At 69.2% G+C, this 115,343-nt stretch carries 99 protein-coding genes (1 of these 99 running past the window's edge); 70 read left to right on the top strand and 29 right to left on the bottom strand.

All coding sequences use genetic code 11. The annotated features are described in order from the left end of the window. The 3 genes from NK718_RS06975 to NK718_RS06965 all read right to left on the bottom strand — a co-directional run. Window positions 1-61: the 5' end (the start) of an acyl CoA:acetate/3-ketoacid CoA transferase gene (locus NK718_RS06975; protein ID WP_254739992.1), read on the bottom strand. The gene continues 1,532 nt to the left of window position 1, outside the view; 61 of the gene's 1,593 nt are visible here — the first part of the coding sequence; the start codon lies at window positions 59-61; its stop codon lies beyond the left edge, outside the window. A 12-nt stretch (window positions 62-73) separates the two neighbouring features. After that, window positions 74-1,075, bottom strand: coding sequence for a Gfo/Idh/MocA family protein (locus tag NK718_RS06970; protein WP_254739991.1), 1,002 nt, complete (start codon window positions 1,073-1,075; stop codon window positions 74-76). A gap of 186 nt (window positions 1,076-1,261) precedes the next feature. Beyond that, entirely contained in the window at window positions 1,262-2,170 is a 909-nt protein-coding gene (locus NK718_RS06965; protein ID WP_254739989.1) for a LysR family transcriptional regulator, read from the bottom strand. Window positions 2,171-2,326: 156 nt separating this feature from the next. Here NK718_RS06965 and NK718_RS06960 point away from each other — a divergent pair, with 156 nt between their 5' ends. The 13 genes from NK718_RS06960 to NK718_RS06900 all read left to right on the top strand — a co-directional run bounded on the left by NK718_RS06960 (window position 2,327) and on the right by NK718_RS06900 (window position 15,744). Further along, a complete protein-coding gene (locus tag NK718_RS06960) occupies window positions 2,327-3,007 on the top strand; it encodes an RraA family protein (protein WP_254740277.1) in 681 nt (226 codons plus the stop codon). A 40-nt stretch (window positions 3,008-3,047) separates the two neighbouring features. Further along, complete coding sequence (locus tag NK718_RS06955; protein WP_254739987.1) at window positions 3,048-4,562, top strand: ABC transporter substrate-binding protein; 1,515 nt, start codon at window positions 3,048-3,050, stop codon at window positions 4,560-4,562. Between the two features lie 43 nt (window positions 4,563-4,605). Further along, window positions 4,606-6,009, top strand: a complete 1,404-nt coding sequence (locus tag NK718_RS06950; protein WP_254739985.1) for a M20/M25/M40 family metallo-hydrolase — start codon at window positions 4,606-4,608, stop codon at window positions 6,007-6,009. Then, window positions 6,009-6,926: an ABC transporter permease gene (locus tag NK718_RS06945; RefSeq protein WP_254739983.1), complete on the top strand. Its 918-nt coding sequence runs from the start codon at window positions 6,009-6,011 to the stop codon at window positions 6,924-6,926. The genes NK718_RS06950 and NK718_RS06945 overlap by 1 nt, the downstream gene beginning before the upstream one ends. Window positions 6,927-6,928: 2 nt before the next feature. Further along, entirely contained in the window at window positions 6,929-7,798 is an 870-nt protein-coding gene (locus NK718_RS06940; protein ID WP_254739981.1) for an ABC transporter permease, read from the top strand. After that, the gene (locus tag NK718_RS06935) at window positions 7,798-8,796 is read left to right on the top strand and encodes an ABC transporter ATP-binding protein (RefSeq protein ID WP_254739979.1); all 999 of its coding nucleotides are present in this window, start codon (window positions 7,798-7,800) and stop codon (window positions 8,794-8,796) included. Before NK718_RS06940 ends, NK718_RS06935 begins: the two co-directional genes overlap by 1 nt. Next, window positions 8,793-9,815, top strand: a complete 1,023-nt coding sequence (locus tag NK718_RS06930; RefSeq protein ID WP_254739977.1) for an ABC transporter ATP-binding protein — start codon at window positions 8,793-8,795, stop codon at window positions 9,813-9,815. Before NK718_RS06935 ends, NK718_RS06930 begins: the two co-directional genes overlap by 4 nt. A gap of 281 nt (window positions 9,816-10,096) precedes the next feature. After that, a complete protein-coding gene (locus NK718_RS06925; RefSeq protein ID WP_254739975.1) occupies window positions 10,097-11,254 on the top strand; it encodes a M20 aminoacylase family protein in 1,158 nt (385 codons plus the stop codon). A 22-nt stretch (window positions 11,255-11,276) separates the two neighbouring features. Beyond that, on the top strand, window positions 11,277-12,254 hold the full coding sequence (locus tag NK718_RS06920) for a substrate-binding domain-containing protein (RefSeq protein WP_254739973.1): 978 nt from the start codon (window positions 11,277-11,279) through the stop codon (window positions 12,252-12,254). A gap of 44 nt (window positions 12,255-12,298) precedes the next feature. Further along, window positions 12,299-13,162: an ABC transporter substrate-binding protein gene (locus NK718_RS06915; RefSeq protein ID WP_254739971.1), complete on the top strand. Its 864-nt coding sequence runs from the start codon at window positions 12,299-12,301 to the stop codon at window positions 13,160-13,162. A gap of 25 nt (window positions 13,163-13,187) precedes the next feature. Further along, window positions 13,188-13,922: an amino acid ABC transporter permease gene (locus tag NK718_RS06910; RefSeq protein ID WP_254739969.1), complete on the top strand. Its 735-nt coding sequence runs from the start codon at window positions 13,188-13,190 to the stop codon at window positions 13,920-13,922. A gap of 2 nt (window positions 13,923-13,924) precedes the next feature. Continuing rightward, on the top strand, window positions 13,925-14,719 hold the full coding sequence (locus NK718_RS06905) for an amino acid ABC transporter ATP-binding protein (protein WP_371877236.1): 795 nt from the start codon (window positions 13,925-13,927) through the stop codon (window positions 14,717-14,719). Next, complete coding sequence (locus NK718_RS06900; RefSeq protein ID WP_254739967.1) at window positions 14,716-15,744, top strand: asparaginase; 1,029 nt, start codon at window positions 14,716-14,718, stop codon at window positions 15,742-15,744. The genes NK718_RS06905 and NK718_RS06900 overlap by 4 nt, the downstream gene beginning before the upstream one ends. 70 nt (window positions 15,745-15,814) lie before the next feature. Here NK718_RS06900 and NK718_RS06895 read toward each other — a convergent pair whose 3' ends face one another. Further along, window positions 15,815-16,879, bottom strand: coding sequence for an AraC family transcriptional regulator (locus tag NK718_RS06895; protein ID WP_254739965.1), 1,065 nt, complete (start codon window positions 16,877-16,879; stop codon window positions 15,815-15,817). 345 nt (window positions 16,880-17,224) lie between these two features. On the opposite strand from NK718_RS06895, the gene NK718_RS06890 reads away from it, so the two are divergent. The 32 genes from NK718_RS06890 to NK718_RS06735 all read left to right on the top strand — a co-directional run bounded on the left by NK718_RS06890 (window position 17,225) and on the right by NK718_RS06735 (window position 56,726). Beyond that, the gene (locus tag NK718_RS06890; protein ID WP_254739963.1) at window positions 17,225-19,027 is read left to right on the top strand and encodes an SLC13 family permease; all 1,803 of its coding nucleotides are present in this window, start codon (window positions 17,225-17,227) and stop codon (window positions 19,025-19,027) included. A gap of 38 nt (window positions 19,028-19,065) precedes the next feature. Beyond that, window positions 19,066-20,229, top strand: a complete 1,164-nt coding sequence (locus NK718_RS06885; RefSeq protein ID WP_254739961.1) for an alpha/beta hydrolase — start codon at window positions 19,066-19,068, stop codon at window positions 20,227-20,229. Between the two features lie 217 nt (window positions 20,230-20,446). Next, complete coding sequence (locus NK718_RS06880) at window positions 20,447-21,829, top strand: M20/M25/M40 family metallo-hydrolase (RefSeq protein WP_254739959.1); 1,383 nt, start codon at window positions 20,447-20,449, stop codon at window positions 21,827-21,829. Between the two features lie 10 nt (window positions 21,830-21,839). Continuing rightward, window positions 21,840-22,421 carry an HdeD family acid-resistance protein gene (locus tag NK718_RS06875; RefSeq protein ID WP_254739957.1) on the top strand — a complete coding sequence of 194 codons (582 nt, stop codon included), beginning with the start codon at window positions 21,840-21,842 and terminating at the stop codon, window positions 22,419-22,421. Then, window positions 22,418-23,497: an efflux RND transporter periplasmic adaptor subunit gene (locus NK718_RS06870; RefSeq protein ID WP_254739955.1), complete on the top strand. Its 1,080-nt coding sequence runs from the start codon at window positions 22,418-22,420 to the stop codon at window positions 23,495-23,497. Before NK718_RS06875 ends, NK718_RS06870 begins: the two co-directional genes overlap by 4 nt. Beyond that, window positions 23,494-26,592 carry an efflux RND transporter permease subunit gene (locus NK718_RS06865; protein ID WP_254739953.1) on the top strand — a complete coding sequence of 1,033 codons (3,099 nt, stop codon included), beginning with the start codon at window positions 23,494-23,496 and terminating at the stop codon, window positions 26,590-26,592. The genes NK718_RS06870 and NK718_RS06865 overlap by 4 nt, the downstream gene beginning before the upstream one ends. Beyond that, window positions 26,589-27,752 (top strand): efflux RND transporter periplasmic adaptor subunit, encoded by a 1,164-nt coding sequence (locus tag NK718_RS06860; RefSeq protein WP_254739951.1) that lies wholly within the window; start codon window positions 26,589-26,591, stop codon window positions 27,750-27,752. Before NK718_RS06865 ends, NK718_RS06860 begins: the two co-directional genes overlap by 4 nt. Then, window positions 27,749-29,299, top strand: a complete 1,551-nt coding sequence (locus tag NK718_RS06855) for an AbgT family transporter (RefSeq protein ID WP_254739949.1) — start codon at window positions 27,749-27,751, stop codon at window positions 29,297-29,299. Before NK718_RS06860 ends, NK718_RS06855 begins: the two co-directional genes overlap by 4 nt. A 56-nt stretch (window positions 29,300-29,355) precedes the next feature. Further along, complete coding sequence (locus NK718_RS06850) at window positions 29,356-29,859, top strand: DUF1269 domain-containing protein (RefSeq protein WP_254739947.1); 504 nt, start codon at window positions 29,356-29,358, stop codon at window positions 29,857-29,859. Window positions 29,860-29,874: 15 nt separating this feature from the next. Beyond that, window positions 29,875-31,563, top strand: coding sequence for a hypothetical protein (locus NK718_RS06845; RefSeq protein WP_254739945.1), 1,689 nt, complete (start codon window positions 29,875-29,877; stop codon window positions 31,561-31,563). Window positions 31,564-31,574: 11 nt separating this feature from the next. Beyond that, complete coding sequence (locus NK718_RS06840; protein ID WP_256515472.1) at window positions 31,575-32,633, top strand: AI-2E family transporter; 1,059 nt, start codon at window positions 31,575-31,577, stop codon at window positions 32,631-32,633. 46 nt (window positions 32,634-32,679) lie between these two features. Next, on the top strand, window positions 32,680-34,128 hold the full coding sequence (locus NK718_RS06835) for an alpha/beta hydrolase (protein WP_254739943.1): 1,449 nt from the start codon (window positions 32,680-32,682) through the stop codon (window positions 34,126-34,128). Window positions 34,129-34,273: 145 nt separating this feature from the next. Then, a complete protein-coding gene (locus NK718_RS06830; protein WP_254739941.1) occupies window positions 34,274-34,537 on the top strand; it encodes a YMGG-like glycine zipper-containing protein in 264 nt (87 codons plus the stop codon). Between the two features lie 113 nt (window positions 34,538-34,650). Continuing rightward, window positions 34,651-36,753 carry an alkyl/aryl-sulfatase gene (locus NK718_RS06825; protein WP_254739939.1) on the top strand — a complete coding sequence of 701 codons (2,103 nt, stop codon included), beginning with the start codon at window positions 34,651-34,653 and terminating at the stop codon, window positions 36,751-36,753. A gap of 295 nt (window positions 36,754-37,048) precedes the next feature. Continuing rightward, entirely contained in the window at window positions 37,049-38,461 is a 1,413-nt protein-coding gene (locus NK718_RS06820; RefSeq protein ID WP_254739937.1) for a mannose-1-phosphate guanylyltransferase/mannose-6-phosphate isomerase, read from the top strand. Beyond that, window positions 38,451-39,962: a phosphomannomutase/phosphoglucomutase gene (locus tag NK718_RS06815; RefSeq protein WP_254739935.1), complete on the top strand. Its 1,512-nt coding sequence runs from the start codon at window positions 38,451-38,453 to the stop codon at window positions 39,960-39,962. The genes NK718_RS06820 and NK718_RS06815 overlap by 11 nt, the downstream gene beginning before the upstream one ends. Before the next feature lie 51 nt (window positions 39,963-40,013). After that, window positions 40,014-40,970: a dihydrodipicolinate synthase family protein gene (locus NK718_RS06810; RefSeq protein ID WP_254740271.1), complete on the top strand. Its 957-nt coding sequence runs from the start codon at window positions 40,014-40,016 to the stop codon at window positions 40,968-40,970. Window positions 40,971-41,119: 149 nt separating this feature from the next. Continuing rightward, the gene (locus NK718_RS06805) at window positions 41,120-42,136 is read left to right on the top strand and encodes a 30S ribosomal protein S2 (protein WP_254739933.1); all 1,017 of its coding nucleotides are present in this window, start codon (window positions 41,120-41,122) and stop codon (window positions 42,134-42,136) included. Window positions 42,137-42,264: 128 nt separating this feature from the next. Then, on the top strand, window positions 42,265-43,188 hold the full coding sequence (tsf, locus tag NK718_RS06800) for a translation elongation factor Ts (RefSeq protein WP_254739931.1): 924 nt from the start codon (window positions 42,265-42,267) through the stop codon (window positions 43,186-43,188). Between the two features lie 66 nt (window positions 43,189-43,254). Beyond that, complete coding sequence (gene pyrH / locus NK718_RS06795; protein ID WP_254739929.1) at window positions 43,255-43,971, top strand: UMP kinase; 717 nt, start codon at window positions 43,255-43,257, stop codon at window positions 43,969-43,971. A gap of 82 nt (window positions 43,972-44,053) precedes the next feature. Next, a complete protein-coding gene (frr, locus tag NK718_RS06790) occupies window positions 44,054-44,617 on the top strand; it encodes a ribosome recycling factor (protein ID WP_254739927.1) in 564 nt (187 codons plus the stop codon). A gap of 68 nt (window positions 44,618-44,685) precedes the next feature. Next, complete coding sequence (locus tag NK718_RS06785; RefSeq protein ID WP_254739925.1) at window positions 44,686-45,411, top strand: isoprenyl transferase; 726 nt, start codon at window positions 44,686-44,688, stop codon at window positions 45,409-45,411. Further along, window positions 45,408-46,265 carry a phosphatidate cytidylyltransferase gene (locus NK718_RS06780; RefSeq protein WP_254739923.1) on the top strand — a complete coding sequence of 286 codons (858 nt, stop codon included), beginning with the start codon at window positions 45,408-45,410 and terminating at the stop codon, window positions 46,263-46,265. The genes NK718_RS06785 and NK718_RS06780 overlap by 4 nt, the downstream gene beginning before the upstream one ends. A 4-nt stretch (window positions 46,266-46,269) precedes the next feature. After that, window positions 46,270-47,448 carry a 1-deoxy-D-xylulose-5-phosphate reductoisomerase gene (dxr, locus tag NK718_RS06775; protein ID WP_254739921.1) on the top strand — a complete coding sequence of 393 codons (1,179 nt, stop codon included), beginning with the start codon at window positions 46,270-46,272 and terminating at the stop codon, window positions 47,446-47,448. A gap of 100 nt (window positions 47,449-47,548) precedes the next feature. After that, the gene (rseP, locus tag NK718_RS06770; RefSeq protein ID WP_254739919.1) at window positions 47,549-48,691 is read left to right on the top strand and encodes an RIP metalloprotease RseP; all 1,143 of its coding nucleotides are present in this window, start codon (window positions 47,549-47,551) and stop codon (window positions 48,689-48,691) included. 195 nt (window positions 48,692-48,886) lie between these two features. Continuing rightward, window positions 48,887-51,283, top strand: a complete 2,397-nt coding sequence (gene bamA / locus NK718_RS06765; protein WP_254739917.1) for an outer membrane protein assembly factor BamA — start codon at window positions 48,887-48,889, stop codon at window positions 51,281-51,283. 47 nt (window positions 51,284-51,330) lie between these two features. Next, complete coding sequence (gene lpxD, locus NK718_RS06760; RefSeq protein ID WP_254739915.1) at window positions 51,331-52,392, top strand: UDP-3-O-(3-hydroxymyristoyl)glucosamine N-acyltransferase; 1,062 nt, start codon at window positions 51,331-51,333, stop codon at window positions 52,390-52,392. Window positions 52,393-52,426: 34 nt separating this feature from the next. Further along, entirely contained in the window at window positions 52,427-52,891 is a 465-nt protein-coding gene (gene fabZ / locus NK718_RS06755; protein ID WP_254739913.1) for a 3-hydroxyacyl-ACP dehydratase FabZ, read from the top strand. 5 nt (window positions 52,892-52,896) lie between these two features. Continuing rightward, entirely contained in the window at window positions 52,897-53,697 is an 801-nt protein-coding gene (gene lpxA / locus NK718_RS06750; RefSeq protein WP_254739911.1) for an acyl-ACP--UDP-N-acetylglucosamine O-acyltransferase, read from the top strand. Continuing rightward, window positions 53,697-54,545 (top strand): LpxI family protein, encoded by an 849-nt coding sequence (locus tag NK718_RS06745; RefSeq protein ID WP_254739909.1) that lies wholly within the window; start codon window positions 53,697-53,699, stop codon window positions 54,543-54,545. The genes lpxA and NK718_RS06745 overlap by 1 nt, the downstream gene beginning before the upstream one ends. Next, complete coding sequence (gene lpxB, locus NK718_RS06740; protein WP_254739907.1) at window positions 54,542-55,711, top strand: lipid-A-disaccharide synthase; 1,170 nt, start codon at window positions 54,542-54,544, stop codon at window positions 55,709-55,711. The genes NK718_RS06745 and lpxB overlap by 4 nt, the downstream gene beginning before the upstream one ends. A 73-nt stretch (window positions 55,712-55,784) precedes the next feature. Next, complete coding sequence (locus NK718_RS06735; protein ID WP_254739905.1) at window positions 55,785-56,726, top strand: DMT family transporter; 942 nt, start codon at window positions 55,785-55,787, stop codon at window positions 56,724-56,726. 58 nt (window positions 56,727-56,784) lie between these two features. Here the strand turns inward: NK718_RS06735 and gltA are convergent, their stop codons facing one another. After that, window positions 56,785-58,071, bottom strand: a complete 1,287-nt coding sequence (gene gltA, locus NK718_RS06730; RefSeq protein WP_254739903.1) for a citrate synthase — start codon at window positions 58,069-58,071, stop codon at window positions 56,785-56,787. 200 nt (window positions 58,072-58,271) lie between these two features. Beyond that, window positions 58,272-59,705: a glutamate--tRNA ligase gene (gene gltX, locus NK718_RS06725; protein WP_254739901.1), complete on the bottom strand. Its 1,434-nt coding sequence runs from the start codon at window positions 59,703-59,705 to the stop codon at window positions 58,272-58,274. A 112-nt stretch (window positions 59,706-59,817) separates the two neighbouring features. Here gltX and NK718_RS06720 point away from each other — a divergent pair, with 112 nt between their 5' ends. Next, window positions 59,818-62,154, top strand: a complete 2,337-nt coding sequence (locus NK718_RS06720) for a ComEC/Rec2 family competence protein (protein ID WP_254739899.1) — start codon at window positions 59,818-59,820, stop codon at window positions 62,152-62,154. Between the two features lie 84 nt (window positions 62,155-62,238). Here the strand turns inward: NK718_RS06720 and lexA are convergent, their stop codons facing one another. From lexA to NK718_RS06680, 8 genes are all read right to left on the bottom strand, one after another. Further along, window positions 62,239-62,943: a transcriptional repressor LexA gene (gene lexA / locus NK718_RS06715; protein WP_254739897.1), complete on the bottom strand. Its 705-nt coding sequence runs from the start codon at window positions 62,941-62,943 to the stop codon at window positions 62,239-62,241. A gap of 155 nt (window positions 62,944-63,098) precedes the next feature. Then, the gene (locus NK718_RS06710) at window positions 63,099-64,319 is read right to left on the bottom strand and encodes a molybdopterin molybdotransferase MoeA (RefSeq protein ID WP_254739894.1); all 1,221 of its coding nucleotides are present in this window, start codon (window positions 64,317-64,319) and stop codon (window positions 63,099-63,101) included. Then, the gene (moaC, locus tag NK718_RS06705) at window positions 64,312-64,791 is read right to left on the bottom strand and encodes a cyclic pyranopterin monophosphate synthase MoaC (protein ID WP_254739892.1); all 480 of its coding nucleotides are present in this window, start codon (window positions 64,789-64,791) and stop codon (window positions 64,312-64,314) included. Before moaC ends, NK718_RS06710 begins: the two co-directional genes overlap by 8 nt. Further along, window positions 64,788-65,597 (bottom strand): indole-3-glycerol phosphate synthase TrpC, encoded by an 810-nt coding sequence (gene trpC / locus NK718_RS06700; RefSeq protein ID WP_254739890.1) that lies wholly within the window; start codon window positions 65,595-65,597, stop codon window positions 64,788-64,790. Before trpC ends, moaC begins: the two co-directional genes overlap by 4 nt. A 3-nt stretch (window positions 65,598-65,600) precedes the next feature. Further along, on the bottom strand, window positions 65,601-66,614 hold the full coding sequence (trpD, locus tag NK718_RS06695) for an anthranilate phosphoribosyltransferase (protein WP_254739888.1): 1,014 nt from the start codon (window positions 66,612-66,614) through the stop codon (window positions 65,601-65,603). A gap of 28 nt (window positions 66,615-66,642) precedes the next feature. Continuing rightward, window positions 66,643-67,248 (bottom strand): anthranilate synthase component II, encoded by a 606-nt coding sequence (locus NK718_RS06690; protein WP_254739886.1) that lies wholly within the window; start codon window positions 67,246-67,248, stop codon window positions 66,643-66,645. Window positions 67,249-67,329: 81 nt separating this feature from the next. Further along, a complete protein-coding gene (trpE, locus tag NK718_RS06685) occupies window positions 67,330-68,868 on the bottom strand; it encodes an anthranilate synthase component I (RefSeq protein ID WP_254739884.1) in 1,539 nt (512 codons plus the stop codon). A gap of 4 nt (window positions 68,869-68,872) precedes the next feature. After that, window positions 68,873-70,774: a SurA N-terminal domain-containing protein gene (locus NK718_RS06680; protein WP_254739882.1), complete on the bottom strand. Its 1,902-nt coding sequence runs from the start codon at window positions 70,772-70,774 to the stop codon at window positions 68,873-68,875. A gap of 224 nt (window positions 70,775-70,998) precedes the next feature. On the opposite strand from NK718_RS06680, the gene tpiA reads away from it, so the two are divergent. The 5 genes from tpiA to kdsA all read left to right on the top strand — a co-directional run bounded on the left by tpiA (window position 70,999) and on the right by kdsA (window position 75,881). Then, window positions 70,999-71,769: a triose-phosphate isomerase gene (tpiA, locus tag NK718_RS06675; RefSeq protein ID WP_254739880.1), complete on the top strand. Its 771-nt coding sequence runs from the start codon at window positions 70,999-71,001 to the stop codon at window positions 71,767-71,769. Window positions 71,770-71,913: 144 nt separating this feature from the next. Then, the gene (gene secG / locus NK718_RS06670; RefSeq protein WP_254739878.1) at window positions 71,914-72,294 is read left to right on the top strand and encodes a preprotein translocase subunit SecG; all 381 of its coding nucleotides are present in this window, start codon (window positions 71,914-71,916) and stop codon (window positions 72,292-72,294) included. A 158-nt stretch (window positions 72,295-72,452) separates the two neighbouring features. Next, window positions 72,453-74,081 (top strand): CTP synthase, encoded by a 1,629-nt coding sequence (gene pyrG / locus NK718_RS06665; RefSeq protein ID WP_254739876.1) that lies wholly within the window; start codon window positions 72,453-72,455, stop codon window positions 74,079-74,081. A 24-nt stretch (window positions 74,082-74,105) separates the two neighbouring features. Then, the gene (locus NK718_RS06660) at window positions 74,106-74,969 is read left to right on the top strand and encodes a VOC family protein (RefSeq protein ID WP_254739874.1); all 864 of its coding nucleotides are present in this window, start codon (window positions 74,106-74,108) and stop codon (window positions 74,967-74,969) included. Between the two features lie 51 nt (window positions 74,970-75,020). Further along, window positions 75,021-75,881, top strand: coding sequence for a 3-deoxy-8-phosphooctulonate synthase (gene kdsA / locus NK718_RS06655; protein WP_254739872.1), 861 nt, complete (start codon window positions 75,021-75,023; stop codon window positions 75,879-75,881). A 29-nt stretch (window positions 75,882-75,910) separates the two neighbouring features. Here kdsA and queF read toward each other — a convergent pair whose 3' ends face one another. Then, entirely contained in the window at window positions 75,911-76,360 is a 450-nt protein-coding gene (gene queF, locus NK718_RS06650) for a preQ(1) synthase (protein WP_371877235.1), read from the bottom strand. 158 nt (window positions 76,361-76,518) lie between these two features. On the opposite strand from queF, the gene eno reads away from it, so the two are divergent. From eno to NK718_RS06610, 8 genes are all read left to right on the top strand, one after another. Further along, on the top strand, window positions 76,519-77,805 hold the full coding sequence (eno, locus tag NK718_RS06645; protein WP_254739868.1) for a phosphopyruvate hydratase: 1,287 nt from the start codon (window positions 76,519-76,521) through the stop codon (window positions 77,803-77,805). 719 nt (window positions 77,806-78,524) lie between these two features. Further along, window positions 78,525-78,860, top strand: coding sequence for an FtsB family cell division protein (locus tag NK718_RS06640; RefSeq protein WP_254739866.1), 336 nt, complete (start codon window positions 78,525-78,527; stop codon window positions 78,858-78,860). A gap of 265 nt (window positions 78,861-79,125) precedes the next feature. Further along, window positions 79,126-80,115, top strand: a complete 990-nt coding sequence (gene pdhA / locus NK718_RS06635) for a pyruvate dehydrogenase (acetyl-transferring) E1 component subunit alpha (RefSeq protein WP_254740269.1) — start codon at window positions 79,126-79,128, stop codon at window positions 80,113-80,115. Between the two features lie 70 nt (window positions 80,116-80,185). Next, the gene (locus tag NK718_RS06630; RefSeq protein ID WP_254739864.1) at window positions 80,186-81,589 is read left to right on the top strand and encodes a pyruvate dehydrogenase complex E1 component subunit beta; all 1,404 of its coding nucleotides are present in this window, start codon (window positions 80,186-80,188) and stop codon (window positions 81,587-81,589) included. A 16-nt stretch (window positions 81,590-81,605) separates the two neighbouring features. After that, window positions 81,606-83,018, top strand: a complete 1,413-nt coding sequence (locus NK718_RS06625; RefSeq protein ID WP_254739862.1) for a pyruvate dehydrogenase complex dihydrolipoamide acetyltransferase — start codon at window positions 81,606-81,608, stop codon at window positions 83,016-83,018. A gap of 104 nt (window positions 83,019-83,122) precedes the next feature. After that, window positions 83,123-84,565: a dihydrolipoyl dehydrogenase gene (lpdA, locus tag NK718_RS06620; RefSeq protein WP_254739860.1), complete on the top strand. Its 1,443-nt coding sequence runs from the start codon at window positions 83,123-83,125 to the stop codon at window positions 84,563-84,565. Window positions 84,566-84,697: 132 nt separating this feature from the next. Then, a complete protein-coding gene (gene lipA / locus NK718_RS06615; protein WP_254739858.1) occupies window positions 84,698-85,690 on the top strand; it encodes a lipoyl synthase in 993 nt (330 codons plus the stop codon). 7 nt (window positions 85,691-85,697) lie between these two features. After that, window positions 85,698-86,177 (top strand): type II toxin-antitoxin system RatA family toxin, encoded by a 480-nt coding sequence (locus NK718_RS06610; protein ID WP_254739856.1) that lies wholly within the window; start codon window positions 85,698-85,700, stop codon window positions 86,175-86,177. Here the strand turns inward: NK718_RS06610 and NK718_RS06605 are convergent, their stop codons facing one another. Continuing rightward, complete coding sequence (locus NK718_RS06605) at window positions 86,178-86,669, bottom strand: CinA family protein (protein WP_254739854.1); 492 nt, start codon at window positions 86,667-86,669, stop codon at window positions 86,178-86,180. Window position 86,670: 1 nt separating this feature from the next. Beyond that, window positions 86,671-87,891: a bifunctional 2-C-methyl-D-erythritol 4-phosphate cytidylyltransferase/2-C-methyl-D-erythritol 2,4-cyclodiphosphate synthase gene (locus NK718_RS06600; RefSeq protein WP_254739852.1), complete on the bottom strand. Its 1,221-nt coding sequence runs from the start codon at window positions 87,889-87,891 to the stop codon at window positions 86,671-86,673. A gap of 136 nt (window positions 87,892-88,027) precedes the next feature. On the opposite strand from NK718_RS06600, the gene dusB reads away from it, so the two are divergent. The 8 genes from dusB (at window position 88,028) to hflX (ending at window position 98,298) form a co-directional block, all read left to right on the top strand. Beyond that, on the top strand, window positions 88,028-89,041 hold the full coding sequence (gene dusB / locus NK718_RS06595; RefSeq protein ID WP_371877233.1) for a tRNA dihydrouridine synthase DusB: 1,014 nt from the start codon (window positions 88,028-88,030) through the stop codon (window positions 89,039-89,041). Beyond that, a complete protein-coding gene (locus NK718_RS06590) occupies window positions 89,038-90,171 on the top strand; it encodes a two-component system sensor histidine kinase NtrB (RefSeq protein WP_254739850.1) in 1,134 nt (377 codons plus the stop codon). Before dusB ends, NK718_RS06590 begins: the two co-directional genes overlap by 4 nt. An 11-nt stretch (window positions 90,172-90,182) precedes the next feature. Further along, window positions 90,183-91,631, top strand: a complete 1,449-nt coding sequence (gene ntrC / locus NK718_RS06585; protein ID WP_254739848.1) for a nitrogen regulation protein NR(I) — start codon at window positions 90,183-90,185, stop codon at window positions 91,629-91,631. Window positions 91,632-91,883: 252 nt separating this feature from the next. Next, the gene (locus NK718_RS06580; RefSeq protein WP_254739846.1) at window positions 91,884-94,142 is read left to right on the top strand and encodes a sensor histidine kinase NtrY-like; all 2,259 of its coding nucleotides are present in this window, start codon (window positions 91,884-91,886) and stop codon (window positions 94,140-94,142) included. 59 nt (window positions 94,143-94,201) lie between these two features. After that, the gene (gene ntrX, locus NK718_RS06575) at window positions 94,202-95,569 is read left to right on the top strand and encodes a nitrogen assimilation response regulator NtrX (protein ID WP_254739844.1); all 1,368 of its coding nucleotides are present in this window, start codon (window positions 94,202-94,204) and stop codon (window positions 95,567-95,569) included. 18 nt (window positions 95,570-95,587) lie between these two features. After that, complete coding sequence (locus NK718_RS06570; RefSeq protein ID WP_254739842.1) at window positions 95,588-96,466, top strand: D-amino-acid transaminase; 879 nt, start codon at window positions 95,588-95,590, stop codon at window positions 96,464-96,466. A 169-nt stretch (window positions 96,467-96,635) separates the two neighbouring features. Further along, window positions 96,636-96,899: an RNA chaperone Hfq gene (gene hfq, locus NK718_RS06565; protein ID WP_254739840.1), complete on the top strand. Its 264-nt coding sequence runs from the start codon at window positions 96,636-96,638 to the stop codon at window positions 96,897-96,899. A 1-nt stretch (window position 96,900) separates the two neighbouring features. Next, window positions 96,901-98,298 (top strand): GTPase HflX, encoded by a 1,398-nt coding sequence (gene hflX, locus NK718_RS06560; protein WP_254739838.1) that lies wholly within the window; start codon window positions 96,901-96,903, stop codon window positions 98,296-98,298. A gap of 6 nt (window positions 98,299-98,304) precedes the next feature. Here the strand turns inward: hflX and mazG are convergent, their stop codons facing one another. From mazG to NK718_RS06520, 8 genes are all read right to left on the bottom strand, one after another. Continuing rightward, the gene (gene mazG / locus NK718_RS06555; protein WP_371877232.1) at window positions 98,305-99,183 is read right to left on the bottom strand and encodes a nucleoside triphosphate pyrophosphohydrolase; all 879 of its coding nucleotides are present in this window, start codon (window positions 99,181-99,183) and stop codon (window positions 98,305-98,307) included. An 85-nt stretch (window positions 99,184-99,268) separates the two neighbouring features. Next, window positions 99,269-99,676 (bottom strand): DUF3775 domain-containing protein, encoded by a 408-nt coding sequence (locus NK718_RS06550; protein ID WP_254739836.1) that lies wholly within the window; start codon window positions 99,674-99,676, stop codon window positions 99,269-99,271. A gap of 98 nt (window positions 99,677-99,774) precedes the next feature. Beyond that, on the bottom strand, window positions 99,775-101,037 hold the full coding sequence (locus NK718_RS06545; RefSeq protein ID WP_254739834.1) for an ABC transporter substrate-binding protein: 1,263 nt from the start codon (window positions 101,035-101,037) through the stop codon (window positions 99,775-99,777). Window positions 101,038-101,145: 108 nt separating this feature from the next. Next, the gene (locus NK718_RS06540; protein ID WP_254739832.1) at window positions 101,146-102,114 is read right to left on the bottom strand and encodes a branched-chain amino acid ABC transporter permease; all 969 of its coding nucleotides are present in this window, start codon (window positions 102,112-102,114) and stop codon (window positions 101,146-101,148) included. A gap of 64 nt (window positions 102,115-102,178) precedes the next feature. Then, on the bottom strand, window positions 102,179-103,102 hold the full coding sequence (locus NK718_RS06535; protein ID WP_254739830.1) for a branched-chain amino acid ABC transporter permease: 924 nt from the start codon (window positions 103,100-103,102) through the stop codon (window positions 102,179-102,181). Between the two features lie 3 nt (window positions 103,103-103,105). Then, window positions 103,106-103,846 (bottom strand): ABC transporter ATP-binding protein, encoded by a 741-nt coding sequence (locus tag NK718_RS06530; protein WP_254739827.1) that lies wholly within the window; start codon window positions 103,844-103,846, stop codon window positions 103,106-103,108. Further along, window positions 103,843-104,601, bottom strand: coding sequence for an ABC transporter ATP-binding protein (locus NK718_RS06525; RefSeq protein WP_254739825.1), 759 nt, complete (start codon window positions 104,599-104,601; stop codon window positions 103,843-103,845). Before NK718_RS06525 ends, NK718_RS06530 begins: the two co-directional genes overlap by 4 nt. Before the next feature lie 139 nt (window positions 104,602-104,740). Then, the gene (locus tag NK718_RS06520; protein ID WP_254739823.1) at window positions 104,741-105,130 is read right to left on the bottom strand and encodes a RidA family protein; all 390 of its coding nucleotides are present in this window, start codon (window positions 105,128-105,130) and stop codon (window positions 104,741-104,743) included. A gap of 127 nt (window positions 105,131-105,257) precedes the next feature. On the opposite strand from NK718_RS06520, the gene NK718_RS06515 reads away from it, so the two are divergent. Both NK718_RS06515 and NK718_RS06510 read left to right on the top strand, forming a co-directional pair. Further along, entirely contained in the window at window positions 105,258-105,614 is a 357-nt protein-coding gene (locus tag NK718_RS06515; RefSeq protein WP_254739821.1) for a TIGR04076 family protein, read from the top strand. Between the two features lie 153 nt (window positions 105,615-105,767). Continuing rightward, window positions 105,768-107,270: an aldo/keto reductase gene (locus NK718_RS06510; RefSeq protein ID WP_254739819.1), complete on the top strand. Its 1,503-nt coding sequence runs from the start codon at window positions 105,768-105,770 to the stop codon at window positions 107,268-107,270. Window positions 107,271-107,293: 23 nt separating this feature from the next. Here NK718_RS06510 and NK718_RS06505 read toward each other — a convergent pair whose 3' ends face one another. From NK718_RS06505 to NK718_RS06490, 4 genes are all read right to left on the bottom strand, one after another. Then, window positions 107,294-108,199 carry a COG3904 family protein gene (locus NK718_RS06505; protein ID WP_254739817.1) on the bottom strand — a complete coding sequence of 302 codons (906 nt, stop codon included), beginning with the start codon at window positions 108,197-108,199 and terminating at the stop codon, window positions 107,294-107,296. 185 nt (window positions 108,200-108,384) lie between these two features. Next, window positions 108,385-109,974 carry an MBL fold metallo-hydrolase gene (locus NK718_RS06500; RefSeq protein WP_254739815.1) on the bottom strand — a complete coding sequence of 530 codons (1,590 nt, stop codon included), beginning with the start codon at window positions 109,972-109,974 and terminating at the stop codon, window positions 108,385-108,387. A gap of 67 nt (window positions 109,975-110,041) precedes the next feature. After that, window positions 110,042-112,039 carry a heavy metal translocating P-type ATPase gene (locus NK718_RS06495; RefSeq protein ID WP_254739813.1) on the bottom strand — a complete coding sequence of 666 codons (1,998 nt, stop codon included), beginning with the start codon at window positions 112,037-112,039 and terminating at the stop codon, window positions 110,042-110,044. Window positions 112,040-112,306: 267 nt separating this feature from the next. Further along, window positions 112,307-113,956 carry an MFS transporter gene (locus NK718_RS06490; protein WP_254739811.1) on the bottom strand — a complete coding sequence of 550 codons (1,650 nt, stop codon included), beginning with the start codon at window positions 113,954-113,956 and terminating at the stop codon, window positions 112,307-112,309. A 227-nt stretch (window positions 113,957-114,183) separates the two neighbouring features. Here NK718_RS06490 and NK718_RS06485 point away from each other — a divergent pair. Beyond that, on the top strand, window positions 114,184-115,343 hold a 1,160-nt coding region (locus NK718_RS06485; RefSeq protein WP_254739809.1), incomplete at its 3' end, for a DUF3300 domain-containing protein.

Below are 115,343 nucleotides of genomic sequence, written 5' to 3'. Positions count from 1 at the left end.
CCGCGCCGTCCGGCACCAGGGCGGCGGCTTCGTCGGCGGTCAGGATGCGGGGAAAGGCCATGGCGTCCTCGTCTCAGATTTGCGGGTCGACGCCGACGGCGCGTCCGGTGGCGGCGGACTCGAGCACGGCGGCGGCCATGGCGAGAGAGCGCACCCCGTCCTCGCCCGTCGCGGCGGGTCGACCCTCGCCCCGGATAGCCGCGTGGAAGGCGGCGACGGAGCGTTCGTAGAGATTGACGCGGTCGATCGGCAGGTGCTCCTCGCCCGCCGCGGTGCGCAGCAGGACTTCGCCGACCGGCTTCTGGGTCATGCAGTCCCGGCCGATCAGCGAACCCTCCGTGCCGTGCACCTCGAAGCCGGTGCCTGCGTATTGCGTCGTGAACGCGTCGTGGAACTGGGCGAGCACGCCGGAGGCGAAGCGCACCGTGCCCATCACGCCGTCCTCCACGCCCTGCGCGCCCATGCCGCCGTGCTGGGTGAAGGCGGCGACCTCGACCGGCTCGTCGCCGAGCACGAAGCGGAGCGTGTCGGCGTCGTGGACGGTGATGTCCATCACCACGCCCGCCCCCGCGCCGGGAGAGGCGATGCGCCAGCCCTGCAGGTGTGGCGGCAGGTAGACGGCGTGGAACACCCGGGCGAAGAGGGGCTTGCCGATGCGGCCGGCCACGATGGCTTCGCGCATCGCGCGATGCGTGCCGGCGTTGCGCAGGTGGTGGTTCGTGCCCATCGTCACGCCGGCCTCGCGGCAGGCCGCCACCATGTCGCGCGCGCCTGCGACGGTGAGGTCCAGCGGCTTCTCGCAGAGCACGTGCTTGCCGGCGCGGGCGGCGGCGAGCGTCTGGGCGTGGTGCAAATCGTTGGTGGTGGAGATATAGACGGCATCCACGCCGGAGCCGAGCAGGGCGTCCAGGCTGTCGACGCCGGCCGGGATGTCATGGTCCCGCGCGATGGAGCGTGCGCGCTCGGCGTCGCTCGACATCACCGCGGCGATCTCGCCGCCGTTGGCCCGAATGGCGTCGATCATCCACTCCCGCGCGATCGTGCTCGCGCCGATCAGGCCCCAGCGGACGCTCATCCTCGTTCCTCCTTGCCCGCCAGAGCCCCGCCTGTTCACGACACAGCGGTGGTTTGCGGGCTTGTCCTCTCGCCCGCCGAAAGCGGAAAGCGGGGGAGACGGACTCGTTTTAGATCGGTCCAAAAAAACTATTGGATCGATCCAAAGGTGTCAACGGAGGTTTTCGAAGCACTCACAAGGGAGGAGCTACGCCGCCGTCTCCTTCCGGCGCGAAGTCTTGGCCAGCACATCGCGGGCGATGTCCACGAACTCCGTGGCGAGCCGCGAGACCGATCTCGACTTGGCGTGCAGAACCTCCGCGACGATCGGGATTTCAGGTTCGAACGGCCGCATGACGATTTCTGGATAGACGTTCTCCAGGAGCGAGAAGTCGTCGACGAGGGCGACGCCGACCCCCTCGTGGACGAGGGCCCACGCATTGGCGACCCACCCCACCTCGATGACGGACTTGACGCGCACGCCAGCCCGCGTGAGCGCCGCGTCCAGGATCGGCCGCAGACCCTGCTCCTCCGAATACGAAATCAGGTTCTGCCCGACGAGGTCGGCCGGCCTGATGACGGAGCGGGAGGCCAACTCGCTGCTCGCCGGCACGATGCAGGCGACCCGGCCGGTGCACAGGGGGGAAGATGCCACATGCGCGTGCTCGTCGGCCAGGAAGGCGAAACCGAGATCGGCGCGCTGGGTGGCGATGCGCTGGACGATGTCGCGTCGCGGCCGCACCTCGAGCTTCAGCCGGACGTCGGGGCGGGTTCGCAGGAACGCCGAGACGACGCGGGGCAGGGCCGCCCAGCCGAGGGTCGGGATGGTGACGATGGTAAGCGCGCCGCTGCGTGTCTCCCGCAAGGACTCGACCACTTGCCTGACGCCGCGCAGATCCTCGAAGACCCGGTCGACCTCCGGTAGGAGCGCCTGCGCCTCCGCGGTCGGCACGAGCCGTCCCTTGACGCGTTGGAACAGCGAGAACCGCAGCTGGTCCTCCGTCCGCCGCAGGATCTTGGTCACCGCCGGCTGGCTGAGATTGAGGGTCCGGGCCGCGGCCGTTACGGAGCCCGTCTGCATCACGGCCCAGAAAATCTCGAGTTGCCGGTAGTCCATCCGCGATCCTGCTGTTCTTCCGGTCGAGCCTATTCCTTGAGGTTATGCCCTGTCGAGTGATCGGCATTGGACACGGCCGACGGTCGGCTCCTAGCGTCGGTGCCAAGCCGCAATTCAGCGTTGCACGCGAACACAAGGGAGCGACCGGTGGCCGGTATGGAAAAGCATGCCCTTCATGGGCAGATCGTCAGGGACTTCGAGCGCGCCCCCGCGGAGCTGGTGAAGCGGTTCGATAAGCACGACACCGCCAAGCTCGTCGACTCGATGGGCGGCTACGGCGCCATGCACTACGAAATCAAGCCTCTCGAGAACTCGATGCGAGTCCTCGGAACCGCGTTGACCGTGCTGACCCGTCCCGGCGACGCCCTGTACGTCCAGAAGGCGATCGACCTGACGAAACCCGGCGACGTGATCATCATCAGCGCCGGCGGCTACAAGGACGTCTGCGTCATCGGCGAACGGCTGGGCTATTTCTTCAAGCGCAACGGCGCCGTCGGCATCATCGTCGACGGGGCGATCCGCGACGCCATCGGCATGGTCGCCGATGCGCCGCCCACCTTCGCCCGCTCGACCTGCCTGCGGATCTTCGGCTCGACGGGTCCGGGCGCCATCAACGTCCCGGTGAGCTGCGGCGGCGTGACGGTCAACCCCGGAGACATTATCATGGGAGACCGTGACGGGGTGGTCGTGGTGCCTCGGGAGGATGCCGCCCGCGTCGCCGATCTCGCCGATGCCCATCTCGACGGCGAACTCGCGCGGATGAAGGACGTGGAGTCCGGCAAGAGCGTCACCGACGTTTTCGGGCTCCAGCCGAAGTTGGACCGCTGGAACGGCTGAGACACGAACGATCGTTCCGCTCGGTGGGAGGAAAGACATCATGCACGCTCCGACGTCGCGCCTTTTCGCCGTCGCGTTGAGAAGCTGCGCGGCTGCATTCGTCTGTCTCGCCGCGCTGCCCGGCGCCGCCCTGGCGGTCGACCTGACGATCGCGCAGAGCACGGACGCCGTCTCGCTCGACCCCGCCTTCCGGGCCGATACGGCGACGGGCAACGTCCAGCGGCACATCTTCGACACGATCCTGCAGCGCGGACCCGACATGACCATCGGGCCCCAGCTGGCGGAAACCGTTCGGCAGGACGGACCGACGCAGTGGACGGTCGTGCTGCGCCCGGGGCTGAAGTTCTCGAACGGCGAGCCGCTCGACGCCGAGGCGGTGAAGTTCTCGATCGAAAGGATGCAGAATCCCGGCCTGAAGTCTCCGATCCGCGGGTGGTGGACGGGGTTCAAGACCGTCGAGGTCGCGGATGAGCGGACCCTCAAGATCACTACGACCGCGGCGGACCCGCTGTTTCGCGCCCGCATGACCCTGCTCGCGCCCGTCCCGCCGAAATACGTCCGGGACGCCGGCGACGCGGCGTTCGCCCGCAAGCCGGTCGGCAGCGGGCCCTATCGGCTCGTCGACTGGCGGCGCGACGACGCCGTCGTCCTGCAGGCCAATCCGGACTACGCCGGCCAGAAGCCGAAAATCGACCGCGTCGTCTTCCGCGTGGTGCCCGAGGAGCTGTCGCGAGTCGCGGCCTTGCAAACCGGCGAGGCCGACGTTATCGCCGGCATGTCGCCCACCCAGGCCGCCGGTTTGGAGACGAGCCCGGACGCGCGTGTGGAGCGCGCCGCCAGCACCCGCGTGATGGCGGTCCAGTTCGACATCGACGAACCGCCGGGCAACGAACAGAAATTCCGCGACGCCGTCGCCTACGCCATCGACCGCGACGCCATCATCAAGGGGCTGCTGCGCGGCTACGCCGTGCCGGCCAAATCCATCCTCAGTCCCGGCATCCCGGAATGGCCCTCCGACAAGGACTTCACCCGCAAGTACGACCTGGACAAGGCCAAGGCCCTGGTGAAGGAACTCGGGCTGGAAGGACGCGAGATCGTCATGCGCACCTCGTCGGGGCGCTACCCCAACGACCGCGAAACGGCCCTGGCGATCGGGGCCCAGCTCCAGAAGGCGGGCCTGAACGTCAAGGTCCGGCCGGAGGAATGGGGGACGTTCTTCGAGGACCTGAAGAACCACAAGATGTCGGCTCTGTACCTCTCCGGGCAGGGCAATGTCTGGCTCGATCCCTATCCCCAGATCGAGGCCTTCCACACCACCAACGGTCTCCTCTCCGCCTGGAGCGATCCGACGATCGACGCTCTCCTCGCCAAGTCGAACGAGGTCCCCGTGGAGCAGCGTCCTGCCCTGTTCGAGCAGATGCTCGAACGGCTCAGGGACACGACCGCGGCGGTTCCGCTCTATGCCCAGCAGATCATCTATGGTGTCCGCAAGGGCGTGGACTGGAAGCCTCGGTCCGACGAGCAGATCCTCGCCTTCGAGATGAGCAAGAAATAGCCCGGCCCGGGCTCAGACCCCTCCAAGGACGACAGGATTGGGAATGACGAGCGTCGCCGAGAGCCGTGTCCTGGCCAGAATCGAGCAGGACTTCGAGCGGGCCATCGGCGACATCCAGGACGCGATCCGCATTCCCGGCGTCAGCAAGAGCGGAGAAAACCTGGAGGAGATGGCCGCCTGGGTGGCCGACTATCTGCGCCGCCTCGGCGCCGACGTGACGGTATACCCCGGCCAGGTCGCCCCGATCATCGAGGGCGAACTGCGCTCTCCCGGCGCGTCGTACACGCTGCTCTTCTACACGCTTTACGACGTGCAGCCCGCGAACCCCGAGGAATGGAGCTCGCCTCCCTTCGCGGCCGAGATCGTCTCGGACGAGCAGGGACAGCGGCGTCTCGTCGGGAGAGGGACGTTCAACTCGAAGGGCCCCCTCATCGGCTTCCTTGCTGCCGTCCGCGCCTTCCAGGACGCTGGCGTGCCGCTGCCCGTCAACCTGCACTTCCTCATCGAGGGCGAGGAGGAGATCGGCAGCCCCTCTCTCGAGCCTCACTTGCGGGCGCACCTCGACCGGTTCCGTCGCTGCGACGGGGCCTTCCTGCCGTATCTGGGAACGAACACCCAGGGCGTGACGCCGATCCGCCTTGGCTTCAAGGGGCTTGCGTTTCTGGAATTCTCGGTTTCGGGCGGGGCCTGGGGCGGTCCGGCGAAGCACGACATCCACGCCATGCACAGCGGCTGGCTTGCGAGTCCCGGCTGGGAGCTGATGACGGCTCTCTCGACCCTCCAGGATCGCGACGGACGCCTGACCATCGACGGCCTGCCCACGCCGGCGGGCCCCGACGAGGATGACCGCCAGTTGCTGGCGCAGGCCGCGCGGGATCTGAAGCCCGAGACGTTCCTCCGTGAGCTTGGCGCCCAGCGCTTCAAGCACGGCGAGAGCTTCGAAGGCGAGCTGACCCATTTCCTCTTCGACCCGACCCTCAATGTCGATGGAATCTGGGTGGGCTCGACGCCTCCGGGCACGGTCCCGGCGACGCATCTGGCGCAGCGGGCCAGCGCGATCCTCGATTTGCGGTTCGTGCCGGGCATGGAGGTGGACCAGACCCTCGGTCTGATCCGCAAGCACCTCGACCGGCGCGGGTTCGGCCATGTCGAGATGCAGGTGCGGACCGCCTATCCCGCCTCGAAATGTTCGCTCCGCGAGCCCGTCGTGCAGGCGCTCGTCCAATCCTGCCGGCAGCACTCCGACCGCGTGACCGTCTTTCCGCTTCATGCGGGAGCTGCCCCGCTCTACCTCTTCTCGGAGGTGATCGGCATTCCCTTCGCGTTCGGAGGGCTGGGGCATGGCGGCCGCCCGCACGCGCCCGACGAGTACCTGAACGTCGACAGCATGCGCGACTATTTCCGTTGCGTGACGTCCTTCCTGTTCGCCCTGGGCGGGGCGACCTGATGTTCGCCTTCCTGGCGCGACGGACGCTCGAGTTCCTGGTCGTCATCTTCGGGGTCCTGACGATCGTCTTCGTGCTGCAGCGCTTCTCGGGCGACCCGACGAACCTGCTGCTGCCCGTCGATGCGCCGCAGGAGGTTCGCACCGAGCTGCGACATCAACTCGGGCTCGATCGGCCGCTGCCGGAGCAATATCTTCGCTTCATCGGGCGGGTGGCGGTCGGCGACCTCGGCGACTCCTACCGGTTCCGGCAGCCGGCGCTCGGACTCGTGCTGGAGCGGCTGCCGGCCACACTCCTGCTGGCCTCCGCCTCCCTGCTGATCAGCCTGGTCCTCGCGTTGCCGCTGGGGACTCTCGCCGCGGTGTACCGCAACACGTGGATCGACAGCCTCGCGACGGGCATCAGCCTCCTCGGGCAGGCGATGCCGGTCTATTGGCTCGGCCTGCTCGGCATCCTGCTGTTTTCGGTTCAATGGCGGCTGCTTCCTTCGATGGGAGGGGGCTCCTTCGCGGCCCTCGTCCTGCCCGCGACCACCCTGGCGGTCTACTCGGCGGCGCGGATCATGCGGCTCACCCGCGCGGCGGTGCTCGACGTTCTCCATCAGGATTTCATCCGTCTCGCGAGGGCCAAGGGGCTCGGCGAAGGCAAGGTCCTCGTCAAGCACGCGCTCCGCAACGCCTCGATTCCGATCGTGACAATCATCGGCCTGCAGTTCGGCGGCCTGCTCGGCGGAGCGGTCATCACCGAGACCGTTTTTGCGTGGCCGGGGGTGGGGCGGCTCGCGGTGAACGCCGTGCAGCAGCGGGACTTCCCCGTCGTTCAGGCCGTCACCGTCGTCATCGCGCTCGCATTCTCGCTGATCAACCTGGCCGTGGACGTCCTCTATGCGCGGCTGAACCCTCGAATCCGGCTCGGCTAGGCATGAGCTGGATTCTTCGGCGTCTCGACGCAAAGGGCATTCTCGGGTTCGCGATCCTCGCCGTCGTCGTGCTCTGCGCGGTGGCGGCTCCGTGGTTGTCGCCGTTGGACCCGAACGCCCAGGATCTCGCGAGCGCCATCGCGCCGCCCGCCTTCGGCGGAGGCACGGCGGAACACTGGCTCGGAACGGATCGGCTCGGGCAGGATGTCCTGAGCCGGATCATCTACGGCTCGCGCGTGTCGCTCGTCACCGCGCTGGCGGCGGTGGCCGGGTCCGCGCTCGTGGGCACCGTGCTGGGCATGATCGCCGGCTACTTCGGCGGCTTCGCCGCCACCGTCGTGATGCGGCTCGTCGATATCGTCCTCGCCGTGCCGTTCATCCTGCTGGCGCTCGTCTTCATGACCGTGTTCGGCCCCAGCCTCCTGAACGTCATCATCGCGTTCATCGCCGCGCGCTGGACGCAATACACGCGCATCGCCTACGGGCTCGTGCTGGAGTTGCGCGAGCGCGAGTTCATCCAGGCCTGCGTCGCGGCGGGATTGACGACCACGGACATCCTGCTGCGCCACGTGCTCGTCAACCTGGCGGGACCGTTGCTGGTCGTCGCCACGCTCGAACTCGGCTTCGTCATCCTGATCGAATCCGGCCTGTCGTTCCTGGGTCTCGGCACGCCGCCGGAAGTGCCGTCCTGGGGCGGCATGCTGCAGGAGGGCAGGGCGCTGATCAACGTGGCGTGGTGGCTGACGACCTTCCCGGGGCTCGCCATCATGCTCACCGTTGTCGGCTTCAACTTCATCGGGGACTGGATGCGCGACCAGTTCGATCCGCGGACCGGATCGGTTCGCCCCACCGAGATTGGAAGCCGCGATTGATGGCGGCGGAACGGGCACTCCTCGACGTCCAGGACCTTCGCGTCTCCTTCGGCGAGGGGCCGCGGGCTCGTCCAGCGCTCGACGGGGTGAGCTTTTCGGTTCGCCCGGGCAAGACGCTGGCCATTGTCGGCGAGAGCGGATGCGGGAAGTCGCTGACCGCCTTGTCGATCATGCGCCTGCTGCCGACGCCCCCGGCGCGGATCACGGGCGGGCGCATCCTGTTCGATCGCGGCGATGGGCCGGCGCTCGATCTGGCGAGCGCGGATCGCCGCACGATGCGACGCTTGCGCGGCAAGGACATCGCGATGATCTTTCAGGAGCCGATGACCGCGCTCGATCCGGTCTATCCGATCGGCGATCAGATCGGAGAGGTGCTGGTCGAGCACGAGGGCCTGTCCCGGAAGGACGCGCTGGCCCGGGCCGTCGAGTTGCTCCGACTTGTCGGCGTTCCCTCTCCGGAGGAGCGGGCGCGGCAGTATCCGCATGAGTTCTCGGGCGGAATGCGCCAGCGCGCGGTCATCGCCATCGCGCTGGCGTGCGAACCGGCGCTGCTCATCGCCGACGAGCCGACGACGGCGCTCGATGTCACCGTGCAGGCGCAGGTGCTGCGCCTGATGAGGGACATCCAGCAACGTTTCGCCAGCAGCATCCTGTTCATCACGCACGACATGGGAGTCGTCGGCCAGATGGCCGACGAGGTGGTGGTGATGTATCTCGGCCAGGTCGTCGAGGAGGGGCCCGTCTCGGCCGTCCTGTCGCGCCCGGCCCACCCCTATTCGCAGGGACTGATCGCCTCCATCCCGACGCTCGACATGCCCCGCGACCGGGTGCTCCAGCCCATCTCCGGCATGGTCCCGCCCATCGGGTCGATCACGACGGGCTGCCGGTTCCGCACGCGCTGCCCGCATGCCATGGAGATTTGCCGGCGGGATCCCCCGAAGGTGACCACGCCGGCCGGCAACTCCGCTTCGTGCTGGCTTGTGGAGGAGAGCACGTGAGGGACGACGGGTCGCGCGCGCTCCTTCTTTCCGTTCGTGGGCTCGCCAAGCGCTTCCCCGTCCACAGGGGGCTGTTTCGCCGCCGCGCCGGCGAGGTGCATGCTTTGAACGGCGTCGATCTCGACATCGCCCCCGGCGAGACGCTGGGCCTGGTGGGGGAAAGCGGCAGCGGAAAGACCACTGCGGGGAGGGCGATCCTTCGGCTGCTGGAGCCCTCCGAAGGCCTTGCCTTTTTCCGCAGCCGAACCGTCGCGCAAGCCGGCGGGCCGGAGACCGTCGACCTGTTTCAGGCGCCTCCGTCCCAACTTCGGCTGCTGCGCCGCGACATGCAGATCGTGTTTCAGGACCCGTACTCGTCGCTCAACCCGCGGCTGCGCATCGGCACCAACGTCGCCGAACCCCTCCGGGCCGCCGGCATGAGCAGGCCGTCCCGGCGGGAGATGGTCGCGCAGCTTCTCGACGACGTGGGTCTGGCGTCGAGCCTGATGGAGCGGTTCCCTCACGAATTGTCGGGAGGACAACGGCAACGCGTCGCGATCGCCCGCGCACTGGCCCTGCAGCCGCAATTCATCGTCGCGGACGAGGCCGTGTCGGCGCTCGACGTCTCGATTCAGGCGCAGGTCCTCAACCTGTTCCTCGAACTTCAACGCGCGCGAGGGCTCGCCTATCTGTTCGTCGCCCACAACCTGGCGGTGGTGCGATATGTGAGCCACCGCATCGCGGTCATGTATCTCGGGCGGATCGTGGAACTGGCCGACACCGATGCGCTGTTCGCCCAGCCCCGTCATCCCTACACCGAAGCCCTGATCGATTCCGTCCCGGGGGCTGAGGGCGCGCGGGCCGTGGTGCAGGGGGAGCCGCCCAATCCCATTCGCCCGCCTTCAGGCTGCCCGTTCCACCCGCGCTGCCGCTACGCGCAGCCCGTGTGCGCCACGGAACGTCCGCCGCTGCGCCAGATCACGCCCGCGAGCGCGGCCGCCTGCCATTTCGCCGAAACGCTGGATCTGCAAGGCGTCTGACGCCCGCTGGCCAGAAACCCAAGCGTCGCCCTCGCGGCGCAAGCCGCGATGCCGCGCTTACCCATTCCTTCAGGTTATGGACCCTCATGTAGCGGTCATTTGACAATCAACGTCGCGAGTTCCCATCGTCAGGTTCAACCGCTCCGGGAACCTGGCCTTCGCGGCGGCTCACGGGGTGGAGTCCTGATCGCGCTCCCGCGAGCGCGGCAAGGCGATGGCTTCGGTTCAGGGTGCGGCCAATTGGCCAGCCGCCCGGCAAGACAAAAAAGGGAGTCGCGGCCATGACCATCGTCGAGAGGATCCGAAGCTACCAGGAGGAGCTGGTCGCGATCCGCCGCGACCTGCACGCCCATCCCGAACTGGGCTTCGAAGAACAGCGCACCTCCGACATCGTGGCCGAACGGCTCGCGTCGTGGGGCATCGAGGTGCATCGCGGCCTCGGAAAGACTGGCGTCGTCGGCGTGCTTCGCTCCGGCAGCGGAAACGCGAGGCGGATTGGCCTTCGCGCCGACATGGACGCGCTGCCGATCCAGGAAACGACGGGACTGGACTATGCCTCCAGGAACCCCGGCCGCATGCACGCCTGCGGCCATGACGGCCACACGACGATGCTTCTGGGGGCCGCGCGCTATCTCGCCGAAACAAGGAATTTCGAAGGCATCGCGATCTTCATCTTCCAGCCCGCCGAGGAGGGACTGGGCGGCGCTCGCGCGATGATCGCCGACGGCCTCTTCAGCCAGTTTCCCTGCGACGAAATCTACGGACTCCACAACTCGCCCGACGGGTCTCGCGGACAGATCACGATCAAGCCGGGCCCGGCCATGGCCGCGGCCGACTTCTTCGATATCCGGATCAAGGGCCGGGGCGCGCACGGGGCCTACCCGCACAACGCCGCCGACCCGATCGTGACCGCGATGGCGCTGGGCAACGCGCTGCAAAGCGTCGTGAGCCGGAACATCAACCCCACCGACCCGGCGGTCGTCTCGATCACGCAGATCCATGCGGGCTCGGCCTACAACGTCATCCCCGATACCGCCCATCTCGCCGGCACGGTCCGCACCTTCGACGAGGCGGCGAGAGATCTCGCACGCGCCAGGATCCGGGACATTTCGGCGGGGATCGCGGCGGCGTTCAACTCGACCATCGATGTCGAGATCCGGGAGGTGTTCAGCGTGCTCCGCAACGACCCCGAGAAGGTCGAGGCGGTGGCGGGCGCGGCCGCCGAGCTGTTCGGCGAGGCGGTGCTCAATCGCGAGACGACGCCCCGGATGGGGAGCGAGGATTTCGCCGACATGCTGCACCGCGTTCCGGGCGCCTATTGCTGGCTCGGAATGGAGGCCGGGCCTTCTCTCCACAACCCGAATTATCGTTTCGACGACGAGGTGATCCCGCTGGGAGCGTCGCTCCTCGCGCGGATCGTCGAGCGGCAGGCCGTCTGAACGCCGGAGTCAGGAACCACAGATGACCTCCGTTCCCGTCAACCTGCTGACCCAGGACCACGATCACTACCTGCCGCTCGCCCTGGGCGACGTGTCGATCCCCGGTGTCGACCTGCGGCTCAGGCGGGTGAGGGTCGGGACGACCCAGGGCCTCCTGGAGCGCGTCTACACCGATCCGGAGGTGGATGTCGGGGAAGCCTCCTTCGCCCGCTACGTGAGCCGGATCGCTGAGGGCGACCGGTCGGTCGTGGCGCTGCCGGCCTTCGCCGTGCGCTCCTTCCGTCATCGCTGCTTCTATGTGCGGCGCGGGGACATAAACGACGTCTCGCAATTTCGCGGAAAGACCATCGGCATTTCCGAGTGGCGCGCCACCGGAAACACGTGGACGCGGGCGGTGATGTCGGACGCCGGCGTGCGGACGCAGGACTGCAATTGGATCCTCGCGCGGACGGACAGCGCCAAGAAGCCGCCCCCGCGCGATGCGCTTCCCGCCAATGTGCGGTTCGGGGAAGACAGCGATACGCTGATCGACCTTCTGGTCGCCGGGCGCATCGACGCCTTCATTGCACCGCTGGAGCCGGTCGCCCTGTACGAGAAGGACTGCCCATTCGTCCGGCTCTTCGACGACTACCCGGCGGCCGAGCGCGACTATTTCAAGCGAACCGGAATCTTCCCGGGCCATCACGTCGTGTGTGTGAAGCGCAGTTTTCACGACGCCCACCCGGACCTGACCTGGGCGATCTATCAGGGGCTCGAGGACTCCAAGCGCAGTTGCGACGACAACGCCAAGCTGTTCGGCCAGTCGTCCCCGTGGCTGCTGCGAGACCTGGAAACCGCGCAGGCCCTCATGGGGGAGGATTGGCGGCCCTACGGGGTTCGGAACAACCGCCGGATGATCGACGCGCTGTGCCGCGAGCTGTTCGAGCAGGGTCTCGTCGGCCGGCGGGTCGAAGCTTCGGAGCTGTTCCCCGAGTTCGAGGACGCCTTCCCGATGCGCTAGCACATCGCGATTCTCTTCACGTTGACCGAGGAAAGGGCACCAGCATGCGACGTCCTGCCATCACTGCCATGTCGATCTGGGGAGGCGGCATCCGCCGCCGGACCCGTTCGGCGCTTTCGACGATCATCATCGGCGCCGCCGCCGCTTTCGCGCTGGCGACCGGAGCGCACAGCCAGGACCTCAAGCTGATCAACCCGGGCGAACTGACGGTCGTCTCGCTCGCCGACCAGCCCGGAACGTCCTTCGTGGACGCCAAGGGCGAAGTCCAGGGCATGGCGGTCGACCTGATGAATGCGATCGCGGGCAAGCTCGGGGTGAAGGTCACCTACAGGACGGCGCCCATCGCGACGGTGATCTCGGCGGTTTCGGTCAACCAGTACGACACCGCCGCCGCGGGCCTCGCCGTCACAGAGGAGCGGAAGAAGAGCGTCGACTTCTCCATCCCCTGGAACTACGGCCAGTTGACGGTCATCGTCCGCAACAAGCTGTCCAGCAACGACGTCGAGGGCCTGAAGGGCAAGACGCTCGGCGTGATCACCGGATCGGTGCAGGAGCAGTACGCCCGCGCCAATTTCGGCGGCGTCGACATCAAGAACTTCCAGCAGCAGCCCGCCATGGTGAATGCCCTGCTGGCCAACCAGATCGACGCCCTGATGGTCGGCTCCTATGACGGGAGCACCTATCTGGCGCGGTATCCGGAACTGTCGGTGCCCTTCGTGTCCTCGTCGGACGTCTACAACGCGTTCCCGGTCGCGAAGACCCGCCCCGAGTTCCTGGCGGCGATGAACCGCGCCATGGAGGAACTCTTCGACGACGGCACGTGGATGAAAATCTACAAGAAGTGGTACGCGACCATCGCCGTTCCGAAGCAATTGCTGGAACAGCACCCCAAGCTCAAGCAGCAGTAAGGCTGGCCGGGAAGGGCGGGACAGGATGACCGGGCTCAACAATCTGATCAGGACGTTTTTCGATCTCGAAGAGATGGTGAACGTGTTTCCGACGCTGATCACGGTCGGGCTGCGGAACACGCTGGTCCTGGCCGTCTTCGCGATGCTGTTCGCGGTGGTGTTCGGCTTGCTCCTGTCGCTTCTGCTCGTATCGCGGAACATCGCGGTACGGGCGCCGGCCTTCCTGTACGTGGACGTGTTCAGGGGCCTCCCCGCGATCCTCACCATCTACCTGGTCGGGCAGGGCCTGCCGATCGCGGGCATCGCCCCGTTCGGCCGGTCTCCCTATCCTTACGCCGTCGTCGCCATCGGCATCATCCAGGCGGCCTATCTCGGCGAGATCTTCCGGTCGGGCATCCAGAGCCTCGACCGCAGCCAGATGCTGGCGGCGCGGTCGGTCGGGATGACGCATCACCAGGCCATGTGGCTGATCATCGTTCCGCAGGCGGTGCGCAACGTCCTCCCGGCGACGATGAACCAGTTCATCATCATCGTGAAGGAGACGAGCCTGGTCTATCTGCTCGGCTTGTTTCCCCTCCAGCGCGAACTGTTCAGCATCGCGCAGGACCACGCCGCCAATACGGGCAACCTGTCCTCGCTCGTCGCGGCCGGCATCATCTATTGCATCATCACGGTTCCGCTGACGCATCTCGTCAATTACGTGGACAAGCGCCTGCGTGAGGGGCCCAAGCTGGTTGCGGCCGAGACCGCGGAGGCCTGATCGTGGCAGTGAGCGACCCCATCCTCTCCCGCGACGCCGTGGCCGGCCGAGACGGCGTCGCCGGCGCGGGCTACGCCATCGAGGTCCGCCACCTGTTCAAGAATTTCGGCCAGCAGGTCGTGCTGCGGGATGTCTCGCTGGCGCAGCGCCGTGGCGAGGTCGTGTGCCTCATCGGCGCGTCCGGCTGCGGAAAATCGACCCTGCTCCGGTGCATCAACGGCCTCGAACAACCGACGAGCGGAACGGTCCTGATCAATGGGCTCGACCTGGCCTCGCCGAAGACGAACATCGACGCGGTGCGCTCGCGCGTCGGAATGGTGTTCCAGTCCTTCAACCTCTTCCAGCACCTGAGCGTGCTCGACAATGTCTCCATCGCCCTGCGGCACGTCCGGAAGCTGCCGAGGGCGCAGGCCGAGGAGATCGCGCGCAAGAAGCTCGCGCAGGTGGGCCTGACCGGAAAGGAACGCTCGAGGCCCGCCCAGCTCTCCGGCGGGCAGCAGCAAAGGGTGGCCATCGCGCGGTCGCTGGCGATGGACCCGGAGATCATGCTGTTCGACGAGGCGACGTCGGCGCTCGACCCGGAGCTGGTGAAGGGCATCCTCGCCATCATGCGCGAACTCGCGGAGTCCGGCATGACGATGGTCGTCGTGACGCACGAGATGCGGTTCGCCAGGGAAGTGTCCGACCGCGTGTGCTTCCTCGACAAGGGGGTGATCGTCGAGGAGGGGTCTCCCGCGCGGATCTTCGATGACCCGCAGTCCACGCGCTTGCGGAACTTCCTGGCTCAGGTGCTGTGAGCCACGCCGGTCCCCTGTCCGAGGACGAGCTGGGCCGAACGATCGGCCTCATCGTCGTTCCCGGCACCATCGACGCCGTCCGGGTCCCGGGATCGCGACGACGGCCCGGGATGGATGTCGCCGCCCGCGTCAGCGCGGAGGAGATGGCCGGCACGGTGCGTCGGCTCGCGACGCTCCCCAACCTGACCGTGTTGCCCGGGCCCGAACGGCTGAGTCACGAACTCAGCCCGGACGATTGGTTCGTTCTCGCTCGCCGCATCCAGGACGTGCTGGAGCGCGACCAGGTGGACGGCGTGGTGCTCACCCATGGCACCAACAATCTGGAGGAGATCGCGTTTTTCCTGTCGCTGACGGTGTCGTCGCCGAAGCCCGTCGTGGTCACCGGCGCAATGCTCCCCTGGAACGCGGCCGCAACCGACGGTCCGGCCAACCTGATCGACGCCGTTCTGGTGGCCGCCTCGAACGCGTCCCGGTCGATGGGGGTCGTCATCGCGTTCGGCCGGGACATCTTCGCCCCTCGAAACGCGACCAAGGTCTCGACACATGCGCCCTCGGCGTTCGCCGCGCCCGGCGCCGGGGCACTCGGCAGCGTCGTCGATGATTTCGGCGTCCGCTACACGGGGATGGCGCGCGCGCCGGGAGCGAGCCCGCTCCGTTTCGACCTCGCGACCGTCAAGGTTCTGCCGAGGGTCGATGTGGTTTCGTCCTATGTCGGCGCGGATGGAGCGATGATCGACGCCTGCGTCGCCGCCGGCGCGTCCGGCCTCGTGACGGCGGCCGGAGGCGGTGGCGTCACCACCGCGCTCGAAACCGAAGCGCTCGGGAGAGCGGTTGCGGCTGGAGTGATCGTCTGCCAGGCCTCACGGGTCAGGGGCGGTCTCGTCCGGCCGACGGAGGAACGGCAGGATCGCGGCCTGGTCGCGGCGGGTAATCTGAGCCCGTGGAAAGCGCGCATCCTTCTCATGCTGGCGCTGACGCAGACGAGGGACGTCGACCTCATCAGGCGATATTTCGCCAACAGTTGAGCAGCCGAATGGCGCCTCACCGGTACGAGCTGCTGGCGAACACGGGCTGGCCGGCGAGCGCGGTGAAGCCCTATCTGTCCAGGCGGCGGTAAATGACCGCGGCGAAATCGCCGCCCACGAGTGGGGGGTGCGGATGCTCGGTGCGCGGCACGGAAACCTGACCCGTCTTGCGAACCTCGGAGGGAGTGATCCGGAATTGGGCCCGAAAGGCGCGAGAGAACTCCGGCGGGTCCGGGAAGCCGTGCTCCTCCGCGATCATGGCAATGGTCTTGTGGCTCGACGCGGGATCCTGAAGCGCAGCGTGGGCCAGCGATAGCCGGATGTTCCTGACATAGCGCGCGACGCCGCCTTCCGGTTCGAAAAGCCGGTAGAGCGCCGACCTCGAGAGACCCGCCGCAAAGGCGAGCCGCGCCGGGGTGAGGCGGCTCGAGGCGATGTCGCGGAGAATGGCGCGGCGGACGCGCTCCTTCGCGAAAGCCGTGGCGGAAGCCGCGCTGATCTGAACATGAGTATCGCGCCCCGCGAGCAGGCACGACGAAATCGCGCTCTGCACGATCGCTGCCAGGCAGGGAAGCTCTTCCGGCGGAGCCGCCGCCGCGCGGGCGGGCAGCAACAACATCAGGTCGGCCAGAAGCGCCGCGCCGGTGCCTTGCTGGAGACCGCGCGGCAAGGAATCCAGGCCGCTGGTGAGCCGCAAATCGAAGTCCCGCGGAAAGCACAGCGACACCCATTCAACGTCACGCCAGTCGGCGGACCACGTGTCGGATGCTGAAAAGAGCACGAGGTCGCCGGGCCCGGTCGTTACCTCGAATCCGGGATGTCTCAGTCGACCCTTGCCACGCCGGATGACGCGGAGGACCCAATGATCGATGTGGTCGCGCCTGCGCCGATGAACATCGCGCTGGAAGTTGGCCCACCCCACTCGCGTCTCGCTGAGAACCATCCCTGCGCCGAGCATCCAGTTCTCGCAGCGGACGCGCGGCTCCACGCCTGGGTGCTCGGGCAGGGTGATCTCGTTCAGTGTCCCGAAGGCTGCGTTCCAGGCATCCAGCCGATCTGCCCTCGCGAAGTCGTCAGTGCTGAACAGTATGGACCGGACGATCAGCTCCGACGGAGACGCTGTCGCGGATCGCATAGGCCGCCCTCCGTGCTAGATCCCGTGTAGGATGAGCATGCCAGAGTTTCATCGCAATGCAACATTTACTAAATGGACAACTCAAAAAGTTGAACATTGAAATGTGGGAGTTTCACGTCTCCGGATAACAATGGCCTGCCACTTGGCGATTGGATGACAAGTCGCCATGCTCCCGCCTTACGCTTCATGGGGCTTCAAGTTTGGGACGACGTGCAAAGCCGGGGGACGCTGCGCACTTCACGTTCTTTCCGGCGCGCCTTTAGCTCCTGCTTCCCGGATCGGGCCGCACCTTCCGCCGAGGCAGCGTTCGCCCACCGTGTCATCGGGGGAAGAAAGAGCGTCTCCGTGAGCCCCATCGCTTTGACCGGCCTGATTGTCGCCGCCGCCGTGGTCCTGTTCGTCTGGAACGGGCTTCCCGTCGTCATCGTCGCGATGGGCGTCGCCGTGGCGCTGTGGGCGACGGGAGTGCTGCCGCTCAGCGACGCAATGGCGGGCCTCGGCGATCCGGCGGTCGTGTTCATCGCCTCCCTGTTCATCGTCTCCGCGGGGCTCGAGCGAACCGGGGTCACCACCTGGGCAGGGCAGCAATTGATCCGCCAGGCAGGGGAAGACAGCCGAACGCGGCTGATCGTCCTCACCGGTCTTCTCGTCGCGCTGCTGACGGCGCTGATCAGCGTCAACGGCGCGGTCGCCGCTTTGCTTCCCGTGGTCGTCGTCATGGCGGTCCGGCTGCGCCGCCCCACCTCGCAGCTGCTGATGCCGCTCGTCTTCTCGGCGCATGCCGGTTCTCTCCTGGCGCTTACGGGCACGCCGGTGAACGTGCTCGTGAGCAACGCATCGGTGGAGGCGGGCTATGCCCGCTTCGGCTTCTTCGAGTTCGCGATCGTGGGCGTCCCTCTTCTCCTGGGCACGCTGGCGATCATCGTCCTGTTCGGCGCAAAGCTTCTGCCGAAGCGTAACGGCCCGTCCATGCCGGCCGACTTCAGCCAGCATGCGCGCACGCTGGTGGAGCAGTATGGGCTGACATCCGACATCTTCAGGCTGCGCGTTCGGGCCTCGTCTCCCATCGTCGGGGCAGACCCGGCCAGCAACCCGCTTGGCGGGCGGCCGGGTGTTCAGGTGATCGGGGTGCTGGACGCCGAGGCGGCCCCGCTCAAGCGAGCCGCCATCGGAGAGGGCGACATTCTCCTCGTCCGCGGCGAGCCCGACGCGGCCGCCGCGTGCGCGGCCGAGCTTCATCTCGCGTTTCGCGAGGACGACGACCAGCCCGCCGACATGCTCTTCAACCGGCAGTCGGGGCTGGCAGAGGTCATGGTACCGCCGCGCTCCGCTCTCATCGGACAGACCGTGTTCGAAGGCATGATCACGGAGAGCGGCGACCTGATGATCATCGCCGTTCAGAGACAGGCCCAGGTGCTGCGCGAGGCGACGACCCTGCAGGCGGGCGACACGCTCCTGCTTCAGGGCACGTGGAAGGCTCTCGACGTTCGCCTGAGCGATCCCGACGTGCTCGTCGTCAACTCGCCGGACGTCGTGCGGCGCCAGGCCGTGCCGCTCGGCGCAGGGGCGAAGCAGGCGATCGCCATCCTGCTCGGAATGGTCCTCCTGCTGGCGACGGGCCTCGTTCCCCCCGCCGTCGCCGGCCTCCTGGCCGCCGCCGCGCTGATCCTGTCCGGCGTCATCAATGTCGAGCAATCGTACCGGGCCATCGACTGGACGACCGTCATCCTCGTGGGCGCCATGATGCCGCTGTCGACCGCGATGGAGCAGACCGGCGCCGCGCGCATGCTGGCCGACGCGCTGGTTGCGACGATCGGCCAGGCCGGGCCGCTGGCTCTGCTCGCGGGCCTGTTCCTGCTTACGGCCGTCATGGGACAGTTGATCAGCAACACCGCCACCGCGCTGATCGTCATCCCGATCGGCATCGCCGCGGCGGAGAGCCTTGGCGTCTCGCCGCGCCCGGTGCTGATGAGCATCGCCGTCGCGGCGGCCGGCGCGTTCCTCACGCCCATCGCGACGCCCACCAACCTGATGGTGATGGGGCCTGGGGGATACGCCTTCAACGACTACTGGAAGCTGGGGCTGCCGCTCCTCATCTGGTTCTTCATCGTCTCGGTGTTCCTCGTCCCGCTGGTGTGGCGGTTCTGACGCGTCGGGACGTGCCCCCGAAAAGCGGAGGCGACGTGATGTCACCGGCGCGCTGGGGCGAAGCTCGGCAGACGCGACTGGCGCGGCTGGCCGGGCTCGCGCTCGCGGTTTCGTGCCAGGTGGGGTGCGCATCCCCGCCGCCGGGCATGCTCGTCCCCAACGATCAGGCCGGCGTCGCGGCGCGGGTCGACATCCTGGCGGCGACGACGCGGGCCCCCGCCGAAGAACCCGGCATGCTGTTCTCCGGGGAGCGCGGCCAGGGGCTCTCCTACACCAACGTCGTGGTGGCCGTTCCGCCCGAGCGCGAGCCGGGGTCGCTGCCCGTTCCGACTTCGCCTCCCGGAAATCCAGAGCGGGAATTCACCGTGGCGACGGTTGCTCCCCTCGACGAGAAGGGCGTGGGCCGCTGGTTCGAAAGCCACGCGGGGCGGCCTCGGCGCGTCTTCGTCTTCGTGCATGGCTACAATACGCGCTTCGACCGCGCCGTTTTTCGCTTCGCGCAACTCGCCCACGACGCGGACGCCGACGCGGCGCCGGTGCTCTTTTCATGGCCATCGCGCGGCCGCCTGCTGGACTATCGGAGGGATGCGGACAACGCGTCCTATTCGCGCTCGGATCTCGCCAAGCTCCTCGCGATCGCCGCCGCGTCGCCGAAGGTCGGCGAGATCACGATCCTCGCGCACTCGCTGGGCAGCTGGGTCGCCGTGGAGGCCGTCCGTCAGCTCGCCTTGTCGGGCCGGAAGGACATCGCCAAAATCAACAACCTCATCCTGGCCTCGCCGGACCTCGACGTGGGCGTCTTCCGCCGCCAGGTGGAGGACATGGGGCCGCGTCGGCCGCACGTGACCCTCTTCGTCGCGCAGAACGACCGCGCTCTCTGGCTGTCCGGCGTCCTGTCGCGAGGCAAGACCCGGTTGGGCGCCATCGATCCCTCGCAGGACGAGTACCGCGAGCAGCTGGCGGGTCTTGGCGGCATCACGGTTCTCGACTTGACCGCGCTGCGCTCCAACGACCGCATCAACCACGATCTGTTCGCGCAAAGCCCGGCCATGGTCCGCCTCGTCGGCGACCGGCTCATCAAGGGGCAGGTGGTCACCGACGAGGACGTGGACGGAGCCTGGGCGGCCGAGGCGCTCGGCTCCGCGACGGGGATGGTCGTGTCCGCGCCGCTTCTCGTCCTGCGGGCCGTCGCGCCCGACTGACACCGCGCCGGGGCGTCCCGCTCGGACATTCCCCAGATTGGGATTCATGGCCCAGTGCTGGGACGCTCCGCTAATCACCCGGTTGCGAGCCGCTGATACCACTTTCGGTAAGCTTTGGGACGAGCCGCCACGCCTGAGCACAGGCGGGCGTGCGGGGGGCGTCGCGCGAAGACCTGCCTCGGACCCCGGCGGCCGAAATCCATCTCGCGGAGGCGTCATGTCGGACATCAATCCCGTCCTCGCGTACGTGGACACGCACATCGACGAGGCGCTCGGTCGGCTTCTCGACCTCCTGCGGATCAAGTCGATCTCGACCGATCCGGCTTTCGCCAAGGATTGCGCGGCGTGCGCGGAGTGGCACGCGCGGGACCTGCAGTCCATCGGCTTCGAGGCCTCCGCCCGCAAGACGCCAGGCCACCCGATCGTTGTGGGGCACGACCGCAGCGCACCGGGCTACTCGGTTCTGTTTTACGGGCACTACGACGTTCAACCCGTCGACCCGCTCGAACTGTGGACCCACGATCCCTTCGAGCCTGTGGTGGAGACCCGTTCCGACGGCACGAAAATCATCCGCGGACGCGGCGCATCCGACGACAAGGGCCAGCTGATGACCTTCGTCGAAGCGTGCCGCGCCTTCAAGGCGGTGCACGGCAAGCTGCCGATCCCGGTGTCCGTGCTGCTCGAGGGCGAGGAGGAGTCGGGCGGTGCGAGCCTGCCGATGTTTCTCGCCGCCAACGCCGCGGAGCTCAAGGCCGATATCGGGCTCATCTGCGACACGAGCATGTGGGACCCGCGCACGCCGGCGATCACCACGATGCTCAGGGGTCTGTGCGGCGAGGAGGTCTTCATCACCGGGCCGGACCGCGACCTGCACTCCGGCTTCTACGGCTCCGCCGCGGCGAACCCCAACCATGTGCTCGCGCGCATCCTGGCGGATCTGCGCGATGCCGACGGCCGTATTGCGATCCCCGGCTTCTACGACGGTGTGCCCGAGCTGCCGCCGGTTCTGCGCCGCCAGTGGGAGGCGCTCAATTTCGATGCCTCCGCCTTCCTCGGCGCCGTCGGGTTGTCGATCCCCGCCGGCGAGAAGGGGCGCAGCGCTCTCGAGATGGTGTGGTCGCGCCCGACCTGCGAGATCAACGGCATGGGAGGCGGTTACCAGGGCGAGGGCTTCAAGACGGTCATTCCGTCCAAGGCCTCGGCGAAGATCTCGTTCCGGCTCGTGTTCGACCAGGATCCCCACGTCGTCCGCAAGGCGTTCCGCGCCTTCGTGAAGGAGCGGGTCCCGGCCGACTGCACGGTCGAGTTCAAGGAGCACGGCTCGGGCAAGGCCATCCGGTTCGACATCGGCGCGCCGGCCTTCGAGAAGACGCGCCGGGCGCTCACGGAGGAATGGGGAGCCGAGGCGGCCTATGTCGGCGGCGGCGGGTCCATCCCGGTCAACCATGAGCTGAAGTCGGCGCTGGGGATGGACGTGATCCTCGCCGGCTTCGCGCTCGAGGACGACAGGATCCACAGCCCGAACGAGAAATACGACCTGCGCAGCTTCCACAAAGGCATCCGCTCCTGGGTGCGGGTCCTCGACGCGCTCTCCCGGTGAGACGCGGCGCATGACCGCGGCCAGGCCTCAGTTCCTCGACGACGAGAGCCCGACGGCGACCCGCGGCCGGGGCATCCGGTTCCTCGTGGCCGGGGCCGTGCTGATCGCGCTTGGGGCCGCCGCGTTCGCGCTGGCGGACGCCGCGACCGTCGCGACCGGCTGGGTTCTCGGATCGGTCGTGGCGGCCGGAGGCGTCGCCGTCGTGGTGCAGGCGCTCAGGGACAAGGGCCAGCGGGGCTTTTCCTGGCAGTTGCTGTTCGGCTCGGTCGAAATCGTGGGCGGCCTGCTGATCATCATGAACCCGATTAAGGGCGCGGCCGCGATCACGCTGCTTGTGGTGATCGTCCTGATTGCGCAGGCGGTCACTCAGGCGGGGTTGGCCGTCAGCATCCGTCCGGCGCGGGGATGGTGGTGGCCGATCGTCGCGAGCCTTCTCACGCTGCTCTGCGCCGCCGGCCTGCTGCTGAGATTTCCTTACGCCTTGGCCGACACGCCCGGCGAAGTGGCGGGGATCGCCATGGTCGTTGCGGGGCTCGGCTTTCTGCTCATGGGCGGCGGTTGGCTCGGATTGGAAACGGAGAGCGCGCAGTGACCGCTCTCGGCTGGCTCCGGGCTGTTGCCGTCCTTCCGCTGATGGCGGCGTGCGAGCAGCGGCAGGAGGCGAAGGCTCCTCCGTCGCCGCGTCCCGTCCGGACCGTGACGGTCGGCCCGCCGTCTGCGGCGCAGGCCGACATCTTTCCGGGAACGATCGAGGCGAAAGACGCAGTCGACCTCGGCTTCCGCATCGGCGGCCGGCTCGCCGAGCGCCTCGTCGACGTGGGCTCACGGGTGAAGACCGGGCAGGTGCTCGCCCGCCTCGACGCGGAGATCGAGCAGAACGAGTTGCGCGCGGCCGGCGCGCGGCTCGCGGCAGCCGAGAGCGCCGAGCGGCAGGCGACCGAACAGTTCGGCCGAACGTCCCAGCTGACGGCGCGGGGCATCGTCTCGCAAGCCGAATTCGAAGCCGCGGAGCAGGCCATGAAGGGCGCGCGCTCCCAGCGTGAGGTGGCCGCGGCCCGTCTTCGGATCGCCGAGAACGTCGTCGGCTTCACCGTGCTCAAGGCCGACGCCGACGGCGTGGTCACGTCGGTCGGCGCCGAGCCGGGAGAGGTCGTCGCGGCCGGACGCCCCGTGCTGCGGCTGGCCCGGCGGGACGGCCGCGATGCCGTCATCGATGTTCCAGGCCCGGCGCTCGACGCCGTGACGCCGGACAGCCTCGTCACGGTGCGGCTCCCCGCCGGCGCGTCCGCGCCCGTGCGAGGGCGGGTGCGGGAGATCTCGCCGGAGGCGGACCCCGTCACCCGCCTGTTTCGTGTCCGGATCGGGCTCGCCGATCCTCCCGAGGACATGCGCATGGGAACGCCGGTCCAGGTGTCGATCACACCTGCGGAGGCCATCGGCGTCAGCCTGCCGCCAAGCGCGCTTGTCCGCGAGGGGTCGGCCGTCGCGGTCCTGGTGCTCGACGTGCCGACGCAGACCGTGAGGCGCAGGCCGGTGGAGCTCGGCGCTTCGGGGCCCGGCTCCATTGTCGTCGCGCGTGGGCTGTCGGCGGGTGACGTGGTGGTGACGGCCGGCGCCTCGACGCTCGGCGACGGCCAGGCCGTGCGCTTCGCGGGAGGCCCGCGATGAGCCGATTCAATCTCTCCGACCTGGCGATCCGCAACCGGTCCTTCGTGATCTACCTGATGCTGGTCGCCGTCGCGGCCGGTGTGCTCGCTTTCTGGCGTCTGGGGCGCAGCGAAGACCCGAGCTTCGTCATCAAGTCCATGGTCGTGTCCGCCGCCTGGCCGGGATCGACGACGCAGGACATGCTGTCTCAGGTGACCGAGCGGCTGGAGCGCGCGCTTCAGGAGACGCCGGAGATCGACTTCGTCCGCAGCTACACCACGCGCGGCACGACGACCATTTTCGTCAACCTGAAGCAATCCGTGCCGGGCCGCGACGTGCAGGGCATCTGGCAGCAGGCTCGCAACCTGGTCAACGACATGCGCCACAGGCTGCCGGCGGGGGTCGTGGGGCCGTTCTTCAACGACCGCTTCGGCGACACGTTCGGCATCATCTACGGTTTCACCAGCGATGGCTTTAGCCGCCGGGAGTTGCGCGACACGGTCGAGGCGATCCGCTCCCGGCTGCTCTCCGTGCCCGATGTTTCGAAGGTCGAGATCATCGGCGCGCAGGACGAGCGCATCTTCATCGAGTTCTCCGTGCGCGAACTCGCCCGCCTCGGCATCGACAGGCAGGCTGTCGTCGCCGCGCTGCAGAACCAGAACGCGGTGATCCCGGCCGGTGCGATCCAGACCGCGGACGAACGGATCGCCATCCGCGTCTCGGGCGCATTCGGCGCCGAGGACGACGTGCGGAACATGAACCTGGCGGTCGGAGACCGGATGGTCCGGCTTGCCGACATCGCCATCGTCCAGCGGGGCTTCGTCGATCCGCCCCAGCCGATGTTCCGCGTCAATGGGCGCGAGGCGATCGGGCTCGCCGTCGCCATGCGCGACGGCGGAGACATTCTTGCGCTGGGCGAGGCGATCAAGACGACGATGGCGGCAATCACGGCCGATCTGCCGCACGGCATCGAGCCCGTGCTCGTGGCCGACCAGGCCGTCACCGTGCGCCACGCCATCGCGGATTTCATGACCTCGCTTTGGCAATCGGTGGCGATCATCCTGGCCGTCAGCTTCATCGCGCTCGGTGTACGCGCCGGACTCGTCGTCGCGCTCGCCATTCCGCTCACGCTGGCCATCGTCTTCGCCCTGATGGACGTGGCGCATATCGACATGCAGCGCGTGTCGCTCGGCGCGCTGATCATCGCGCTGGCGCTTCTCGTCGACGACGCGATGACCACGACGGACGCGACCCTGTCGCGTCTGCAACTCGGCGAGCCGAAGGAGAAGGCCGCGACCTACGCCTTCAGCCAGTATGCGATGCCGATGCTCGCGGGGACGCTCGTCACCATCGCCGGCTTCATTCCCATCGGCTTCGCGGCCAGTTCCGCCGGCGAATATACCTTCTCCCTGTTCGCGGTCGTGTGCATGGCGCTGCTGGTGTCGTGGTTCGTCGCCGTCGTGTTCGCGCCCGTGCTCGGGGTCGCGCTCCTCAAGGCGCCCCGTTCGGGAGCGGAAGCGGGCGAGGGGGCGGTCATTCGGTCGTTCCGAAGGCTGCTCAAGCGCGCCATCAGGGCCCGGTGGGTCACGATAGCCGCGACGCTCGGCGCCTTTGTCCTCGCCATTTTGGCGCTGCCTCTGGTGCCCCGGCAGTTCTTCCCCGCCTCGGACCGGACGGAGTTGCTGGTCGATCTGCGGCTGCCCCAGGGCGCGTCGCTGCGCGCCAGCAGCGAGACGTCGGCGCGCTTCGACGCGCTGCTGGCGAGCGATCCCGACATCGCCCGCTGGAGCACCTATGTCGGGCGCGGCGCGATCCGCTTCTACCTGCCGCTCAATGCGCAGTTGCCCAACGAGTTCTTCAGCCAGGTCGTGATCGTCGCGAAGGACGTGGAGGCGCGCGATCGCCTGCACAAGCGGCTCGAGGCACGGCTTGCCGCCGACTACCCCGGCCTCGTCACCCGTGTCTATCCGTTGGAACTCGGACCGCCGGTCGGATGGCCGCTGCAATATCGCGTCTCAGGCAGCGATACCGCCGAAGTGCGCGATATCGCGCGACGGGTCGCGCAGGCCATTGCGGCGAGCCCTAAGGTGAAGCAGGTCGGCTTCGACTGGATCGAACCGTCCCGCGAGGTTCGCCTGGTGGTGAACCAGGACGAAGTCCGCAGGCTCGGACTGAGCAGCCGCGCGCTTGCGGACGCGATTGCGGCGGTGCTGTCGGGCATGCCTGTCACGCAGGTCCGCGACGACATCTACCTCGTCGACGTCGTCCTGCGCGCCCAGGACGCGGACAGGCTGACGCTCGACACGCTCCGCTCGCTCCAGGTGATGACGCCGGCGGGACGGTCGGTCCCTCTCTCCCAGATCGTGGGGATCGAATACGCGCAGGACACCCCGCTCGTCTGGCGGCGGGATCGGGTGATGACGCTGACGGTCGAGGCGGATGTCCTGGCCGGGGTGCTGCCCGAGTCCGCGGTCGCCGAGATCGCGCCCGGGATCGACGAGATCCGCGCGCGACTGCCGGAGGGCTATCGGATCGACGCCGGCGGAACCGTCGAGGAGAGCGCCCGGTCGCAGGCCTCCGTCGTCGCGGTGGTGCCTGTGATGCTCCTGATCATGTTCACGGTGCTGATGGCGGAGCTGCGGAGTTTCCAGCGCTTCTTCGTGGTCCTCAGCATCGCGCCGCTGGGCCTGATCGGCGTGGTGGGCGCGCTGCTGGCGTCCGGCAAGCCGCTCGGGTTCGTCGCCCTGCTCGGGGTCCTCGCCCTGATCGGGATCATCACGAAAAACGCGGTGATCCTGATCGGCCAGATCGAAGCCGAACGGTCGGCCGGCAAGACTGTTCTCGAAGCCGCCCTCGACGCCAGCACGGTGCGCTTCCGCCCGATTATGCTGACGGCCGTCTCGACCATCCTGGGCATGATCCCGATCGCACCCACGGTGTTCTGGGGACCGATGGCCTTCGCCATCATGGGCGGCCTGCTCGTCGCGACGCTGCTGACGCTCGTGTTCCTGCCGACGCTCTACGTCACCGTCTTCTCGACCGGCACGCGGTCCGAGACGAGCCCACCGGACCTTGGCGAACACCTACCGTCCAGAAGCCGGGAGGCTGTCTCGTGAGCGCGACCCGTTCCCCGCGCGCTGGCGGCGGCCTCGTTGCGGCGCTGGCCTGCCTGGTGCTGTTGTCAGCCTGCTCGCGGGACGAGACGGCGGCGCCGGCCGCGGCGCGGCCGGTGCAGGTGGTCACCATCACCCCATCGACATTCCGCGAGGCTCTTGTCCTGAGCGGCGACATCCAGGCTCGCACCGATGTCGATCTCGCCTTCCGCATTGACGGCCGCGTCGTCGAGCGGCCGGTCGCCGTCGGCGACCGCGTGAGCCCGGGTCAACTCGTCGCCCGTCTCGATTCCGCCAACGAGGAGAAAGCGATGAAGGCCGCCAAGGCGGCCGTCGTGGCCGCGCGGGCGGACGTGACGACGACCAGAAGCGCGTTCGAGCGTCAACAGGCCCTCATGAGCGAGGGCTTCACCACGCGGCCGCTCTACGAGCGGGCGCTGCGGGCGAAGGAGGCGGCGCAGGCCCATCTCGACGAGGCCGAAGCGCAACTCGACGCCGCCGCAGACCGGCTGCGCTTCACCGAGTTGAGGGCGGACTCGGGCGGAGTGGTCACCGCGCGAGGGGTCGAGATCGGCGAGGTCGTGCGGCCCGGCCGAATGGTCGTGCGGATCGCGCGCGACGATGGGCGCGACGCCGTCTTCGACGCACCGCCGCAGGCGCTCCGAAGCGGAGGAGGGGACTCCGTGATCCGCCTCTCGCTCGCCGCCGATCCGGGCGTCTCGGCGAAGGGGAGGGTGAGGGAGATCGCCCCGGAAGCCGACCCGGTGACGCGAACCTTCCGCGTTCGCGTCGGCATTGAGGACCCGCCCGAGCCGATGCGCCTGGGGGCGACCGTCAAGGGGGCGTTCGACGTGATGTCGTCGGTCGTGGTCGCCATCCCGCCCGCGGCCCTCACCGCGTCCAGGGCCGGGCCGGCCGTGTGGGTGGTCGATCCGGCCACGTCGACCGTGTCCCTACGTCCCGTCGATGTGCAGCACTTCGACACCCACGGAGTGATCGTGTCACAGGGGCTCGATCCCGGCGACGTGGTCGTCGCCGCCGGCGCGCAGGCCCTCCACCCGGGCCAGCAGGTCAGGGCGATCGGAATGACGAAGGCAGCGTCTGCCGAGCCTGCCCCCAGACAAACATTGGCCCGCGAGGCCGGAAGGGAGCCGAACGGATGAGCACCGTGACCGGAGCGGAACCGGCCCGCAAGACGGGGATGCAGAGGCTGCTCGACACCGTCGAGCGCGTCGGGAACATGGTTCCCCATCCCGTCGTGATCTTCCTGATCCTGATCGCCGTCGTCATCGTGCTGTCGGCCGTGCTTTCGGCCTTCGGCACGCAGGTGACGCTGGAGACGCTCAACCCCGACACCCACAAGGTGGACCGCACGACGACGGAGATCCGCAGTCTCCTGAACGCGGACGGAATCCGCTTCCTCTACACGTCCCTCATTCCGAACTTCATGAGCTTCACGGCCGTGGGCCTGATGATCGGCGCGATGGTCGGCGCGGGGGTGGCCGAGGAATCGGGGATGGTGAAGGCCCTCATCCGCAAGCTCGTCATCGTATCCCCGGCGGGGGCCCTGACCTACATCCTGTCCTTCGTGGGCATCGTGTCCAGCATCGCTGCCGATGCCGGCTACCTTGTTCTGATCCCGCTCGCGGGCGTCGCCTACATCACGGTAGGCCGCCACCCGCTGGCCGGCCTCGCCCTGGGCTTCGCCGCGGTGGCCGGGGCGTTCACCGTGAACATGCTGATCAAGCCGCTCGACGCCGTGCTCGTCGAGTTCACGAACGACGCCGGCCGGCTCGTCAATCCCGCCACGAATATCGGCCTGGCGTCCAACCTGTGGTTCTCCTGCGCCTCCGTGCTCTTTCTCACCGTAGTGATCGCCGTGATCACCGACCGGGTGATCTCGCCACGGCTGGGGACGTATGTGCCGCCGGACGGCGCGGCGCCCGCTTCGGGCGCGGAGCTCTCGGCGGAGGAAGCGCGCGGCTTGCGCTACGCGCTCTACGGCCTCATCGGCGTCGCCGTCGTTTTCGGGCTGCTGACCATTCCGTCCGGCGCGCCCTTGCGCAATCCCGTCACCGGCGAGTTGATCGGCAATTCGCCGTTCATGAACGGGCTGATCGGCGTGATCATGATCACGTTCCTCGCCACCGGCTGGGCCTACGGGATCGGCGCGGGGACCCTGAAGTCGCTCTCCGATGTGATCCGGGCGATGGAGAAGGCGGTGACCGGGCTCGGCAACACCATCTTCCTGCTCTTCGTGCTGAGCCAGTTCGTCGCCTATTTCACCTATACGAACATCGGCACGATCATGGCGCTGAAGCTCTCCGACGTGCTCCAGTCCGCGAATATCGGCGCGCTCCCGCTGCTGCTCGGCTTCATCGTCGTGGTCGCCCTCATCGATCTGCTGCTGACGGGCGCGCTGGCGAAATGGGCCATTTTCGCCCCCGTGTTCGTGCCGCTGCTCATGAAGCTCGGCGTCGAGCCCGAGGCGGTGCTGGCCGCCTACCGCGTGGGCGACTCGCCGATGAACGCCATCACGCCGCTCAACGCCTACTTCGCCGTCGTCGTGGGCTTCGCCCAGAAATACGACAAGTCCGCCGGCGTGGGCACGCTCGTCGCGCTGATGCTTCCCTACGTGATCTCGATGTTCGTGCTCTGGACCGTGCTCTTCGCGGTCTGGAAGATTCTCGGCCTTCCGTGGGGCCTGTGATCGCGAGTTGCGCGGACCGCTTTCCTCTTCCTCGAAGCACCAACAGGAGTGTCCCTATGTCCGATCTCGTCTTCATCGCGTTTCCGACTGAAGCCAAGGCGGAGGAGGTGCGTCAGCGTGTCCTGGCGCTTCAGAAGGAGTACCTGATCACGCTCGGAGACGCCGTCGTCGTGGTCAAGAACGCCGAGGGGCACATCAAACTCAACCAGTTGATCAACACGACAGCGACCGGCGCGATGTCCGGCGCGCTGTGGGGCACGCTGGTCGGCCTCATCTTCCTCAATCCGCTCGTGGGAACGGCGGTCGGCATGGCCTCGGGCGCGCTAAGCGGCAAGCTGACCGACGTGGGCATCAACGACGCCTTCATGAAGGAGACGGCCGCCGCCCTGCAGCCGGGTTCGGCCGGCCTGTTCCTTCTCATCAAGAAGATGACGGCGGACAAGGTCCTCAAGGACCTGGAAGGCGTGGGTGGCGTGGTCATGAAGACGTCCTTCGACGAAACCAAGGAGGCCCAGCTTCGCGAGGCGTTGGCCGCGCATGCCCCGCCATCGGCGGCCTGACGCCGGCGCCAAGCCGTGGCCAGCCTCAGCATCGCCGACTTCGAGCCGTTGCTTCCCGCCGAACGCAGGATTGTCGCCGAGTTGCGGTCGGGCGATTTCGACCGCCTCGGCGACGGCGTCCTTCCAGAGGCGGCCGATCCCGAGCGGATCGTCCGCGCCGCGCTTCTGCGGTTCCTACTGCTGGGCGGAGACGGCGAGATCCGGCCGCACGAAAAAGGCGTGCGTGTGAGCGGCGGCTGGATCGCCGGAGTCCTGGACCTCGAGGGGTGCCGCGTTCCGCGGGACATCGCTCTGAAGGACTGCCGTTTCGAGGGCGCGCCCGTGCTGCGTTCAGCGGTCATCGACAGCCTGTTCCTGGACGGGTCGGTGCTGCCGGGCCTGTTCGCGGACAAGCTGGACGCGCGGGGCGACGTTACGCTGAGGGGCTCCACGGTGCAGGGGCGAGTGGTGCTGTCCGGAGCCAGGATCGGCGGCCGGTTCGAGGCGGACGGCGCGACGATCGAGGCGCAGGGCGGGATCGTGCTGGCCGCCGACGGGATGGCCGCGCAAGCCGTTCACCTGCGCGGCGCGACGGTGCGGGGTGGCATCGACCTGGAGGGGGCGCGGCTCGTGGCGGGGCTCGAGGCGCACGGCCTCGTGCTGTCCCATTCCGACGGCGTGGCGCTCAACGCCCTGTCGCTCGAGACCGGCAGCAACGTCATCCTGCGCCGGGCGACCGTCGCCGGAGAGGCCGATTTCACCAGCGCCCATATCGGCGGCGATTTCGACGGCGTCGGAGCGGCGTTCGCGAACCCGGGCCATGCCGCTCTCGGGCTCGGCCGCGCGGAGATCGGAGGCGGCTTCCTGCTGCGCGACGGAGCGACGGTCGACGGCGTGCTCGACCTGACAGGCACGCGGCTCGGGACGCTGCACGACGATCCCTCGGCGTGGCCCCGGCCCGGCGACCTTCTTCTGAACCGCTGCATCTATTCCGGGTTCATCGATGGCCCGGCGGACGCGGGCAAGCGGCTCGACTGGCTCTCGCGGCAGCACCCCGGCCGCTGGGGCGAGGACTTCTGGCCGCAGCCCTACGAGCAGCTCGCTTCCGTGTTCCGCGACATGGGCCACGGCGAGGACGCGCGCCGTGTGCTCGTCGAAAAGGAACGCCTGCAGCGCCGGGCCCGGCGGCTGCGTACCGGCAGCAGTGTGGCGCGGGGCCTGCTGGCCGCCAAGGACTGGACGCTCGGAGTCACGCTGGGCTACGGACGCCATCCGCTGCTGGCCTTCATCTGGCTCGGAGTCGTTTGGCTGGCCGGCGTCGCGGTGTTCGCGCGGGCCGACGACCTCGGCGCGATGAAGCCGAATACCGCCGTCATCCTGCGCTCGCCCGAATGGACGTCGTGCCGGCTTGCGAAGGGCAGGGAGGTCGAACTCGCCGGCGGCGGGCTGCGTGTGCAGGGACGCGCGGAGCCGGGACAGTCCCAGCTTGCGTGCTTCCGGTCGCAGTTCGAGGCGCTGAGCTATCCGGAGCTGAACGCGGCCATGTACTCGCTCGACACGCTGTTTCCCGTCGTCGACATCGGCCAGCGCGAGTTCTGGCGTCCTGATCCCGCCCAGCCCTGGGGCGGCGTTACGATCGCGTTCTTCTATCTGGAATCCATCCTGGGCTGGGCTCTCAGCCTGCTCGCGATCGCCGGTTTCTCCGGCCTCGTGAAATCGAATTGAGCGGGGACGCGATGTCACGTCCGCCGGCAGCGGTTGCGGAGAAGACGGGGAAGGGCGTCCAGACCGCCGCTCTCGTCATCATTGCGTCCGCCGCCGTGATCGCGGCGATGTCGGCCGCCAGCGCCGTCTTCGCGCCGGTCGCCTTCGCCCTGTTCGGGATCGCGCTTCTCTGGCCGGTGCAGGAGCGTCTGCAGCGGGTCCTGCCGCGCGCGCTCGCGCTGGTCGCATGCGTCGTGCTGCTGGCGGCGATCTTCGTCGTATTCGGCTCTCTGATCGCCTGGGCTTTCGGACGCGTGGGCCGGTGGGCCATGACCGAGACGTCGCGGTTTCAGGCGCTGTACGACGGTGCGGTGCTCTGGCTCGAAGGCCATGGCGTCGCCGTGACGGGTGTCTGGACCGAGCATTTCAACGCGCGCTGGGTCTTCACGGCGGTCCAGACGCTGGCGAGCCGCGCCAACAGCACGCTGACCTTCTGGGTCGTCGTCTTCGTCTACGTCATCCTCGGCCTGCTCGAGGTCGACAATTTCCGCCGTCGCGCAGCCGCCCTTTCCAACCCCGCCCTGCGCCACCTGTTGCTCGGCGGGACGAGGGAGACCGCGCTGAAGCTGCGCCGCTACATGGTGGTGCGCACCCAGATGAGCCTTCTCACTGGTGTTCTCGTCGGCGGACTCGCCTGGCTGGTCGGTCTCGACCTGGCGGTCGAATGGGGCGTCATCGCCTTCACGCTCAACTACGTTCCCTTCATCGGCCCGCTCGTGACGACGGTGTTCCCGACCGCGCTCGCCCTCGTCCAGTTCTCGTCCTGGCAGTCGGCCGCGCTGTTGTTCGTGGCGCTTAACGCGATCCAGTCCGTCGTGGGGACCTATATCGAGCCTCGGGTGTCGGGCAGCGCTCTGTCCATCTCGCCACCCCTCGTGCTCTTCGCGGTGTTCTTCTGGGCCTTTCTCTGGGGCCTGCTCGGAGCCGTGATCGGCGTCCCGATCGCCATCGCGCTCGTCACGTTCTGCTCGCAGCACCCCACCTCGCGCTGGTTGGCCGACCTGTTTTCGACTTCCGGCAGGGACGTCTGAACAATGTCCCCGCGCGGTCGTAGCCACTGATCGGAGGTCGTCGCCAATGGGGCGAAAGCTGACGCGGTGGGCCCGCAACATCGCCGCCGGGGCGTTGATCGTGGTGCTCACGATTTTCGCCGTCCGTGTATGGGAATCCCAGCGCGGCGCGCCGCTCAAGCCCTGGCACCTCGTCGTGCCGCGCGAGCTGTCGCGTCAGGAGATCGATCGCGCCGACTGGGCGGGCTGGCTGGCGGCGGAAAACAACGTTTTCCGGACTGTCGCGGAGGAGGTCATCCGCGAACTGCCGGACGGCGACCTCGTGCCGGAGAACCGGTATTACGACGCCAGCCCTGTCAACCCGGCGCGGTTCCAGACGGACTGGAACAGGACGTTCGTCATGGAGCCTTCCGGGCCGCCGACCGGCGCCGTCGTCCTTCTGCATGGGCTGACGGACTCGCCCTTCAGCATGCGGCACCTGGCCCGGCTCTACAGTGATCGCGGTTTCGTGGCCCTCGCGATCCGGCTCCCCGGTCACGGCACGGTTCCCGCCGGCCTGACCGACGCGACCTGGGAAGACTGGATGGCCGCGACTCGGCTCGCGGTGCGGGAGGCGCGGCGCAAGGCACCCTCGGGAGCGCTGCACATCGTCGGCTATTCGAACGGCGGGGCGCTCGCCCTCAAATACGCGCTCGACGCGCTGGGCGACCCGGCCCTTCCCAAGCCAGACCGCATCGTGCTGGTGTCCCCGATGATCGGGGTCACGAGTTTCGCGCGGTTCGCGGGGCTGGCGGCCCTGCCCGCCCACTTCCCGGCCTTCGCCAAGGCGGCCTGGCTCAGCGTCGTCCCCGAGTTCAACCCATTCAAGTACAACTCTTTCCCGGTCGCGGCGGCGACGCAGTCCCATCGCCTGACGCAGGCGGTCCAGGCCGCTGTGAGGGCGCGGGCGCGCGACGGAGTCATCGAGGGTCTTGCACCGGTCCTGACGTTTCAATCAGTCATGGACTTCACGGTCAGTTCCTCGGCGATCCTCTCTGCGCTCTACGCCCATCTTCCCGCGAACGGCTCCGAGATCGTGCTCTTCGACATCAATCGCTCCGCCAGGTTCGGGCCGCTGCTGCGCCGAGGCAGCGAGTACGCGCTCTCCCGACTTCTCCCCGTCGGGCCGCAGCGCTTCCGCATTACGGTCGTCACCAACGTCTCGCCCGCGGACGCCGACGTCATGGCCCGGGTCATCGAACCGGGCGAAACCGCCGAAAGGAGCGAGGCCCTGGGCCTCTCCTATCCAAGGGACGTGTACTCCCTGTCGCACGTCGCGCTGCCTTTCCCGGTCCAGGATGGCCTGTACGGCGTCGAGCCGGACCGTTCGGACGATTTTGGCGTCAGGCTGGGGACGCTGGCCGCCCGCGGTGAGGTGGGCGTGCTCCTGGTCAACCTCGAAAGCCTGATGCGCATGTCGTCGAACCCGTTCTTTCCGTTCCTCGCCCGGCGCATCGGCGAAACGCTCCGGCGCTGACAGGGCTCTCGCCGGTGCGCTTCAACGCTCTCGCGGATCACCGCTTTTTGGGACGCACAGCCAAGTGCTGGGACGACCTCTCATGGATATCGCTCCGCGATCACCCAATCTCAGGCGGGGTGATCGAGAGAGATCGAGGAAAGACATGAGATGGATCGTGGTCGCCGTGGCGCTCACCGCCCTGGCGGGGTGCAATACGGAATCGCAATCGCAGCGCACCGTGGGTGGCGCGGCCATCGGCGCGGGAACCGGCGCGCTGATCGGCGCCGCGGCCGGCGGAGGGCGCGGAGCGGCGGTCGGCGCGATCGCGGGCGGCGCAGCTGGGGCCCTGATCGGCCGGGCGACGACGCCGAACAACTGCGTTTTCCAGGACCGGAATGGCCGCCGGTTCACCGGCCCCTGCCCATAACCCGACGCTACCGCGTGCGACGCCGGGTTCCGCCCGCAGCGGAACGCGGCGTCGCTCGCGTGTCTGCGCGAACGCTTGAAGCCAATGTTCTTCACATATGACGGAGTTTCATCATGAGCACCCGACGCGACCTGATCAAAGCCCTGCCGGCCATGGGGGCGGCGTTCGCAGTGGTCGGGCAGGCCGTCACTGAAGACCATTCGGCGCGCGCCCAGTCGGCGGCGCCCCTTCCGGGGCATTTTCATCCCAAGGGCAAGGCCCCGTCGCCCCACACGCTGGAGGTGCTGAAGCAGGCGCGCCAGGGCTTGCCGTTCCAAGACACGCGGGACTTCGACGAGCAGAAGCGCGGGCTGATCGCGCGCATGCCCGACATGAAGATCATGGCGGATCGCGGCCACGTCGCCTGGGACATGGAGCAGTTCCAGTTTCTCGACCGGCAGGACGACTTCGACAGCATCCACCCGTCGCTGGTGCGCATCTCGAAACTGAACAACAACTATGGGCTCTACGAGGTCATGCCGGGCATCTACCAGGTGCGCGGCTTCGACCTGTCCGACCTGACCTTCGTCAGGGGCAAGACGGGGTGGATCGTCTTCGACCCGCTCGTGAGCACCGAGACGGCCCGCGCCGCCTGGAAGCTCTTCCAGCAGCATGTCGGCCAGGGATTGCCCGTGTCGGCGCTGATCTATTCGCACACGCACGGCGACCACTGGGGCGGCGTGCGCGGCATTTTGAACGAGGACGACGTTCGCTCGGGGAAGATTCCGGTCATCGCCCCGGTCGACTTCATGTCTCATACGATTTCCGAGAACGTGTATGCCGGCAATGCGATGAACCGCCGGCTCTTCTATCAATACGGCCTGCTGCTGCCCGTCGCGCCGCACGGCTATGTCGGCCAGGGGCTGGGGCCGCGCGTGTCGGCCGGCGCGTCAGGCCTCATCGCCCCCACGCGCTTCGTCGAGAAGCCGATCGAGGAGTTCGAGGTCGACGGCGTCCGGATGATTTTCCAGAACACGCCCAACACCGAAGCGCCGCGGGAGATGAACACCTACATCCCCGACATGAAGGCGCTGTGGATGGCGGAGAACGTCGTCGCCACGCTCCACAACATCTACACGCTGCGCGGCGCCCCCGTGCGCGACCCGCTCAACTGGTCGAAATACATCGCCGAGGCGCTGTACCGGTTCGGCATCGAGGCGCAGGTGATGTTCGCGTCGCACCACTGGCCGCGCTGGGGCAATGAGCGCATCCAGGACATCCTGCGCGGGCAGCGCGACCTCTACGCCAACATGAACAACCAGGTTCTGCACTTCGCCAACCAGGGCGTCACGATCAACGAGATCCACAACGTCTACGCGCTGCCCAAGAGCCTGCAGCAGAAGTGGGACTGCCGTGGCTATCACGGCTCGCCCGAGCACAACAGCCGCGGCGTGATCCAGCGTTATCTCGGGTTCTGGGACTGCAACCCCGCCACGCTCGTCCCGCTGTCTCCCGCCGAATCCGCCCCGCTCTACGTCGAGATGATGGGCGGCGCGGCCGCCGTGCTGAAGCGCGGCCGGCAGCTCCACGACGAGGGCAAGTACAAGCACGCGTCGGAAATCCTCAACAAGCTCGTGCTCGCCGAGCCGACCAACACGGAGGCGAAGGACCTGCTGGCCGACGTCTACGAGCAGCTCGGCTACCAGCAGGAGAACCCGGGGCTGCGCAACAGCTTTCTCTCGGGCGCGTACGAGCTTCGCACCGGCATCCCGCAGGGCGAGGCGGCGAGCAGCAGCAGCCCGGATGTCGTGCGCGCCATGACGACGGAGCTGTTCCTGAACTTCCTCGGCATCCGGATGGACTCCCGCAAGGCCGAAGGGCTTCGCTTCACCATCAACCTTGTCACCCCCGACAACGGCGAGAAGTTCATCGTGGAGCTCGACAACGCCACGCTCACCAACATCGCGGGCTTCCAGTCGCCGAAGCCGGACCTGACGCTGACCATCAACCGGGCCGATCTCGAGAAGACGATGATGGGCCAGCAGAAGCTCGAGGAGCAGATCGCCGCCGGCGTGGCGAAGGTCCAGGGCGATGTGAGCGTTCTCCAGAAGCTCGCGGGACTGATGGTCGACTTCGACCCCCGCTTCGAGGTTCTGCCCGGGACCAAGCTGCGCACCGCCTCCGTCGCGCATGCCGACGCGTATGAGGCTGTCCCGGGGGCGCCGATCGCCGAATAGCGGGGCAGTCACTCCTTCGGCATCGCCGGAAGACGGCTGGCGACGACACGAAATGCAACTCCCCGGACGCCCTCGGCTCCGGGGAGTTTTGTCTTGCGCCCTGGCTCCGCGGGCCGCCGGCGTGGCGACGGACGTCCGCCAGGGCATGGCCGGGCCGACGGTGCGACCCGGTCCGCCCGACGAGGTAATGCGATGCAAAGGAAGCCGTGATAAGCAAAATACGTGAACTTCGATGGCGAATTCGCGTGTGAGAACCGTTGAATTGGGCGCTTCCAACGATCCGAAGGTTGTTCCAATGGAATCCACGGCGATCACGCCGGTGATTCTGTGCGGCGGCGCCGGCACGCGCTTGTGGCCGGCGTCGCGCGAGAGCATGCCGAAGCAGTTCATGCCGCTCCTGGGCGAGCTCTCCACGTTCCAGGAGACGATGCTGCGGGTGGCCGACGGGTCCGTCTTCGGCAGGGCGATCGTGGTGACGGCGGCGGATTTCCGTTTCGTCGCGGCCGAGCAGCTGCAGGCGATCGGGGTGGAGGCGGATATCGTCCTGGAGCCGGCGCGCCGCGACTCCGCGGCGGCGGTGGCGGTGGCGGCGGAGATGGCGGCGCGCCGCGATCCCGATTCCGTCGTGCTGGCGCTGGCCGCCGACCACCTGGTGCGGGACGCCGAGGCGTTCGTCGCCGCCTGCCGGCGCGCCGCCGCGCTGGCCCGCCAGGGCTTCGTGATGACGCTGGGCATCGCGCCGGACCGTCCGGCCACCGGCTACGGCTATATCAGCCCCGGCGCGCCGCTCGGGGAGGGCGGGGCGCGGGTCGAGCGCTTCGTCGAGAAGCCGGACGCGGCGACGGCGTCCCGCTACGTGGCGGAAGGTTATCTGTGGAACAGCGGCAACTTCCTGTTCCGGGCGCGCGACATGCGCGAGGAGCTGGCCGCATGTGCGCCGGCGACGCTGGCGGCGGCCTCGGCCGCGCTCGACGCGGCGGTCCGCGACCTCGATTTCATCCGCCTCGACGCCCGCGCCTTCGCCGCCGCGCCGAAGATCTCCATCGACTACGCGGTGATGGAGAAGACGCAGCGCGCCGGGGTGGTGCCGGTCGATTGCGGCTGGTCGGACGTCGGCAGCTGGACGGCGGTGTGGGAGGTCAGCGCGCGCGACGCCGAGGGCAACGCGGTGCGCGGGCGCGCCAGCCTGGTGGCGACGCGCGACAGCCTGGTGCATTCGGACGGCCCGATCGTCGGGCTGGTGGGCGTCGACAACGCCGTCGTGGTGGCGAGCCGCGACGCCGTGCTGGTGACCACCCGCGAGCGGGCGGGGGAGGTCAAGGACCTCGTGGCGGCGCTGCGGGCGGCGGGCGAGCCGGAGGCGGACGCGCATTTGCGCATCCATCGGCCGTGGGGCTGGTACCAGCGCATCGAGCTGGGGGCGCGCTTCCAGGTCAAGCGCATCCAGGTGAAGCCGGGGGCGCGGCTGTCGCTGCAGAAGCACATGCACCGGGCCGAGCACTGGGTCGTGGTGAGCGGCACGGCCGAGGTGACGGTGGACGACCGCGTCTGGCTGATGGGGGAGAACGAGGCGGCCTACCTGCCGCTCGGCTGCGTTCACCGTCTCGCCAACCCGGGCAAGATCCCGCTGGAGATCATCGAGGTGCAGGTCGGCTCCTACACCGGCGAGGACGACATCGTGCGCATCGAGGACGTGTATGGACGCTGACGGGTTTCCGCTTCCGGTGGCGGCGGCCGCCCCCAACAGCTACGCCTACGAGACCCAGCCGCTGGTGAAGCCGACCGGATTTCGCGAGTACGATGCGCGCTGGCTGTTCGGGGAAGAGCTCAACCTGATGGGCGTGCAGGCGCTGGGCCTCGGCCTCGGCGCGCTGATCGAGGAGCTGGGCGTCGACCGCGAGGTCGTGGTCGGCCAAGACTTCCGGGCCTATTCGGCCTCGATCAAGATGGCGCTGACGGCCGGGCTGATGGCGGCCGGCTGCCGGGTCCACGACATCGGGCTGGCGCTGTCGCCGATGGCCTATTTCGCGCAGTTCGCGCTCGACGTGCCCTGCGTGGCGATGGTCACGGCCTCGCACAACGACAATGGCTGGACCGGCGTCAAGATGGGAGCGCAGAAGGCGCTCACCTTCGGGCCCGAGGAGATGGGGCGGCTCAAGGAGATCGTGCTGTCGGGGGCGGCGCGGACGCGGCCGGGAGGCGGCTACCGCTTCGTGCCCGACGTGGCGGCGCGCTACGCCGACGACCTGACGAACCGGCCGCAGTTCGGCCGCCGATTGCGGGCTGTTGTGGCGTGCGGCAACGGCACGGCGGGCGCGTTCGCGCCCGAGATCCTGCGCCGGCTGGGGGTGGACGTGGTGCCGCTCGACACCGAGCTCGACCACCGCTTCCCACGCTACAACCCCAATCCCGAGGACCTGCGCATGCTGGGCGCGATGGCCGAGGCGGTGCGGGCGAGCGGTGCGGACCTGGCGCTCGGCTTCGACGGCGACGGCGACCGCTGCGGGGTGGTCGACGAGGAGGGCGACGAGATCTTCGCCGACAAGATCGGCATGATGCTGGCGCGCGACCTGTCCGGGCTGCACCCCGGCGCGACCTTCGTGGTGGACGTGAAATCGACGGGCCTGTTCGCCACCGACAAGGTGCTGGCGCAGCGCGGGGCGCGGACCGACTACTGGAAGACCGGGCATTCCCACATCAAACGGCGGGTGCGCGAGCTCGGGGCGCTGGCGGGGTTCGAGAAGTCGGGGCACTTCTTCTTCAACGCGCCGATCGGCCGGGGCTACGACGATGGGCTGGTGACGGCCATCGCCGTGCTCGACATGCTGGACCGCAACCCCGGGCGGAGCCTGTCGGACCTCTACCGGGCGCTGCCGACCACCTACGGCTCGCCGACCATGTCGCCCCACTGCGCCGACGAGGAGAAATACGGCGTCGTGGCGCGTGTTCTGGCCCGCCTCGAGGCGATGCGCGCGCGCGGCGAGCCGCTGGCCGGCCAGGCAATCCGCGACATCGTCACCGTCAACGGCGCGCGCGTGACGGTGGAGGACGGCACGTGGGGGCTGGTGCGCGCCTCGTCCAACAAGCCGGAGCTGGTCGTCGTCGTCGAGAGCCCGGTGTCGGAAGAGCGGCTGCGGGCGATGTTCGCGGCCGTCGACGCCCTATTGCGCGAGAACGCCGAAGTCGGCGCCTATAATCAAACCCTCTGACCATCCCCCGCCGAGGCGCGCCGGCGCCCCAGGAGACTTGTCGTGACCACCATGAAAATCCTGCCCGCCGACATCGCGGGCGTCGTCGGCATCATCCCGACTCCCTCGACTCCCGACGCCGACCACTGGTCCTGCGTCAACTCGGTCGACCTCGACGAGACGGCGAAGATGGTGTCGCGCATCGTCGACGGCGGCGTGCGGATCCTGATGACGAACGGCAGCTTCGGCGAGGGCGCGACGCTGACCGCGCGCGAACACGCGGACTTCACCGATTGCATCGTGCGGACCCTGGCGGGCCGGGGCCTGCTCTTCGCCGGTGTCACGACGCTCAACACGCGCGACACCATCGCCCGCGCCCGCGCGCTCGTCGAACTCGGAGCCGACGGGCTCTTCCTGGGCCGGCCGATGTGGATGGCGCTCGATCACCGCGGGATCGTGCGCTACTACCGGGACATCGCCGAGGCGCTGCCGGGCGTGCCGATCGTGGTGTACGACAACGAGTTCGCGTTCAAGGGCAAGATCGCCACTGAAACCTATGCGGCGCTGAGCGAAATCCGCGAGATCGTCGCCACCAAGCATATTGGCGGGCCGTCCATGGCCGACGATCTGCGCGCGGTCGGCGGGCGCATGCGCGTGCTGCCCATCGACGCGCACTGGCCCGCCTTCGCGCGCCGCTTTCCCGAGGAGGCCCTGGCCTGCTGGACGGGCAACGCCGCCGACGGCGTCGAGCCGCTCGTTGCGCTCGCCCGCGCCGTCGCGTCACGCGACTGGGATCTGGCCGAGCGGATCGGCGCGCGCATGGCGTGGTCGCAGGCGCCGATGTTCCCCGGCGGCAAGCTGGAGAACTTCGTCGACTACAACATTCCGATCGCCCACGCCCGGCTGGAGGGTTCGGGACTGGTGCGCTCCGGGCCGCCTCGGCCGCCTTATCTCTTCGCCCCCGACGATTACCTGGACGGCGGGCGCGAGACCGGCCGCAGGTGGGCGAGCCTGCGCGACGAGTTCTGATCGCCGGCGCGCGCCCCGTTCCGCTTGCTTTCGGGGGCTCCAGCGGCTATAGGGCGCGCATTCCACACGCGAGGTTGGCTGCAAGCCGTCCGGTGATCGGGCTCCCCCGATCCACGCCTCGCGGAGGTTCGAACCGGAGAAACCCGACCATGGCACTTCCTGATTTCTCGATGCGTCAGCTCCTGGAAGCCGGCGCTCATTTCGGCCACCAGTCGCACCGCTGGAACCCGAAGATGGCTCCGTTCATCTTCGGCACCCGCAACAACATCCACATCCTGGACCTCGCCCAGACGGTGCCGATGCTGCACCGCGCGCTGCAGGCGATCTCCGACACGGTGGCGGCCGGCGGCCGCGTGCTGTTCGTCGGCACCAAGCGCCAGGCGGCGGATTCGGTCGCCGACGCGGCGAAGCGCTCGGCCCAGTACTACGTCAACGCCCGCTGGCTCGGCGGCATGCTGACGAACTGGAAGACGATCTCGGCCTCGATCCAGCGCCTGCGCAAGGTCGACGAGACGCTGGCGGGCGGGGCCACGGGCCTCACCAAGAAAGAGCGCCTGATGCTCTCGCGCGAGAAGGACAAGCTCGAGCGCGCGCTGGGCGGCATCAAGGACATGGGCGGCACGCCGGACCTCATCTTCGTGATCGACACGAACAAGGAGGCGCTGGCCATCAAGGAAGCGCAGCGCCTGGGCATCCCGGTCGCCGCGATCATCGACTCCAACTGCGATCCCGACGGCATCACCTATCCGGTGCCGGGCAATGACGACGCCGGCCGCGCCATCGCGCTGTACTGCGACCTCGTCGCCCGCGCCGCGGTCGACGGCATCTCGCGCAGCCAGGGCTCCATGGGCATCGACGTCGGCGCTCTGGAAACCCCGGCCTACGAGGAGCTTCCTGAGGCGGACGCCGCCGCGGCGGCTCCCACCGGCGAGATGTTCGAGGTGCTCACCGCGCCCCGTGGCGCGCCGGACGACTTCTCGAAGCTGTCCAGCATGAACCCGCAGATCGAGAAGAAGTTGAACGACGCGGGCATCTTCCACTTCTGGCAGCTCGCGGCCATGAGCCCGGCCGACGTCGCGACCATCGACGCCGCCGCCAAGCTGGGCGGGCGCATCGAGCGCGAAGGCTGGAACGCCCAGGCCCGCGCCCTGCTCGAGAACGCCTGACGGATTGCGCCGCGCCGGCCCCGACCGGCGCGAGCATCGTCACCGAACCGATCATGACGGCGGCTTACGGCCGCCGTCTCGGCATTCAGCGGCCGGCACGCCGCGACACGACATTCAGGAGAGTTTCCATGGCCACGATCACCGCCGCTCTGGTGAAGGACCTGCGCGAGAAGACCGGCGCGGGCATGATGGACTGCAAGGCCGCCCTCGAAGCCAATGACGGCGACGTCGAGGCGGCCATCGACTGGCTGCGCAAGAAGGGTCTGGCCAAGGCTGCCAAGAAGTCCGGCCGCGTGGCGGCCGAGGGCCTCGTCGCCGTCGCGGTGCGCGGCGGCCGCGGCGTCGTGGTCGAGGTGAACTCGGAGACCGACTTCGTCGCCCGCAACGAGGAATTCCAGGCGCTGGTCACCACCATCGCCGACGTCGCCGTCGAGAAGAAGGCCGAAGTCGCGGCGCTGCTGGGCACGCACTATCCGGGCGGCGGCACCGTTCAGGACGCCATCGCGAACGCCATCGCCACGATCGGCGAGAACATGACCCTGCGTCGCGCGGCGGAGCTGCAGGTGGGCCAGGGCGTCATCGGCCAGTATCTGCACAACCAGATCGCGCCCGGCCTCGGCAAGATCGGCGTCATCGTCGCCCTCGAGTCGGCCGGCAAGGCCGACGAGCTGGCCGCGCTCGGCCGCCAGATCGCCATGCATGTCGCCGCCGCCAACCCGCAGGCGCTCGACGCCTCCGGCCTGGACCCGGCGGTGCTGGAGCGCGAGAAGGCCGTGCTGGCCGACAAGAACGCGGGCAAGCCGGCCCACGTGCTCGAGAAGATCGTCGAGAGCGGCCTGAAGACCTACTACAAGGAGGTCTGCCTGCTCGACCAGGCGTTCGTGCACGATGCCTCCAAGTCGGTCGCCCAGGCCGTGAAGGAGAGCGAGGGCCGCGTCGGCGCTCCGGTGGCGATCAAGGGCTTCGTCCGGTTCGCGCTGGGCGAGGGCGTCGAGAAGCAGGAAAGCGACTTCGCGGCCGAGGTCGCGGCGGCGGCCGGCGGCCAGGTCTGACGGCCTCGGGAGCGGCGGCCTTGGCGCCGCCGCTTTCGTCTGTGCACACCTGAACCGGAGACGCTGATGGCCCATGCGATGAAACGCATCCTCGTGAAACTCTCCGGCGAGGCGCTGATCGCGCCCGACGGCTACTGGCTGAACCCCCAGACGCTGACCCAGCTGGCCAGCGATCTCGGTCAGGCAGTGGCCCAGGGCTTCGAGATCGCCGTCGTCATCGGCGGCGGCAACGTCATCCGCGGCGCCAAGGTCGGCGCCGCCGGGTGGATCGACCGGGCGACGGCCGATTCGATGGGCATGCTCGCCACCATCATGAATTCCATCGCGCTGGAGAGTGCGCTGGAGGACCGGGGCATTTCCGCGCGCACGCTGTCGGCGGTCGCCATGCCGTCCGTCTGCGAGACCTACGCCCGCCAGCCGGCGCTGCACCACCTGCGCAAGGGCCGCGTCGTCGTGCTCGGCGGGGGCACCGGCAATCCGTTCTTCACGACCGACACGGCCGCCGTTCTGCGCGCTATCGAACTGAAGTGCGACGCGGTGCTCAAGGCGACGCAGGTCGACGGCGTGTACTCGGCCGATCCCAAGCGCGATCCCAGCGCGACCCGCTTCGACGTGCTGAGCCACGACGAGGCGATCCAGCGCGACCTCAAGGTGATGGACACGGCCGCGTTCGCGCTGGCGCGCGAGAACCGCTTGCCGATCATCGTCGGGTCGGCGCACGGCGAGGGCGCCATCACGGCCATCCTCACGGGCCGCGCGAAGGCCACTCGCGTAACCCCTTGAACCTGAAGTCGGGGGGGCGTAAGCCGTTGCATCGCCATCCGGTCCGCCATCCGGTCCCCCTGCAACCCTGAGAGATGTGACGATGACGATCGCCAATTTCGACCTCGCCGACATCAAGCGCCGCATGCAGGGCGCGGTCAGTTCCTTCCGCAGCGACCTCGCCAGCCTGCGCACCGGCCGCGCGTCCTCCAACCTGCTCGACCCGATCCAGGTGGACGCCTACGGCTCGCTGATGCCGCTCAACCAGGTCGCGACGGTGAACGTGCCGGAGCCCCGGATGATCACCGTGCAGGTGTGGGACCGCTCGATGGTCAACGCGGTCGAGAAGGCGATCCGGGAGTCGAATCTCGGCTTCAACCCGGCGACCGAGGGCCAGGTGCTGCGCATCCGCATCCCCGAGCTCAACGAGCAGCGCCGCAAGGAACTCGTGAAGGTGGCGCACAAATACGCCGAGGAGGCGCGCGTCGCCGCCCGCCACGTGCGCCGCGACGGGCTCGATCATCTCAAGAAGCTCGAGAAGGACGGCCATGTCGGCAAGGACGACCTCGACCGCGAGTCGGAGCAGGTCCAGAAGCTGACCGACCAGACGATCGCCGAGATCGACGCGGCGCTGGCCGCCAAGGAAAAGGAGATCATGCACGTCTGAGGCTGTCCGCGACGCAGCGAGACAAGCATGGCCGTGCAGGCGCCGGGGGAGAGGCTTTGGGAGACGGGATGACCGCGCCGCGCCACGTCGCCATCATCATGGACGGCAATGGCCGCTGGGCCGCCGCGCGCGGCCTGCCGCGGCTGGAGGGGCACCGGCGCGGAGTCGAGGCGCTGCGGCGCACCGTCCGCAACGCCACCGACCTCGGCATCGAATTTCTCACCGTCTACAGCTTCTCGTCCGAGAACTGGCGCAGGCCCGTGGAAGAGGTCACCGACCTCATGGGCCTGCTCAAGCTGTTCATCCGCCACGACCTCGCGGACCTGCACCGCAGCCATGTGCGCGTCCGGGTCATCGGCTCGCGCGAGCGGCTTTCGGCGGACATTCGCGGCTTGATCGAGGAAGCCGAGACCCTGACCCGCGACAATGCCGGGCTGACGCTGGTGGTGGCGTTCAACTACGGCTCGCGCGCCGAAATCGTCGAGGCCGCCCGCCGGCTGGCCGCGGACATCGCCTCCGCGACGATCGCGCCGCAGGACGTCGACGACGCGGTGTTTTCCAACTGCCTCGACACGGCCGGCATTCCCGACCCGGACCTGGTGATCCGGACATCCGGGGAACAGCGCCTGTCGAACTTCCTGCTGTGGCAGGCGGCCTACGCCGAGCTCGTCTTCACGCCGGTGCTCTGGCCCGATTTCGACAAAGCCGCGCTGGAGGCGGCGATCGCCGAATATCACTCCCGCGAGCGACGTTTCGGCGGACTCTCGTCCCCGGCGGGAGCGCTGTCGTCTTGAGCGATCCGTCCGCGCTCGGCGCGACAACCTCGCAGCCGCAAGGCCCTTCGGAAATCCGCGCGCGGGTCGTGTCCGGGATCGTGCTGGCCGCGGTGGCGCTCACCGCCGCGTGGGCGGGCGGGCTGTTGTTCGGCGTTTTCTGGACCGTCGCCGCCATCGTCGTGCTGCGTGAATTCCTGATGCTCGTGGGCGTCGGGGCAGGGCGGCTGCGGCTGGTCTGGGGCGTCGGCGCGGTCGCCATCGCGGCCGCCGCCGCCTTCGCCGAGGGCGCTCCGCAGACATCCGCGCTCGCCTGGCTGATCGCGGTCGCCGGCGCGGTGTTGGCCCTGCTCCTCGCGCCGGGCGGGCTGCGCCTGTGGTCGGCCCTGGGCGTGCTGTACGCGTCCGTCATCGCGATCGTGCCGATCGCGCTGCGCGGCGACCCCGCCCATGGGCTGGTGGCGATCCTCTGGCTGTTCGGGGTCGTGTGGCTCACCGACATCGGCGCCTATTTCGCCGGCCGCGCCATTGGCGGGCCGAAGCTCTGGCCGGCGGTGAGCCCCAAGAAGACCTGGTCCGGCTTCATTGGCGGCGTCCTGGCCGGAACGCTGACGGCGGTCGCCGCCGTGACGCTCGCGGGGCAGGCGCTCGGCACGACCTGGTTCTCGGGACCTGGCCTCGTCGCGCTGACGCTGGCGGCGGCCTGCGTGTCCCAGGGCGGCGACCTCCTCGAATCCGCTCTCAAGCGAAAGTTCCATGTGAAGGATTCCAGCCATCTGATTCCAGGACATGGCGGTTTCATGGATCGCCTTGATGCGTTCTGGGCGGTGTGCGTGCTGATCGGCGCGATCGCCCTGGTCGGCGGGGCTCGGTGAGGCGATGACGGTCGTCTCGGTTCTCGGCGCGACGGGCTCGATCGGCCGCTCGACGGCGGACATCATCGAATCGCAGGGGGAGACGTTCACCGTCGAGGCGGTGGCGGGTGGCCGCGACGCGGCGGCGCTTGCCGCCATGGCGCTGCGGCTTCGCGCGCGCTTCGCCGCGCTGGCCGACCCGGCGGGACTGCCCGAACTCCGGGACGCGCTCGCCGGCAGCGGCATCGCCAGCGGGGCGGGCGAGGAGGCGGTCATCGAGGCGGCAAGCCGGCCGGCCGACATCGTGGTCGCCGGCATCGCGGGTTCGGCCGGCGTGGCGCCGACGCACGCGGCGGTCCGGCTGGGCCGAACGGTCGCGCTCGCCAACAAGGAATGCCTCGTGTGCGCGGGCGAGGCGTTCATGCGCGACGCGGCGCGGGCCGGGGCCACGCTGCTGCCGATGGATTCCGAGCACAACGCCATCGCCCAGGCGCTCGGGCGTCACACGGCCGACGACGTCGAATCGATGGTGCTCACGGCATCCGGCGGGCCGTTCCGGACGTGGCCGGCCGAGCGCATCGCGAACGCGACGCGGGAGGAGGCGCTGGCGCACCCCAACTGGTCGATGGGCGCGAAGATCAGCGTCGACTCCGCCTCGCTGATGAACAAGGGGCTGGAGCTGATCGAAGCGCACCATCTGTTCGGCGTGCCGGCGGAGCGCCTGTCGGTGCTGGTCCATCCGCAGTCCATCGTGCATGGGCTCGTCGGGTTCCGGGACGGATCGGTCGTCGCCGGACTGGCCTGCCCGGACATGCGCGTTCCGATCGCCCACTGCCTGGGCAATCCGCACCGGCTGGCGACCGCCGCGCCGAGGCTGGATCTCGCCGCCGTCGCGCGGCTGGAGTTCGAAGCGCCGGATCTGGCGCGCTTCCCGGCCCTGCGGCTGGCGATCGAGGCGATGAACGCGGGAGGCGCGGCTCCCACGGTCCTGAACGCCGCCAACGAGGTCGCGGTCGCGGCCTTCCTCGCCGGCGCGCTGGCGTTCGGCGCGATCCCGAGGCTCGTCGAGGAGACGCTGGAGCGGATGGCGGGCCGGTACGGGTCCGACGCGCCGCGCGACGTCGCGGCGGCGCTGGAGCTGGACGTCGAAGCCCGGCGAATCGCTTGCGAAATTGGCGGGATTGCCGCGAAATTGACCGATTAACGATCCATTGAGGATTTTGAGCTGTCCGGCTCGCCGTCACCTATAGTTGTAACGAATTCCGGACACAGTCGGGTTGGGCGTGTTGGCCCCGGGAGCGACGATGAGCCTTCTTGAATCGATCGGCGGCATGATTCACTCGGCGGGCGGCTACATCCTGCCTTTCCTGTTCGTCCTGGTGATCGTGGTGTTCGTCCACGAGCTCGGGCATTTCCTCGTCGGCCGCTGGTGCGGCATCAAGGTCACGGCGTTCTCGATCGGCTTCGGCCCCGAGCTGTTCGGCTTCAACGACCGGCACGGCACGCGCTGGCGCTTCGCCGCGATCCCGCTCGGCGGCTACGTCAAGTTCTTCGGCGACAGCTCGGTCGCCAGCACGCCTGACGGCGACGCCTTCGCCAGCATGAGCGCGGCGGACCGATCCAAGAGCTTCCACCACAAGAAGGTCTGGCAGCGCGCCGCCGTGGTCGCGGCCGGCCCGATCGCCAATTTCCTGCTCGCCATCGCCGTCTTCGCCGCGATCAACATGGCCTATGGCCGGCAGATCCTCGTGCCGCGCATCGACGCGCTGGTCGAGGGGGGAGCCGCCGCCAAGGCGGGCCTGCGGGCCAACGATCTCGTCGTCTCGATCGACGGGCGCGCCATCGACAGCTTCCAGGAGTTGCAGCGCATCGTGTCCACGTCGCCGGGCACCCCGCTGAAGCTCGTCGTGGAACGGGCCGGGAAGGACGTCGACCTGACGGTGACGCCCGAGCTGAAGGTTCTGCAGACGCCGTTCGGCAAGCAGCGCCTCGGCATGCTCGGCATCCAGGGCTCCCGCAACCCCGCCGACGTGCGCAACATCCCGATGGGTCCGGTGGCGGCCGTCACCGGCGCCGTCAGCGAAATCTGGTTCATCGTCGAGCGCACCGGCGCCTATGTCGGCGGGTTGTTCGCCGGCACAGAGAGCACGGACCAGCTCTCCGGACCGATTCGAATCGCCCAGGTGTCAGGGCAGGTGGCGACGGCGGGCATCGTCGCCCTCCTGAACCTCGCCGCGATTCTGTCGGTGTCGATCGGACTCATCAACCTTGTTCCGGTCCCGATGCTGGACGGCGGCCACCTGCTCTTCTACGTTTTCGAAGCGGTGCGCGGGCGGCCCCTGAGCATGCGCACGCAGGAGTTCGGTTTCCGCATCGGGCTCGCGCTGGTGTTGATGTTGATGCTGTTCACGACAGTGAACGACGTTCTGCACTTGGTCGCGCTTTAACCATCCGCTAAGTGTCATCACAGCCACGGAGAGTCGGATTCGTCCCATCACGGTGATTGGACGTTTGCAGTGACGTGGAAAATTTGTAGAACGACTCCGTACATACGGGGAGTCCGGCCTGCGTTCATAGGCCGAGGCGACAATTATGGGGCGAGTTACTCGATGACTTTCGAGAGTTCGAGTCGGGGGCGGTCAATGCGGGCGCTCAGGAACACCGCGGTCGGTGTCGGCCTGCTGGTCGCCATGGGGGCTCCAGCCTTCGCCCAGAGTATCGTCGTTCAGGGCAACCAGCGCGTCGACGCGGCGACCATTCGGTCCTACGCGCAGGGCTCGTCGCCCGAGCAGATCCGGCAGGACCTGCTGGCCACCGGGCTGTTCTCCAGCGTCAGCGTCAGCCAGCGCGGCGGGCAGGTCGTCGTCTCCGTCAAGGAGAACGAGGTCATCAACCGGGTCGTCTTCCAGGGCAACAAGAAGCTGAAGAGCGACCAGCTCGAGGCCGAGGTTCAGTCCAAGGCGCGCGGCCCGTTCAGCCGCGCCCAGGTCGACGCGGACGTGCAGCGCCTGCGTGACGTCTACCAGCGCAGCGGCCGCGGGCTCGCCAGCGTGTCCTCTCGCATCGTTCCGCTCGAGAACGGGCGCGTCGACGTCGTGTTCGACGTCGTCGAGGGCGAGAAGACCGGCGTCAAGCAGATCAACTTCAGCGGCAACGAGGCCTTTTCCTCCGGCCGCCTGCGCGACCAGATGACGACGACGGAGAGCAATCTTCTCTCCTTCCTCAAGAACTCCGACGTCTACGATCCGGACCGCATCGCGTCCGACCTTGAGCTCCTGCGCCGCTTCTACCTCAAGCACGGCTACGCCGATTTCCGCGTCGTCTCCAACGATGTGAAGTTCGACGAGGCGGCCGGCGGCTACATCGTCAACATCGTGGTCGACGAGGGCCGCAAGTACGACGTGGGCGAGGTCAACGTCGAGTCGCGCATTCCCGACATCGACGCGCAGACGCTTCGCAGCCGCGTCAAGACCTCCGCGGGCGACACCTACAACGCCGAGGACGTCGAGAAGTCGCTGCAGGCGATCACGACCGAGGTGGCGAGCAAGGGCTACGCCTTTGCGCAGGTCCGCCCCCAGGGCGCCAAGGACCCGGCGACGGGCAAGATCGGCATCGTCTACGTGGTCGAGGAAGGGCCGCGCGTCTACATCGAGCGGATCAACATCCGCGGCAACACGCGCACGCGCGACAACGTCATCCGCCGCGAGTTCGATGTCGGCGAGGGCGACGCCTACAACAAGGTGCTGATGGACAAGGCGGAGCGCCGCCTGAACAACCTCGGCTTCTTCAAGCGGGTGCGCATCACCAACGAGCCCGGCTCGACGCCCGACCGCGTGATCGTCAACGTGGACGTCGAGGATCAGCCCACCGGTCAGTTCTCGGTCGCGGGCGGCTACTCGACCGCCGACGGTTTCATCGCCGAGGTGTCGCTGGCCGAGACGAACTTCCTGGGCCGCGGCCAGTTCGTGCGCGCGGCGGCGTCGCTCGGCCAGTACTCGAGCGGCGTGGAGTTCTCCTTCACCGAGCCGTACTTCATGGACCGGCGGATCGCGGCCGGCTTCGACCTGTTCTCGAAGCAGACCGACAACACGCGCTACTCGTACTACGAGAACCGGACGACCGGCGGCACGCTGCGCATGGGCCTGCCGATCACGGAAGAGACGACGGCGCTGCTGCGCTACTCGCTCTACCAGACCGACCTGACGATCCCGAACACGACCAAGCGGCCGTACAACGACTGCTGGTATCCCATTCCGGGCTTCACACCCACTCAGGTGATCGGCGGCTATACGGCCGGACAGTATCCGGACTGCGTGAACAACGGCGAGGCGTCGATCGCCCTGAAGCAGGCGGCGGGCACCCGCATGACCTCGCTCGCGGGCTTCACGCTCAACTACAACACGCTGGACAACAACCGGAATCCGCGCAACGGCCTGTTCGCCGAATGGAAGCAGGACTTCGCGGGCCTTGGCGGCGATTCGCAGTTCATTCGCGCCACCGGCGAAGTGCGCTACTACCGCGAGCTGTCGGATGACTTCGTCGGCATGCTGAAGGTTCAGGGCGGTCAGATGTGGGGCAACGACCTCCTCATCACCGACCAGTTCTTCCTCGGCCCGAGCCTCGTTCGCGGCTTCGCGCCGGGCGGCCTCGGCCCGCGCGACGCGAGCGATCCGCGCAACAACGCGCTCGGCGGCACGACCTATTTCGGCGGCTCGGCGGAAGTGCAGTTCCCGATTTTCGGCCTGCCGCGCGAACTCGGCATGCGCGGCGCGGTGTTCGCGGACGCCGGCACGCTGTTCGGCTACAAGGGTGGCTTCAACTTCAACGCTCCGTACGACAACTGCCCGGTGACCAACCCCAACGTGCAGACGACGTGCTTGAGCGTCTACGACAGCCACCAGATCCGGTCGTCCGTCGGCGCGAGCCTGCTGTGGCAGTCGCCGCTCGGGCCGATCCGCTTCGACTACGCCATCCCGCTCTCGAAGGCGAAGTACGACCAGACGCAGTATTTCCGCTTCTCCGGCGGCACGTCGTTCTGATGGCGTGAGGCCCGGCCGACCTGGCCGGGCCTCCGCCGCGGTCCATGATGACAGACCCCGTTTTCTTTCGCCTTTCGGCTCCGCTCTCGCTCGCCGACATCGCCAATCTCACCAAGGCGACGCTGCCAGACGGTGTCGATGCGTCGCTTCGCGTCCAGGGCGTTGCGCCGCTTGATCGCGCGGGCCCGACCGATCTCGTCTTCCTCGACAATCCCGCCTATGCGGCCGATCTCGACGCGACCCAGGCCGGCGCGTGCCTGGTCTCGCCGAAATTCGCCGCGCGCGTTCCGTCCGGCACCGTCGCGCTGGTGACGCCGCAACCCTACCGGGCCTTCGCCGCCGTCACCGCCGCCCTGTTCCCGGATGCGGCGCGGCCCGGCTCGGTGTTCGGCTCGACCGGCATCGCGCCGGGGGCCTATGTGCATCCCAGCGCCCGGCTCGAGCCGGGCGTGACGGTCGACCCCGGCGCGGTGATCGGCCCCGGCGCGGAGATCGGCGCGGGCACCATCATCGCCGCCAACGCCGTGGTCGGCCCGCAGGTGCGTATCGGGCGGCACTGTTCCATCGGCCCGAATGTCTCCCTGCTGCATGCGCTGCTCGGCGATCGCGTGATCGTCCATCCCGGCGTGCGGGTGGGACAGGACGGGTTCGGCTTCGCGCTCGGGCCGCAGGGTCACCTCAAGGTGCCGCAGGTGGGGCGCGTCATCATCCAGAACGACGTGGAGATCGGCGCGAACACCACGATCGATCGCGGCGCGAACCGCGACACGGTGATCGGCGAGGGGACGAAGATCGACAACCTCGTCCAGATCGCCCACAACGTCGTGGTCGGCCGCCACTGCATCATCGTCTCCCAGGTGGGCGTTTCCGGAAGCGTCACCATCGAGGACTTCGTGGCGCTGGGCGGGCAGGTCGGCATCGTCGGGCACGTCCGCATCGGCATGGGCGCGCAGATCGCCGGGTCCAGCAATGTCGCCGGCGATGTGCCCGCGGGCGCAAGGTGGGGCGGCACGCCCGCCAAGCCGGTCAAGGAATGGTTCCGGGAGTTGACGCTCCTCTCCAATCTTGCCAAGCGGAAGACGCCGCCGCCCTCTGGCGACCAAACTTGAGCGCACAGGCCATCAGTCCGAAAAGGTTCGTGAGATGACCGAGACCGCAACGCAGAGCCTGGACACCGCGGACATCCTGCGGATTCTCGAACTGCTGCCGCACCGTTATCCGTTTCTCCTCGTGGACAAGATCGTCGAGATGCGCGGCGACGAGAGCTGCATCGGCATCAAGAACGTCACGTTCAACGAGCCGCAGTTCAACGGCCACTTTCCGGGCCGTCCCGTGATGCCGGGCGTGATGCTGATCGAGGGCATGGCGCAGACGGCGGGCGCTCTGTGCGTGAACGCCAAGCTCGGAACGGCGCGTCCGAAGGTCGTCTACTTCATGACCATCGACAACGCCAAGTTCCGCAAGCCGGTCGGTCCGGGAGACGTCGTCGAGTATCACATGACCAAGACGCGCCAGCGCGCCAACATGTGGTGGTTCCGGGGCGAGGCGAAGGTGCAGGGCAAGATTGTCTGCGAAGCCGAAGTCAGCGCCATGCTCGTGACCGAGTGACGGAGATGGCGCAGGTCCACCCTTCTTCCGTGGTCGAGCCGGGCGCGACGCTCGGGGAGGGCGTGCGAATCGGTCCGTTCTGCACGGTCGGGGCCGATGTCGTGCTGGGCGATGGCTGCGAGCTGATCAGCCACGTCGCCGTCGCGGGCCGGACGACCATCGGTCCGCGCGCCAAGATCTTCCCGTTCGCGTCGGTCGGTCACCAGCCGCAGGACTTGAAGTACCACGGCGAGCCGTCGGTGCTGACGATCGGGGCGGACTGCACGATCCGCGAAGGCGTCACCATGAACCCCGGCACGGAGGGCGGCGGGCTCGCCACCACCGTCGGCGACCGCTGCACTTTCCTGGCGGGATCGCACGTCGCGCATGACTGCAAGGTCGGCAACCAGGTCATCTTCTCCAACAATGTGATGCTGGCCGGCCACTGCTCGGTCGGCGACTTCGCCATCCTCGGCGGCGGGGCCGCCGTGCACCAGTTCTGCCGCATCGGCGCGCACGCCTTCATCGGCGGCCTCTCCGGCGTCGAGAACGACGTCATCCCCTATGGCATCGCCATCGGCAACCGCGCCCATCTCGCGGGCCTGAACATCGTCGGCCTGAAGCGCCGGGGGTTCTCGCGCGAGGTCATCCACGACATCCGGCGCGCCTACCGGTTGCTGTTCGCCGACGAGGGCACGTTGCAGGAGCGGGTCGAGGACGTGGCCGGCGAGTTCGCCACGCATCCGGTCGTCCATGAAATCCTCGACTTCATCCGCGAGGGCGGCAACCGGTCGATCTGTACCCCGCGCGACGCGCACGAGGGCTGATGTTGGCGGCCGATCTGCCGCGCCGCATCGCCATCATCGCCGGGGGCGGGGCGTTTCCGCTGGCGGTGGCCAATGCGGCCGCCGCGCAGGGCTGCGAGGTTCGCGTCATCGGCCTGCGGGGTTTCGCGGAGCGCGCCCTTCGGCGCTTTCCGACCGTGTGGGCCGACATGCTGGACCCCGGCCGCGTCCTCGCCGAACTCCGCGCCATCGCCCCCGACGCCGTCGTTCTGGCCGGCAACGTCACCCGGCCAGGGCCGCTGGCCATCCGTTCCGTGTTCTCAGCCTTCCGCAATCGCGACGAACTGGGGCGGATTCTGTCGGCCGGTGACGACCGACTTCTCCGCGGCGTAGTGTCGCTGATCGAGGACGCCGGCTTTCGTGTGGTCGGGGCGCAGGCGGTCGCGCCGGAGCTGCTGGCCCCGGCGGGCGTCCTCACACGCTCCGCGCCCGACGCCGCCGCCGAAGCGGATATCGCCAAGGCCGTGGAGCTGCTCCGCTCGCTTGGGCCTTTCGATGTCGGGCAGGGGGCCGTTCTGAGCGGAGGCCGCGTGCTGGCCGTCGAGGGTCCAGAAGGCACCGACGCCATGCTCGCGCGAGTGCGCCAGTTGCAGCGCCGTCGCCGGCTTCGGCTCGACGGGTCCGGCGGCGTGCTCGTCAAACTTCCCAAGCCCGGCCAGGAGACGCGCATCGACCTTCCGGCCGTCGGTCCGCGCACAGTCGACCGGGCGCGCGCCGCCGGGCTGAGCGGCATCGCCGTCGCGGCGGGCGGCGTGCTGCTCCTGGATCGGCCCGTGCTGGTGCGCGCGGCCGACGCGGCCGGCCTTTTCCTCGTTGGGATCCCCGCATGAGCGAAACACCGCGCCCCCTGCACGTCGCGATCGTCGTCGGTGAGCATTCCGGCGACCAGCTCGGCTTCAAGCTGATGCGCGCCCTGCGCGACGCCGCTCCGGGGAGCGCCATCCGCTTTACCGGGGTCGGCGGCGAGGCGATGGAGGCGGAGGGGCTGCACAGCCTGTTCCCGCTCTCCGACATCGCCGTCATGGGCATCCTGCCGGTCATCGCCCGGCTGCCGGTGCTGCTGCGCCGCATCCGCCAGACCGTGGATTTCGTCGTCGAGAACCGGCCCGACGTTCTCGTCATCATCGACAGTCCCGACTTCACGCACCGCGTCGCGCGCGGCGTGCGCCGGCGTCTGCCCCAACTGCCGGTCGTCGACTATGTCAGCCCGAGCGTCTGGGCGTGGCGGCCGGGGCGGGCCAAGGCCATGCGGGCCTATGTGGACCACGTGCTCGCCCTGCTGCCGTTCGAGCCGGCGGCACACCGGGAGCTCGGCGGACCGGCCTGCACCTATGTCGGCCATCCGCTGATCGAACGACTCGAGGAGTTGCGGCCTTCTCCCGCCGAACAGGCGCGGCGCGACGGCGAGCCGCCGATTCTGCTGGTGCTGCCGGGAAGCCGCAGGTCGGAAATCGGGCGGCTGATGCAGCCTTTCGGCGACGCCCTGCACCGCATGGTGGGGCTTGGCCACGTGTTCGAGGCCGTGTTGCCCGCCGTGCCGCACCTCGCCGCGGAAATTCGCCAGCTGGCCCGCGCGTGGCCGGTGCGCGTCCGCGTCGTGGAAGGCGAGGGGGCGAAGCTCGCCGCGTTCCGCAGCGCACGGGCGGCGCTGGCGGCGTCGGGCACCGTGACGCTCGAACTGGCGCTGTCCGGCGTGCCGATGGTGGTGGGCTACCGGGTCAGCCGCCTGGAAGAGCAGCTCAAATATCTGGTCCGGGTGCCGTCCATCGTGCTGCCCAACCTCGTGCTCGGCGAGAACGCCGTGCCCGAGTTGCTGCAGGAGCAATGCGCGGGGCCCACGATCGCCGCCGCCCTCGCGCCGCTGCTGGGCGACACGGCGGAGCGGCGCGCCCAGCTGGCGGCGTTCCGTCGCCTGGACGGGCTGATGACGCTGCCCGAGGGCGACACGCCGAGCGCCAGGGCGGCGCGGATCATCCTGGAGACGGCGGGCCGCTAAGCCCGCAGGAATCGGGCTGCCACGACCAGCTTCACATGTGAGAAGCGGCCCGTCTCGTCCTCGTGGAGCCCGCATGTCCAGTTCGCCCGCTCGCCCTTCCCACACCTCTGGTTCCGATTGGCTGCAGTTGCTGCTCCTGTCCGTGTTGTGGGGCGGTTCTTTCTTGTTTATCGGCGTCGCGGTGAAGTCGCTGCCGCCTCTCGTGATCGTCACTGCGCGCGTCGGTCTGGCCGCTGCCGTGCTCTGGCTGACGTTGCGCGTCACGAACGTTCCGGCCCCGCGCGGGCTCACGGTGTGGCGATCCTTGCTTGGCATGGCCATGCTCAACAACGTCGTGCCTTTCCTGCTCTTCGCGTGGGCGCAATCGCATATCGCGGCGGGCGTCGCCTCGATCCTCAACGCCACGACGCCGCTGTTCACCGTCGTCGTCGCCCACTTGGTGACCGAGGACGAGAAGCTGAGCGGCAGTCGTGCGATGGGCGTTCTCGCGGGGCTGGTTGGCGTGGCGGTCATGACGGGGGCCGCGCCCTCCGGCACGACACTGTGGGAATGGCTCGCCGAGCTGGCTTGCCTGGCCGCCGCGTGTTCCTACGCGTTCTCGAACCTGTACGGACGACGCTTCAAGGCGATGGGCGTGCCGCCGCTCGCCATCGCGACCGGTCAGCTGACGATGTCCTTTGTCGTGCTCGCTCCGGTGACGCTGCTCGCAACCGAGCCGTGGACGCTCCTGTCGGCCCCGCCGCTGGCCTGGGCAGCGGTGATCGGCCTGGCGATCCCTTCGACGGCTCTCGCTTACGTGATCTTCTTCCGTGTTCTCAGGACGGCCGGTCCCACCAATCTGAGCCTGGTCACCTTCCTCATTCCCGTCACGGCCGTGCTGCTGGGCGTCACACTGCTCGGCGAGGACCTCGCGCCACGGCAAATCGCAGGGATGGCCATGATCGCGCTCGGACTGGCGGCGATCGACGGGCGACCGTGGACGATGCTCGTCAGGCGGATGGCCCCGGTCCGCTGACCGTCGCGCAAGAAAAAGGGGCGCCGAAGCGCCCCTTTGGTCGGATGAGACAGCGAACTCAGCGCTGGTTGACGGACACGTATTCGCGCCGGGGCGAACCGGTGTAGAGCTGGCGCGGACGGCCGATGCGCTGGGACGGATCCTCGATCATCTCCTTCCACTGCGCGATCCAGCCGACCGTGCGGGCCAGCGCGAACAGCACCGTGAACATGGAGGTGGGGAAGCCCATCGCCTTCAGCGTGATGCCCGAATAGAAGTCGATGTTCGGATAGAGCTTCTTTTCGATGAAGTACTCGTCGTGCAGCGCGATGCGCTCCAGCTCGATGGCCACATCGAGCAGCGGATCGTCCTTGATGCCGAGCTCGTTGAGGACCTCGTGCGTGGTCTTCTGCATGATCTTCGCGCGCGGATCGTAGTTCTTGTACACGCGATGGCCGAAGCCCATCAGGCGGAACGGGTCGTTCTTGTCCTTGGCGCGGGCGATGAAGTGCGGGATGCGGTCCACCGTGCCGATTTCCTGCAGCATCTTCAGCGCGGCCTCGTTGGCCCCGCCGTGGGCGGGTCCCCACAGGCACGCGACGCCGGCGGCGATGCAGGCGAACGGGTTGGCGCCCGACGAGCCGGCGAGGCGAACCGTCGAGGTCGACGCGTTCTGCTCGTGATCGGCGTGCAGGATGAAGATGCGGTCGAGCGCGCGCGAAAGGACCGGGTTGACCTTGTAGTCCTCGCACGGAACCGCGAAGCACATGCGCAGGAAGTTCGCGGTGTAGTCGAGGTCGTTCTGCGGGTAGATGAACGGCTGGCCGATGGAATATTTGTAGGCCATCGCCGCCAGCGTCGGGATCTTCGCGATCATCCGCATCGACGCGACCATGCGCTGCTGCGGGTCGGAGATGTCGATCGAGTCGTGATAGAAGGCGGAGAGCGCGCCGACCGAGGCGACCATCACCGCCATCGGATGGGCGTCGCGGCGGAAGCCCTGGAAGAACCGCATCATCTGCTCATGCACCATGGTGTGGCGCGTGATGCGGTAGTCGAAGTCGGCCTTCTGCGCCGCAGTCGGCAACTCGCCGAACAGAAGCAGGTAGCAGGTCTCGAGGAAGTCGCCGTGCTCGGCGAGCTGCTCGATCGGGAACCCGCGATAGAGCAGCACCCCTTCGTCGCCGTCGATGTAGGTGATGGCCGACTCGCAGCTCGCCGTCGAGGTGAAGCCCGGGTCGTAGGTGAACATCCCCGTCTGACCGTACAGCTTGGCGATGTCGATGACGCTCGGTCCGATCGAACCGGCCTTCACGGGCAACTCGACGCTCTTATTGGCGATGATCAGGGAGGCGGGCTCGCTCATGGCTTTTCCTTCGGCCAGAAATAGCAAACTGCCGCGCCGGGGAGAGGCCCGGAAAACACGCGGGGGAAAGCAAACGCGCGAGGGGGTGAATTTGCTGAATTTTCTAGCAATTTCGACCGCTACGCGGGGGTTCGCTGAACCCCGCGTTAGTTAGTCCAATTCCCCCCGGGGTTCAACCACGCCAAAGGTGGGGGTGCGCGTCAGGCCCCGACCCGCGCCGCCTGATCGCGCAGGCGTGCAATGCACTCGTCGCGGCCGAGCACGGCCATGACGTCGAACAGGCCGGGCGACGTCGCGCGGCCCGTCAGGGCCGCCCGCAGCGGCTGGGCCACCTGGCCCAGCTTGAGCGTCCGGTCCTCCGCGAACCGCCGGACAGCGGCCTCCACCGCCTCGGTCGACCACTCGGCCAGGGCCTCCAGCGCGGGGAGGAGGTCGGCGACGCGGACGCGCCCGCCCTCCGCCAGTAGCGCCTCCGCCTTGGGCTCCAGCGTGAGCGGACGGGACGCGTAGAGGTAGTAGGCGCTGTCGAGCAACTCGATCAGCGTCTTGGCGCGCTCCTTCAGTCCGGGCATGGCGGCCATGAACTTGGCGCGCATCCCGGCGTCGAGCGTCGCCGGCCCGCCGCGCGGCGGGCCGACCTCGGGAAGGATCGTCTCGATCGCGTCGACCAGGTCGCTGTCGGAGGACGACCGCATATAGTGGCCGTTCAGGTGCTCTAGCTTGGCGAAGTCGAAGCGCGCCGGCGACCGGCCGATGCTGTCGAGGTCGAACGCCGCGATCATCTCCTCGGTCGTGAAGAACTCCTGGTCGCCGTGGCTCCAGCCCAGGCGCACGAGGTAGTTGCGCAGCGCCACGGGCAGGTAGCCGAGCGCCCGGTAGGCGTCGACGCCGAGCGCGCCGTGCCGCTTGGACAGCTTGGCGCCGTCGGGCCCGTGGATCAGCGGAATGTGCGCCATCTCCGGCACCTCCCACCCGCACGCCTGGTAGATCTGCGTCTGGCGGGCGGCGTTGGTGAGGTGGTCGTCCCCACGGATGACGTGCGTTACGTCCATGTCGTGGTCGTCGACGACCACGGCGAGCATGTAGGTCGGGTTGCCGTCCGAACGCAGGAGCACGAGGTCGTCGAGATCCTTGTTCTGCCAGACGACGCGGCCCTGCACGTGGTCGTTGACCACGGTCTCGCCATCGAGCGGGGCCTTGAGGCGGATCACGGGCTTCACGCCGGCCGGCGCCTCGCTGGGGTCGCGGTCGCGCCAACGCCCGTCATAGCGCATGGGTCGGCCCTCGGCCCGGGCCTTCTCGCGCATCTCCTCCAGCTCCTGGGGAGTCGCGTAGCAATGATAGGCCTTGCCCTCGGCGAGCAGCTTCTCGGCCACCTCGCGATGGCGCGCGGCGCGCGCGAACTGATAGACGACCTCGCCGTCCCACGTGATGCCGAGCCAGCTCAGTCCGTCGAGGATCGCCTTGATCGCGGGCTCGGTCGACCGCTCGCGATCCGTGTCCTCGATGCGCAGCAGCATCTTGCCCCCGAAGCGGCGCGCGTAGAGCCAGTTGAACAGCGCCGTGCGCCCTCCGCCGATGTGCAGAAATCCGGTGGGAGAAGGGGCGAAACGCGTAACGACAGGTCGGGTCATCGGAGGTTCACGGCTCACAGGATGCAGGGTTGGAGGCTTGCAACCGCCCGGCGCTGGCCCGCGGCGCGCGTGCTGTAGCACCATTGGGGCCCGAGGTTAAGGGCGAGCCTTGATGGCGGAGGAACCGCACCGGCATCGCGGAACGCGTTCGCGCGCCGGCGGGTTCGCGGCCGGCTTCGGGCGGGCCGGCGCGCTGGCGGCGCCCTGGCGGCTGCACGGCGTCGCGCCCGCTTTCCTCCACTGGCTCCGCGCGCAGGTCGAGCGTGAGCGGGATTCCCGCCGCCCCTTCCTCTGGCTGCCCGTGGGCCTGGCCGCCGGCATTCTGCTGTATTTCGCGGCCGACCGGGAGCCGTGGATCGGCGCGCCGCTCGTCGCGGCGGCGTTGTGCGCGGCGCTGGCCTTCGCGGCGAGGGAGCGGCGGAGCGCGGCGTTCGCGTGCTGCGTCGGCGCGTGCGCCGTCTTCTGCGGCTTCGCCGCGGCGAACCTTCGCACCCTTCTCGTCGCGGCCCCGGTGCTGGACCGGATCCGCGTCGCGCGCGTCACCGGATACGTGGAGAGCGTGGACCCTCGCATCGGCGGCGCACGGCTGGTGTTGCGGCCGTCCAGCATCGAAGGCGTAGTCAGGGAGGCGCTGCCCGAGCGGGTCCGGGTCAGCACGTCGACGCGGCTGACGATTGCGGCGGGGGACTTCGTCACGGCCACGGCGCGCCTTGCGCCTCCCGCCGAGCCCTCGCGGCCGGGAGGCTACGACTTCGCGCGCGAGGCTTTTTTCCAGCGGCTCGGCGCGGTCGGATCCGTCTCTGGGGCCGTGGCGCTCGCGCCCGCTCCCGGGCCGGCTCCCCTCGGCCTGCGGCTCGCGGCGGCGGTCGACCGGGCGCGAAACGACGTCACGTCGCGGATCGCGGGCGTTATCGGCGGCCCCTCGGGCGCCGTCGCCGCGGCGCTCGTGACGGGCAAGCGGGGCTACATCGACGAAGCCACCAACGACGCGCTTCGCGGAGCCGGCATCTATCACGTCGTCTCGATCTCCGGCCTCCACATGATCCTTGCGGCCGGCATGGTGTTCTGGCTCGTTCGAGCCCTCCTCGCTTGCGTGCCGAACCTCTCCCAGAACTGGCCCATCAAGAAGTGGGCCGCCCTCGCGGCCATGGTCGCGGGCGTCGGCTACAACGTGTTCGCGGGCTCGGAAATCGCCACGCAACGCTCGCTGGCCATGACGCTGGCCCTGCTCGGGGCGATCCTCGCCGACAGGCCGGCGCTGTCGATGCGAAACCTCGCGCTGGCGGCCGTCTTCGTTCTCCTGGCCGAGCCCGAAACCCTGCTCGGCCCGAGCTTCCAGATGTCGTTCGCCGCCGTCGCGGCGCTCATCGCGATCTACGAGAAGCCGGGTGGCGCGGGCGTGGACCCGGAAGCGGGCGCTTTCGCGCCGTTCGGCGGATCCGCCGCGCAGGCCGTCGCCGGTCCACCGCCAGGGCCGGCGGAACGCCTCGTCCGACACGCCTGGACATGGGTTTCGGGGGCCGTCCTGACCACGCTCGTGGCCGAGGCGGCGACCGCGCCGTTCTCGATCTATCATTTCCAGCGCTTCAACCCCTACGGCGTGATCGGGAACGCGCTGACGCTGCCGCTCGTGTCGGTGATCGTGATGCCCGCCGCGCTGGTCGGCGCGATCGCCATTCCCTTCGGCCTGGATGGCCCCGTCTGGCGCGTCATGGGAATCGGCGTGGGATGGATGATCGACCTGTCCCGCATGGTCGCCGACTGGCGGGGATCGACTCAATACGTCCACGCCATCGACATCGCCAGTCTCCTCGTGCTCAGCGTCGCGACGCTCTGGGCCACGCTGTGGCGAAGCGCCTTGCGGGCGCTCGCAGTCCCGCTGGCGGCGCTCGGGCTCGTGGTGGGGCTGCGGGCGGAGCGCGCCGACCTCGTGGTCGCGCCCGACGGAAGGTCCCTTGCCGCGCGCGCCGCGGACGGGAGGCTGGCGGTGGTGGGCCGAACTTCGGGTTCGTTCGGGGTCGAGCAGTGGCTGCGGGCGGACGGCGACGCGCGCGCCGCCTCCGATCCGTCGCTGTTTCGCGTGGCGCGCTGCGATCCGACGGGCTGCGTCCTGCGCCTGTCCGACGGCCGCGCGCTGTCGCACGTGCTGCAGCCGGCGGCCTTCGAGGAGGACTGCCGCCGCGCCGACGTCCTCGTGACGCCGTTGCTCGCGCCGGCCTGGTGCAAGCCACCCTTGCTGGTCGATCGCCGCACCCTCGCGACGGCGGGGGCCGTGACCTATTCCTTCGCGGCGGAGCAGCGGCTGCTGCAAGCCGCGCGTGGCCAGGACGTCACGCGACCCTGGACCACGCGCCGCGCCCTCCCGCCACCGCCGCCGGCAAGCGCTCCGGCACCGGCACCGACACGGGCCGACGCCGTCGAGCCGGATGCCGGGGCTCCCGATGATTGACCGCGCACGGGCGGCGATTCGGTCGCCGCCGGTTCGCGCGGAAGGCGGCGCCCCGGCGCTCCGCCGGCCCGCGAGGCGATCTCGTCAGTAGCGACGCAGGAGGCTGACGAGCTTGCCCTGGATGCGCACGCGGTCCGGGCCGAGCACGCGGGTCTCGTAGGCCGGGTTGGCGGCTTCGAGCGCGATGGAGGACCCCCGGCGGCGCAAACGCTTGAGGGTGGCTTCCTCGTCGTCGATCAGGGCGACGATGATATCGCCGTTGTCGGCCGCCTCCTGACGCCGGATGATGACCGTGTCGCCGTCCAGGATCCCGGCCTCCACCATCGAGTCGCCGCGCACTTCGAGTGCGAAATGCTCGCCGCTGGTGAGCATGTCCGGCGGCATCGAAATCGTGTGGCTTCGCGACTGGATGGCCGAGATCGGCGTGCCGGCGGCGATGCGGCCCATGACGGGGATCGCGACGGGGGGCGGGCTCCCGTCGCCGCGTCCGGGCTCCGCCGGCCGCAGCTTGCCGAGATTTCCCTCGATGACGTTGGGGCTGAACTTGCCGCGCGGGCTCCCGCCGGGGACCGACTGGTCCGGCATCTTGACCACCTCGATGGCGCGGGCGCGATTGGGCAGGCGGCGGATGAAGCCGCGTTCCTCCAGCGCCATGATGAGGCGGTGGATGCCGGATTTGGAGCGAAGGTCCAAGGCGTCCTTCATCTCGTCGAACGAGGGGGGCACGCCGTCCTCACGAAGGCGCTCGTGAATGAAGCGGAGCAGTTCGTGCTGTTTCCTGGTCAACATTGCCGACGTGAACCTCGCTTGTCGACCGCGAGCCCGACTCGGCGGGCGGTCCAAAACAAATCACGAACAAACCATACATGTTCTTAATGTGTTCGACAATCCTTCCCGGCGGATTTTGTCAAACCCGTGGCGAGCGCGGGCATGCGCCGCGGAGGTCAGAGATGGATGACGCGGCAGATGTCGCCGGGGGAGGCCGGCGGGGCGTGCGGCGGGCGGATCAGCAAGGCGTCCGCCTGGGCCATCACCCGCAGCATCGAGGAGTCCTGAATGTCGAAGGGCTCGACTGTGGGGAGTCCCTCGCGAGAGGGCGTCAGGCGCGCGCGCAGGTAATCTTGCCGGCCGTCATTGCCGGGCAGCGCCACCCCGAGAACGGCCGGTTCGGAGCGGTCCGCCCCGGCGTCCGGGTCGCCGGCGAGCGCGCGCAGCAGCGGCGCGAGAAACAAGGCTCCGCATACCATCGACGAGACGGGATTGCCGGGCAGGCCGAGGATGATCATGTCGCCGAGCCGCCCGAAGATCAGCGGCTTGCCGGGCCGCATCGCGATGCGCCAGAAGCCGAGCTGCATGCCCCTCTGCGTCAGCGCCGACTGCACGAGGTCATGGTCTCCCACCGACGCGCCGCCGAGGGTGACGAGCACGTCGGCGCCCGCCTGTTCGGCCGCGGCGATGGCCGATTCGAGCGAGCCGAAATCGTCCGAGGCGATGCCGAGGTCGAGCACGGACGCGCCCGCCGCCTCCGACAAGCCCGCGATGGCGAAGCTGTTGGACGCCACGATCTGGTCGGGGCCCGCTGGCTCGCCGGGACGCACCAGTTCGTCGCCAGTCGCGAGCACCGCGACGAGCGGTCGCCGGCTCACTGGGACTTCGGCGTGGTTGGTGGCGGCCGCCAGCGCGACCGATCGGGGATCGAGGCGCAGCCCCGCCGGCAGCAGGACATCTCCCTCCGCGAAGTCGAGCCCGGCGAGACGAACGTGGCGGCCCGCGCGTTCAGGAACGCGGACGACGACGTCGTCCCCGTCGCGCTCCGCGCTCTCCTGGATCAGCACGGTGTCCGCGCCGGCGGGAACCGGAGCGCCGGTGAAGATCCGCACCGCCTCTCCCGCGCCGACCGCGCCGGAATAGGCGTGCCCGGCGGATGAGGTTCCGATGACGCGCAGCCGCGCGCCGGCGCTGGCGACGTCAGCGCCGCGGACCGCGTATCCGTCCATCGCCGAGGCGTTGAAGGGGGGCTGCGTGCGCAACGACGCGAGCGGGGCGGCGAGCGTGCGCCGGTTCGCCTGCGCGATCGGCACGGTTTCGGAGGGAAGGGGGCGCGCCGCCGCGAGGACGCGGCGCAGCGCCTCGTCAACGGGCAGCAGGGCGGACGGGTCAGCCATCGGCGGTCCACGCCCCCGACTTGCCGCCCTCCTTGGCGAGCAGGCGGACGCCTTCGATGCGCATGCCCCGGTCGGCCGCCTTGACCATGTCGTAGATGGTGAGGCAGGCGACCGAGACGGCGGTGAGCGCCTCCATTTCGACTCCGGTCTGGCCGGCCACGCGGGCCGTGGCGGTGATACGGACGCCCGGCAGCGCATCGTCGATGGCGAGGTCCACCGCGACCTTGGTCAGCAGCAGAGGATGGCAGAGCGGGATCAGCTCGTGCGTCCGCTTCGCCGCCATGATGCCGGCCACGCGCGCCACGCCGAGGACATCGCCCTTCTTCGCGTTGCCGGAGCGGATCAGCTCGACCGTTTCGGGCCGCATCACCACCGCGCCCTCGGCAACCGCCGTGCGGTGGGTGACATCCTTGGTCGAGACATCCACCATCGAGGCGGCGCCGGACTCGTCGATATGGGTGAGCTTGCTCATGCGCCCGCTTCGCTGCCGCCCAACAGGAGAGCCCTCGTCGCCGCCTCGACGTCCGCCTGGCGCATCAGGCTCTCGCCCACCAGGAACGTCCGGATGTTGACCTTGGCAAGGCGCTCGATGTCGGCGTGGGTGGAGATGCCGCTTTCGGCCACCACGATGCGGCCGGCCGGCGCGAGCGGCGCGAGTTCCTCGGACACGGCGAGGCTCACCTCGAAGCTGCGCAGGTTGCGGTTGTTGATGCCGATGAGCTTCGTGGCGAGCGGAATGGCGCGCTCCATCTCGGCGCGGTCATGCACCTCCACCAGCACGTCCATGCCGAGGGCGTGGGCGGTTTCGGCAAGCTCCCGCGCCGCCGCATCCGTCAGGCTCGCCATGATCAGCAGCACGCAATCCGCTCCCCACGCGCGGGCCTCGAACACCTGGTAGGGCTCGAACAGGAAATCCTTGCGCAAGGCCGGGAGGCGGCAGGCCTCGCGCGCGGCGGTGAGGAAGTCCGGGCGACCCTGGAAGGACGGCGCATCGGTGAGCACCGAGAGGCAGCTCGCGCCGCCCGCCTCGTAGGCGCGGGCGAGGGCGGGCGGGTCGAAATCGGCGCGGATGAGGCCCTTGGAGGGGCTGGCCTTCTTGATCTCGGCGATCAGGGCCGGCCGGCCGGCGGCGAGATGCGCCTCGATGGCCGCGCAGAACCCGCGGGGCTTCGGCGCTCGCGCCGCGATGCGTTCGATGTCGGCTGGCGAGACGCGGGCCTTCGCCTCGTCGATCTCGCGTCTCTTATAGGCCTCGATCCGGGCGAGCACGTCCGCCATGGCTCATCCGTTCGAAATCTGGACGAGCCGGGCGAGGACGGCGCGCGCCGCGCCGCTGTCGATCGCCTGGGCGGCGAGTTCGGCCCCGTGGCGCAGCGAATCCGCCCGGCCGGCGATCATGAGCGCGGCGGCGGCGTTCAGCACGGCGATGTCGCGATACGGGCCGGGGAGGCCGTCCAGCACGGCGCGCAGCGCGTTCGCGTTGAATTCGGCCTCGCCGCCCTTCAGGTCCTCCGGCCGCGCGCGCGGCAGGCCGGCGTCCTCGGGCGTGATCACGAAGCGGCGGATGTCGCCGTCCTCGAGCGCCGCGACGGCGGTTTCGGCCGTCGTCGAGATTTCGTCCAGCCCGTCGCGCCCGTACACGACCCACACGCGCTCGGACCCGAGCGCCTGGAGCGTGCGCGCCAGCGGCTCGATCCAGTTCTCCGAGAACACGCCGAGAAGCTGCCGCCGGACGCCGGCTGGGTTCGCCAGCGGGCCGAGCAGGTTGAAGATGGTCCGCGTGCCCAGCTCGACGCGGGCCGGGGCGACGTGGCGCATCGAGGCGTGGTGCGTCGGCGCGAACATGAACCCCACGCCGGCCTGCTCGATGCAGCGCGTGACGGCGGCGGGCTCCAGTCCCACCTTGACGCCGAGCGCCATCAGCACGTCGGCCGCGCCGGACTTGGACGACGCGGCGCGGTTGCCGTGCTTGGCGACCTTGACGCCGCAGCCGGCCACGACGATCGAAGCCAGCGTCGAGACGTTGTAGCTGCCCGAGCTGTCGCCGCCCGTGCCGACGATGTCGATGGCGTCGGCCGGGGCCTCAACGCGCAGCATCTTGTCGCGCATCGCGCTCACCGCGCCGGCGATCTCGTCGACGGTCTCCCCGCGCACGCGCAGCGCCATCAGGAACGCGCCCATCTGAGCCAGCGTCGCGCCGCCGGCGAGAATGGTCTCGAACGCGTGCTCCGCCTCCTCCCGCGACAGCGGGCTGCCCGTGGCCACCTTGGCGATGATCGGCTTGAACGCGTCCATTGTGGGGGCTCCGCTGGCGCTCCGTCCGTCAGGCGGCGGCGCGCCTCGTCTTATTCCATTCAGAGGCGAGGTCGAGGAAATTCTTGAAGATGGTCAGGCCGTGCTCCGAGAGGATGCTCTCGGGGTGGAACTGCACGCCATGCACCGGCAGGTCGCGATGCGACAGGCCCATCACCAGGCCGTCCTCGCTTTCCGCCGTCATCGCCAGCGTGCCCGGCAGCGTGTCGCGCCGAACCACGAGGGAATGATAGCGGGTGGCGCGGAACGGTCCGTCGATGCCGCGAAACACGCCCTGTCCGCGGTGGCGGATGGTCGACACCTTGCCGTGCATCGGCGCGGGCGCGCGCACCACCTCGCCGCCATAGGCCTGGCCCATGGCCTGCAGGCCGAGGCAAACCCCGAACAGCGGAATATGCGAGCCCGCGCGCGCGATGACGTCGAGGCAGATGCCCGCCTCGTTCGGTGTGCAGGGCCCCGGCGACAGCACGATGGCGTCCGGCTGGGAGGCGATCAGCGCCTCGGCGGTCGTCTGGTCGTTGCGCACGACGGTCACGTCCGCTCCCAGCCGGCCGAGGTCGTGCACCAGGTTCCAGGTGAAGCTGTCGTAGTTGTCGACGAGCGTGACGGTGGTCATGCGAAGGGCCCGGGGCCGCGCGCGGACGCGGCAAGCTTCATCTTGTGGGTCATGCTCGCGCGCTGCGTCAAGCCGAGCCTCCTATTGACCGCGCTTCGCGGCGCTGGCGAAGCGAACGGCTTCCTCGGCCGCGCGGAACAGCGCCTTGGCCTTGTTGACGCATTCCTGCTGTTCCGACTGGGGATCGCTGTCGTAGACGATGCCGGCCCCGGCCTGCACGTACATTCTGCCGCCGCGCACCACCGCGGTGCGCAGCACGATGCAGGTGTCCATCTCGCCATTGCCGCCGAAATAGCCGATGCACCCGGCATAGAGCCCGCGCTTGTCCTTCTCCAGCTCGTCGATGATCTGCATGGCGCGAACCTTCGGCGCGCCGGACACCGTGCCGGCCGGAAAGCCGGCGACGAGCGCGTCCAGCGCGTCGTGCGTGGCGGCGAGCGTGCCCTCGACATTGGACACGATGTGCATCACCTGGCTGTAGCGCTCGAGGAAGAAGGAATCGGTTACGTTGACGGTGCCGATCTCGGCGACGCGCCCGACGTCGTTGCGCCCGAGGTCGAGGAGCATCAGGTGCTCGGACCGCTCCTTCTCGTCGGCCAGCAACTCCTCGCCGAGCGCCACGTCCTGGGCCGCCGTCGCGCCGCGCGGCCGCGTGCCGGCGATCGGCCGGATCGTCACCTTGCCGTCGCGCACCCTGACCAGGATTTCGGGCGACGAACAGACGACCTGAAAGTCCCGGAAATCGAGATAGCAGAGGAACGGAGCGGGGTTCACGCGGCGCAGCGCGCGGTAAAGCGAGAAGGCCGGCAACTCGAACGGCGCCTCGAAGCGCTGCGACAGCACGACTTGGAAGATGTCCCCCGCGCGGATGTAGTCCTTCGCCCGGGCCACCATCGCCCGGTAGTCCTCCGGCGTGGTGTTGGAGGCGGGCGGGGTCGCCGTCAATCCGGAAGGGGCCGGCGGGGCCGACGGGGGCAGGGGGCCTTCGAGCGCCGCAACGGCGCGTTCGATGCGCTCGATTGCTCGCTCGTAGGCCGCCCTGGCCAAGAGGCCGGCCTGGGGCCGCACGGGGCTCAAAACCGCGATCTCGTCGCGCACCGCGTCGAACACCACCATCACGGTCGGGCGCACGAGCACGGCGTCGGGCAGGCCGAGCACGTCCGGATTGGCCGGGCCGAGCTTTTCCATGTGCCGGACCATGTCGTAGCCGAGATAGCCGAACACGCCGGCCGCCATCGGTGGCAGGTCGTCGTCGAAGTCGATCGCGCTTTCGGCCAGCACCAGACGCAGCGCGTCTAGCGGCGCCTCGGTGCACAAATCGTAGGCGTCGGGACTTTCCAGCGCGACGCGATTGACCTCGGCCATCGAGCCCCGGCAGCGGAACACGAGGTCGGGCGCCAGCCCGATCATCGAATAGCGCCCGCGCACCGCGCCGCCTTCCACCGATTCCAGCAGGAAGGCAGGGCCGGCCGCGCCCGCGCTCAGCTTGAGGAAGGCCGAGACCGGAGTTTCGAGGTCGCCCACCATCGTGGTGCGGACGATCTGGGGCCGACCCGACTCGTAGGCTCGCGCGAAGCTCTCGAACGAGGGCGCGGCGGCCCCTGTGGGCGCCGGCGTCATCGGCTCAGATCCCGCCGCCGATCACGGAGCGAAGCACCGTCTCGTTGCGCGTGACGCCGATCTCCTTCTGGAGGTCGTTGATGTAGGCGTTGAGCAGGTCGTCGCCCAGCGCCACGCGGACCTGGCTGTCGATCTGCTCGGCCTCCTGCTGGGTCGACAGCAGTTGCGGCACGTCCGCGGAGGTAACGCGCAGCACGATGCGTTCCTGGCCCGTCCCGCCGATGGCGGCGGCGGTTTTGCCCACTTGCGTGCTGAACACCTGCGCCACGGCCGCCGCCGGCAGGCCGCCCGTCTCGCCGGAGCGGCGCACGCCCTGCGCGGTGCGGGCCTCGACGCCCGCTTCCGCCGCGAGCGCGGCGATGGTCGCGCCCTCGTTCGCCTTCTTCACGAACTCGGAAGCCTTCGAGGCGAGCCGGCCGGCGATCTGGTCCTCGCGCCACTGCGTCTCGACGTCCGCCTTCACTTCGGCCAGCGTGCGTTCGCGGGAGGGCTCGATTCCGGCGACCTCGAACCAGACATACCCGCCGTCACGGGCCGAGATGGCTTCGTTGTCGACGCCGATGTCGGACGCGAACACAGCCTGCAGCAGCGCCTCGCGCTCCGGCAGGTCGACCGGCTTCTGCGCCTTGTCGCGTCCGGCGCGATCGACGGCGTCGATGGTCCTCAGGTTCAGCTTCAGATCCTTGGCGATCTCGGCGAGCGGACGCGCCGACGCGCGCTGGTCCTCGACCTTGTCGTGGATGTCCTGAACCGTGTCGCGCGCGTGGTTGCGGGCGATCTCGGCCTTGATGACCGGCGCGGCCTCCTCGAACGAGAGGGTCGAGGCAGGCTGCACCTCGCCCACGCGCACCAGCACCACGCCGAAGCGGCCCTCGACCGGGTCGCTGACGGTGCCGGCCGGAAGCGAGAACGCCGTCTTCGCCACTTCCGGATCGATGATCGCCTCGCGCGTCACAAGCCCGAGGTCGTAGTCCTGCGGGGTCGCCTTGCGCTCCTCGGCGATGGATTCGAAGGTCGCGCCAGCCTTGATCTTCTCGGCCGCCTGCCGCGCTTCGTCGAGCGACGGGAACACGAGCTGCTGAACGGCGCGGCGCTCCGGCGTGCCGAAACGCGCCTTGTTCGCCTCGTAGGACGCCTTGGCGTCGGCATCGCTGACGCTGTCGGGGTTCGCGACGTCGGCCGGCGACAGGGCGATGATGTTGATCTTGCGGTAGTCCGGCGCGCGGAACGTCGCCTTCCGCTCGTCGAAGAACTTCTGCAGAGTCGCCTCGTCCGGGGTCGGGATGTCGCCGGCCTTGGACGCGTCGAGCACGAAATATTCGGCCGCGCGGGTTTCGTTGCGGTAGCGGTGGATGGCGTCGCGCAGGACGGTGGGCGCCGGCATGGCGCCGGCCACGCTGTCGGCGAGCTGCTGGCGCAGATAGACGGCGCGCTGCGTGCGCACGAAGGTCTGCTCGTTGTAGCCGCTCTGGCGGATCACCTCGTCGAAGCGATTGCGGTCGAACCGCCCGTCCGCGCCCTGGAAGTTGCGGTCGGCGGTGATCGCCTTGGCGATGGTTTCGTCGGAGAGGGCGAGGCCGTACGCGTGGACGCGCTGGTCCATGGCCGCTTCGGCGATCATGCGCGACAGGACCTGCTGGTCGAGGCCCAGCGTGCGCGCCTCCTCGCCCGTGATGGCCCGGCGGGCGCGACGGGACAGGTTCTGCAGTTCCGTCTGGTAGGTCTCGCGGAAGGCCTGGGCGCTGATTTCGGCCGACCCGACCTGGGCGACGTTGACCCGGCCGACATTGCGGATCATGTCGGCGATGCCCCAAATCGCGAAGCTCAGGATCAGGAAGCCGAAGAGCACCGTGATGACGATCCGGCCGATCAAGGTCTGCCCGGCCCTGCGCATTCCGTCCATCATGCTCGATACTCTCCTTGCGTCCCCGCCGGGCTTCCGCGGCCCCGGCGCGAGGCGGCGCATCATATGGAGGGGGATTCCCCGCCGCAACGTCGCTTTATCCCAGGCGTTGGACGAGCGAAACCCCGGCGAAGCCCCGGCTGTCGCCCCCCAACCCGCTTTCGGCGCGCTTCTCGTGCCGCTCCGGCTCTGATAATCGCTGGAGCGACGTTCGGAAAGGATTTGCGATGACAGACGCCAAGCCCGTGCGCCCGCTCGTGGCCGGAAACTGGAAGATGAACGGCCTCAAGGCCTCGCTCGGCGAAATCGCCGCGATGGCGCAAGGCTGCGACGCCAGCCTGCGCGACGCCGTCGACCTGCTCGTCTGTCCGCCCGCCACGCTCGTCGCGCAGGCCGCGTTGTCCGCCGCCGGCACCCCCATCGCCGTGGGCGGGCAGGACTGCCACGCCAAGGCGAATGGCGCGCACACCGGCGACGTCTCGGCGGAGATGCTCGCCGACGCGGGCGCGACCCATGTCATCGTCGGCCACTCCGAGCGCCGCGCCGACCACGGCGAGACGAACGAGGCCGTCCGCGCCAAGGCCCAGGCCGCCCACCGCGCCGGCCTCGTCGCCATCGTGTGCGTGGGCGAGACGCGCGCCGAGCGGGAAGCCGGCCGTACGCTCGATGTGGTGCGGGGCCAACTCGCCGGCTCTCTGCCGCCCGGCGCGACCGCCCGCAACCTCGTGGTCGCCTACGAGCCGGTGTGGGCGATCGGAACCGGTCTGACTCCGACGACGGACGACGTCGCCGAGGTGCATGCGATGATCCGGCGTGAGCTGGAGTCCGGCCTCGGCGGGGAGGGCGCGGCCGTGCGCATCCTCTACGGCGGGTCGGTCAAGCCCTCCAACGCCGCCGAATTGCTGGCCGTGCCGCACGTCAACGGCGCGCTTGTCGGCGGCGCGAGCCTGAAGGCGGACGATTTCCTGGGCATCGCCGCGGCCTATCGCAAGGCCTGAGCGTCCGCGCGCCGTCGCGGCGTTTCCGGCTTCCCAGCGGACCGGGGACCGTGCTAAACGGCGCGCAACAGATTTCGGCCGGGGTTGCCGCCTTCCTTCACGAAGGCTGCGGGCCCCCGGCTTTTCCGCTTGGAAAGCGAGCCTATGCAGCAGGTTATCATCGTCATCCACCTGATTGTCGTTCTCGGGCTCGTCGGCGTGATCTTGCTCCAGCGTTCCGAGGGCGGCGCGCTGGGCGGCCTGTCGGGCGGCGGCGGCGTCTCCGGCTTCCTGACGGGGCGCGGCCAGGCCAATGCCCTGACGCGCGCGACGGCCGTGCTCGCGGCGATCTTCTTCACCACCAGCCTGGTGCTCGCCATCCTCGCCGGCGTCAACCGCGCGCCCAAGTCGATCCTGGACACGGCCGCGCCGTCCGCCGGCGCGCCGGCGGCGCCCGCCGCTCCGGCGAGCGGCGGCGTGCTCGACCAGCTCCGGCAGCTCGAAAATCAGGGACAGGGCGGAACGCCCGCTCCCAAGCAACCGTGACGACAGGGCCGGGACACCGGCCCTTTCTCTTTCGGGAACAACCCGGCCGCGAGGCCGGGGGTCCGGCGCGTGGCCCGGGCCTTTTCATGTGGACGGACCCCGTCGCGGGTTCTTCCGGACTCAACGAATCGGCCCGGTGGCCTTAAACGGAAATTCCCATGGCACGGTACGTCTTCATCACCGGTGGCGTGGTCTCTTCGCTCGGCAAGGGCCTGGCTTCGGCCGCCCTCGGCGCTCTCCTCCAGGCTCGCGGCTATTCCGTTCGGCTCCGCAAGCTCGATCCCTACCTCAACGTCGATCCGGGCACGATGAGCCCGTATCAGCACGGCGAAGTGTTCGTGACCGACGACGGGGCCGAAACGGACCTCGATCTCGGCCATTACGAGCGGTTCACCGGCCGGCCTGCCTCGAAGGCGGACAACATCACCACGGGCCGGATCTATCAGGAGATCATCGCCAAGGAGCGGCGGGGCGACTATCTCGGCGGCACGGTGCAGGTGATCCCGCACGTCACCAACGCCATCAAGGAATTCGTGCTGACGGGCAACGAGGGCGTCGACTTCGTGCTCGTGGAGATTGGCGGCACCGTCGGCGACATCGAGGGCCTGCCGTTCTTCGAGGCCATCCGCCAGCTCGGCAACGAGTTGCCGCGCGGCCATGCCGTCTATGTCCACCTCACGCTGCTGCCCTACATCCCCACTGCCGGGGAGTTGAAGACCAAGCCGACGCAGCATTCCGTGAAGGAACTGCGCTCGATCGGCATCCAGCCCGACATCCTGCTCTGCCGGACGGACCGCGAGATCCCGCGCGAGGAGCGCCGCAAGCTCGGCCTGTTCTGCAATGTGCGCGAAAGCGCCGTCGTGGAGGCGCGCGACGTCTCGTCGATCTACGCCGTGCCCGCCGCGTATCACGAGGCGGGGCTCGACCGCGAGGTGCTGGCGGCGTTCGGGATCGAGCCGGCGCCCAAGCCCGACCTGTCGCGCTGGCGAGCCGTGACGGAGCGCGTCGACAACCCCGAAGGCGAGGTGACCATCGCCGTCGTCGGCAAGTACACGGGCATGAAGGATGCCTACAAGTCGCTGATCGAAGCGCTGAATCACGGCGGAATCGCCAACAAGGTCCGCGTCAAGCTCGACTGGATCGAGTCCGAGGTCTTCGAGAGCGAGGACCCGGCGCCCTTCCTCGAGCACGTCCACGGCATTCTCGTGCCGGGCGGGTTCGGTCATCGCGGCGCCGAGGGCAAGATCCGGGCGGCCGGCTTCGCCCGCGAGCGCAAGGTGCCGTATTTCGGCATCTGCTTCGGCATGCAGATGGCGGTGATCGAGGCGGCGCGGACGCTGGCGGGGATCGAGACCGCGAATTCGACGGAGTTCGGCCCCTGCGACCAGCCGGTCGTGGGCCTGATGACGGAGTGGATGCGCGGCAACGAGCTCGAGCTGCGCGCGGCGGGCGGCGACCTCGGCGGCACGATGCGGCTGGGCGCGTACCGGGCCGAACTGGCCGCCGGCAGCCGCATCGCCGATATCTACGGCGCGACGGAGATCACCGAGCGGCACCGCCACCGCTACGAGGTCAACATGGGCTATCGCGAGCGGCTGGAGTCGAACGGACTCCGCTTTGCCGGCGTCTCGCCCGACGGCCTGCTGCCGGAGACGATCGAGCTGCCGGATCACCCCTGGTTCATCGGGGTGCAGTATCATCCCGAGCTGAAGTCGCGACCGTTCGAGCCGCATCCGCTTTTCGCCAGTTTCATTGCGGCGGCGATGGAGCAGAGCCGGCTGGTCTGAGCCCACCCGTCAGGGGAGGACACGATGGCGCGCGGGATCGATCACCTTGTGCTGGCCGTGCGCGATCTCGACGCGGCCGGGCGCTTCTACGAGGCGCTGGGCTTTCGCGTGGGAGCGCGCAACCGGCATCCGTGGGGCACCGAGAACCGCATCGTCCAGTTCCCCGGCGTGTTCCTGGAACTCATCACGGTGGGCGAGGGCGCTGAGATCGCGCCGCATGGGCCGAAACGCTTCTCTTTCGGGGCGTTTGTCACCGACAGCCTGGCCCGGGGCGAGGGTTTGGCCATGCTCGTGCTGGAATCGCGCGACGCCGCCGCCGACCGCGACGCTTTCGCGGCAGCCGGAATCGGCGACTTCGAGCCGTTTTTCTTCGAGCGACGGGCCGTCCGGCCGGACGGGACGCAGGCTCGGGTGGCGTTCAGCCTGGCTTTCGCCAGGAGCGCATTGGCGCCGGATTGCGGGTTTTTCGTCTGCCAGCAGCACGAGCCGGGCAACTTCTGGAACCCGGCATTCCAGGCCCATCCCAACGGCGCGACGGGCGTTCCCGGCGTTCTGATAATCGCCGAAAATCCATCGGAACATGCCGAGTTCCTTGCGGAATTCACAGGCGAACACGACCTCGATTCGAACTCCAGTGGAATCGTTGTTCCGACGCCGCGCGGCGCGATCGAGGTGATGACCGGACCGGCGCTGGCCTTCCATCTCGGCCTCGGCGTTCCCGAGACTCCGACACGTTTCATCGGCTTTCGCGTCGGGGTTGCGGACCTCGCGGCGCAGGAGGCCCGGCTGGCCGCCGCCGGCATCCCGTTCGACCGGCGTCCGGAGGGGCTGGTCGTGGGTCCCGGCGCGGCGTTCGGCGCGGCCATCGTGTTCCAGCCCGCGGCCTGACGCGCCCCCGCGTTGCTGGCGCAAGCCGCGCCCATCGGCTAGAAGGCCCGCATGAGCAACACGCCCGCTTCCGCTGCGAACGCCATCGTCACCGTCGGCCAGGGGGCCGGCGCGGTGCGCTTCGGCAACGCCCTGCCGCTCGCGCTCATCGCCGGGCCCTGCGCCATGGAGAGCCGCCAGCACGCGCTGGAGACGGCCGCCGCGCTCAAGGAGATCGCCGGCGCGGCCGGCCTGCCGCTGGTCTACAAGTCGTCGTTCGACAAGGCCAACCGCACCTCGCTGACCGCCGCGCGCGGCGTGGGGCTCGACGCCGCGCTGGCGGTGTTCGCGGAGATCAAGGAGAGCCTGGGCCTGCCGGTCATCACCGACGTCCACGACGCCGGCCAGTGCGCGCCCGTGGCCGAGGTGGTCGACATCCTGCAGATCCCCGCCTTCCTGTGCCGGCAGACGGACCTTCTGGTCGCCGCCGCCGCGACGGGCCGCGCCGTCAACGTGAAGAAGGGCCAGTTCCTGGCGCCGTGGGACATGAAGAACGTCGTCGCCAAGCTCACCGGCGCGGGAAACCCCGACGTGCTGGTGACCGAGCGCGGCGTCTCCTTCGGCTACAACACGCTCGTCACCGATATGCGGGCCCTGCCGATCATGGCCGCGACCGGCGCGCCGGTGGTGTTCGACGCGACGCACTCGGTGCAGCAGCCGGGCGGCCAGGGAACGTCGTCGGGCGGCCAGCGCGAGTTCGTGCCGGTGCTCGCCCGCGCGGCGGTCGCCGTCGGGGTGGCCGCCGTGTTCATCGAGACGCACGAGGCCCCCGAGCGCGCCCCGTCGGACGGCCCCAACATGGTGCCGCTCAAGGAGATGCCGGCCCTGCTGCGCACGCTGATGGCGTTCGACCGGCTCGCCAAGGGACTCTGAAAGAGGCTCTCAAGGGGCTCTGAGGCCGCTCAGCGGCCGCGATAAGGCGCGACGCCCTGGTCGGGCAGCCACAGGCCCTTCGGCGGCTCGCCGGTCTGCCAGAACACGTCGATGGGGATGCCGCCGCGCGGGTACCAGTAGCCGCCGATGCGCAGCCAGTCCGGCCGCAGCAGGTCGACCAGCCGCTTTCCGATTCCCACCGTGCAGTCCTCGTGGAACGCGCCGTGGTTGCGGAACGAACCGAGGAACAGCTTCAGCGACTTGGACTCGACCAGCCACTCGCCCGGCGCGTAGTCGATGACGAGGATGCCGAAATCGGGCTGGCCGGTGACCGGGCAGATCGAGGTGAATTCCGGGCAGGTGAAGCGGGCGAGGTAGAGCGTGCCGGCGTGCGGGTTCGGCACGCGGTCGAGCACCGCCTCCTCCGGCGACGAGGGCAGGGGCGCGGCCTTGCCGAGTTGCAGCGTTTCGAGCGTCATGTCCAATGTCCCGTCTCGTTCGGCGCGGGGTCGTTCGCGCGCGCACCATAGTGCAAGGCGCGGGTTCCGCCAGCGGCCGGCTTGCGTCGCGACGCTATTGGCTTAAAAACCGCGGCGATATTCAGGCGCGCCGCGGGCGCGGACTCAAGGAGAGGTCCATGACAGCAATCGTCGACATCGTCGCCCGCGAGATCCTCGACAGCCGCGGCAACCCCACCGTCGAGGTCGACGTGACGCTCGAGGACGGCTCGTTCGGCCGCGCCGCCGTGCCCTCCGGCGCGTCGACCGGCGCGCACGAGGCCGTCGAGATGCGCGACGGCGACAAAGGGCGCTTCCTCGGCAAGGGCGTTCTCAAGGCGTGCGAGAGCGTCAACCGCGACATCTTCGACGCCATCGGCGGCATGGACGCCGAGGAGCAGGTCAAGATCGACCGCACGATGATCGACCTCGACGGCACGCCCAACAAGGCGCGGCTCGGCGCCAACGCCATCCTCGGCGTGTCGCTCGCCGTCGCCAAGGCGGCCGCCGACGCCAGCGCGCTGCCGCTCTACCGCTATGTCGGCGGCACCTCGGCCCGCACGCTGCCGGTGCCGATGATGAACATCGTCAATGGCGGCGCGCACGCCGACAACCCCATCGACTTCCAGGAATTCATGATCATGCCGGTCGGCGCGCCCACGCTCGCCGAGGCCGTGCGCGTCGGCGCGGAGATCTTCCACACGCTGAAGGGCGCGCTGAAGAAGGCCGGCCACAACACCAATGTCGGCGACGAGGGCGGCTTCGCGCCCAACCTGCCGTCGGCCGAGGCGGCGCTGGACTTCTGCATGAAGGCCATCGAGTCGGCCGGGTTCAAGCCTGGGCAGGACGTGATGCTGGCGCTGGACTGCGCCTCCACCGAGTTCTTCAAGGACGGCGCCTACCGCTACGAGGGCGAGGGCCGCACCCGCTCCATCGAGGAGCAGGCGAAGTACCTCGCCAAGCTGGTCGGCGACTACCCGATCGCCTCGATCGAGGACGGCATGTCGGAGGACGACTGGGAGGGCTGGAAGATCCTCACCGACCTGGTCGGCGGGAAATGCCAGCTCGTCGGCGACGACCTGTTCGTCACCAACGTGACGCGCCTGTCGCAGGGCATCGCCAAGGGCGTCGGCAACTCGATCCTCGTCAAGGTCAACCAGATCGGCTCCCTGACGGAGACGCTCGCCGCCGTCGATATGGCCCAGCGCGCCGGCTACACGGCCGTGATGTCCCACCGCTCGGGCGAGACCGAGGACGCCACCATCGCCGACCTCGCCGTGGCGACCAATTGCGGGCAGATCAAGACCGGCTCGCTGGCCCGCTCCGACCGGCTGGCCAAGTACAACCAGCTCATCCGCATCGAGCAGGAGCTCGGCGACTCCGCCGTCTACGCCGGCCGCGCGGCCCTCAAGGCCCTGCGCGCGTAAGCGGGAAGGGCAAGGGCGGGAGGCCCGCAGCCATAGGGCGGACGCCAGTCCGCCCGTCTGACCCAAAAAGGGCGGACGTCAGTCCGCCCGTCCCCGGAATGCCGGAGCCTTGGCGGAGGCATATCCGGGGGCCAGCGCACGGATGCTGCCGCGTAGCGGCGCTCAATGGAAAAGGCCGTTCGGACGCGCTGCGCGCGACATAGCGCCCTGGGCCCCGGCTCCGGTTCCGCTTCGCTGCACCGGTCCGGGGACGGGGCGGACTGGCGTCCGCCCGATGCGCTTCCCCACACCCCTCCGTGAACGGGCGGGGTCGAGGCCGGCAGCCATAAGGCGGACGTCAGTCCGCCCGTCCCCGGAATGCCGGAGCCTTGGCGGAGGCATATCCGGGGGCCAGCGCACGGATGCTGCCGCGTAGCGGCGCTCAATGGAAAAGGCCGTTCGGACGCGCTGCGCGCGCCATATTGCGCTAGGCCCCGGACACCCCTCTGCTGACGCTCCGGGGTTCCGGGGACGGGGGCGGACTGGCGTCCGCCCGAAGCGCATCCCCACCCCTCCGGGGACGGGTGGGCCGGAGGCCCGCAACCCTCAAAGCACATCCGAAACACACAGGGGGGCGGACTGGCGTGCGCCTGCGCTCCAGGCCGCGCGCCAACCCCCAACCGCCGTGTTCGAACGCCTCCGTTAACGGACGGTCAACCACGTCGCGCCATGGTTGGGGCATGGTCGTTCGCGCTCGCTACCGTCGATTCCTCCTCCCGCTGCTCCTCTACGTCGTGGCGGGGGCTGTGGTCGGCTATTTCGTCTACCACGCCCAGCACGGCGATCGCGGCATCGAGACGAAGGCCGCGTTGAAGCGTCGCATCGTCGAGCTCAACGGCGATCTGGCGGAACTGAAGGAGCAGCGCGCGGATTGGGAACGGCGCGTCGCCATGCTGCGCGCCGACAATGTCGACCGCGACCTTCTGGAGGAACGCGCGCGCATTTCGCTGAACCGGCTGCACCGCAACGAGGTGGTCATCATCACCGGGACAAGCGATGCGCCTTCCCGCAAATAGTGCGGTGCAGCATCGGCAAGTGCTGCAAGATTCGCGATGAACCGAAATCTGGTTCATCCCTCTTTCGTGAATGAGGACAGTCACTTACAGGAGAAATTGGTAGCGCCGGCAACTATTCCGGCGCTCGCAATCGTCCACGTCTTGCGCTAGGCTCCCGCCAACGATCTGAAGGCCCGAAGGCCAGGAGGAGCCGATGGCGGTGACTGCCCGAAAGACAGCCGGCGCGACCAAGGCGGGCGCGACCAGGACAGCGGCGACGGCCAAGATGCCGTCCAAACGCGGCCCCGCCGCGGCCTCGCCCACGCTCGAACAGGAGCGCCAGGCCTATCGCGACATGCTGCTCATCCGCCGCTTCGAGGAGAAGGCCGGCCAGATGTACGGCATGGGCCTGATCGGCGGCTTCTGCCACCTCTATATCGGCCAGGAGGCCGTGGTCGTCGGCATGCAGATGGCCGCCAAGCAGGGCGACCAGGTGATCACCGGCTACCGCGACCACGGGCACATGCTGGCCTGCGGCATGGACCCCAAGGGCGTGATGGCCGAGCTGACGGGCCGGCGCGGCGGCCTGTCGAAGGGCAAGGGCGGCTCGATGCACATGTTCAGCGTCGAGAAGCACTTCTACGGCGGCCACGGCATCGTCGGCGCGCAGGTGTCGCTCGGCACCGGGCTCGCCTTCGCCAACCGCTATCGCGGCAACGACAACGTTTCGATGACCTATTTCGGCGACGGCGCCGCCAACCAGGGCCAGGTCTACGAGAGCTTCAACATGGCGGAGCTGTGGAAGCTGCCCGTCGTGTACGTGATCGAGAACAACCGCTACGCCATGGGCACGTCGGTGTCGCGCGCCTCGGCGCAGACCGATTTCTCCAAGCGCGGCATCTCGTTCAACATCCCGGGCGAGCAGGTCGACGGCATGGACTTCCGCGCCGTCTACGCCGCCGCGCAGCGCGCCATTCAGTGGTGCCGCGACGGCAAGGGGCCGTACATCCTGGAGATGCAGACCTACCGCTATCGCGGCCACTCCATGTCCGATCCGGCCAAGTACCGCTCCAAGGACGAAGTGCAGAAGATGCGCGAGGAGCGCGACCCGATCGAGCAGGTGCGCCGCAGGCTGCTCGACGAGTGGAAAGTGTCGGAGGACGAGCTGAAGGCGCTCGACGCCCGTTGCCGCGAGATCGTCAACGAGGCGGCCGAGTTCGCCACGCACGACCCCGAGCCGGACGTCTCCGAGCTCTGGACCGACATCCTGAAATAAGCCTCCCGGGCCCCGGCCGGTCCGGCCGCGAGGGCCCGCTTCCAGCACCTGCGACGGAGTTCAAGCTCCCATGGCGATCGACATTCTCATGCCGGCCCTGTCTCCCACGATGGAGAAGGGCAACCTGGCCAAGTGGCTCAAGAACGAGGGCGACCGCGTCAAGTCGGGCGACATCATCGCGGAGATCGAGACGGACAAGGCGACGATGGAGGTCGAGGCCGTCGACGAGGGCATCCTCGCCAAGATCCTCGTGCCCGCCGGCTCCGCCGACGTGCCGGTGAACCAGAAGATCGCGGTGCTCGCCGGCGAGGGCGAGGACGTCGCGGCGGTCGCCGCCGGCGGCGGCGCGGCCGCGCAGCCCGCGCCCGCTCCGGCGGCCGAGGCGGCTCCCCCCGCCGCCGCCGAAGCGCCGGCTCCGGCCCCCGCGCCGCAGTCCGTCCCCGCCGCCCCGGCCTCCTACGATGCTTCGGCCGAGGCTCCGCCCGGCACCGAGATGGTCACCACGACCATGCGCGAGGCGCTGCGCGACGCCATGGCCGAGGAGATGCGCCGCGATCCCGACGTGTTCGTGATGGGCGAGGAAGTGGCCGAGTACCAGGGCGCCTACAAGGTGACCCAGGGCCTGCTGCAGGAGTTCGGGCCCCGGCGCGTCGTCGACACGCCGATCACCGAGCACGGCTTCGCCGGCGTCGCGGTGGGCGCGGCCTTCACGGGCCTGCGGCCGGTGGTCGAGTTCATGACGTTCAACTTCGCCATGCAGGCGATCGACCACATCATCAACTCCGCCGCCAAGACGCTCTACATGTCGGGCGGGCAGATGGGCTGCCCCATCGTCTTCCGCGGGCCGAACGGCGCGGCGGCGCGCGTGGCCGCCCAGCACAGCCAGGACTACGCCGCCTGGTACTCCAACGTGCCGGGCCTGAAGGTGGTGTCGCCGTCGAACGCGGCCGACGCGAAGGGGCTGCTCAAGGCGGCGATCCGGGATCCCAACCCGGTCATCTTCCTCGAGAACGAGATCCTCTACGGGCAGTCCTCGCCGGTTCCCAGGCTCGACGACTTCGTCGTGCCGATCGGTAAGGCGCGCATCGCGCGGCCCGGCAAGGACGTGACCATCGTGTCGTGGTCGATCGGCATGAGCTACGCGCTCAAGGCGGCGGAGGAGCTGGCCAAGAAGCACATCTACGCCGAGGTGATCGACCTGCGCACGATCCGGCCGATGGACATCGAGACGGTGGTGGCCTCGGTGATGAAGACCGGGCGCTGCGTCACCGTCGAGGAAGGCTGGCCGCAGTCGGGCGTGGGGTCGCAGATCGCCGCCGAGATCATGGAGCGGGCCTTCGACTATCTCGACGCGCCGGTGCGGCGCGTGACCGGCAAGGACGTGCCGATGCCGTACGCCGCCAACCTCGAGAAACTGGCGCTTCCGAACGTCGGCGAGGTGATCGAAGCGGCGCGCGCGGTCTGCTACCGCTGAGCAAGGGGGGAATGCAATGCCCGTCAATGTGCTGATGCCGGCGCTTTCTCCCACGATGGAGAAGGGCAACCTGGCCAAGTGGCTGAAGAACGAGGGTGACACGATTAAGTCCGGCGACGTGATCGCCGAGATCGAGACCGACAAGGCGACCATGGAGGTCGAGGCCGTGGACGAGGGCGTGCTGGCGCGCATCCTCGTGCCGGCGGGCACCGCCGACGTGCCGGTCAACGACGTCATCGCGGTGATCGCCTCCGAGGGCGAGGACGCCAAGTCCGTGGCGGCGGCGCCGGCCGCGCCCGGGGCGAAGTCGCCGCAGGGGGCCGCCGACATGGTGACCGCCGCCGCGCCGCCGGCCGCCGCCGCACCTGCCGCCGCGCCGCAGTCGATGGCCACGGCCGGCGCGGTGTCCGCCGCCGCGCCCGTTGCGCCGCCCGCGCCGGCCGCACCCGCGCCGCAGGGGGCGCCCGATCGCGGCGAGCGCGTGTTCGCCTCGCCGCTGGCGCGGCGCATCGCCAGGGAGGCCGGGATCGATCTGGGCTCCATCGCCGGCTCCGGCCCGCACGGGCGCATCGTCGAGCGCGACGTGCGCGCCGCGCTGGAGGGCGGGGCCAGGCCGGCCGCCGCGCCGGCCGCGAAGGCGCCCGCGCCCGCTCCTGCGGCGGCCCCCGCCGCCGCGCCCGCGCCGTCGATGTCCGACGAGGCGGTGCGCAAGCTGTTCGAGCCGGGCTCCTACGAGGAAGTGCCGCACGACAACATGCGCAAGGTGATCGCCCGCCGCCTGCTCGAGGCGAAGCAGACGATCCCGCACTTCTACCTCTCGGTCGACTGCGAGCTGGACGCGCTGCTCAAGCTGCGCGAGCAGGTCAACGCCTCCGCGCCGAAGGACAAGGACGGCAAGCCGGCGTTCAAGGTGTCGGTCAACGACTTCGTCATCAAGGCGCTGGCGCTGGCGCTGACGCGCGTTCCGGACGCCAACGTGACGTGGACCGAGGGCGCGATGCTGCGCCACAAGCACGCCGACATCGGCGTGGCGGTGTCGATCCCCGGCGGCCTCATCACTCCCGTGGTGCGGCGCGCCGAGACCAAGGGCCTGTCCACCATCTCCAACGAGATGAAGGACTACGCTGCGCGCGCGCGGGCCCGCAAGCTGAAGCCCGAGGAATACCAGGGCGGCAGCTCGGCGGTGTCGAACCTCGGCATGTTCGGCATCTCGAACTTCGCCGCCGTCATCAACCCGCCGCACTCGTCGATCCTGGCGGTTGGCGCGGGCGAGCAGCGCGTGGTGGTGAAGGGCGGCGCGCCCGCCGTCGCGACGGTGATGACGGTGACGCTCTCCACCGACCACCGCGCGGTGGACGGCGCGCTCGGCGCGGAGCTGATCGGCGCGTTCAAGCAGCTCATCGAGAACCCGATGTCCATGCTGGTGTGACCGGCATTTCCTTCACTCGCGGGCGGCCGGAGCCTCCGGCCGCCTCCGCTCCGCCCGGCCGCGCGCCGGCGCGCCCGCGACAAGCCTGATTTCAGGAGGCTTCGATGGCCGACAGCTACGACGTGATCATCATTGGCGGCGGCCCCGGGGGCTATGTCGCGGCCATCCGCTCGGCGCAGCTCGGGATGAAGACGGCCGTCGTCGAGCGCGAGCACCTGGGCGGCATCTGCCTCAACTGGGGCTGCATCCCGACCAAGGCGCTGCTGCGCTCGGCCGAGGTGTTCCACTACATGCAGCACCCCGCCGCCTACGGCCTGACGCTCCAGGGCCAGGCGGGCGTCGACATCGCCGCCGTGGTGAAGCGCTCGCGCGGCGTCTCGGCGCAGCTCAACGGCGGCGTCGGCTTCCTGATGAAGAAGAACAAGATCGACGTCATCTGGGGCGAGGCAGCCATCACCAAGCCGGGCGAGATCAAGGTCGGCAAGCCCTCCAAGCCCGCGATGCAGCCCGCCAACCCCGCGCCCAAGGGCGTGCTGGGGGAGGGGGTCTACAAGGCCAAGCACATCGTGATCGCCACCGGCGCGCGGCCGCGCGTGCTGCCGGGCATCGAGCCGGACGGCAAGCTGATCTGGACCTATTTCGAGGCGATGGTCCCCCCGTCCATGCCGAAGTCGCTGATCGTCATGGGCTCGGGCGCGATCGGCATCGAGTTCGCCTCGTTCTACCGGACGATGGGCGCCGAAGTCACCGTGGTCGAGCTGCTGCCGCAGATCCTGCCCGTCGAGGACGCCGAGATCGCGGGGCTCGCCCGCAAGCGCTTCGAGAAGCAGGGCATCAAGATCCTCACCGGCGCCAAGGTGGCGAAGGTCGAGAAGGGGGCGAACGGCGTCACCGCCAGCGTCGTCGACGACAAGGGCGCGACGCAGACGCTGTCGGCCGAGCGCCTGATCTCGGCGGTCGGCGTGGTGTGCAACGTCGAGGGGCTGGGGCTCGAGGCGCTGGGCGTGAAGACCGAGCGCGGCGCGATCGTCACCGACGGTGTCGGCCGCACCAACGTGCCCGGCATCTACGCCATCGGCGACGTCGCCGGCCCGCCCATGCTCGCGCACAAGGCCGAGCACGAGGGCGTGATCTGCGTCGAGGGGATCAAGGGCCTGCACGTCCACCCCATGGACAAGGCCAAGATCCCCGGCTGCACCTACTGCAACCCGCAGATCGCCTCCGTCGGGCTGACGGAAGCGAAGGCGAAGGAGCAGGGCTACAGCCTCAAGGTCGGCCGCTTCCCGTTCATGGGCAACGGCAAGGCCATCGCGCTCGGGGAGCCCGAGGGTCTGGTGAAGACGATCTTCGACGCCAAGACGGGCAAGCTGCTCGGCGCGCACCTGATCGGCGCGGAAGTGACCGAGCTGATCCAGGGTTTCGTCGTCGCCATGAACCTGGAGACGACGGAGGAGGATCTGATGCACACGGTCTTCCCGCACCCGACGCTGTCGGAAACGATGCACGAGAGCGTGCTGGACGCGTATGGGCGGGTCGTCCACGTCTGATCCGGCCCGGGGAGCCGCGCCCGCCTGCGTCCTTCGTCGGGATGCGGGGTTTGCCGGGTTGCCGCGGGAGGCCGAAAGCACTAGCTGAGGGTCGCAGAGGCGGGGCTTGATGCGCCCGCCGGGAGATGAAGGATGGCGGTGCTCATCGACACGCTGGGCCAGGATCGGCGCGGCAAGCAGGTCTCGGCTGAGGAGGCGGCGCGCCCGCGCCATCCCGAGAAGGCGCACCGGCCGGACCAGCCCGTCGCGCGCAAGCCGGAGTGGATCCGCGTCAAGGCGCCCGGCTCGCCGAAATGGGCCGAGACGCAGCGCATCGTGAAGGAAAACGCCCTCGTCACCGTGTGCGAGGAAGCCGGCTGCCCGAATATCGGCGAGTGCTGGGAGAAGAAGCACGCCACCTTCATGATCATGGGCGACACGTGCACGCGCGCCTGCTCGTTCTGCAACGTGAAGACCGGGATGCCCGGCCCGCTTGACGACAACGAGCCGGCCCACATTGCCGAGGCGGTCGCCAAGCTCGGCCTGGAGCACGTCGTCATCACTTCGGTGGACCGCGACGACCTCGCCGATGGCGGCGCCGAGCATTTCGCGCGCGTCATCCGCGCCATCCGGGCGACGAGCCCGAAGACCACGATCGAGGTGCTGACGCCGGACTTCCTGCGCAAGGAAGGCGCGCTGGAGCTGGTGGTGGCCGCCCGGCCGGACGTGTTCAACCACAATCTCGAAACGGTGCCGTCCAAGTACCTGACCGTGCGGCCCGGCGCGCGCTACTTCCACTCGATCCGGCTGCTGCAGCGGGTGAAGGAGCTGGACGACTCCATCTTCACCAAGTCCGGAATCATGGTGGGCCTCGGCGAGGAGCGCAACGAGGTGCTGCAGCTGATGGACGATTTGCGCTCGGCCGAGGTCGACTTCATGACCATCGGCCAGTATCTGCAGCCGACGCGCAAGCACCATCCCATCGTCCGCTTCGTCACGCCCGACGAGTTCAAGAGCTTCGAGACCATCGCCCTCACCAAGGGCTTCCTGCACGTCTCCGCCTCGCCGCTGACGCGGTCTTCCCATCACGCCGGCGACGACTTCGCCAAGCTGAAGGCAGCGCGCCTGGCCCGGCGGGGCCGCTGAGGCCGCCATGCCGAGTTTCCGGTCGACGCGGCGGGTGAGACACAGCCCGGCGGACATGTTCGCCCTCGTCGCCGACGTCGAGAAATACCCGCTGTTCCTGCCGCTGTGCGAGGGCCTGCGCGTGCGCCGGCGGGCGCAGAGCGGGGAGGGCGTCGAGGTGCTGGTCGCCGACATGACCGTCGGCTACAGGGCCATCCAGGAGACGTTCACCAGCCGCGTCACGCTCGACAGGCCGCGCCTCAAGATCGTGGTCGAATATGTCGACGGGCCGTTCCGCCACCTCGAGAACCGCTGGTCGTTCCGCGAGGCGGAAGGCGGGTGCGAGGTGGAGTTCTACATCGACTACGAGTTTCGCAGCCGCACGCTCGGGCTGCTCATGGGCGCGATGTTCGAGAAGGCGTTCCGCCGTTTCGCCGAGGCGTTCGAGGAGCGCGCCAACGTGGTCTATCGCCGCCCGCCCCCCGTTTCCGCCATCGTGCCGGGCTGATCAGACCGCCGCTTTCTCCAACAGGTCGAGCGCGTCCGCCACCGCCGCCTCGCGAATCCCGGCGCGGCCGAGATCGCCGTAGCGGCGCTCCAGGTGGATCGTCGCGCCGCCGCGCCTCGCCGCGGCGAGGTGGACGAGCCCGACGGGCTTGGCGTCGCTGCCGCCGCCCGGCCCGGCGATGCCGGTGATCGCGACCGCGACGTCGGCGCGCGAGCGCGCCACCGCGCCCTCGGCCATGGCCCGCGCCACGGCCTCGCTGACCGCCCCGTGCGCGGCGATCAGCGCGGCGGGCACACCGAGCAGTTCGGTCTTCGACTCGTTGGAATAGGTGACGAAGCCCCGCTCGACCACGTCCGAGGACCCGGCCACGGCCGTGAGAGCGCCGGCGACGAGGCCTCCGGTGCAGGATTCCGCCGTCGCGACGCGCAGGCCCAGGGTGCGGAAATGCGCCAGCAGCGCCGCGCAGCGCCGCTCGCTGTCGTGAGCGTTCATGTCAGTCCTCCGCCGGCAGGGAGAGCGTCGCCGTCGCGTGCGCCGCGATGCCTTCGCGCCGGCCGGTGAAGCCGAGTTGCTCGGATGTCGTCGCCTTCACGGCGACCCGCCCGGCGGAGACGCCGCAAATGGACGCGATCCGCTCGCGCATTGCGTCGCGGTGCGGGCCGACCTTGGGCGCTTCGCAAACGACCGTACAGTCGAGGTGGAGGATGCGGCCGCCGCGCGCCCGAACCCGCTCCACGGCGAAGGCGAGGAAACGGTCCGAGGACGCGCCGCGCCATTGCGGGTCGCTGGGCGGGAAGTGCGCCCCGATATCGCCGTCGGCGAGCGCCCCGAGCACGGCGTCGGTGAGCGCGTGCAGCACCACGTCGGCGTCGGAATGGCCGGCCAGCGCGCGGTCGTGCGGAATGCGCACGCCGCCCAGCATCACAGCGTCGCCGTCGGTGAAGGCATGCACGTCGTAGCCCGCGCCCACCCGCGTTTCGAGCATGCCTTCCGCTTCGGCGCGGGCGCGCGCCATGTCCTGGGCTGTCGTCAGCTTCACGTTCCCGGGTTCCCCGTCGAAGACATGGACCTCGTGGCCCGCCCATTCCATCACCGCCGCGTCGTCGGTGAGGTCGACGCGGCCGGCCTCGGCGGCGCGGCGATGCGCGTCCAGCAGCGCCGCGAAGCGAAACGCCTGCGGCGTCTGCACGGCCCTCAGCGCGCCGCGCTCGGGACTGTCGACCACCACGCCGCGCCCGTCCACCCGCTTCACCGTGTCCACCACCGGAACGCCGGGAACGGCCGCGCCGAAGGCGAGCGCCCGGTTGATCGCCCGGTCGACGAGCGCGGCGGACACAAAGGGGCGCGCGGCGTCATGCACGAGGACGAGATCGGGCGGGCTGGCGGAGGCGGCGAGCGCTTCGAGGCCGGCGCGCACCGATGCTTGGCGCGTCGCGCCGCCGACCGTCGGCGGAAGGAGCCGTCGCGCCACGGTCTCGGGCAGGCCGGCGACGGCCTCGTCGTAAAGCGCCTCGCCCCCGGCCGCGATCACGCAGGCGAGGGTGCCGACGCCGGGCTGTGAGAGGGCGGCGATGCTGCAGGCCAGCACAGTCTCGCCGCCGAGGCTCTGGTACTGCTTCGGCAGAGGCCCGCCGGCGCGATGCCCGCTTCCCGCCGCCACGATCACGGCGGCGACGGTGGGGTGCTCATTGGAGGATGGCGCGGCGGTGCTCATGCCCGGGATGTCGCCAATTTCGCCGCCGCCGTCAAACTCGCGCCGCGCGGGCCGGGCACATTGCCGGCGTCGTGCATCTTGTGCAGTGCAAAATACTGGCTAGAATGCAGGCAAACCGAGTAGGTGCCTAATTATCGTGCAGTCGAACTCCATTAACCCCGTGCTGTCCGTCGGGCCCGTGCCGCTCGACGGGCGCGCCATCCTCGCGCCGATGTCCGGCATCACCGACGCCGGGCTGCGCCGCATCGCGCGGCGTTTCGGCGCGTCGCTGGTCGTCTCGGAGATGGTGGCGTCCGACGAATTGGCGCGCGGCAAGGCCGAGGCGCAGCTGCGGGCGGAAGGCTCCGGCGTCGATCCGCACGTGGTTCAGCTTGCCGGCTGCCAGCCGCATTGGCTGGCGGAGGCCGCGAAGGTGGCGGAGGGCGCGGGCGCGAGCGTCATCGACATCAACATGGGGTGCCCGTCGAAGCGCGTGATCGGCGGCTACGCGGGCTCGCACCTGATGCGCGACCTCGACCAGGCCCTGCGGCTGATCGAGGCCACGGTCGCGGCGACGAGCCTGCCGGTGACCGTCAAGATGCGGCTCGGCTGGGACGACGACAGCCACAACGCCCCCGAACTCGCCCGCCGGGCCGAGCAGGCCGGCGTCCGGCTCGTCACGGTGCACGGCCGCACGCGCTGCCAGTTCTACAAGGGCGCGGCGAACTGGTCCGCCATCCGCGCCGTCAAGGCGGCCGTGTCGATCCCCGTCGTCGCCAACGGCGACTGCAACGGGCTCGACGACGCCCGCGCCATGCTGGAGGCGTCGGGAGCGGACGCGGTGATGGTCGGGCGCGCCGCGACCGGGCGGCCCTGGCTGGTCGGCCAGATCGCGCGCGGGCTCGCCGGCGAGGCGGCGGCCGCGCCCTCGCTGGAGGCGCGCAGGGACGCGGCGCTCGAACACTACGACAGCCTTCTGGCGGCGTACGGGACCAAGGTCGGCGTCCGCCACGCCCGCAAGCACATGTTGGGCTACGCCGAGGACGCCGCCGGCGCGGCGGGCGTTCCCGCCTCGCTCAGGACGCGCCTGGCCACGGGCGACGATCCGCGCGACGTGGTGGCGGCGCTGCGCGCCGTCTACGACATGGCCGATCTGGAGCAGGCGGCATGAACGTCCGGCTCGAGTCCGATCCGGCGGGCGCGACGGCGCGCCGGGGAGACGTCATCCTCAACATCCTGCCTTTGCCGGTGCTCGTGGTCGGCGCGGGCAACGTGGTGCTCGACGCCAACAACGCCGCCGAGGCCTTCTTCGAGATGAGTAGGCCGGCGCTGCGCCGCCACAGCCTCGGCGACCTGCTGCCGTTCGGGACGCCCGTGCTGTCGCTCGTCGAGGAGGTGCGCCGGCGCGGCGGGAGCATGAACGAGTACCGCGTCGACATCGGCACGCCGAGGCTCGGCGCGGAGCGCGTCGTCGACGTGTTCGTCGCGCAGGCCGGCGAAGGCGGCGACGACGTCGTGCTGATGCTGCAAGAACGGACAATTGCCGAAAAAATAGACAGGCAGCTCACCCACCGGGGCGCGGCCCGCTCGGTCAGCGCCATGGGCGAGATGCTGGCCCACGAGATCAAGAACCCGCTTTCCGGCATTCGCGGCGCGGCGCAGCTGCTGGAGACGTCGGTCAGCGACGAGGACCGCGGCCTCACCCGCCTGATCTGCGAGGAGACCGACCGCATCGTGAAGCTCGTCGACCGCTTCGAGCACTTCTCGGACGGCCGCCCCGTCGAGCGCGAGCCGGTCAACATCCATGCCGTGCTGGAGCACGTGAAGAAGCTCGCCAGCTCGGGTTTCGCCCGGCACATCCGCTTCGTCGAGACCTACGACCCCTCGCTGCCGCCCGTGCTGGGCAATCGCGACCAGCTCATCCAGATTTTCCTCAACCTGGTGAAAAACGCGGCGGAAGCCATCGGCGCGGACGCGCTCGACGGGGAGATTGAGTTGACGACGGCGTTCCGGCCCGGCGTGCGCATGTCGGTGGCGGGAACGCGGGAGCGCGTCAGCCTGCCGCTGGAATTCTGCGTGCGCGACAACGGCCCCGGCGTGCCGCCGGACCTGATGCGCAACCTCTTCGACCCCTTCGTCACCACCAAGGCCTCCGGCACTGGCCTCGGTCTTGCACTGGTTGCGAAGGTTGTGGGGGATCACGGAGGCGTCGTGGAGTGCGAGTCCCTGCCGCGCAGGACGACATTCCGGGTGCTGATGCCGATGCACCTCGCCCGCGACGGACGCGCTTCCGAGCTGTAGAGGTTTGACACATGGCGAACGCCACCATTCTCGTGGCCGACGACGACTCCGCGATCCGCACGGTGCTCAACCAGGCGCTGGCGCGGGCCGGCTACGAGGTTCGCTCGACCGGGCAGGCCTCCGCCCTGTGGCGGTGGATCGCGGCCGGGGAGGGCGACCTGGTGATCACCGACGTCGTCATGCCGGACGAGAACGCCTTCGACGTGCTGCCGCGCATCAAGAAGCTGCGGCCCGACCTGCCGATCATCGTGATGAGCGCGCAGAACACGTTCATGACGGCCATCAAGGCCTCCGAGCGCGGCGCCTACGAGTACCTGCCCAAGCCCTTCGACCTGAAGGAGCTGATGGCGATCGTGGCGCGCGCGCTGTCGCGGCCCAAGTCGGTCGCCGAAGCCGAGGAGGCGCCGCAGGAGGACATTCCGCTGGTCGGGCGCTCGCCGGCCATGCAGGAGATCTACCGCGCGCTCGCCCGGCTGATGCAGACCGACCTGACGGTGATGATCACCGGCGAGTCCGGCACCGGCAAGGAGCTTGTGGCGCGCGCCCTGCACGACTACGGCAAGCGCCGCCGCGGCCCGTTCGTCGCCGTCAACATGGCGGCGATCCCGCGCGACCTGATTGAAAGCGAATTGTTCGGGCACGAGAAGGGCGCGTTCACCGGCGCGCTGCAACGCGCCTCGGGCCGCTTCGAGCAGGCCGAGGGCGGCACGCTGTTCCTCGACGAGATCGGCGACATGCCGATGGAGGCGCAGACGCGTCTGCTGCGCGTGCTCCAGCAGGGCGAATACACCACCGTGGGCGGGCGGACGCCGATCCGCACCAATGTCCGCATCGTCGCCGCCACGAACAAGGACCTGCGCATCTCGATCCAGCAGGGGCTGTTCCGCGAGGACCTGTTCTTCCGCCTCAACGTCGTGCCTCTGCGCCTGCCGCCGCTGCGCGAGCGCGCCGAGGACATCGCCGATCTGACGCGGCACTTCTTCACGATGGTCGAGAAGGAAGGCCTGCCGCGCAAGCAGATCGACGCGGCGGCGCTGGAGCGGATGAAGCGCTATCGCTGGCCGGGCAACGTGCGCGAGCTGGAGAACCTGGTCCGCAGGCTGGCGGCGCTCTATCCGCAGGAGACCATCACCGAGCCGCTGATCGAGGCCGAGCTGGCCGAGCCGGGCGTCTCGGCCGGCGCGCTGGCGCAAAGCGACGGCCCGGCGCGCGACGAGCCGCTGGGCGCGTCCGTGGAGCGCCACCTGACCACCTATTTCGGACAGTTCAAGGGCGAGCTGCCGCCGCCGGGGCTCTATCACCGCATCCTGCGCGACATCGAGGAGCCGCTGATCGGCGCGGCGCTGGCGGCGACGCGGGGCAACCAGATCAAGGCGGCCGAACTCCTCGGCCTCAACCGCAACACGCTGCGCAAGAAGATCCGGGATCTCGACATCCAGGTCATCCGCTCCGCCCGCTGAGGCCGGGGCGTCCCTGGCATCGGGGTTCGCGGACTTCCCACTGCCGGCCGAGTGTGGCATGAATGCATCGGTCCGGAGCCGGTGATTCCATTTTCACAGCATGATCCTAGCCGGTTGGCTCCGGGCAGGCGCTTGAGCGCGACAGAACGCGCGCGCCGTCGACGCGGCCGTGCGAGCCGGGACCCCGCGGGTGGGATGCTTCGCGGCGCGGCGTCGTCCAACCGGGACAATGATGGTGCGCGAACGTAATCGATGACTTTGGCCAGCAACGCTTCCACTCAGCCGCCCGAACTCGGCGTGGTCCCGCTCAGGGGAACGCGGGTGTGGGGCGTGGTGGGCGGCGTCGCCGTGGCTCTGGCCCTGCTGTCGGCGCTCGCCACCTTCGTCGTGCTGGCGGGCATGGTGCCGGTGCCGCCGACGCACGAAGTGGTGCTGTGGCTGTTCCTGCTCAACGCCGCCCTCGTGCTGGTGCTGGTGGGGCTGGTCGCCAAGGAGGCGTTCGCCCTCATCCGCGCGCGGCGCAAGGGCATCGCGGCCTCGGGCCTGCATACGCGGATCGTCGGGCGCTTCGCCTTCCTCGCGGTGCTGCCGGCCCTGCTGGTGGCCGCCGTGGGCTGGATCACGCTGGAGCGGGGCCTCGACATCCAGTTCAGCCGCTACATCCGCGACCTGCTGACCACCTCGGTCGATGTCGCCAGCGCCTATCGCGAGCTGCAGTGCCGCACCATCGGCCGCGAGATCAACCTGATGGCGGCCGACATTGGCCGGGCCAAGCCGGCGCTGGAGCAGAACCGGGACTTCTTCCGCGACTTCATGCGCTCGCGCGCCGTATTCCTGGGCTTCCCGGTGGCCCTGCTGATCCAGGACGACCTCACCGTCATCGAGCGCATCGAGATCAAGCCCATCGAGGGCCTGCCGATGCCGACGCGCGAGGACGTGGAGGCGGCGGCGGACACGGAAGCCTGGTGCCTGCTGCCGACCAGCGGCAACATCTTCCGCGGCATCCTCAAGGTGCCGGCCTTCGAGAACGCCTATCTGGTGGTGGCGCGCGCCGTCGACCCCAAGGCGCTCGAGTTCCCCAAGCAGGCCGAGCAGGCGGCGCAGTATTACGAGGCGCTGTCGCAGCGCAAGATCGACGTGCAGGTGGCCTTCGCCAGCATGTACGCGCTGATCTCGCTGATCCTGCTGTTCTCGGCGGTGTGGTTCGGCCTCAGCTTCGCCAACCGCTTCGTCTCGCCCATTCGCCGGCTGATCTACGCCACCGACCAGGTGGCCTCGGGCAATTTCTACGTCCAGGTTCCCTCGCGCGCCGACGAGGGCGACCTTGCCCACCTCGCCGAGACGTTCAACAAGATGACCTCTGAGCTGCGCCAGCAGCACGACCGGCTCACGGCGGCCCGCGACCTCATCGACCGCCGCCGCCGCTTCACCGAGGCGGTGCTGTCCGGCGTGTCGGCGGGCGTCATCTCGGTCGACCCCAGGGGGCAGATCACCGAGCTGAACCCGAGCGCCGAGCGGCTGCTGGGCGCGAGCCGCGACAGCTGGCTCGGCAAGCCGCTCCCGGAGGCCATCCCGGAGCTCGCGCCGATGGTCGGCGACGCGCTGGACGGCAGGCTGCGGCAATCCCAGGGGCATGTCGTGCTGTCGCGCGCCGGGCAGGACCGCACGCTGACCGTGCGCGTCGCCAGCGACCAGGCCGGCGACGGCGACGCCGGCATCATCGTCACGCTCGACGACATCACCGACCTCGTCAGCGCGCAGCGCACCGCCGCCTGGGCGGACGTCGCCCGCCGCATCGCCCACGAGATCAAGAACCCGCTGACGCCGATCCAGCTCTCCGCGGAGCGCATCAGGCGCAAGTACGGCAAGGTCATCGTCGCCGACCGCGACGTGTTCGACCAGTGCACGGACACGATCGTGCGGCAGGTGGACGATATCAAGCGCATGGTCGACGAGTTCTCGTCGTTCGCGCGGATGCCCAAGCCCCAGCCCGACACCGAGGACCTCGCCGCCATCGTCCGCCAGAGCCTGTTCCTGATGCGCGTGGCGCATCCCGAGATCGAGTTCTCGGAGGACATTCCCGACACGCCCGTCCAGGCGCGGTTCGATCGCCGGCTGGTGTCGCAGGCCGTCACCAACATCATCAAGAACGCCACCGAGGCGGTCGCCGCCGTGCCGGCCGAGGAACGCGGGCCGGGGCGCATCGCCGTCAGCCTGCGCGAGCAGGACGGCAAGCTGATGATCGGCGTCGCCGACAACGGCAAGGGCTTCCCGACCGAGCACCGGCAGCGGCTGCTGGAGCCCTACATGACCACGCGCGAGGGGGGCACCGGCCTCGGTCTCGCCATCGTTGGGAAGATCATGGAGGAGCACGGAGGGGGAATCGAGCTTCTCGACAATCCGGATGAGCCGCGCGGCGCATTCGTGCGGCTCTGGATGCCGGCGGGCGGGTTGCCGGCGGCGTCGAAGGTCGGCGCGGACGACGCGGCGAGCCGGCAGGCGCGGGCGTAAATGGACGGACTCCACGGCCCGGCGAGGGGTCCAAGGGCGACAAAACGGAGAAGAGCACGATGAGTGCCGATATCCTGATCGTTGACGACGAGGCGGACATCCGCGAGCTCGTCGCCGGCATCCTGGACGACGAAGGGCATCGCTGCCGCACTGCGGGCTCGTCCGACGAGGCGCTGGCCGCCATCGAGGCGCGCCGGCCGCAGCTCGTGTTCCTCGATATCTGGATCCAGGGATCGCGGCTGGACGGCCTGCAGATCCTCGACATCATCAAGGAGCAGCACCCCGACCTGCCGGTGGTGATGATCTCCGGCCACGGCAACATCGAGACGGCGGTCTCGGCGATCAAGCGCGGGGCCTACGACTTCATCGAGAAGCCGTTTAAGGCGGACCGGCTGGTGCTGGTCGCCGAGCGCGCGCTGGAGTCGGCGCGGCTGAAGCGCGAGGTGAAGGAGCTGCGCTCGAAGTCGCAGCAGGCGAGCCGGATCGTCGGGGCCTCGCATGCCGCCAACCAGCTGCGCCAGACGGTCGAGCGCGTGGCCGCCACCAACGCGCGGGTGATGATCTCCGGCGCGCCCGGCTCGGGCAAGGAACTGGCGGCGCGCACCATTCACGCCATGTCGGCCCGCTCTTCTGGCCCGTTTGTCGCCATCAACGCGGCCACCATCACGCCCGAGAACATGGAAAGCGAACTCTTCGGCGTCGAAGGCATGGACGGGCGGGGGCGCAAGGTCGGCGCGCTCGAAGAGGCCCACGGCGGCACGCTGTTCCTCGACGAGGTCGCCGACATGCCGCGCGAGACGCAGGGCAAGATCCTGCGCGTGCTCGTCGACCAGAATTTCCAGCGCGTCGGGGGCGCAATGCGCGTGCATGTCGACGTGCGGGTGATCTCCTCGACGGCGCGCGACCTCGCGGCCGAGATCGCCGCGGGACGGTTCCGCGAGGACCTGCTGCACAGGCTGAGCGTCGTACCGATCCGGGTGCCCAGCCTCGCCGAGCGGCGCGAGGACATTCCGGAGCTGATCGGCCATTTCATGGACCAGATCTCCGCCGCTTCGGGCCTGCCGAAGCGCGTCATCGCCGACGACGCGCTGGCGGTGCTGCAGTCGCACGACTGGCCGGGGAACATCCGGCAATTGCGCAACAACATCGAGCGTCTGCTCATTCTTGCGGACGGCGACCCGCAATCGGAGATCACGGCGGACCTGCTGCCGGCCGAAGTGGGCACGCTGGTGCCCGCCACGCCCAACGGCGCGCGCGGCGAGAAGCTGATGTCGCTGGCGCTGCGCGAGGCGCGCGAGATCTTCGAGCGCGAATACCTCACGGCGCAGATCAACCGCTTCGGCGGCAATATCTCGCGCACCGCCGAGTTCATCGGGATGGAGCGTTCGGCGCTGCATCGCAAGCTGAAGTCGCTGGGAATTGGCTGACAGGAGAGCGCCGCAACCATGAGCCGCATCGCCTATGTGAACGGCCGCTACGTCCCGCACCGCGACGCCATGGTGCATGTCGAGGATCGCGGCTACCAGTTCGCCGACGGCGTCTACGAAGTCTGCGAAGTTCACGAGGGCCGGCTCGTCGACGAGACCCGTCATCTGGACAGGCTCGACCGGTCCCTGCGCGAACTGCGCATCGCGTCGCCGATGGGGCGTGCGCAGCTCACCACGGTGATGCGCGAAACGGTGGCCCGCAACCGCGTCCGCAACGGGCTGGTCTACGTGCAGGTGACGCGCGGCGTGGCGCGGCGCGACCATCCCTTTCCCGATCCGGCGCCGCGTCCGGCCCTCGTCGTCACGGCCAAGTGGACGGACCGCTCCGGGCTCGACAAGCTCGCCGCCAGGGGCATCGGCGTCATCACCGTGCCGGAGAACCGCTGGGCGCGCCCGGACATCAAGTCCATCGGCCTCCTGCCCAACGTTCTGGTGAAGCAGCAGGCCCGCGAGGCGGGCGCGCGCGAGGCTTGGTACGTCGACCGCGACGGCATGGTGACGGAGGGCGGGTCGAGCAACGCCTGGATCGTCACCACGGACGGGCGCATCGTGACGCGGCGCGCCGACAACGCCATCCTCAAGGGCGTCACCCGCGCCGGCGTGATCGACCTGCTGGGCCGGCGCAATCTCCAGCTCGAAGAGCGAGCCTTTACCGTCGCGGAGGCCAAGGCCGCGTCGGAGGCGTTCATCACCTCGGCGTCCAATCTCGTCGTGCCGGTCGTGACGATCGACGGTGAGAAGGTCGGCGACGGGACACCGGGCCCGGTGGCGCTGTCCTTGCGGGCGGGGCTGCACGAGGTGACAGAAATGTCACGTCCGGTTATTCATGGCGGCTAACGTCGCCAGCATGCCGCAAATGACACTGCGCGTGGAGGGGCGGCGCGGTAGACACAATTCCGTTCGCGCCGGCCCGGCGCGAACCTTGCTTATCAAGCCGCAGGGCACCAACGCGCAGGTCGACAGCCGGATCGATCAAGGCAGCTAACAATAAAGAAGGGGCACGTCCATGGCTGCAGAACGCACTCAAAACCTCCAGGACACGTTTCTGAACCACGTCCGCAAGAGCAAGATCCCGCTGACGATCTTCCTCGTGAACGGAGTGAAGCTTCAGGGCGTTGTGACCTGGTTCGACAATTTCTGCGTATTGCTGCGCCGGGACGGTCACTCGCAACTGGTCTACAAGCACGCCATCTCCACGATCATGCCGGGCCATCCGGTCGCCCTGTTCGAGTCGGGCGAGGAAGGCGGCGGCGCCGTCGCCAAGGAATAACTTGACCGGACCCAACATCCCGAAGGACGCCCCGGCGAAACGGGCCGTCGAACCCGAAAAGAAGATCGCCTCCGGAACGCGGACGCTGGTGGTCGGACCCTATCTCTCCGCCCGGGGCCGCATGGGCGCGGAGGGGGAGGGCGCGCGCGTCAACCTGCGCATCCCGCAGGCGCGGCTGGATGAGGCGGTCGGCCTCGCCGCCGCCATTGATCTCGACGTCGTCCAGTCCCTTCTCGTGACGCTCGCCTCGCCCCGCCCGGCGACCTATCTCGGCAAGGGCAAGGTGGAGGAAATCGAGGGGCTGATCCGGGCCGAGGAGATCGACCTGGTGATGATGGATTGCGCGCTGAGCCCGGTGCAGCAGCGCAACCTGGAGAAGGCCTGGGGCGCCAAGGTCATCGACCGCACCGGCCTGATCCTCGAAATCTTCGGGCGCCGGGCGCGCACCAAGGAAGGCGCGCTTCAGGTGGAGCTCGCCCATCTCAACTACCAGAAGAGCCGTCTCGTCCGCTCGTGGACGCACCTGGAGCGTCAGCGCGGCGGCTTCGGCTTTTTGGGCGGCCCGGGCGAGACGCAGATCGAGGCCGACAGGCGGCTCATTCAGGAGCGCATGGTGCGCATCGAGCGCGAGCTCGAGAACGTCAAGCGCACGCGCGGCCTGCACCGCGAGAGCCGGCGCAAGGTGCCCTATCCCATCGTGGCGCTGGTGGGCTACACTAATGCCGGCAAGTCGACGCTTTTCAACCGGCTGACCTCCGCCGAGGTGTTCGCGGAGAACCTGCTGTTCGCGACGCTCGACCCCACGGCGCGCGTGGTGAAGCTGCCGCACGGCGCGCCCATCATCCTCTCCGACACGGTGGGCTTCATCTCCGACCTGCCCACCATGCTTGTCGCGGCCTTCCGCGCCACGCTGGAGGACGTGATCTCCGCCGACGTGATCCTGCACGTCCGCGACGTCAGCCACATCGACACCGAGGCGCAGTCGGCCGACGTCACGGCGATCCTGAAGGATCTCGGCCTCAACCCCGACGACCATGCCCGCATCGTCGAGGTGTGGAACAAGGCGGACCTGCTGACGCCGGAAGACCACGACCGGCTGATGGCGGTGGCCTCGCACCGGCCCACCGACGCGCAGCCCGTCGTCGTCTCGGCGCTGACGGGCGAGGGGATCGACCGGCTCAAGGCCGCCATCGAGCAGCGCCTGTCGTCCGATCGTCCCGTCTATCGGGTCGAGCTCGACCCGGCCGACGGCGCGGGCCTGCACTGGCTCTACCAGGAAGCGGAAATTCTCGACCGCCGCAACGGCGAGGACGGGGCTATTCTGCTGGCCGTCCGGCTCGCGGTGGAGAAGGAAGCCCGCCTGCTCAGGCGCTTCCCGGGCGCGCGTCGGCTGCGCTGAGGCGCGTCAGCGGCGCTCCTCGCCCTTGGCGGCGTTCCACAGCGCGTCCATTTCCGCGAGGTCGGCGTCGGCGAGCGCGCGCCCCCGCGCGGCGAGGCTGCGTTCGATGAAGGCGAAGCGGCGCTCGAACTTGGCGTTCGTGCCGCGCAAGGCGTCCTCCGGGTCCACCTTCACATGGCGCGCGAGGTTGGCGACCGCGAACAGCAGGTCGCCCACCTCGTCGGCGACGGCTTTCTGGTCGGCGGCGTCGAGGGCTTCCTCGATCTCGCCCAGCTCCTCGCGCAGCTTGGCGAGCACGAGGCGGGCGTCGTTCCAGTCGAAGCCCACCGTCGAGGCCTTGGCCTGCAGCTTCACGGCGCGCGTCAGCGCCGGCAAGGCGTGCGGCACGTTCGAGAGCAGGCCCGAGGCGGGCTCCGGCGGCAGCCCCGCCGCTTCCCGCGCCGCGTGGCGCTCCGCCTTCTCGGCCTGCTTGATTTCGCCCCACAGCGCCTTGACCTGCTCCGGGTCGAGGTCGCGCGCCGCGCCGAACACGTGCGGATGGCGGCGGATCAGCTTGGTGGTGATCGCCTCCACCACGTCGGGGAAGGCGAACGCTCCCTGCTCCTGCGCCATGCGGGCGTGGAACACCACCTGGAGCAGCAGGTCGCCCAGCTCGTCGCGCAGGTCGAGAAGGTCGCCGCGCTCGATGGCGTCCGCCACCTCGTAGGCTTCCTCGATCGTGTAGGGCGCGATGGAGGCGAAGTCCTGCTCGAGGTCCCACGGGCAGCCCGAGCCCGGCGTCCGCAGCGCGGTCATGATGGCGATCAGCCCGGCGATGTGGCGGCTGGGCGCGACCTGCGCCGCGCTCTCGTCTTCGGTCGCGATGTGGGAAGCGGGCGTGGTCACGGCGCGGCTCCGGCGGTCTGATTCCGCACCTTACCAGAACGGGCCGTGGCGGGTCAGGCGCGGGCCGCGCCCGCGCTCGCCGCAATCACACGCCCGCGCCGGCGTTCTCGTCGACGCAGTTCAGGTCGAAGGCGGCCAGGCCCTCGTCCAGCAGGTCGGGGAGGTTGGGAATGCCGAGCAGGTAGTCGGCGGTGGGCGTGTCGACGCTCTCCTGCGCGAGCCGGACGGCCTCGTCCCACTCCGCCGCCTCGTAGTCGCCCCGACCCACCCAGACGAGGGCGACGAGGTTGGCGCGCTCGTCGACATTCAGCCCGTTGATGAAGGAGCGGATCTCGCTTTCCGTGGCGTCGTCGCGGGTGGGTTCAAGCACGTCGATCTGGTTGTCGTCTGTGGGGTTGGACCCGGAGTCCACGTCGGTGGGGCCTTGCTCCTTCACGTCGTAGCGTCGGGCTTGGCGGATGAGGGCGCAGACCTTGTCGAGAGCGATGTCCATGGCGTGAACTCCTGTCCCATCCTTGACGCGGCAACGAGGGATTGGTTTCAGCGCGGCGGACCCCGGCGCGCCGGGGTCCGCGACACGGTCGGCGAAGGTCAGCCCTCCACCTTCTTGAACAGCGCCTGCATGTCCTCGATCGAGATCACCCGGTCGGTGACGATCTCGCCGTTCTGGATCTTCCAGACGAGCGCCGGGCCGGTGACATCGCCGTTGGCGTCGAACTCGATCGGGCCGGTCGCGCCGAAATACTTGATCGGCTTGCCGTCCTTGATGAGCTGCACGGCCTTCTTGAACTCCTCCGGGCCGGTGCCGACCTGCGCGCCGCCGGCGGCGTGGACCTGGCGCACCGCGTCCTTGATCGCCGGGCCGCTGAGATCCTTGGCGATGTTCATCGCCAGGCCGAGCACCATCACGGCGTCGTACTGGGTGTGAACGCCGGGGCCGGCGCTGTCGGTCTTGTACTTCTCCTGGAAGGACTTGTTGAAGGCGTCGACCGTCGGGCCGGCCACCTGGGCGTTGTCCATGCCGAAGGACTCGTTGAGGAATTTCGGCCCCACGCCGTTCACGAAGTCCATCACCCGCATCGAGTTGTTGAGAGCGATCTTCTGCGAGCCGCCCAGCGACAGCCATTCGCGCACGATGGTGACGGCGTCCTTGGGGAAGCCGACGAGCAGCAGGGATTCGGGCTTGGCCGCCAGCGCCTTCGTCACCTCGGCGCGGTAGCTCGGCTGGTTGTCGTTGTAGGGAACCTCCGCGACGATGTCGCCGCCGAGCTTCGGCAAAGCGAGCTTCACGAACTTCGTCATGTCGACGCCGAAGTCCGTGTTGACGTAGATGATCGCCGTCTTCTTCAGGCCGCGCCGCGCCATCTCGGACGCGGTGGCGTAGGCCTGCGTCTTGCTGGTCGGCAGCGTGCGGAAGAAATAGCCCTGGCTGCGGCCGTCCAGCGTGAAGGCGCTCGCCGTCGAGCAGCAGCTGATCTGGACGACCTTCGAGGGCGCCGTCACCGAGGCGATGATCGGGCCCGTGACGCCGGAGGAGACGGTGCCGGTGATGGCGGGCACGCGCTCCACCTCGACGAGGTACTTGGCCGCGTCGACGCCGACCGTGGGCTGGCCCTGGTCGTCGCGCAGGATCAGCTCGACCGGGCACCCCTTCACGCCGCCGCCCTGGTTGATGTGCTCGACCGCGAGCTGCGCCGCCTGGGCGATCTTGGTGGTGATCGGGCCCATCGAGCCCGTCAGCGGCAGCACGCCGCCGATCTTCACCGGGCAGGACGGCTGCTGCGCGGCCGCTTGGTGTGGCGTGAAGGCGGCGGCGAGCGCCAGCCCCGCCGCGAGGCCTGTCCATTTCATCATCTGATGCTCCCTCTGCCGGGTGGCGACCGCCGGCCGGTCTCGCCGGGCCTTGTCATCGAAATCGCCGCCCTTGTACGTCGCCGAGCATCCGTTGAGGTGTTTGGGGTGTCAACTTTTCCCGAGCGGATCGGGATCGTTGGCGTGGCGGGACACCACGGACTCCTCGCCGATGAGCCCGCGCGGCCGCAGCAGCAAGGCGAGCAGCAGCAGCAGGCCGATCAGAATCACCTGCACCGCGCCGCCCTGCGCGGCGTGGGCGGGAGGCACCAGCTTGGTGATCGCCACGCCGGAGGCCGACCAGATGGCCCACACCACCAGCGCGCCGAGCAGCGCGCCCCGGTTGTTGCCGCTGCCGCCTACGATCACCATCGCCCAGATCTGGAAGGTGAGGATCGGCATGAAGTCGAACGGGCTGACGAAGCCGATGAAGCTGACATAGAGCGCGCCGGCGAGGCCCATCAGCGTCGAGCCGAGCACGAAGGCTTGCAGCCGGAAGGCGCGGGGGCTCTTGCCCAGCGCCTCGGCCGCGGTTTCGTCCTCGCGGATCGCCTTGAGCACGCGCCCCCACGGCGCGCGCAGGATGCGCTCCAGCCCCCAGTAGACGGTCGCCGTGATCGCAACCAGCAGCCCGAAGAACCAGAGATTGAAGCCGAACGGCGTCTGGAACCATCCGAACAGGGGTCGGGGAATGGCCGAGAGCCCCTGCGAGCCACCGGTCAGCGCCTCCCAGTTGAGCGTCACCAGCTGGATGGAGACCGCGATGCCGAACGTGCTGATGGCGAGATAATCGCCGCGCAGCCGGATCGTCGCCCATCCGACGGCCCAGGCCGCCAGCGCCGTCGCTGCCATCGCGCCCGCGACCCCGACGATCCAGGGCAGGCCGAAATTGCCGATGAGCTCGGGCCGGGGCGCCGCCGTGAGGATGGCGTGGGCGTAGGCGCCGACGGCGTAGAACCCGACGATCCCCGCATTGAACAGGCCCGTGTAGCCCCATTGCAGGTTGAGGCCGAGCGCGATGATGCCGAGGATCAGCACGATCGAGGCGAAGAACACCAGGTAGGAGACGATCCCGATCATCGCGTGAACCCGGGAACGCGGCGTGTCTTGTAGCGGCATGTCTTGGAGCGGCGTCCGGTCATGGTCACGACCTCTCCCCGAACAGGCCCTGCGGGCGAACGAACAGCACCAGCATCAGCAGCAGGAAGGGCATGGCGGCCTTGTAGCCGGGAGAGATCACCAGGATGGGCAGGTTCTCGGCGAGCCCCACCAGCAGCCCCCCGACAACCGCGCCGACCAGCGAGCCGGCGCCCCCGAGGATGGCCGCCGCGAACAGCGACAGCAGCAGGTTGAACCCCATCTCCGGGTGCAATTGCGGCGACAGGCCGAGGAAGACGCCGGCCATCGCGGCCAGCGCGCCTGAGAGAAACCACGTCCAGCGCACCACGTTCTCGACCTTCACGCCGCAGGCCAGCGCCAGCGCGGGGCTCTCCGCCATGGCCCGCATCGCCATGCCCGTGCGGCTGTAGCGCAGATAGAGGTGCAGCAGCACCACGACGGCGAAGGTGAAGCCGAGGATGAAGATCTGGTCCGGCAGCATGCGCACCCCGGGCAGAACCTCGACGGCGATCTGCAACTCGTTCGTGTAGAAATAGGTGCCCGGACCCCACAGCAGCACGACGACGTTGCGCATCACCAGCGCCGCGCCGAAGCCGGCGAACACCATCGAGAGCGGATTGGCGTTCTTGGCGCGCAACCGCCTGAAGATGACGAGGTCCATAGCGAAGGCGAGCCCGCCGGTGAGCAGGGCGGCCAGCAGCATTGCCGCGATCAGCTGCCAGCCGAACGACAGCGGGCCGATCGGCGTCCCCGGCCCGGCGAAGGCGACTACCACCAAAGCGAGATAGGCCCCCCAGGTGAGCAGCTCCGAGTGCGCGAAATTGGCGAAGCGCAGGATTTGCAGGCCGAACGACACGCCGATGGCGCCCAGCGCCACGATGGCGCCGGTGAGGACGCCGTCGGCGACCGCCTGCGGAACCTGGGCGAGGAGGAACGAGAGTTCGGGCATCGATCAGTGTCCCTCCGCGCCGCCGTGGCGCACCCCGATGAAGGCCTCGGCCACCGCGCGGTCGGCCAGCAAATCGGCGGCCTGGCCCTCAAACCGGTTGCGCCCCTCCGCGAGCACGTAGCCGCGATCCGATAGGCGCAGCGCCGCCCGGGCGTTCTGCTCGACCATGAGCACCGCGACGCCGCTGGTGGCGAGCTGGCGCAGATCGGCGAACACCTCGCCCACCACCTTCGGCGACAGCCCCGCCGTGGGCTCGTCGAGCAGCAGCACGGCGGGGTCCGTCATCAGCGCGCGGGCGATGGCCAGCATCTGGCGCTGGCCGCCCGACAGCACGCGGGCGCGCTCGTTGCGCTTGGCGGCGAGCGCCGGGAACATCGCGTAAGCGCGTTCGACGCCGCGGGCCAGCGCTGCGCGCGACACGGTATGGCCGCCCACCGTCAGGTTTTCGTGGATTGTCAGCGTGGTGAACACGTTGCCGGTCTGCGGCACGAAGCCCAGGCCCGCCGCCACGATCTCGGACGTCGGCAGGCCGGCGACGTCCCGGTCGCGCAGCAGCACCGTCCCGTCGGTGGTCGGCACCAGGCCGACCAAGGCCTTGAGAAAGGTCGACTTTCCCGCTCCGTTGGGGCCGATGATCGTGACCACCTCGCCGGCCGCGACATGGGCGCTGACGCCATGCACGATGGGCAGCCCGGGGACGTAGCCGGCCACGACGCCCCGGGACGAGAGCAGCGGCGCGCTCATGCCGGCAGGTCTCCCAGATAGGCGTCGAGCACTCGCGCGTCGCGCTGCACCGCCTCCGCCTCGCCCTCGAAGATGACCTTGCCCTGCGCCATCACGACGATGGGCCGGCAGATCCGCATCACCAGGTCCATGTTGTGCTCGATGAGCAGGAAGGTGATGCCGCGGCGGTTGAGGGCGACGATCTTGTCGACCAGCGTCTCCATCAGCGTCGGGTTGACGCCCGCCGCCGGCTCGTCCAGCAGGATCATGCGCGGCTCGTTCATCAGCACCCGCGCGAGCTCCAGAAGCTTCTGCTGCCCGCCTGAAAGATTCCCCGCCAACTCGCTGAGCTTGCTTCCTAATCCGCAAAAGCCGAGCACCTCGACGGCGCGGTCGCGGTTGGCCTTTTCCTGCGCGGCGACGAGGCCCGGGCGCAGCCAGTTCGACCAGAAGACCTCGCCCGCCTGGCGGGTCGGGGCGAGCATGGCGTTTTCCAGCACGGTCATTTTCGGGAAGGGGCGCGGGATCTGGAACGTCCGCGCCAGCCCGCGATGAAAGACTCTGTCAGGAGTCAGCCCGTCGATCCGCTGTCCATCGAAGACGATCGTGCCGGAATCCGGGATCAGGGACCCGGCGATCAGGTTGAACAGCGTGGTCTTTCCTGCGCCGTTGGGGCCGATCAACCCGGTGATGCTGCCTTGCGGCACGGCGAAATCGGCGCCGTCGACCGCGTTCATGCGGCCGAAGGATTTCACGACTTGCCGGACCTGGAGCATCGGGGAACCGCTGAGAGATTCGATGCGCGAATGAAGCATGGGCCTTGCCGCCGGGGAAGCCCAAAGCCGCGAGGCCGCGCCGACGGCAGCCGCTGGCCGGCTCGGTTATTCCGGCTTAAAATGCCACGATCACAGAGACTTAGCGCCTGCGCAGGGCGGTCACCTCGAGCTCGACCTTCATCTCCGGCACGGCGAATCCGCAGATGATGGTGGTGTTGGCGGGAAGCGGCGGGGAGAACGTTTCGCGCAGCACGGCGCTGACCTCGCCGACATACTCGCGGTCGGAGAGATAGACCCTCACCCGGACGATGTCGGCGAGGCTGGCGTCCGCCTTTTTCAGCGTGTCTTCAATGGTTTGCAGCGCCTGCCGCGCCTGCCCGGCGGCGTCGGGGGCGATCGTTCCGGTGGCGAAGTCGTAGCCGGCGGTGCCGGAGACGAAGACGAACTCGCCGTCCACCACCGCGCGGGAATAGCCGGCCATCTCCTCGAATCGGGAGCCGGAGGAGATCGTCCAACGTTGTTCGGCCATGTTCGGCTCCGGTTCCGTTCGGTTTCGGGTCTGTATGGAGGTGTCGGACAGGCGGGGGCGAGTTTCAAGCCCGGCGGTTTCGTGGTTGACTGGCGTCGACCCATTCCGGCCCCATCCCAGGCGGACCATGAGCGACAAGACGGACGACAGTTTCGAGCTCTTCGACCTGCGGGTCGAGGCGGTGATTCCCGAAGGCGCGAAGATTTATTGCGGCGCGAAAACGGGAGACTACTTCGAGCTTCGAGGGGAGATGCTGACGCTGCCGCCGGGGCAGGGCTTCTCCATTTACTCGCTGGCCGCTGTATTGCCGCTGCTCGCCGCCAAGCAACGGCCGACGCACCGCAACGACTGGATGACGACCGACGCCGAAATCGCCTGCCCGGACCCAAATTGCGGCTCCAGGTTGCGCATCCGCCGCATCGGCACGCGCCGGTTTAGCCACGCGGACACCACCGCCGTGCCGCTGCCGGACGCCGGCGGCTGATTTTCGTTCGATCGAATTCCGACGCGAAATAGCCTTCCTCCGCGCCGGATTCCGCGCCGAACATCGCCTCCATCGGCAGTTCGGGTTCGCCCAATGCCGAACAGCATGTATTCATGCGTTGTTCCAACGCTCGACCTCGGGACCGCCATCGCCATGACCGCCACGTCGACCCCAGCCGCCCCCCGTCCGGAACGCGCCGAGCTCGCGCCCGGCCTGGAGATCAGCCGCATCGTCACCGGCCTGTGGCAGGTCGCCGACCAGGAGCGCGGCGGCGCGCCGCTCGACCGGGAGGCCGCCTCGTCCGACATGCTGGCCTATGCCGCCGCGGGCTTCGACACGTTCGACATGGCCGACCATTACGGCAGCGCCGAGCTGATCGCCGGGCGCATGCTGGCGCGGGCGGCGGCGGGCGAGGGCGGGCTCGCCCGGCGCCCGCTCGTCTTCACCAAGTGGTGCCCGACGCCGGGGCCGATGACGGCGGACGTGGTGCGCGCCGGCGTGCGGCGCAGCCTCGACCGGCTCGGCGTCTCCCGCGTCGACCTGCTGCAGTTCCACTGGTGGAGCTTCGAGCACCCCTCCTATCTCGACGCCGTGAAGGGCCTCGCCGACCTACGCGAGGAAGGCCTGATCGGCCAGATCGGCGTCACCAATTTCGACACGGCGCATTTGCGCGTGCTGGTCAGGCACGGCCTGCCGGTGGTCTCGAACCAGGTGTCCTTCTCGGTGCTGGACCGGCGCGCGGCGGGCGAGATGTCGGCCTTCTGCCTGGAGAACGACGTTAGGCTGATGGCCTACGGCACGCTCGCCGGCGGGCTGCTGTCGGAGCGCTGGCTGGGCAGCCCGGAGCCGGCCGCCGACGACATCTCCGACTGGAGCAAGATGAAGTATCGCCGCTTCGTCGACGCGGTCGGCGGCTGGGCGGTGCTGCAGACCGTGCTGCGGGCGCTGGACGGCGTCGCCCGGCGGCATGGCGTCTCCATCGCCAACGTGGCGACGCGCTACGTGCTGGAGCACCAGGCCGTCGCCGGCGTCATCGTCGGCGCGCGGCTGACCGAGCGCGAGCACCGCGCCGACAACCTGCGCAACTTCGCCTTCGCGCTGGACGGGCAGGACCGCGCCGACATCGCCTCGGCGCTGGCGGCGACGACGCCGGTGCCGGGCGATTGCGGCGACGAGTACCGCCGCCCGCCCTTCCTCACCGCCTCGGGCGACCTCAGCCATCATCTCGAGGCCATGCCGCGCGCCTGGGAGGCGACGCCGGTCGAGGGTCGTCCCGAGCGGCTGCGCGTCGACACCGGCTCGATCTGGGAGCCGCTGTGCGGCTACAGCCGCGCCGTGCGGGTGCGCGACCGCGTGCTGGTCTCGGGCACCACGGCGACCAACGGGGCGGGCGAGATCGTGTGCCGGGGCGACCCCGCCGGGCAGACCGTCTTCATCCTCGACAAGATCGCCGCCAGCCTGGCCGCCTGCGGCGCGACTTTGGCCGACGTCGTGCGCACCCGCGTCTACGTCAAGGACGCCAGCCAGTGGGAACCCGTCGCCCGCGCCCACGGCCGCTACTTCGGCGACATCCGCCCCGCCAACACGATGATCGAAATCGCCAATTTGATCGGCGACTACGAGGTCGAGATCGAGGCCGAGGCCGTGGTGGACTGAGGGAGGGCGCTAGTCGGCCTTCGTCACCGGCAGGTTCCCGACGCCACGGTCCCGCCGTTTCGGGTCAAGGTGACCTCGCCCTTGTCCGTCAGCGTGAGCTGATAGTCAGGGCTCGCGTTGTACACGAGGCGCAGGCCAACGTTGTCCCGGTACGTCGTGTAAAGGGAGCCTGTTTCCTTCACGACCCCGTTGCGCGAAAAGTGGGTCTCCTTCGCGACGCCCGGTCCCGTGTTCACGAACCGATAGGTGATCTGGTTGCCCTTCCTGTCGGTGAGGGAGCACGTGATCGCTGCGGCGTTCTCGCCTGACGGCAGGGCGCTCTGAGCCTGCTGCGGCGCGGCCTTGGCCGAAGGCTTGGCAGGGCTCTGATCGTCCTTCAGCTCGAAGTTCTCGACCTCGATGCCGAAGGTGGAGGCATTGGACAGGTTCAACCAGGCGATCCGGTCGGGCGGCGCGGCGGTGACGAAAATGATCGCGGTCTGCGACATGCCGAGCTGGGAGAGGTAGGCGCCGACCAGCGCGTTGCCGGTTCCCGATTCCGTCTTCGATCCGTTTTCATCCAGGTACGCGGCGTGGAAGCCGATGCGAGATGTCTTGCTGATGAAACGCTTGCGTCCGCCCAGCCACGCGATCGCACAGGCCGAGACACAGGAATCGCCCGGCTCGACATAGGTGAGAAAGCCCTTGAGCCGAATGGCGCGTCCGATTTCGATTCCCGTCATCAGATGCCCGCCGTCGCTGGCGAACACCACGAACGCATCCTTCAGCGGCAAAGCCTTGTTGACGAACTCCTTGTCGTCACCCATCCGGAACTCGCCCCGAACGTAGACTACCGCCCAGTCGTTCGACAGTGGGGTCACCGTGATGGTCGCCGCCGACGCAACCGAAGCCGTCAGCGCCAGAGCCAAGATCGCCAGCAATCGCCGCATGAAAACTCCGACCCGCCCGTCCCAAGAAGAAAGCTTGGGCCGGTAATCTCGTCCAGCCGACATCCGCACGCAAGCTTCGGCCGGTCCGGAGATCTTATCGCGAAAGAGTGTTACGCAACAATTTTCAGAAGACCCGACGTCGGGCGAGATCAAGCGGTCCTATTCATCTCTAGTCTTCAATCTCCTCACCCTCGCTCATTGTCCAGCGCTCGCCTCAGCCGGCGCAGGAGTTTGGCGCGGGCGTTTTCGCCGGCTTCGCGGCGGACCGCGTCGTTGATGTCGAGGATCAGGCGCGACAAATCGTTGTGCCAGTCGACCCGGCCGAGGCTCTCGGGGGGCAGGCGTACCGGGGCCGCGCCTTCCACCGGCGCGGCGGCGTCGGCGGTGAGCTCGAACACCTGGTCCAGCGTCGGGCGCACGATGCGGCCGGCCCCGAGCGGGCCGGCGAGGCGCGCGGCGAGCGCCTCCATGGCGGGCTCCTCGCCGTGGGTCAGGAACACGCGCCCGGCCACCGGGCCCCGGCGCTCCACCCAGCGCTGCAGCTCGGCCGCGTCGGCGTGGCCGGAATAGAGGTCGAGCGAGCGCACGCTGGCGCGCACGTCGATCTCCTCGCCCATGATGCGCACGCGCGGCGCGCCTTCGAGCAGGAAGCGCCCCAGCGTGCCCTGCGCCTGGAAGCCGACCAGCAGCACGGTGGACTCGGCGCGCCCCAGCCGCGCGCGCAGATGGTGGCGGATGCGCCCGGCGTCGCACATGCCGCTCGCCGCGATGACGACGTGGAAGCCGCGCAGCCGGTCGAGGGACTTGCTGTGCTCGACCGACTCCGTGAAGCGAACCATGCGGTAGTCCAGCGCGCGGATCAGGCGGTCGCCGTCCTCCAGCTCGCCGGCATGGGCGGCGAAGGCCTCGGTCGCCTTCGAGGCCAGCGGCGAATCGATGAAGATCTGGGCCGGACGAACGGCGTCGCTCTCCATCAGCGCCACGAGGTCGACCAGCAGCTCCTGCGTGCGCTCCACGGCGAAGGAGGGGATCAGCAGCGCGCCCCGGCGGCGCTGCGCGTCGCGCACGACCTCGGCGAGGGCGGCGCGGCGCTCGTCGTCGGACACGGGCGGGCGCACCGTGTCGCCGTAGGTGGACTCGCAGACTAGGTGGTCGACGCCGGCCGGGCCGTCGGGGTCGGTCTGCAGCAGCTTGGAATCGGGGCCGAGGTCGCCGGAGAACAGCAGGCGCAGGGGCGGCGCGCCGGGCGCGTCCTCCGCCTCCATTTCGACGGAAGCGGAGCCGAGCAGGTGCCCGGCGTTCCAGAAGCGGACGCGCACGCCCTCGGCGACGCGGGTCCAGCGCAAATAGGCGGAGGGGCGGAACTGGCGCAGGGTCGCCTCGACGTGCTCCTGCCCATAGATCGGCTCCACCGGCGGCTTGCCGTGCTGCATGTTGCGCCGGTTGAGCTGTTGCACCTCCATCTCCTGGATGGCGGCGGAGTCCGGCAGCATGAAGCCGCACAGATCGGCGGTGGCGCGGGTGGCGAAGATCGGCCCCTCGAAACCGTCCTTCACCAGCTTCGGCACCAGCCCGCTATGGTCGATATGGGCGTGGGTGAGGACGAGCGCGTCGACGTCGGCGGGGCGGAACGGGAAGGCGCGGTAGTTCAGCTCCTTCTCGGTCTTGGAGCCCTGCACCATGCCGCAGTCGACGAGCACCTTCGCCTTCGCCGTCTCGACCATGAAGCAGGAGCCGGTGACGGTGCGGCAGGCTCCGTGAAAGCGAAGGCGCATCGCGTGGGTCTCCCGTTTCGCGGGAAGCGTCGCAGAACCGCGCCCCCGCGTCGAGCGGGGAGGCGGCTCAGGTGCGGGCGGCCTCGTCGGCGGCGGGGACGGCGAGCGCGCGGGCGCGCTTCGCGTCGGCGCTGTCGAGCGGCAGCAGGCGGGCGGAGTTGAGCAGGAAGGCCAGCTCCGAGCCGACATGGATGAAGGCGGCGAGCAGCGGGTTGAGGTAGCCGAAGGCGGCCAGCAGCACGCCGAGGATGTCGACCCCGATGGTGCCGGCGAAGTTCTGCCAGATCACGCGCCGCGTCTTGCGGGCGATGCGCAGCGTCTCGACGAGCTTGAACAGGTCGTTGCCGATCAGCACCACGTCGGCGCTTTCCTTGGCGATGTCGGTGCCCGAGCCCATGGCGACGCCGACATTCGCGGCGGAGAGGGCGGGGGCGTCGTTGACGCCGTCGCCGACCATGGCGACCACGCGGCGCGCGGCGACCAGCTCGCGCACGCGCGCCAGCTTGTCCTCCGGCAGCATGTCGGCGCCGACCTCGGCGATCTCGAGCTGCCGGGCGATGGCCTGCGCCACCGGGGCGGTGTCGCCGGAGAGCAGCAGCGTGCGCACGCCCATGTCGGCGAGCGCGCGCATAGCGGCGTGGGCCTCCGGCCGCACCGTGTCGGCCACCTGGATCTCGCCGAGGAAGACGCCGTCGGCGGCGACCAGGATGTCGGAGCCGAGGTGGTCGGCGGCGCGCGGCGGCGTTTCGATGCCGGCCTCGGCCATCAGGCGGCGATTGCCGACCAGCACGCGCCGGCCGCGAATGTCGGCCTCGATGCCCTTGCCCATCGTGTAGGCGAACCGGTCCGGCTCCTCGACGGCGAGGCCGCGACGCTGCGCCTCGGCCACCACGGCGCGGCCCAGCGGGTGCTCGGAATGCAGCTCGGCGCTGGCGGCCAGCGACAGCAAGGTCGTCTCGTCCGCGTCGCCGAACGGCGTCGCCGTCTGCACGGCCGGCTCGCCGAAGGTCAGCGTGCCGGTCTTGTCCAGGATCACCGTGTCGACCCGGCCCAGCGACTCGAGGTGCACGCCGCCCTTGATGATCGAGCCGAGATTGGCCGAGCGGCCGATGCCGCCCAGGATCGCCAGCGGCGTGCCGGCCGCGATGCCGCACGCGCCGGCGACGATCACCACGGAGATGGTGTCGCGGATGTCCTGCGTCAGCAGATAGGTGATCGTGGCCGCCGCGAAGGCGAAGTAGACGAGATAGCCCGCCATGCGGTCGGCGAGGCGCTGCACCGGGGCGCGCGTCTTCTCGGCCTGCTCCACCGCCTCGACGATGCGCCCGAACGTGGTGTCGCGGCCGACGCGCTCGACACGGATCTCCAGCATGCCCATCTGGTTGATGGAGCCGGCGTAGACGAACGCGCCTTCCTGCTTCTCGGCCGGCATCGACTCGCCGGTGATGCGCGACTGGTCGACATAGGAGTGGCCACTGACCACCGCGCCGTCGACCGGCGCCTTCTCGCCGGGGCTGATCAGCACGAGGTCGCCGGGCACGATCTCCTCGACCGGCAGCACGACCGTGCGCCCGTCGCGGCGCACGCGCGCCTCGCGCGGCACGAACTCGACCAGCTCGCGGATGGCGGTGCGCCCGCGCGCCACCGTCAGGTGCTCCAGTTCCTCGGCCACCAGCACGAACAGGGTGACGACCAGCGCCGTGAAGAACTCCGCGATGCCCACCGCCGCGACGATGGCGATGGACATGGAGAGCTCCATCGTCATCCGCCGGGCCAGCAGGTTCTCCAGCGCCTCGCGGAAGATTGGCCAGCCGGCGAAGACCAGCGTGGCGACCCCCACGACGCTGACGTGCGGGAACGGCTCGTAGACCCTGAACCACACCAGGGCCGCGCCGATGGCGGCGGCGGCGATGCGCGCCAGCGCCCAGGGCTCGAACGGCGGCGCGTCGTGCCCGTGCTCGTCGTGCCCGTGCTCGTGATGCGCCTCGGCGGGCGCCGGCGTGGGCTTCGGGGCCGGCTTGGGCGCGGCGTCGCGCGGGGAGGCGGGAACGGTGGTGTCTGTCATGACGCTCTCACGCGGTGATCGAGGCGAACGAGGCGCTTCTAACCCAGTTTGGAAAGAATCTAAAGTACCTCGTGTCCCGCCCGGATCCCGCCTTTCGACGCAGGGCCCGGCCGGCTTGTTCCACGCGCCATCCTCAACCCTGCCGCGCGGGCGCGCCTTGGCGCAGATCAAGACGCGGAACGGCTGAATGGGACGCGCCAATCGCGGCGCGACGAAGACGGGCTGGGGAAGGGCGGCGGGGAAGGGCGATGTCCGCGCGGGGGCGGATCAGTGCGAGCCGCCGGGGTCGGGCGCGGGCGGGGTCAGCCGCCGGTCGGGGTTGCGGTCGGCGGCCGTCCAGCCGGTGCGGTCCTCGATCATGCGGCGGACGCGCGGTCGCGCCTCGCCCCGGTGCAGCGCGCGCAGCCGGTCGCCCAGCGCGACGTCGGCCTGCGTCATGCGCTGGTTCTGGCGCACGTACTCGTGCCATGTCGGCGTGTCGTACCGCTCGGTCCAGACGCGCGGGTCGGCGAGGTCGCGCAGCAGCGACCAGTGGCGCGCGCCGTTGCGGATGCGCACGCGCCGCCGGTCGGCCATCGCCGCCAGGAACTCGCGCACGTCGGCGTCGTCGATGATGAACTCGATGGTGACGAACACCGGCCCGGCGCCCTTGCGGATGGCGAGCGCGAGGTCGGGCTCGTTCCAGTCGGCCGGCGGGTGCTCGCGCAGCGTGCGCATGTCCGGCAGCACGTAGCGCAGGCCGATGGCCGCGCCGACGGCCAGCGTCGCCGCCGAGAAATACAGCGCCTGCCGCGTGCCGATGTCCTCGGCCACGAGGCCCCACACCCAGCTTCCCGCCGACATGCCGCCGAACGTCGCCATCTGGTAGAGCGCCAGCGCGCGTCCCACCACCCAGCGCGGCGCGGAGAGCTGCACGGCGGCGTTGAAGCTCGACATCGCCATCGTCCACGCGCCGCCGCCCGCCAGCATGGCGAGGATGGCGAGCGCCGAGGACGAGCTGAGCCCCGCCAGGCCCGCGCACAAGGCGGCGAGGACGAAGGCGATGCGCACCAGCATCTCCAGCGAGATGGTTTCGCGCAGCCGCGAGCCGAAGAACGCCCCGAACACCGCGCCGACCCCGAAGCCGCCGAGCAGCAGGCCGTAGGTCGCCGCGCCGCCGCCGGTGAGGTCGCGCGCGATCAGCGGCATCAGCGCCTGCACCGCGATGCCGCCGAAGCCGAACACCGCGCCGCGCCCCAGCACGACGAAAATGCCCGGCGACATCGACACGAAGCGCAGGCCCGCCAGCATCGCCGAGCCCAGGCGCTCGGGCGGCAGCGTCTCCTTGCGCTCCTGCGGCTTCCAGCGGGCGAGCACCCCGATCAGCCCGACATAGCTGACCGTGTTGATGGCGAAGGCCGCGAACGCGCCCACCGTCGCGACGATGACGCCGCCGATCGCCGGGCCGATGCTGCGCGCCACGTTGAAGCCGATGGCGTTCAGCGAGATGGCGGCCGAGAGATCGCTGCGCGGCACCATCTCGCCCACCAGCGACTGCCAGGCCGGCCCGTTGAACGCCGTGCCGCAGCCGACCAGGAAGGTGAAGCCGAGCAGCATCCACGGCGTCACGTGGCCGGACCAGGTGACGACCGTCAGGCTCAGCGACACCAGCAGCAGGAAGCACTGCGCCGCCAGCATCAGCCGGCGGCGGTCGAAATTGTCGGCGATGGCCCCGGCCGCCAGCGAGAACAGCATGATCGGCACGGTCTGCGACGCCTGCACCAGCGCGATCTCGCCGCGCGAGCCGCCGATGGCGGTCATCAGCCACGCCGCGCCGACGTTCTGGATCAGCCCGCCCATGTTCGACGCCAGGCTGGCGAGCCAGATCGCCCGGAATACGGGATGCTGGAACGGTGCGAGCTGCGGCGCCTTGCGCATCAAGGTCTCTGAGTCGTGCCGCCGGGAGACGGGGGAAGCGGGCCACACTGGCATCGCGCCGCCGCCCGTTCAAGGACCGCGCGCGCCGGGCTGCCCTGCCGCCAGGCGTCGGTGATTTATCGAAGTTGCAACCTGCGATGGAACCCGCCAAGTTCTGGCATGACAAAGGTCAGGCGGCGAGGCTCAAGCCGCGCCGTTCGCGCCGGGGAATGCGTCGGGAGGCGTGGATGCAGGTGAAATCGGGACCCCTGAAGGCCGGAAGCTGGGCCGCCGTGCTGGCAGTGACGCTCGGCTTCTCGGCCGGAGCGCAGGCGCAGCAGGCCGCGCCGGCCGCCGCGCCGGCCGCCGCTCCGCCCCCGGCGACCGCCGAGGCGGGGACGACGTTCAGCCGCGCCGAGCTGGAGAAGCTGCTCAAGCCCATCGCGCTCTATCCGGACGCGCTGCTGGCGCAGATGCTGCCAGCCGCCGCCTATCCGCTCGACATCGTGCAGGCGGCGCGCTGGCTCGACCGCAACAAGGACGCGGTGGCGAAGAAGGACTTCACCAAGCTCGACGCGCTGGGGATCGACACCACCGTGGCGGCGCTGGCGCGCTTCCCGGACATCATCCGCAAGATGAACGACGACCTCGACTGGACGAGCGACCTCGGCGACGCCTTCGTCAACCAGCCCAAGGACGTGTCCGACGTCATCCAGTCGCTGCGCCTGGCGGCGGAGAAGGCGGGCTCGCTCACCACCACCAAGCAGCAGAAGGTGGTGACCAAGCAGGAATCCGGACAGCAGGTCATCTATATCGAGCCGGCCGAGCCGGAGGTGATCTACGTGCCGCAATACGATCCGGCGGTGGTTTACGACAACACCGGCGCGGTGGTGATGTCGGGGCTCATCGGCTTCGGCGCGGGCGTGCTGGTCGGCTCCATCTGGAACAACAACTACTGGAACTGGGGCTCGGGCTCGGTCTATCCGCCCTATTGGGGCGGCAGGCCGCCTTATCCCGGCTACCGGCCGGGCGGCGGCAACATCAACAACGGCAACATCAACATCGGCAACGACATCAACATCGGCACGGGCAAGCCGTGGCGGCCGGACCCTGACCGCTACCGCCCCGGCCAGGGCACCAAGCCCGGCCTGCGCCCCGGCGGACCGGGCGGCCCCGGACGGCCCGGCGGTGTAGGTGGCGTCGGGGGAGTTGGTGGCGTCGGCGGCGTGGGCGGTGTCGGGGGCATCGGCGGAGTTGGGGGTGTCGGCGGGATCGGCGGACCCGGGCGTCCGGGAGGACCCGGAGGCGTCGGCGGAGTCGGCGGCATCGGCGGGCCCGGACGTCCGGGCGGACCCGGAGGCGTCGGCGGCGCGGGCGGCATCGGAGGGCCCGGACGTCCGGGCGGACC

This window comes from Alsobacter ponti (genome assembly GCF_024294805.1).
GTDB lineage: Bacteria > Pseudomonadota > Alphaproteobacteria > Rhizobiales > Beijerinckiaceae > Alsobacter > Alsobacter ponti.
The sequence above is the reverse complement of the archived record's forward strand: the minus strand, read 5'-3'. Positions and strand labels throughout refer to the sequence as shown.

Bases quoted from the DNA above. Each gene is read 5' to 3' on its own strand.
- NK718_RS06970 (WP_254739991.1), bottom strand. From the start codon at position 1,075: ATGAGCGTCCGCTGGGGCCTGATCGGCGCGAGCACGATCGCGCGGGAG.
- NK718_RS06965 (WP_254739989.1), bottom strand. From the start codon at position 2,170: ATGGACTACCGGCAACTCGAGATTTTCTGGGCCGTGATGCAGACGGGC.
- NK718_RS06960 (WP_254740277.1), top strand. From the start codon at position 2,327: ATGGAAAAGCATGCCCTTCATGGGCAGATCGTCAGGGACTTCGAGCGC.
- NK718_RS06955 (WP_254739987.1), top strand. From the start codon at position 3,048: ATGCACGCTCCGACGTCGCGCCTTTTCGCCGTCGCGTTGAGAAGCTGC.
- NK718_RS06950 (WP_254739985.1), top strand. From the start codon at position 4,606: ATGACGAGCGTCGCCGAGAGCCGTGTCCTGGCCAGAATCGAGCAGGAC.
- NK718_RS06945 (WP_254739983.1), top strand. From the start codon at position 6,009: ATGTTCGCCTTCCTGGCGCGACGGACGCTCGAGTTCCTGGTCGTCATC.
- NK718_RS06940 (WP_254739981.1), top strand. From the start codon at position 6,929: ATGAGCTGGATTCTTCGGCGTCTCGACGCAAAGGGCATTCTCGGGTTC.
- NK718_RS06935 (WP_254739979.1), top strand. From the start codon at position 7,798: ATGGCGGCGGAACGGGCACTCCTCGACGTCCAGGACCTTCGCGTCTCC.
- NK718_RS06925 (WP_254739975.1), top strand. From the start codon at position 10,097: ATGACCATCGTCGAGAGGATCCGAAGCTACCAGGAGGAGCTGGTCGCG.
- NK718_RS06920 (WP_254739973.1), top strand. From the start codon at position 11,277: ATGACCTCCGTTCCCGTCAACCTGCTGACCCAGGACCACGATCACTAC.
- NK718_RS06915 (WP_254739971.1), top strand. From the start codon at position 12,299: ATGCGACGTCCTGCCATCACTGCCATGTCGATCTGGGGAGGCGGCATC.
- NK718_RS06910 (WP_254739969.1), top strand. From the start codon at position 13,188: ATGACCGGGCTCAACAATCTGATCAGGACGTTTTTCGATCTCGAAGAG.
- NK718_RS06895 (WP_254739965.1), bottom strand. From the start codon at position 16,879: ATGCGATCCGCGACAGCGTCTCCGTCGGAGCTGATCGTCCGGTCCATA.
- NK718_RS06885 (WP_254739961.1), top strand. From the start codon at position 19,066: ATGTCACCGGCGCGCTGGGGCGAAGCTCGGCAGACGCGACTGGCGCGG.
- NK718_RS06880 (WP_254739959.1), top strand. From the start codon at position 20,447: ATGTCGGACATCAATCCCGTCCTCGCGTACGTGGACACGCACATCGAC.
- NK718_RS06875 (WP_254739957.1), top strand. From the start codon at position 21,840: ATGACCGCGGCCAGGCCTCAGTTCCTCGACGACGAGAGCCCGACGGCG.
- NK718_RS06865 (WP_254739953.1), top strand. From the start codon at position 23,494: ATGAGCCGATTCAATCTCTCCGACCTGGCGATCCGCAACCGGTCCTTC.
- NK718_RS06855 (WP_254739949.1), top strand. From the start codon at position 27,749: ATGAGCACCGTGACCGGAGCGGAACCGGCCCGCAAGACGGGGATGCAG.
- NK718_RS06850 (WP_254739947.1), top strand. From the start codon at position 29,356: ATGTCCGATCTCGTCTTCATCGCGTTTCCGACTGAAGCCAAGGCGGAG.
- NK718_RS06840 (WP_256515472.1), top strand. From the start codon at position 31,575: ATGTCACGTCCGCCGGCAGCGGTTGCGGAGAAGACGGGGAAGGGCGTC.
- NK718_RS06835 (WP_254739943.1), top strand. From the start codon at position 32,680: ATGGGGCGAAAGCTGACGCGGTGGGCCCGCAACATCGCCGCCGGGGCG.
- NK718_RS06830 (WP_254739941.1), top strand. From the start codon at position 34,274: ATGAGATGGATCGTGGTCGCCGTGGCGCTCACCGCCCTGGCGGGGTGC.
- NK718_RS06825 (WP_254739939.1), top strand. From the start codon at position 34,651: ATGAGCACCCGACGCGACCTGATCAAAGCCCTGCCGGCCATGGGGGCG.
- NK718_RS06820 (WP_254739937.1), top strand. From the start codon at position 37,049: ATGGAATCCACGGCGATCACGCCGGTGATTCTGTGCGGCGGCGCCGGC.
- NK718_RS06815 (WP_254739935.1), top strand. From the start codon at position 38,451: ATGGACGCTGACGGGTTTCCGCTTCCGGTGGCGGCGGCCGCCCCCAAC.
- NK718_RS06810 (WP_254740271.1), top strand. From the start codon at position 40,014: ATGAAAATCCTGCCCGCCGACATCGCGGGCGTCGTCGGCATCATCCCG.
- NK718_RS06805 (WP_254739933.1), top strand. From the start codon at position 41,120: ATGGCACTTCCTGATTTCTCGATGCGTCAGCTCCTGGAAGCCGGCGCT.
- tsf (WP_254739931.1), top strand. From the start codon at position 42,265: ATGGCCACGATCACCGCCGCTCTGGTGAAGGACCTGCGCGAGAAGACC.
- pyrH (WP_254739929.1), top strand. From the start codon at position 43,255: ATGGCCCATGCGATGAAACGCATCCTCGTGAAACTCTCCGGCGAGGCG.
- frr (WP_254739927.1), top strand. From the start codon at position 44,054: ATGACGATCGCCAATTTCGACCTCGCCGACATCAAGCGCCGCATGCAG.
- NK718_RS06785 (WP_254739925.1), top strand. From the start codon at position 44,686: ATGACCGCGCCGCGCCACGTCGCCATCATCATGGACGGCAATGGCCGC.
- dxr (WP_254739921.1), top strand. From the start codon at position 46,270: ATGACGGTCGTCTCGGTTCTCGGCGCGACGGGCTCGATCGGCCGCTCG.
- rseP (WP_254739919.1), top strand. From the start codon at position 47,549: ATGAGCCTTCTTGAATCGATCGGCGGCATGATTCACTCGGCGGGCGGC.
- bamA (WP_254739917.1), top strand. From the start codon at position 48,887: ATGCGGGCGCTCAGGAACACCGCGGTCGGTGTCGGCCTGCTGGTCGCC.
- lpxD (WP_254739915.1), top strand. From the start codon at position 51,331: ATGACAGACCCCGTTTTCTTTCGCCTTTCGGCTCCGCTCTCGCTCGCC.
- fabZ (WP_254739913.1), top strand. From the start codon at position 52,427: ATGACCGAGACCGCAACGCAGAGCCTGGACACCGCGGACATCCTGCGG.
- lpxA (WP_254739911.1), top strand. From the start codon at position 52,897: ATGGCGCAGGTCCACCCTTCTTCCGTGGTCGAGCCGGGCGCGACGCTC.
- NK718_RS06745 (WP_254739909.1), top strand. From the start codon at position 53,697: ATGTTGGCGGCCGATCTGCCGCGCCGCATCGCCATCATCGCCGGGGGC.
- lpxB (WP_254739907.1), top strand. From the start codon at position 54,542: ATGAGCGAAACACCGCGCCCCCTGCACGTCGCGATCGTCGTCGGTGAG.
- NK718_RS06735 (WP_254739905.1), top strand. From the start codon at position 55,785: ATGTCCAGTTCGCCCGCTCGCCCTTCCCACACCTCTGGTTCCGATTGG.
- gltA (WP_254739903.1), bottom strand. From the start codon at position 58,071: ATGAGCGAGCCCGCCTCCCTGATCATCGCCAATAAGAGCGTCGAGTTG.
- gltX (WP_254739901.1), bottom strand. From the start codon at position 59,705: ATGACCCGACCTGTCGTTACGCGTTTCGCCCCTTCTCCCACCGGATTT.
- NK718_RS06720 (WP_254739899.1), top strand. From the start codon at position 59,818: ATGGCGGAGGAACCGCACCGGCATCGCGGAACGCGTTCGCGCGCCGGC.
- lexA (WP_254739897.1), bottom strand. From the start codon at position 62,943: ATGTTGACCAGGAAACAGCACGAACTGCTCCGCTTCATTCACGAGCGC.
- NK718_RS06710 (WP_254739894.1), bottom strand. From the start codon at position 64,319: ATGGCTGACCCGTCCGCCCTGCTGCCCGTTGACGAGGCGCTGCGCCGC.
- moaC (WP_254739892.1), bottom strand. From the start codon at position 64,791: ATGAGCAAGCTCACCCATATCGACGAGTCCGGCGCCGCCTCGATGGTG.
- trpC (WP_254739890.1), bottom strand. From the start codon at position 65,597: ATGGCGGACGTGCTCGCCCGGATCGAGGCCTATAAGAGACGCGAGATC.
- trpD (WP_254739888.1), bottom strand. From the start codon at position 66,614: ATGGACGCGTTCAAGCCGATCATCGCCAAGGTGGCCACGGGCAGCCCG.
- NK718_RS06690 (WP_254739886.1), bottom strand. From the start codon at position 67,248: ATGACCACCGTCACGCTCGTCGACAACTACGACAGCTTCACCTGGAAC.
- trpE (WP_254739884.1), bottom strand. From the start codon at position 68,868: ATGACGCCGGCGCCCACAGGGGCCGCCGCGCCCTCGTTCGAGAGCTTC.
- NK718_RS06680 (WP_254739882.1), bottom strand. From the start codon at position 70,774: ATGATGGACGGAATGCGCAGGGCCGGGCAGACCTTGATCGGCCGGATC.
- tpiA (WP_254739880.1), top strand. From the start codon at position 70,999: ATGACAGACGCCAAGCCCGTGCGCCCGCTCGTGGCCGGAAACTGGAAG.
- secG (WP_254739878.1), top strand. From the start codon at position 71,914: ATGCAGCAGGTTATCATCGTCATCCACCTGATTGTCGTTCTCGGGCTC.
- pyrG (WP_254739876.1), top strand. From the start codon at position 72,453: ATGGCACGGTACGTCTTCATCACCGGTGGCGTGGTCTCTTCGCTCGGC.
- NK718_RS06660 (WP_254739874.1), top strand. From the start codon at position 74,106: ATGGCGCGCGGGATCGATCACCTTGTGCTGGCCGTGCGCGATCTCGAC.
- kdsA (WP_254739872.1), top strand. From the start codon at position 75,021: ATGAGCAACACGCCCGCTTCCGCTGCGAACGCCATCGTCACCGTCGGC.
- queF (WP_371877235.1), bottom strand. From the start codon at position 76,360: ATGACGCTCGAAACGCTGCAACTCGGCAAGGCCGCGCCCCTGCCCTCG.
- eno (WP_254739868.1), top strand. From the start codon at position 76,519: ATGACAGCAATCGTCGACATCGTCGCCCGCGAGATCCTCGACAGCCGC.
- NK718_RS06640 (WP_254739866.1), top strand. From the start codon at position 78,525: ATGGTCGTTCGCGCTCGCTACCGTCGATTCCTCCTCCCGCTGCTCCTC.
- pdhA (WP_254740269.1), top strand. From the start codon at position 79,126: ATGCCGTCCAAACGCGGCCCCGCCGCGGCCTCGCCCACGCTCGAACAG.
- NK718_RS06630 (WP_254739864.1), top strand. From the start codon at position 80,186: ATGGCGATCGACATTCTCATGCCGGCCCTGTCTCCCACGATGGAGAAG.
- NK718_RS06625 (WP_254739862.1), top strand. From the start codon at position 81,606: ATGCCCGTCAATGTGCTGATGCCGGCGCTTTCTCCCACGATGGAGAAG.
- lpdA (WP_254739860.1), top strand. From the start codon at position 83,123: ATGGCCGACAGCTACGACGTGATCATCATTGGCGGCGGCCCCGGGGGC.
- lipA (WP_254739858.1), top strand. From the start codon at position 84,698: ATGGCGGTGCTCATCGACACGCTGGGCCAGGATCGGCGCGGCAAGCAG.
- NK718_RS06610 (WP_254739856.1), top strand. From the start codon at position 85,698: ATGCCGAGTTTCCGGTCGACGCGGCGGGTGAGACACAGCCCGGCGGAC.
- NK718_RS06605 (WP_254739854.1), bottom strand. From the start codon at position 86,669: ATGAACGCTCACGACAGCGAGCGGCGCTGCGCGGCGCTGCTGGCGCAT.
- NK718_RS06600 (WP_254739852.1), bottom strand. From the start codon at position 87,891: ATGAGCACCGCCGCGCCATCCTCCAATGAGCACCCCACCGTCGCCGCC.
- NK718_RS06590 (WP_254739850.1), top strand. From the start codon at position 89,038: ATGAACGTCCGGCTCGAGTCCGATCCGGCGGGCGCGACGGCGCGCCGG.
- ntrC (WP_254739848.1), top strand. From the start codon at position 90,183: ATGGCGAACGCCACCATTCTCGTGGCCGACGACGACTCCGCGATCCGC.
- NK718_RS06580 (WP_254739846.1), top strand. From the start codon at position 91,884: ATGACTTTGGCCAGCAACGCTTCCACTCAGCCGCCCGAACTCGGCGTG.
- ntrX (WP_254739844.1), top strand. From the start codon at position 94,202: ATGAGTGCCGATATCCTGATCGTTGACGACGAGGCGGACATCCGCGAG.
- NK718_RS06570 (WP_254739842.1), top strand. From the start codon at position 95,588: ATGAGCCGCATCGCCTATGTGAACGGCCGCTACGTCCCGCACCGCGAC.
- hfq (WP_254739840.1), top strand. From the start codon at position 96,636: ATGGCTGCAGAACGCACTCAAAACCTCCAGGACACGTTTCTGAACCAC.
- NK718_RS06550 (WP_254739836.1), bottom strand. From the start codon at position 99,676: ATGGACATCGCTCTCGACAAGGTCTGCGCCCTCATCCGCCAAGCCCGA.
- NK718_RS06545 (WP_254739834.1), bottom strand. From the start codon at position 101,037: ATGATGAAATGGACAGGCCTCGCGGCGGGGCTGGCGCTCGCCGCCGCC.
- NK718_RS06540 (WP_254739832.1), bottom strand. From the start codon at position 102,114: ATGATCGGGATCGTCTCCTACCTGGTGTTCTTCGCCTCGATCGTGCTG.
- NK718_RS06535 (WP_254739830.1), bottom strand. From the start codon at position 103,102: ATGCCCGAACTCTCGTTCCTCCTCGCCCAGGTTCCGCAGGCGGTCGCC.
- NK718_RS06530 (WP_254739827.1), bottom strand. From the start codon at position 103,846: ATGAGCGCGCCGCTGCTCTCGTCCCGGGGCGTCGTGGCCGGCTACGTC.
- NK718_RS06525 (WP_254739825.1), bottom strand. From the start codon at position 104,601: ATGCTCCAGGTCCGGCAAGTCGTGAAATCCTTCGGCCGCATGAACGCG.
- NK718_RS06520 (WP_254739823.1), bottom strand. From the start codon at position 105,130: ATGGCCGAACAACGTTGGACGATCTCCTCCGGCTCCCGATTCGAGGAG.
- NK718_RS06515 (WP_254739821.1), top strand. From the start codon at position 105,258: ATGAGCGACAAGACGGACGACAGTTTCGAGCTCTTCGACCTGCGGGTC.
- NK718_RS06510 (WP_254739819.1), top strand. From the start codon at position 105,768: ATGACCGCCACGTCGACCCCAGCCGCCCCCCGTCCGGAACGCGCCGAG.
- NK718_RS06505 (WP_254739817.1), bottom strand. From the start codon at position 108,199: ATGCGGCGATTGCTGGCGATCTTGGCTCTGGCGCTGACGGCTTCGGTT.
- NK718_RS06500 (WP_254739815.1), bottom strand. From the start codon at position 109,974: ATGCGCCTTCGCTTTCACGGAGCCTGCCGCACCGTCACCGGCTCCTGC.
- NK718_RS06495 (WP_254739813.1), bottom strand. From the start codon at position 112,039: ATGACAGACACCACCGTTCCCGCCTCCCCGCGCGACGCCGCGCCCAAG.
- NK718_RS06490 (WP_254739811.1), bottom strand. From the start codon at position 113,956: ATGCGCAAGGCGCCGCAGCTCGCACCGTTCCAGCATCCCGTATTCCGG.